This is a genomic window from Rhizobium sp. P32RR-XVIII, from assembly GCF_012641395.1.
Classification (GTDB): domain Bacteria; phylum Pseudomonadota; class Alphaproteobacteria; order Rhizobiales; family Rhizobiaceae; genus Rhizobium.
The window spans coordinates 505,950-613,116 of record NZ_JABAIH010000002.1 but is presented as its reverse complement, the minus strand read 5'-3'; the positions used below and the strand labels follow the sequence as shown (position 1 = coordinate 613,116).

Here is a 107,167-nt window from a genome sequence, read left to right as displayed (position 1 = left end):
CCTTCATCATGTTCGGCATGGGCGGCCTGGCACTGCTGGTCCCGCTTGCGGTGACGTCCAACAATTTCTCGATCCGCCGCCTCGGCCAGAACTGGATCAGGCTGCACCGCCTCGTCTACATCGTGGCAGCCTGCGGCGCGCTGCACTTTTCGCTGTCCACCAAGGTCTTCGGCCTCGAGCAATCGATCTATATCGTCCTGCTGATCCTCATGATCCTCTATCGGTCCTACCGGCCGATCGCGCGAAGCAAGAAGAAACAAGGCCAAAGGCGCGCGCGCGGCCGGACGGAAGCGCAGGCAAACGCCTGAAAATCAAATGAGCAAACGAACGAAAACAGCCGGGCTTTGCAGCCCGGCTGTTTTGCTTCCGGCGGACCGGATGATGATTAAGCGGCTGCTGCCTGCTCTTCGGCGGCGACGCGGGCCTTGTCGGCTGCGCCCTTCGCGTAGGTGTCGCGGTCAACGAATTCGATGACGGCGAGAGCAGCGTTGTCGCCCTGGCGGAAGCCGGCCTTCATGATACGCAGGTAGCCGCCGTTGCGGGTTGCGTAACGCGAAGCGATCGTGTCGAAAAGCTTCGAAACGACTGCGGCGTCCTTGATCTGCGAGATCGCCTGACGGCGAGCGTGCAGGTCGCCGCGTTTGCCGAGGGTGACGAGCTTCTCAACGATCGGACGGATTTCCTTTGCCTTCGGCAGGGTCGTCACGATCTGCTCATGCGTGATGAGCGAAGCCGCCATGTTGGCGAACATCGCCTTGCGGTGGCTTGCGGTTCTATTCAGCTTGCGGCCGGCTTTACCGTGGCGCATGGCTATTCTCCTTCACTTGCAGGCATTCGCCTGCCGTTTGAATGTTTAATATTGGTCTTCGTATCGCTTGGCGAGATCTTCGATGTTCTCGGGCGGCCATGCCGGCACTTCCATGCCGAGGTGCAGGCCCATGGAAGCGAGAACTTCCTTGATTTCGTTCAGCGACTTGCGACCAAAATTCGGCGTGCGGAGCATTTCTGCTTCGGTCTTCTGAATGAGGTCGCCGATGTAGACGATGTTGTCGTTCTTCAGGCAGTTTGCCGAGCGAACCGACAGTTCGAGTTCGTCCACCTTCTTGAGGAGCGCCGGGTTGAAAGCCAGTTCGGTGACTGCTTCCTCTTCGGTTTCCTTCTGCGGCTCGTCGAAGTTGACGAACACGCCAAGCTGGTCCTGAAGGATGCGAGCCGCGAAAGCGACGGCATCTTCGCCGGAGATCGAACCATCGGTTTCGATCGTCATGTTCAGCTTGTCGTAGTCGAGAACCTGTCCTTCGCGGGTATTTTCAACCTTGTAGGACACCTTCTTGACCGGCGAATAGAGGCTGTCGACCGGGATAAGGCCGATCGGAGCATCTTCCGCACGATTGCGTTCGGCCGGAACGTAGCCCTTGCCGTTGTTGACGGTGAATTCCATGCGGATTTCGGCGCCCTCGTCGAGCGTGCAGATGACATGCTCGGGGTTGAGGATTTCGATATCGCCGACCGTCTGGATGTCGCCAGCCGTCACAACGCCCGGGCCCTGCTTGCGGACGACCATGCGCTTTGCGTCATCGCCATCCATCTTGATGGCGATTTCCTTGATGTTGAGCACGATGTCCGTGACGTCTTCGCGGACGCCCGGAATCGAGGAGAATTCGTGCAGTACGCCGTCGATCTGCACGGCCGTAACAGCAGCACCGCGCAGCGACGAGAGCAGAACGCGACGAAGCGCGTTGCCGAGGGTCAGGCCGAAACCGCGCTCCAGCGGCTCTGCAACGAGCGTCGCCTTGATGCGCGAGTTGGAAGAGAACTCGACCTTGTTCGGCTTGATCAATTCCTGCCAGTTTTTCTGAATCATTGTTTTGCCTTCCGTTCGTTGCCACCATCCAATCGTGGCAACCGAGCTTGAGAAGCACCGGGAGCGAAAAACCGCTCACCGGTGTTGTGATTGGCGATGATCAGACGCGGCGCTTCTTGCGCGGGCGGCAGCCATTGTGCGGGATCGGCGTCACGTCGCGGATGGACGTGATCATGAAACCAGCAGCCTGGAGCGCGCGCAGAGCGGATTCACGACCGGAACCCGGACCGCAAACTTCGACTTCCAGCGACTTCATGCCATGTTCCTGCGCCTTCTTGGCAGCATCTTCAGCAGCGATCTGGGCAGCAAACGGGGTCGACTTGCGCGAACCCTTGAAGCCCTTGGCACCAGCCGACGACCAGGCGATCGCGTTGCCCTGTGCGTCGGTGATGGTGATCATCGTGTTGTTGAAGGTCGAGTTGACGTGAGCCACACCCGATGAAATGTTTTTACGTTCGCGACGGCGAACGCGGACGGCTTCCTTGGCCATTGTATCCCTTTCTTGGATATCCTCACCGCCGTAATGCCAGCGGCTACACCGGAACGGCACCCCTTAGGGCGCCGCTCCAAACTCAAAAGAGGCCGGCGGACCGCCAGCCTCCCCTTCCCGGTTTCCCGGAAATTACTTCTTCTTACCAGCGATCGCCTTTGCCGGGCCCTTGCGGGTGCGGGCATTGGTGTGCGTACGCTGACCGCGAACCGGCAGGCCGCGACGATGGCGCAGGCCGCGGTAGCTGCCAAGGTCCATCAGACGCTTGATGTTCATCGAGGTTTCGCGACGAAGGTCACCCTCGACCTGATAGTCACGGTCGATGGTCTCGCGGATCTGAAGAACTTCAGCGTCCGTGAGCTGGTGCACGCGGCGATCAGCCGGGATACCGACTTTCTCGACGATTTCCTGTGCGAATTTCGAACCGATCCCGTGAATGTAGGTCAGCGCGATGACGACGCGCTTCGCAGTCGGGATGTTGACGCCAGCGATACGTGCCACGCCTATTCTCCTTGAGTTCCAGTTGCCATCCGGCAAGAGGGCTTCGTTACGCCGCCCTCCGAAGGGCCGCTCGTTCAAATTTGGGTTCGTAACATGTCAAAACGACCGAACCCGGACTTCCTTTGGGAAATCCGCGCCGATCGCATCGAATGTCGCGAGTTGGCGCGGTGTTTAGCGGAATCAGCGCCGAAAGGCAACCGGTCCCGCCAAGTTTATTTTCAAAGCCTTACAGCTTCGAAAGAATGGCCTCGACCTCTTGAGTCACGTGGTCCATGTCGGCCATGCCATCCACGCTCCTGAGCTTCCCCTTGGCGTGATAATAGCCGATCAACGGCGACGTCTCTTTATAGTAGACCTGAAGCCGCGCCGTCATCGTTTCAGGATTATCGTCCGGGCGGCGCTTGAAATGCGTCGAACCGCACTTGTCGCACACACCCTCCTGCACCGGACGCTTGTCGGTGTCGTGGTAAACGCTGCCACACTGGGCACAGGAATAGCGCCCTGCAACGCGGCGCACCAGTTCGGCGTCATCAACCTTCAGCTCGATGACGACAGAGAGATCGAGCCCCTTGGCGCGAAGCATCTCCTCGGTGGCATCCGCCTGGACAAGCGTCCGCGGAAAACCGTCGAGAATGAAGCCGTTTTCACAATCGGGCTGATCGATACGTTCGGAAACAATGGCGTTGACGATCTCATCGGAGACAAGCTTGCCGGCGTCCATGACAGCCTTTGCCCGCTTGCCGACTTCCGTGCCGGCCTGAACGGCAGCACGGAGCATGTCACCCGTGGAAAGTTGCGGAATGCCGTACTTCTCCACGATCCTCTGGGCCTGGGTCCCCTTGCCCGCACCCGGCGGCCCCAAAAGTATAAGTCTCATCGCCCCCTCTTACCTCCGCGCAACTTCGATTTCTTGATCAGGCCTTCGTACTGCTGTGCTATCAGGTGGCCCTGAATCTGTGCCACCGTATCAAGAGTTACGCTAACCACGATCAAAAGCGAAGTGCCACCAAGGGATAATGGGATGCCAGTTTGCGACACCAGTATCTCGGGCAGGATGCAGACGAAGACGAGATAGATCGCGCCGATGACCGTGATTCGGGTCAGGACGTAATCGATATATTCGGCGGTGCGCTCACCCGGACGGATGCCCGGAATGAAGCCGCCATGCTTTTTCAGGTTATCGGCCGTGTCCTTCGGATTGAAGACGATGGCCGTGTAGAAGAAGGCGAAGAAGGCGATCAGTCCGGCGTACAGCAGCATGTAGAGCGGCTGCCCGTGGCCCAGCGCCGCGACGATCGCCGTCGCCCAGGACGGCATGGCCGCCGTGTTGGCAAAGCCTGCGAGAGTTGCCGGCAGAAGCAGCAGCGACGAGGCGAAGATTGCCGGAATAACGCCAGAGGTATTGAGCTTCAGCGGCAGATGCGAGGTATCGCCCTGGAACATGCGGTTGCCGACCTGACGCTTCGGATACTGGATCAGCAGGCGGCGCTGGGCGCGTTCGACGAAGACGATGACGCCAATAACGCCGATTGCGATCACGATGACGGCAAGAATGAGCGTCGTCGAAAGTGCACCGGTGCGGCCGAGTTCCAGCGTACCCCCCACAGCCTGCGGAAGGCCGGCGGCGATGCCGGCGAAGATGATCAGCGAAATGCCGTTGCCGATGCCGCGCGAGGTGATCTGCTCGCCAAGCCACATCAGGAACATCGTGCCGCCGAGCAGCGTGATAACGGTGGAAATACGGAAGAACCAGCCTGGATCGACCACCAGACCGTTGCCGCTTTCGAGGCCGACCGCGATGCCGTAGGCCTGCAGCGCGCCGAGCAGCACGGTGCCGTAACGGGTGTACTGGTTGATGACCTTGCGGCCCTGCTCGCCTTCCTTCTTCAGGTTTTCGAGCGCTGGTACGACCGACGTCATCAGCTGCACGATGATCGAGGCGGAGATATAGGGCATGATGCCGAGCGCGAAGATCGCCATGCGCTGGACGGCGCCGCCCGAGAACATGTTGAAGAGACCGAGAATGCCGCCCGCCTGGCCGCGGAAGGCCTGGGCATAGGCTTCGGGGTGCAGGCCCGGAAGCGGAATGTGCGTACCAAGACGATAGACGAGGAGAGCTGCCAGCGTGAACCACAGGCGCTTCTTGAGATCCTCAGCCTTGGCGAAGGTCGAAAAATTAAGATTGGAGGCCAACTGTTCCGCTGCAGATGCCATGCGATTCTCCGCGCTACCCATTCGGGGCGCCTCGAACGAGAGCCGGCCCCAGAATCAGTACTCTAATTATTCACAACCGGGCTTCGGACGGATTGCGGGCGCAATCAATGCCTCACCCTTGATTTCATCGAAACCGGTACGCTGCGGGGTGCAACGATACAGGTTTTTGTGAGGCCCACATATGGGAGCAAAATCGCCCGGTGTGAAGCACCCCGGGCGACATATCATAAGATTATTATTCTGCCGTTGCGACAGAAAGAAGCGTGATCGAACCGCCGGCCTTTTCGATCTTCTCGACGGCGGGCTTGGAAGCGCCTGCGACTTCGAGCTTGATCTTTGCCTTCAGTTCGCCGTCAGCGAGAACGCGAACGCCGTCCTTGGCGCGACGGATGACGCCGGCTGCCTTGAGAGCAGCGGCATCGACAGTCGCCTTGCCATCGAGCTTGCCGGCGTCGATCGCAGCCTGGATGCGTGCGAGCGAAACGACGACGAAGTCGGCCTTGAAGATGTTCGTGAAGCCGCGCTTCGGCAGACGGCGGTAGATTGGCATCTGGCCGCCTTCGAAACCGTTGATGGCGACGCCGGAACGGGACTTCTGACCCTTGACACCGCGACCACCGGTCTTGCCCGAGCCCGAACCGATACCGCGGCCGAGGCGCTTGCGGCTGTGGGTCGAACCTTCGTTGTCCTTGATTTCATTCAGTTTCATATGCGTTTCCTCCGGCTCACTTCTCGTCGACGACGCGAACGAGATGCTGGACAGCACGGATCATGCCACGAACAGCCGGGGTATCTTCCAGCGTGCGGCGACGGTGCATCTTGTTGAGGCCCAGACCGATCAGCGTGCGCTGCTGTACGTCCGGACGGCGAATCGGGCTGCCGATCTGCTCGACGGTAACCGTCTTAGCTTCGGTCTTCTTGGTAGCCTTGGCCATGGGTCAGACTCCTCTTATTCTTCAGAGGCGTTGCCGGAGGCGGCACGGCGAGCCTGAAGCGTAGCATACTTGATGCCGCGCTGAGCTGCGATGTCCTTCGGGTGAACCTGGTGCTTCAGAGCGTCGAAGGTGGCGCGAACCATGTTGTATGGGTTCGAGGAACCGGTCGACTTGGCGACAACGTCGTGAACGCCGAGCGTTTCGAAAACGGCGCGCATCGGACCACCGGCGATGATACCGGTACCGACCTTGGCCGAGCGCAGCAGAACCTTGCCGGCGCCGTGACGGCCGTGGACGTCGTGATGCAGGGTACGGCCTTCGCGCAGCGGCACGAAGATGAGCTCGCGCTTGGCGGCTTCCGTTGCCTTGCGGATGGCTTCCGGCACTTCGCGTGCCTTGCCGTGACCGAAGCCTACGCGGCCCTTCTGGTCACCGACGACGACGAGAGCGGCAAAACCGAAACGGCGGCCACCCTTGACGACCTTGGCGACGCGGTTGATCGCGACCAGCTTGTCGACGAATTCGCTATCGCGCTCTTCGCGGCTCTGGCGGTCATCCCGCGAGCCTCTTCTTTCCTGTGCCATTGTCCTTTTCCTTTTTCTTTTCCGGGTGCAACGGGCAAACAAAGCGAGGACCGCAGCGGCCTCCCATTAGGGAGCGTATGCGGTCCGGTGAGATCCGGCCGGCGCTCGAAAGCGTCCGGCCGGAAACTTGATCAGAAGGACAGACCGCCTTCGCGGGCTGCGTCTGCCAGGGCCTTGATACGGCCGTGATAGATGAAGGCGCCACGGTCGAATACGACCTCGCTGACGCCTGCCTTCGTTGCGCGCTCTGCAACGAGCTTGCCGACGAGGGCAGCTGCTGCTGTATCAGCACCGGTCTTCAGAGAACCGCGCAGATCCTTATCGAGAGTCGAGGCAGACGCGAGCGTCTTGCCTGCAACATCGTCGATGACCTGAACGTAGATGTTCTTCGAGGAGCGATGAACCGACAGGCGCGGACGGCCATTGGCCACCGACTTGAGTTGACGGCGCACGCGGTTGGCACGACGTGCAAGTGCTTCTTTCCTGCTAGCCATTTCGCGTGATCCTTACTTCTTCTTGCCTTCTTTGCGGACAATCCGCTCGTCGGCATACTTGACGCCCTTGCCCTTGTAAGGCTCAGGACCGCGGTATTCGCGGATTTCAGCGGCAACCTGGCCGACCTGCTGCTTGTTGATGCCGGTGACGACGATTTCCGTCGGCTTCGGCACAGCGATCGTGATGCCCTGCGGCGGCTCGTAAACAACGTCATGGCTGAAGCCGAGTGCCAGCTGCAGGTTCTTGCCCTGAAGCGACGCGCGGTAACCGACGCCGTTGATTTCGAGCTTGCGCTCAAAGCCGTCCTTGACGCCCTTGAAGATGTTCTCGATCATCGTGCGGGACATGCCCCACTTTGCACGAGCATCCTTCGTCTGGCTGAGCGGCGTTACGACGACCGCGTTGTTTTCGAGCTTTACGCCGACTTCGTCATTCGCGACGAAGAACAGCTCGCCCTTCGGGCCCTTAGCGGTAACCTTCTGGCCATCGACCGTAGCCGTGATCCCAGCAGGCACCTGAACGGGCTTTTTACCGATACGAGACATGTTTCAATCCTGTCTGTTCGCTATGGAGATCTCTGCGCGATCTTAGAAGACCGAGCAAAGAACCTCGCCACCAACGTTCTGTTCGCGAGCCTGGTGATCGGCCATCACGCCCTTCGGGGTCGAAAGGATGGTGATGCCGAGGCCGTTCGCGACCTGCGGAATGGACTTGACCGAGACATAAACCCGGCGGCCCGGCTTGGACACACGGCCGATCTCACGGATCACCGATGCGCCTTCGTAGTACTTCAGCTCGATGCTGAGCTCCGACTTGCCATTGCCGAAATCGACAACGGAATAGCCACGGATGTAGCCTTCGGACTGCAGAACATCGAGAACGCGTGCACGGAGCTTCGAAGCAGGCGTCGAGACCGACGACTTGCGGCGAGAAGCGCCGTTGCGGATGCGAGTGAGCATATCGCCCAACGGATCAGTCATTGTCATCTAACCTGCTCCTTACCAGCTCGACTTGACGATGCCCGGCACCTTGCCGAGATTGCCGAGTTCACGCAGCGCGATACGCGACATGCGCAGTTTGCGGTAGTATGCGCGCGGACGGCCCGATACTTCGCAACGGTTGCGAATGCGGGTCTTGGATCCATCGCGCGGCAGGGATGCCAGCTTGATCGAGGCCTTGAACCGCTCTTCGATCGGAAGAGCCTGGTTCATGATGATCGCCTTCAGAGCTGCGCGCTTGGCAGCCTGGTTTGCGACCGTATTACGGCGGCGCTTGTTCTTTTCAACTGCGCTTGTCTTCGCCATGTGCGGTTCCTTTTCTACGCTCGTCGTTACGGTTACTGACGGAACGGGAAGTTGAACTCTGTCAGCAGAGCCCGTGCTTCGTCGTCCTTCGTTGCCGTCGTGCAAACGATGATGTCCATGCCCCACATCTGATCAACCTTGTCGTAGTTGATCTCAGGGAACACAATGTGCTCTTTGATGCCCATGGCGAAGTTGCCACGGCCGTCAAAGCTTTTCGGGTTCAGGCCGCGGAAGTCGCGAACGCGCGGGAGCGCGATGTTCACGAGGCGGTCCAGGAACTCGTACATGCGAGCGCCGCGCAGGGTGACCTTTGCGCCGATCGGCATCTGCTCGCGGACCTTGAAGCCAGCGATGGAGTTGCGTGCACGGGTGATGACCGGCTTCTGGCCAGCGATAGCGGCCAGGTCGGCTGCAGCAACAGTCGGCTTCTTCGAATCAGCCGTCGCTTCACCAACACCCATGTTGATTACGATCTTGTCGAGCTTCGGAATCATCATCTCGTTGGCATAGGAGAACTTCTCCTGCATAGCCTTACGGATACGCTCGACATATTCCTTCTTGAGCCGCGGCTCGTACTTTGCCTCAGCCATCAGATCACCTCACCGGAACGCTTGGCCACACGGACCTTCTTGCCGTCAACAACCTTGAAACCGACGCGGGTCGGCTTGCCGTCCTTGTCGACGATCGCAACGTTGGAGAGGTGGACCGAGGCTTCCTTGCTGATGATGCCGGCTTCCTGGCTCTGCGTCTGGCGCTGATGGCGCTTTACGACGTTGATGCCGCGGACAACCGCACGATCTTCCTTAGGCAGAACCTGGAGGACTTCGCCGGTACGGCCCTTGTCCTTGCCTGCGAGCATGACGACTTTGTCGCCCTTACGAATCTTCTGCATCGTTCCCGCTCCTTACAGTACTTCGGGAGCCAGCGAGATGATCTTCATGTGGTTCTTGGCGCGAAGTTCGCGCGGAACCGGTCCGAAGATACGGGTGCCGATCGGCTCTTTCTTGTTGTCGATGAGGACTGCTGCATTGGTGTCGAAGCGGATGATGCTGCCATCAACGCGACGGATTTCCTTGGCGGTACGAACGACCACCGCCTTCATCACGTCACCCTTCTTCACGCGGCCGCGCGGGATCGCTTCCTTGATCGAAACGACGATAACGTCGCCGATCGAGGCATACTTGCGCTTCGAGCCGCCCAGCACCTTGATGCACATGACACGACGCGCGCCGGAATTATCCGCGACGTCGAGGTTTGTTTGCATCTGAATCATATCAGGTCGCCTTCTTGTTTTACCGGAATGGTTGGGTTTGCACCCCCTACCCCGGCATATGAAAATTGTCAGCCGCCCGAACCCGTCTCACGAACGGGCACAGATGCGGCAATAGCTTGAATAGCGCGGGAAAAATCGTGCCAAGGTGGTTTCCCGACGGGACCTTCCGTGCGCTCAAAGCAAAAGAACGCCCGGCATTCGAGCGTTCCGACGCTGCTTCATACAGAAATCTGTGCGAGACGCAAGGCCTCGCACAAAAATCTCTTACTTGCCCTGGGCGGAAACGACCGTCCAGCGCTTGTCCTTGGAGATCGGTGCGCATTCCTCGATGGAAACGGTATCGCCGATCTTGTACTGGTTGTTTTCGTCGTGGGCCTTGTACTTCTTGGAACGACGAACGGTCTTCTGAAGCAGCGGGTGAGCGAAACGGCGCTCAACGCGAACTACGACAGTCTTCTCGTTCTTGTCGCCAACGACGACGCCCTGCAGAATGCGCTTCGGCATTTTTTTCTTCCTTTACGCCTTTGCTTCTGCCGCCTTCTGGCGGGCAATGGTTTTCACGCGGGCGATGTCCTTGCGAACTTCGTTGATGCGCGAGGACTTTTCGAGCTGGCCGGTCGCCTTCTGGAAGCGCAGGTTGAACTGCTCCTTCTTGAGGTCGGCAAGCTTGTCCTTGAGCTGATCGGCCGTGAGGCCGCGGACTTCTTCGGCTTTCATCTGCCTCTCCTTACTCTGCAATGCGCTGAACGAAGCGCGTCTTGACCGAGAGCTTGGCGGAGCCGAGGCGCAGCGCCTCGCGGGCGATCTCTTCGCTGACGCCGTCGATCTCGAACATCATACGGCCGGGCTTGACCTTGCATGCCCAGTATTCAACGGAGCCCTTACCCTTACCCATGCGGACTTCGGTCGGCTTTGCGGTTACCGGAACATCCGGGAACACGCGGATCCATACACGGCCGGCACGCTTCATGTAGCGCGTGATCGCGCGGCGGGCCGCTTCGATCTCGCGTGCATTGACGCGGTTGGGCTCCTGAGCCTTCAGGCCGAATTCGCCGAAGGCGAGGTCGGAACCACCCTTGGCGACGCCCTTGATGCGGCCCTTGAATTGCTTGCGGTACTTGGTACGCTTTGGCTGCAACATTTTCTTATTCTCCGAACTTCTTTGCCACCAACGCTATCAAGCGTTGTCGCGGCGACGATCGCGGTCGCGGCTTGCCGGACCCTGAGCGTCACCCTCGAGTGCGCGGCGCTCGGAGGCCATCGGATCGTGCTCAAGGATTTCGCCCTTGAAGATCCAGACCTTGATGCCGCAGATGCCGAATGCGGTTTCAGCTTCAGCCGTACCGTAATCGATGTCCGCACGCAGGGTGTGCAGCGGAACGCGGCCTTCGCGGTACCATTCGGTACGAGCGATTTCCGCACCGCCGAGACGGCCTGCGCAGGTGATCTTGATGCCTTCGGCGCCAAGACGCATTGCAGACTGAACAGCGCGCTTCATGGCGCGGCGGAAAGCCACGCGGCGTTCGAGCTGCTGGGCGATCGACTGTGCGACGAGCGTCGCGTCGACTTCCGGCTTGCGTACTTCAACGATGTTGAGGTGCGTTTCGGAGCTCGTCATGTCCGACAGCTTCTTGCGGAGCTTGTCGATGTCTGCACCCTTCTTGCCGATGATCAGACCCGGGCGAGCCGAGTGGATCGTGACGCGGCACTTCTTGTGCGGACGCTCGATGACGACCTTTGCGATACCAGCCTGCTTCAGTTCGCTCATGACGAACTTGCGCATCTTCAGGTCTTCGTGCAGCAGCTGACCGTACTCGGCATTGTCCGCGAACCAGCGGCTATCCCAGGTACGGTTGATGCCAAGACGGAAACCGATTGGATTGATTTTCTGACCCATTATGCGGCCTCCTCTTGTGCCTGCACTTCGCGGACAACAATCGTCAGGTGCGCGAACGGCTTCTCGATGCGAGATGCCCGGCCGCGGCCACGAGCGTGGAAACGCTTCATGACGATCGACTTGCCAACGTAGGCTTCTGCGACGACCAGCGCGTCAACGTCGAGATCGTGGTTGTTCTCAGCGTTGGCGATCGCGGATTCCAGCGTCTTCTTGACGGCGCCTGCGATGCGCTTGCGGGAGAATTCCAGCTCAGCGAGTGCACGGTCAACCTTCTTGCCGCGGATGGCCGCAGCAACCAGGTTGAGCTTCTGTGGGCTGACGCGGAGCGTGCGGGCGACTGCTTGCGCCTCGTTGTCCTTCAGCCGGCGTTCGGCTTTTGCCTTGCCCATTGTTACTTCCTCTTTGCCTTCTTGTCCGCACCGTGACCGTAGTAGGTCCGGGTCGGAGAGAATTCACCGAACTTGTGGCCGACCATGTCTTCATTGACGCTGACCGGAATATGCTTGCTGCCGTTGTAGACGCCGAAGGTCAGACCCACGAACTGCGGCAGGATCGTGGAGCGACGGCTCCAGATCTTGATTACTTCTGCACGTCCGCCTTCACGAACCTTCTCAGCCTTCTTGAGAAGATAGCCGTCAACGAACGGACCTTTCCATACTGAACGAGCCATTGGAGACTTCCTCTCTTACTTCTTACGCTGATGACGCGAGCGCATGATCATCTTGTCGGTCGACTTGTTCGACCGGGTGCGCTTGCCCTTGGTCGGCTTGCCCCACGGGGTAACCGGATGACGGCCACCCGAGGTGCGGCCTTCACCACCGCCGTGCGGATGGTCGACCGGGTTCATGACGACACCGCGGTTATGCGGACGCTTGCCGCGCCAAACCGTACGACCGGCCTTGCCGTCGTTGATGTTGGCATGGTCAGGGTTGGAAACGGCGCCGATCGAAGCAAGGCAGGAGCCATGAACGAGGCGCTGTTCGCCGGAATTCAGGCGAAGGATCGCCATGCCGGCATCGCGGCCGACGAGCTGTGCGTAACCGCCAGCCGAACGTGCGATCTGACCACCCTTGCCCGGCTTCATTTCCACGTTGTGGATGATGGTGCCGACCGGGATGAACTGCAGCGGCATGGTGTTGCCGGGCTTTACGTCGACAGCCTTTTCCGAAGCGATGACCTTGTCGCCGGCAGCGAGGCGCTGCGGGGCGAGGATATAAGCCTTCTCACCGTCAGCATAAGTCACCAGCGCGATGAAAGCCGTGCGGTTCGGATCGTATTCGATACGCTCCACGGTGCCTTCCAGATCGAACTTGCGACGCTTGAAGTCGACCAGACGATAAGTGCGCTTGTGACCGCCGCCGATGAAGCGGGCGGTGATGCGGCCGAGGTTGTTACGACCGCCGCTCTTGGTCAGACCTTCCGTCAGCGTCTTGACCGGCTTGCCCTTGTAGAGCGAGGAGCGGTCGACGATGACCAGCTGGCGCTGGCTCGGGGTCGTCGGATTGAATGTTTTCAATGCCATTTTTTTAATCCTCAGAGACCGGTGGAGACGTCGATCGTCTGGCCTTCAGCCAGCGTCACGACAGCCTTCTTCACGTCCTTCTGCTTGCCGACAAAACCGCGGAAACGCTTGGTCTTGCCCTTGCGGAGCAGAGTGTTGACGGCCGTGACCTTGACGCCGAAGAGCGCCTCGACTGCAGCCTTGATTTCCGGCTTCGTGGCCGCCTTGGCGACATTGAAAACAACCTGGTTGTTTTCCGATACCAGAGTGGACTTTTCGGTGATCGCCGGCGAGACGATCACATCGTAGTGGCGAAGATCGGTCACTTGAAACGCTCCTCTAGAGCTTCAACGGCAGCCTTGGAAAGCACGAGCTTGCCGCGGCGCACGATGTCGTAAACGTTGATGCCCTGGATCGGCAGAACATCGATGTTCGGGATGTTCTGCGCAGCGAGCTTGAAGTTGCCGTCGAGCTCAGCGCCGCCGATGAAGAGCGCATTGGTCAGGCCGAGCGTCTCGAAAGTCGCGGCCAGAGCCTTGGTCTTTGCTTCTGTAGCAACGAGGTTGTCGATGATGATGACATCATCGGCCTTCAGCTTTGCCGACAGAGCGTGACGCAGGCCGAGCGCGCGAACCTTCTTGGGAAGGTCATGCTCGTGGCTGCGGGCGACAGGTCCGTGAGCCTTACCACCGCCGCGGAACTGCGGAGCGCGAGCCGAATGGTGACGAGCGCGGCCGGTACCCTTCTGCTTGTACATCTTGGCGCCGGTGCGCGCGACGTCTGCGCGGCCCTTTGCCTGGTGCGTGCCCTGCTGCTTCTTGGCAAGCTGCCAGCGGATGACGCGGGCGAGAATGTCCTGGCGGGGCTCGAGGCCGAAAATCGCGTCAGAGAGAGAAACCTTCCCTGCGTCTTTTCCCTCGAGGGTCTTGACGTTGAATTCCATTGGTCCGGCTCCCTTACTTCGCTGCCGACTTGACGGCATCGCGCACGATGATCCAGGCACCCTTGGAACCGGGTACTGCACCCTTGATCAGGATCAGACCGCGATCTTCATCGGTCGAAACCACTTCCAGGTTCTGGGTCGTTACGCGCGTCTGGCCCATGTGACCAGCCATCTTCTTGTTCTTGAAAACCTTACCTGGATCCTGACGCGAACCCGTCGAACCATGCGAGCGGTGCGAAACAGACACACCGTGCGTAGCGCGCAGACCGCCGAAGCCGTGGCGCTTCATGGCGCCGGCAAAGCCCTTACCGATGGTCGTGCCCGTCACGTCGACGAGCTGACCTGCTGCGAAGTGACCAGCCTTGAGCTCGGTCCCAATTTCAAGCAGGTTGTCTTCCGAAACGCGGAATTCCTGGAGCTTGGCCTTCGGCTCGACGTTGGCAACGGCAAAGTTGCCGCGCATCGCCTTGGACGTGTTCTTAACCTTCGCCTGGCCAGCACCGAGCTGAACTGCGGTATAGCCATTCTTTTCTACAGTGCGCGTCGCGACGACCTGGCAGCCGTCCATACGCAGTACCGTTACCGGAACATGTTCACCTGCGTCGTTATAGACGCGGGTCATGCCCACCTTCTGTGCAATCACACCTGAACGCATCGGTTCAATCCTTCCAAATCCGCTCGAGCAAAGCTCAGAGCTTGATCTCAACATCGACACCGGCGGCGAGATCGAGCTTCATCAGCGCGTCTACCGTCTGCGGGGTCGGGTCTACGATGTCGAGGAGGCGCTTATGCGTGCGCATCTCGAACTGCTCGCGGCTCTTCTTGTCGATGTGCGGGGACCGGTTGACCGTAAACTTCTCGATGCGGGTCGGAAGCGGAACGGGGCCCCGGACACTAGCTCCGGTGCGCTTCGCCGTCGACACAATCTCGCGCGTGGAAGCATCGAGAATTCGGTGATCGAACGCCTTCAGGCGAATGCGGATATTTTGGCCGTTCATTCGACGTTATCCTTGTCTTTGTTTCCCACGTGCCTGTCAGGCAGGACACGGGTTGTTCTTTTTCCTAAGGCGGACCACCGGTTTCAAAGATCGAGAGGGACACCGGAATGCGGTATCCCTATCCAGTCTTCAGGCCTTACGGCCACCTTATTGTTCGTTGTATTCCCCCGCTTCAGTGAACGAAGCAGGGCGCAAATCGCGCTCGCGCGCCATTTGCTACATTTTTATGTCATAAGCAAGCGGCTATCCGCCGCTTGCTTAAAAGATTTCCATGCAATCGGCGCAGACCAGGTCTGCGCCGAATTCCATTATTCTACGATGCTTGCGACGATGCCGGCGCCGACGGTACGGCCGCCTTCGCGGATGGCGAAGCGCAGCTTTTCTTCCATGGCGATCGGAACGATCAGTTCGACGTCAACCGTGACGTTGTCGCCCGGCATGACCATTTCCGTGCCTTCCGGCAGCGTGACGATGCCCGTCACGTCAGTCGTGCGGAAGTAGAACTGCGGACGGTAGTTGGTGAAGAACGGCGTATGACGGCCGCCTTCTTCCTTCGTCAGGATGTAGGCTTCGGCCTTGAACTTCTTGTGCGGCTTCACCGAACCCGGCTTGCACAGGATCTGGCCACGCTCGACGCCGTCACGGTTCACACCGCGGATCAGCGCGCCGATGTTGTCGCCGGCCTGGCCCTGGTCGAGCAGCTTGCGGAACATTTCAACGCCGGTCACCGTCGTCTTCGAGGTCGGGCGGATGCCGACGATCTCGACTTCTTCGCCAACCTTGACGATGCCACGCTCGACGCGGCCGGTGACAACCGTACCGCGGCCGGAGATCGAGAACACGTCTTCGATCGGCATCAGGAACGGCTGGTCGATCGGACGCTCAGGCGTCGGGATGTAGGCGTCGACCTGAGCCATCAGCTCGCGGATCGCGTCTTCGCCGATCTTCTTGTCGCTGTCTTCGAGAGCGGCAAGAGCCGAACCCTTGACGACCGGGATGTCGTCGCCCGGGAAGTCGTAGGACGACAGCAGTTCGCGCACTTCGAGCTCGACGAGTTCGAGAAGCTCGGCGTCGTCAACCTGGTCGACCTTGTTGAGGAACACGACGATCGCAGGAACGCCGACCTGACGAGCGAGCAGGATGTGCTCGCGGGTCTGCGGCATCGGGCCGTCGGCGGCCGAGCACACCAGGATCGCGCCGTCCATCTGTGCGGCACCGGTGATCATGTTCTTAACGTAGTCGGCGTGGCCGGGGCAGTCGACGTGAGCATAATGGCGGTTGGCCGTCTCGTATTCGACGTGCGCCGTCGAAATGGTGATGCCGCGGGCCTTTTCTTCCGGAGCTGCGTCGATCTGGTCGTATGCCTTGAACTCGCCGAAATACTTGGTGATCGCTGCCGTCAGAGACGTCTTGCCGTGGTCAACGTGGCCGATCGTGCCGATGTTAACGTGCGGCTTGTTGCGCTCAAACTTACTCTTTGCCATTTTCGGCTCTCCATTTTGCTAGTCCCCGAAGGGATCTAATTCTTGTTATCGGTCAATTGGTATTCCGGTCACTTCTGACCGGAATACTTTGCCTGGATTTCAGTTGCGACGTTCGACGGGACCGGCGAGTAGTGATCGAAGGTCATCGTGTACTGAGCACGGCCCTGCGACATGGAGCGCAGGTTATCCACGTACTTGAACATGTTCGCCAGCGGAACGTTGGCGTTGATGACTACGGCGATACCGCGGCTTTCCTGGCCCTGGATCTGACCACGGCGGGAGTTGAGATCGCCGATAACGTCACCGACGTAGTCTTCCGGAGTGACGACTTCGACCCTCATCATCGGCTCGAGGAGCTGAGCGCCGGCCTTCTTGGCCGCTTCACGGAAGCAAGCACGCGAGGCGATTTCGAACGCCAGAACCGACGAGTCGACGTCGTGGAAGGCACCGTCGATGAGCGTCGCCTTGACGCCCAGCATCGGGAAGCCAGCGAGCGGACCGGAGGACAGAACGCTTTCGATGCCCTTCTGGACGCCCGGGATGTATTCCTTCGGAACGGAACCACCGACGATCTTCGATTCGAACTTGAAGTCTTCGCCTTCCGGGTTCGGTTCGAAGATGATCTTGACGCGCGCGAACTGGCCGGTACCACCGGTCTGCTTCTTGTGCGTGTAATCTTCTTCGGTCATGCGGGTAATGGTTTCGCGGTAAGCAACCTGCGGCGCGCCGACGTTTGCTTCTACCTTGAACTCACGACGCATGCGGTCGACGATGATGTCGAGGTGCAGTTCGCCCATGCCGGCGATGATCGTCTGACCGGATTCCTGGTCCGTCTTCACGCGGAAGGACGGGTCTTCGGCTGCCAGGCGGTTGAGCGCGAGGCCCATCTTTTCCTGGTCGCCCTTGGACTTCGGCTCGATAGCGATCTGGATGACCGGCTCCGGGAACTCCATGCGCTCGAGGATAACCGGCTTCAGCGGGTCGCAAAGCGTGTCACCCGTGGTGGTTTCCTTCAGGCCGGCGAGAGCAACGATGTCGCCTGCGAAGGCTTCTTCGATGTCTTCACGGGAGTTCGAGTGCATCTGCAGCATGCGGCCGACGCGCTCGCGCTTGTCCTTGACCGTGTTCAGAACCGAGGAGCCCTTTTCCAGCTTGCCGGAGTAGATGCGCGCGAAGGTCAGCGAGCCGACGAACGGGTCGTTCATGATCTTGAACGCGAGCATGGAAAGCGGCTCGCTGTCGTCAGCGTGGCGCTCGATTTCGGCTTCGGTCTTGAAGTCGATGCCCTTGATCGCCGGAATGTCGAGCGGCGACGGCAGGTAGTCGACAACCGCGTCGAGAAGCGGCTGAACGCCCTTGTTCTTGAAGGCGGTGCCGCAGAACATCGGGTGGAACTTGACGTCGATCGTGCCGCGGCGGACGAGCGCGCGGATTTGATCGTTGTCGGGCATGTTGCCTTCGAGGTAGGCTTCCATCGCGGCTTCGTCGATCTCGACAACGGTCTCGATCAGCTTTTCGCGATATTCCTCAGCCTTGGCCTTAAGGTCTTCCGGAATTTCAACGACGTCCCACTGTGCGCCAAGCGACTCGTCGCGCCACACGAGAGCGTTCATCTCGACCAGGTCGACAACGCCCTTGAAGTCGCTTTCTGCGCCGATCGGCAGCTGCATGACGACAGCCGTTGCGCCGAGACGAGTCTTGATCATCTCGACGGAGCGGTAGAAGTCCGCACCGGTCTTGTCCATCTTGTTGCAGAAGATCATACGCGGAACGTTGTACTTCTCAGCCTGACGCCAGACGGTCTCCGTCTGCGGCTCAACACCGGCGTTGGCGTCGAGGAGCGCAATCGCGCCGTCGAGAACGCGCAGCGAACGCTCGACTTCGATGGTGAAGTCGACGTGGCCGGGGGTGTCGATGATGTTGAAGCGGCGCATCTTGCCGTCACGGCCCTTCCAGTAGGTCGTGGTCGCAGCGGAGGTGATCGTGATGCCACGCTCCTGCTCCTGCTCCATCCAGTCCATGGTGGCTGCGCCATCGTGAACTTCACCGATCTTGTGCGACTTGCCGGTGTAATAGAGAATACGCTCGGTGGTCGTGGTCTTGCCGGCGTCAATGTGCGCCATGATACCGAAATTTCGGTAGTCTTCGATCTTATATTCGCGAGCCATTGTGGACTGCCTTTCGATACCCGTTCGGGATTACCAGCGATAGTGCGAGAACGCACGGTTGGCATCAGCCATCTTGTGCGTGTCTTCGCGCTTCTTCACGGCACTGCCGCGGTTGTTGGATGCATCGAGAAGCTCGCCGGAAAGGCGGTCAACCATGGTCGTTTCGTTGCGCTTGCGGGCAGCAGCGATGAGCCAGCGAATGGCAAGAGCCTGACGGCGCTCCGGACGAACATCGACCGGAACCTGGTAGGTCGCGCCACCGACGCGGCGCGAGCGGACTTCAACGTGCGGGGCAATGTTGTCGAGCGCAGCATGGAAAACCGCGAGCGGCTCCTGCTTGGACTTGCCCTGTACGGAGTCGAACGCACCGTAGACGATGTTTTCGGCGACGGACTTCTTACCATCGAGCATGATGGCATTCATGAACTTCGTGACAACCAGGTCGCCGAACTTCGGGTCCGGGTTGATCTCGCGCTTTTCTGCTCTGTGACGTCTGGACATACTTCTCGTCTCTTTAACTGTTAAGGCGCTTTATCACGCGGAGAACCTCGCGCAGCGCCGGAAAACCAAAACCGAATTACTTCGGACGCTTCGCACCGTACTTCGAACGGCGCTGCTTGCGGTTCTTGACACCCTGAGTATCGAGAACGCCGCGGATGATGTGGTAACGAACACCCGGAAGGTCCTTGACGCGGCCGCCACGGATCATGACGACAGAGTGTTCCTGAAGGTTGTGACCTTCGCCGGGGATGTAACCAATGACTTCAAAGCCGTTGGTGAGGCGGATCTTGGCAACCTTACGTAGAGCCGAGTTCGGCTTCTTCGGCGTCGTGGTGTAGACGCGGGTGCAAACGCCGCGCTTCTGCGGGTTCTCCTGCAGCGCAGGAACCTTGTTACGCTTTACGTTCGCCTGGCGAGGCTTGCGGATCAGCTGGTTTACGGTAGGCATTCAACCATCCCTTACGTTTATCTTTCGAACCCTTGCGGGCGCAACTCACGCCGTCTCCGGCAAGATCACACGGCTGTCGTCAATGCGCAAAATGTGGCCCGATCCGCTTGCGCAGATGGACCACTGGAGGCAGAGGACGCAAAAAAGACATGCGTCATGCGTGCAGGCATCATATCTTCAACGTGCGTTTCGAACCTTGTTTGAGGAAAACTCCAGAGCGCGACGCTCCAGACAGCCATGCCTCACATGGGTTCCGATGGCGCGGGTACTACTGGTTTCCCACAGCTTCGTCAAGGCCGGTTAAGAAATAATCTTAGGCGGATCGCCTTGAAACCCGGGCTTCCTGCGCTCTTTGAAGGCTTTTAGACGAATTGCGCGCTGCGTTCCAACTTGAACTTGGGCATTGCAGCAAAAACGGCTAAGGAATCGGCCTTGGCAGGCTGCGCGCCCGTGTAAACGGATTCGAGTGTTCGAATCGTTAATGTTCAAAAGGATGATGAATGATCGAGAAGCCCGACAACGACAATAACACCGCCGAGCCGATGATCTTCATCATCATTGGCAAGGGATACGAATCCGATGGCAGCGAGGGCGTCGACCTGCACGTCATGTTGAGGGCGGCCGACGATGACAGCGCGGTGCGCGAGGCGCTGAACGCGCTCGCCGAAGAAGGCTTCATCGAAGCCGACCTCGACCAGATCGGCTTGCTGACCGATGTGCCGGAAGAGGAGCCGCATGCCTCGGCCTACCAGGGCGCCCTCGAAGGCGAAGTCTCCATCATTCGGTTCAATTGAAGGCGTGACGGAGCCGGACGACCGGCCAGCTCCAGTCCTCCCATGAAAGAGACCGCCCGAAGCGGATTGTCCCTGGAAAATCGCAAGGGCTGAGCAAACTGCAGGCCATCACGACGAAAAACAAAAACCGCCCGGATCGCTCCGGGCGGTTTTTCAATTCGCTGGCCGAAGCTGCCGTTACTCGGCAGCCGGGGCGTTTTCGCTGGCCATGTCCTGAAGCATCGGCGTTGCGGCCTCTGCACCCGTGCCCTTGCGGCGCTCTTCGAGGATCAGCTCGTCGCGCGACGTGGCGATACGGCGGATCTGGGTCATGGTGCCGCCCGTACCAGCCGGGATGAGACGGCCGACGATGACGTTTTCCTTGAGACCCTGCAGGCCGTCGGTCTTGCCGGCGATCGCAGCTTCCGTCAGCACCTTCGTCGTTTCCTGGAAGGAAGCCGCCGAGATGAAGGACGGGGTCTGTAGCGATGCCTTGGTGATGCCGAGGAGAACCGGATCGCCGTAGGCAGGCTTCTTGCCCTGTTCGATCAGCGCGTCGTTGACGTCCTCGAGTTCGATACGGTCGACGTTATCGCCGACGATATAGGTCGAGTCGCCTGCATCGGTGATTTCCACCTTCTGCAGCATCTGCCGGACAATCACTTCGATGTGCTTGTCGTTGATGACAACGCCCTGCAAGCGGTAGACTTCCTGGATTTCGTTGACGAGGTAGGAAGCCAGAGCCTCCACGCCCTTGATCGCCAGGATGTCGTGCGGTGCCGGGTTACCGTCGAGGATGTAGTCACCCTTTTCGATATAGTCGCCATCCTGCAGATGGAACGGCTTGCCCTTCGGGATCAGGTACTCGACAGGCTCGACACCGTCTTCCGCCGGCTCGATGATGACGCGACGCTTGTTCTTGTAGTCGCGGCCGAGGCGGATCGTACCATCGATCTCAGCGATGATGGCGTGGTCCTTCGGACGACGAGCTTCGAACAGTTCGGCAACACGCGGCAGACCACCGGTGATGTCCTTGGTCTTGGCGCTTTCGAGCGGCGAACGTGCAAGCACGTCACCCTGCGACACCTTCGTGCCCGGCTCGACCGACAGGATCGCATCGACCGAGAGCAGGAAGCGCGCGTCACCACCGCGTGACAGCTTCATGACATTGCCGCTGGCGTCCTTGATGACGATTGCGGGCTTCAGGTCCGAACCACGCGGGGTCGAACGCCAGTCGATAACCTGACGCTTGGTGATACCCGTCGATTCGTCGGTCGCTTCGAGGACAGAGAGACCGTCGACAACGTCTTCGAACTGAACGGTACCGGCTACTTCCGTCATCATCGGACGGGTGTAGGGGTCCCACTCTGCCAGACGCTGGCCGCGCTTGACCTTGTCGCCTTCGTCGACGTGCAGCTTCGAACCATAGGCAATGCGTTGCGACGAGCGCTCGACACCACGCTCGTCCAGGATCTGGACGGTCATGTTGCGGCCCATCGCAACGAGGCTGCCTTCCGAGTTGCGCAGCACGTTGCGGTTCTTGAGCTGAACCGTACCCTCATACGAGGCTTCCAGGAACGACTGGTCGACCACGGTTGCCGTGCCACCAAGGTGGAACGTACGCATGGTAAGCTGCGTGCCCGGCTCGCCGATCGACTGAGCGGCGATGACGCCGACCGCTTCGCCCATGTTGACCGGCGTACCGCGCGCGAGGTCGCGACCGTAGCAAACGGCGCAGACGCCCGTCTGGATTTCGCAGGTCAGTGCCGAACGGATACGGATCGACTGGATGCCGGCCTTTTCGATCTCGGCGACATCGGGCTCGAGGATCATCTTGCCGGCATCGACGATACGCTCGCCGGTGACCGGATGATCGATGTCATCGAGAGCAGTACGGCCGAGGATACGAGCGCCGAGCGAAGCAACGACCTGACCGGCATCGACGATGGCGGTCATGGTGAGGCCCTTGTCGGTGCCGCAATCCACGGAGTTGACGATGCAGTCCTGCGCGACGTCGACAAGACGGCGGGTCAGGTAGCCCGAGTTTGCCGTCTTCAAGGCGGTGTCTGCCAGACCCTTACGGGCGCCGTGCGTCGAGTTGAAGTACTCGTTGACGGTCAGGCCTTCCTTGAAGTTCGAGGTGATCGGCGTTTCGATGATTTCGCCCGACGGCTTGGCCATGAGGCCGCGCATGCCGCCCAGCTGGCGCATCTGGTTCGGAGAACCACGGGCACCCGAGTGCGACATCATGTAGATGGCGTTCATCGGCTTCTGGCGACCGGTGTTCGGGTCGAACTCGACGGCCTTAATGCGGGCCATCATGTCTTCAGCGACCTTCTCGGTAGCCTTGCCCCAGGCGTCGACAACCTTGTTGTACTTTTCGCCCTGAGTGATCAGGCCGTCGTTGTACTGCTGCTCGTACTCCTTGACCAGGTTTTCGGTGTCGCCAACGATCTTTGCCTTGGTTTCCGGAATGACCATGTCGTCCTTGCCGAAGGAGATGCCGGCACGGCACGCATGCGCAAAGCCGAGCTGCATGATACGGTCGCAGAAAATGACCGTGTCCTTCTGACCGCAGTGACGGTAGACCGTGTCGATCATCTTGGAGATGTTCTTCTTGGTCATTTCCTGGTTGCAGATGTCGAACGGCACCTTGTGGTTCTTCGGCAGCAGTTCGCCGATCAGCAGGCGGCCAGGAGTCGTCTCGTAGATCTTGGAGACGGGCTTGCCATCCTCGTCGATCGTCTTGAAGCGACCGCGGATTTTGGTGTGCAGCGTGACGACCTTGCTTTCGAGAGCATGATGCAGTTCGCCGAGATCGGAGAAGGCCATGCCTTCGCCCGGCTCGTTCTGGTTCATGATCGAGAGGTAGTACAGGCCGAGAACCATGTCCTGCGACGGAACGATGATCGGTGCGCCGTTTGCCGGGTGCAGGATGTTGTTCGTCGACATCATCAGCACGCGGGCTTCGAGCTGGGCTTCGAGCGACAGCGGCACGTGAACGGCCATCTGGTCACCGTCGAAGTCGGCGTTGAAGGCCGTGCAGACGAGCGGGTGCAGCTGGATCGCCTTGCCTTCGACCAGGGTCGGTTCGAAGGCCTGGATGCCCAGGCGGTGGAGCGTCGGTGCGCGGTTAAGCAGGACCGGATGCTCGCGGATGACCTCGTCGAGGATATCCCAGACTTCCGGCTTTTCCTTTTCGACCAGCTTCTTGGCCTGCTTGACGGTCGAGGAGTAACCCTTGGCGTCGAGACGGGCGTAGATGAACGGCTTGAAGAGTTCGAGCGCCATCTTCTTCGGCAGGCCGCACTGGTGCAGCTTCAGCTCCGGACCGGTCACGATGACCGAACGGCCGGAATAGTCGACGCGCTTGCCGAGCAGGTTCTGGCGGAAGCGGCCCTGCTTGCCCTTCAGCATGTCGGACAGAGACTTCAGCGGACGCTTGTTGGCGCCGGTGATGACGCGGCCGCGGCGGCCGTTGTCGAACAGCGCGTCCACAGATTCCTGCAGCATGCGCTTTTCGTTGCGGATGATGATGCCCGGCGCACGAAGCTCGATCAGGCGCTTCAGACGGTTGTTACGGTTGATGACGCGGCGATAAAGATCGTTGAGGTCGGACGTCGCGAAGCGGCCGCCGTCGAGCGGGACCAGCGGACGCAGATCCGGCGGGATCACCGGAACGACCTTCATGATCATCCACTCCGGACGGTTGCCTGACTCCATGAAGTTCTCGACGATCTTCAGGCGCTTCATCAGCTTCTTCTGCTTGAGGTCCGACGTGGTGTCGGCAAGCTCGGAGCGCAGATCGCCAGCGATCTTCTCGAGGTTCATCGAGGCCAGCATCTCGTAGATGGCTTCAGCGCCGATCATGGCCGTGAACTGGTCTTCGCCGTATTCGTCGACGGCGATCATGTACTCTTCTTCGCTCAGGAGCTGATGCTCCTTGAGCGCGGTGAGGCCGGGCTCGGTGACGATGTAGTTTTCGAAGTAGAGAACGCGCTCGACATCCTTCAGCGTCATGTCGAGCAGCGTGGAAATGCGGCTCGGCAGCGACTTCAGGAACCAGATGTGGGCGACCGGGGCAGCGAGCTCGATATGGCCCATGCGCTCGCGGCGAACGCGCGACAGCGTGACTTCGACGCCGCACTTCTCGCAGATGATGCCCTTGTACTTCATGCGCTTGTACTTGCCGCACAGGCACTCGTAGTCCTTGATGGGCCCGAAGATGCGCGCGCAGAAGAGGCCGTCGCGTTCCGGCTTGAACGTGCGGTAGTTGATGGTTTCCGGCTTCTTGATCTCACCGTAAGACCAGGAGAGAATCTTCTCCGGAGAGGCGATCGAAATCCGGATGGAGTCGAAATTCTGTGCAGGCACCTGCGGATTGAAAAGATTCATGACCTCTTGGTTCATGCCTGTCTCCTTTGTGGGCGAAGCGCCCTTAGCTTGCGATGGTCAGCGGCAAATCCCGGGAACCGCGCCAACGCGTAAAACGACAATAACCGCAAAATGCGGCAGAAACGTCCCTGCCCGGCCGACACACTACGGGGCCTCGGCGGGAACGGTGTGCGCCGCTTAACAGCGCACACCCTATCAAGTGGTTACTCGGCTGCGTCCGGCAGCGCGCTCGCCTGCTGCGAATCCTCGACCTTCGAGTTTTCCAGCTCGACGCTGAGGCCGAGCGAGCGCATTTCCTTGACGAGAACGTTGAAGCTTTCGGGAATACCCGCTTCGAACGTATCGTCGCCACGGACGATGGCTTCGTAGACCTTGGTGCGGCCGGCAACGTCGTCCGACTTCACCGTCAGCATCTCCTGCAGCGTGTAGGCTGCGCCGTATGCTTCCAGCGCCCAGACTTCCATTTCGCCGAAGCGCTGACCGCCGAACTGCGCCTTGCCGCCCAGCGGCTGCTGGGTAACGAGCGAGTACGGGCCGATCGAACGGGCGTGGATCTTGTCGTCGACTAGGTGGTTGAGCTTCAGCATGTAGATGTAGCCCACGGTCACCTGACGGTCGAACTGCTCGCCCGTACGGCCATCGTAAAGCGTCGACTGGCCGGAGTCCTTGAGACCTGCAAGACGCAGCATCTCGTTGACGTCGCCTTCATGCGCACCGTCGAAGACCGGCGTTGCGATCGAAACGCCGCGCTTCCACTGGTCGGCAAGACGCAGGACCGAGTCATCGTCGAAGTCCTGGACCTGTTCGGCCTTCGGACCGTCGCCGACAACGTCGCCGATCGTCTTGCGGAGCGGTTCGATGTTGCCGCTTGCCTTGTAGGCTTCGATCATCTCGCCGATCTGCCTGCCCATGCCGGCGCAAGCCCAACCGAGGTGCGTTTCGAGGATCTGACCGACGTTCATGCGCGAAGGCACGCCGAGCGGGTTCAGAACGACGTCGACATGCGTACCGTCTTCGAGGAACGGCATGTCTTCGACCGGAACGATGCGCGACACGACACCCTTGTTACCGTGACGGCCGGCCATCTTGTCGCCCGGCTGGATCTTGCGCTTAACAGCAACGAAGACCTTGACCATCTTCATGACGCCCGGAGGCATTTCGTCGCCGCGCTGGACCTTTTCGACCTTGTCCATGAAGCGCTGTTCAAGGCGCGACTTGGATTCGTCGTACTGGCCGCGGAGAGCTTCAAGCTCGCTCTGAACCTTCTCGTCCTCGACCGCGAACATCCACCACTGCGAGCGGGGATATTCGGAAACGACGGCGTTCGAAAGTTCGGTGCCCTTCTTGAAGCCCTTCGGACCGGCGATCGCGACCTGGCCGCGCAGCATGTCGACCAGACGGCCGTAGACGTTACGGTCGAGGATCGCCTGCTCGTCGTCGCGGTCCTTTGCAAGACGCTCGATTTCTTCGCGCTCGATCGCCATCGCGCGCTCGTCCTTTTCAACGCCGTGGCGGTTGAAGACGCGCACTTCGACGATCGTGCCGTAGGTGCCGGGCGGCATGCGCATGGACGTATCGCGGACGTCGGAAGCCTTTTCACCGAAGATGGCGCGCAGAAGCTTTTCTTCCGGCGTCATCGGGCTTTCGCCCTTCGGCGTGATCTTGCCGACGAGGATATCGCCCGGCTGAACTTCGGCGCCGATGTAAACGATGCCGGCTTCGTCGAGGTTCTTCAGCGCTTCTTCCGAAACGTTCGGAATGTCGCGCGTGATTTCTTCCGGACCAAGCTTGGTGTCACGCGCCATCACTTCGAATTCTTCGATGTGGATGGAGGTGAACACGTCGTCGGCAACGATACGCTCCGAGAGCAGGATCGAGTCTTCGTAGTTGTAACCGTTCCACGGCATGAACGCGACGAGCGCGTTGCGGCCGAGAGCGAGATCGCCCAGGTCCGTCGACGGACCGTCGGCGAGGATGTCGCCGCGGTTGACAACGTCACCGACGGTGACCAGCGGGCGCTGGTTGACGCAGGTGTTCTGGTTCGAACGCTGGAACTTCTGCAGGCGGTAGATATCGACGCCGGACTTGCCAGCTTCGAGGTCTTCCGTCGCGCGGATAACGATACGCGTCGCATCGACCTGGTCGACCACGCCGCCGCGGCGAGCGCCGATGGCGGCGCCGGAGTCGCGGGCAACGACCGGCTCCATGCCGGTACCGACGAACGGAGCTTCAGCACGCAGCAGCGGAACGGCCTGACGCTGCATGTTCGAGCCCATGAGAGCGCGGTTGGCGTCGTCGTTTTCCAGGAACGGGATGAGCGCGGCTGCGACCGAAACGACCTGCTTCGGCGAGACGTCCATCAGGTTCATGCTGTCGCGCGGGGCGAGCATGACTTCGCCGGCATGACGGCAAACGACGAATTCGTCGGTGAAGGATCCGTCGGTGCCAAGCTCGGCGTTCGCCTGCGCGACGTAGTACTTCGCCTCTTCCATGGCAGAAAGGTAAAGCACGTCGTTCGTCACCTTGCCATCAACGATGCGACGGTACGGGCTTTCGATGAAGCCGTACTTGTTGACGCGGGCGAAGGTCGCAAGCGAGTTGATCAGACCGATGTTCGGACCTTCCGGCGTTTCGATCGGGCAAATGCGGCCGTAGTGGGTCGGGTGAACGTCGCGGACTTCGAAGCCTGCGCGCTCGCGGGTCAGACCACCCGGGCCAAGAGCCGATAGACGACGCTTGTGGGTGATTTCCGACAGCGGGTTCACCTGGTCCATGAACTGCGACAGCTGCGAGGAGCCGAAGAATTCGCGAACGGCGGCAGCTGCCGGCTTCGCGTTGATCAGGTCCTGCGGCATGACCGTGTCGATTTCGATCGAGGACATACGTTCCTTGATCGCACGCTCCATGCGGAGCAGGCCGAGACGGTACTGGTTTTCCATCAATTCGCCGACAGAGCGAACACGACGGTTGCCGAGGTTGTCGATGTCGTCGATTTCGCCCTTGCCGTCGCGCAGCTCGACGAGCATCTTGACCACGGCCAGGATGTCGTCCTTGCGCAGAACGCGAACGGTGTCTTCAACGTCGAGGTCGAGACGCATGTTCATCTTCACGCGGCCAACGGCAGAGAGGTCGTACCGCTCCGCATCGAAGAACAGCGAGTTGAACATGGCTTCCGCCGAGTCCATGGTCGGCGGTTCACCCGGACGCATGACGCGGTAGATGTCGAACAGAGCGTCCTGACGGTTCTCGTTCTTGTCTGCCGTGAGCGTATTGCGAATATAGGCGCCGACATTGATGTGGTCGATGCCGAGAACCGGGATCTCGTCGAAACCGTTGGAGAGAATGACCGGCAGGGTCTTCTCGTCGATCTCGTCGCCGGCTTCCAGATAGATCTCACCTGTCGAGTAGTTGACGATGTCTTCGGCAAGATAGTTGCCGTACAGATCGTCGTCCGTCGCTTTCAGAGCCTTGAGGCCTTTGTCGGAAAGCTGGCGGAGCAGACGCGGGGTTAGCTTCTTGCCGGCTTCGACAACGACTTCGCCGGTGTCGGCGTCAACCATCTCGGTGATCGCCTTGGCACCCTTCAGCGTTTCCGGCTTGAAGGGAATGCGCCAGCCCTGGCCGTCGCGCTTGTAGAGCGACTTCGTATAGAAGGTGTCGAGGATTTCCTCGCCGTCCATGCCGAGGGCCATCAGCAGCGACGACACCGGAATCTTGCGGCGGCGGTCGATACGGGCATAGACGATGTCCTTGGCGTCGAATTCGATGTCGAGCCAGGAACCGCGATACGGGATCACGCGGGCAGCGAAGAGCAGCTTGCCGGAGGAATGGCTCTTGCCCTTGTCGTGGTCGAAGAAGACGCCCGGCGAACGGTGCATCTGGGACACGATAACGCGTTCGGTGCCGTTCACGATGAACGTACCGTTGTTCGTCATGAGCGGCATGTCGCCCATGTAGACGGACTGTTCCTTGATGTCCTTGATCGACTTCGCGCCGGTATCCTCATCGATATCGAACACGATGAGACGGAGGGTAACCTTCAGCGGCGCTGCATAGGTCAGGTCGCGCTGGCGGCACTCGTCGACGTCGAACTTCGGCGGCTCGAATTCATAGGACACGAATTCCAGCATCGAAGCGCCAGAGAAGTCCGTGATCGGGAAAACTGACTTGAAGACGGCCTGAAGGCCTTCGTCAGGGCGGCCGCCCTTCGGCTCTTCTACCATCAGGAATTGGTCGTAGGATGCCTTCTGAACCTCGATGAGGTTCGGCATTTCTGCGACTTCGGGGATCTTACCAAAAAACTTGCGTACGCGCCTACGACCATTGAACGAAAGGGTCTGAGCCATCGTCGCTCCTTCAAAAATTGCATCCGGGCCTGCAACGGACGGGAACCGCTGGCCAGGCGATCCCGTCAATCAATGGATATCTCAATCTCGTCTCACATCCCGAAGCCACACGGCCGGATTGCCTTGCGCTTCGGTTCGAGACCATGCTCTTGAAGAACCCATTACCCAAAAGCCGGTTTCACGCGGCTTTTGGGTAATTCGTTCATAAAAACGGCAAACGGGAGACGGCAAATACCGCCTCCCAGATGCAGTTCAAGATTACTTGACGTCGGCCTTTGCGCCTGCGTCTTCAAGCTTCTTCTTGATGTCAGCGGCTTCAGCCTTGGAAACGGCTTCCTTGACAGCCTTCGGAGCGCCTTCGACGAGGTCCTTGGCTTCCTTGAGGCCGAGGCCGGTGATGGCGCGGACTTCCTTGATGACGTTGATCTTGTTGGCGCCGGCATCCGTGAGGATGACGTCGAACTCGGTCTTTTCTTCTTCAGCAGCAGCAGCAGCGCCTGCACCGCCAGCAACGGCAGCAACAGCGACCGGAGCAGCAGCGGAAACGCCCCACTTTTCTTCGAGAAGCTTGGACAGTTCTGCAGCTTCCAGAACGGTCAGCGAGGAGAGGTCGTCTACGATCTTTGCGAGATCAGCCATTTTATCAGTTCCTTTTGTTCGGTTCGAACCGGTTGTTTATAAACAGCAAAAAACCGCCTTATGCGGCTTCGTCCTTCTTGGCGTAAGCCGAAAACACACGAGCAAGCTGGCTTGCCGGTGCTGCAACAACGCCTGCGATACGGGTAGCCGGAGTCTGGATCATGCCCAGCAGCTTCGCGCGCAGTTCGTCCAACGAAGGCAGGGTCGCAAGCGACTTGACTGCATCGGCGTTGAGCGTCGTTGTTCCCATGGCGCCACCGAGGACAACGATCTTATCGTTGGTCTTGGCGAAATCCACGACGACTTTCGGAGCGGTGATCGGGTCATTGCTGTATGCAATGAGCGTCTGACCGGTGAAGAGACCAGAGATCCCTTCCGCTTCCGTACCCTGAAGGGCGATTTTGGCCAGGCGGTTCTTCGCGACTTTGACGGTGCCGCCAGCAGCGCGCATCTTGGAACGGAAGTCGTTCATCTGCGCGACTGTAGCACCAGCATAGTGGGCCACGACAACCGAGCCCGAAGCCTTGAAGACTTCGTTCAGTTCCGTGACGAATTCGCGTTTTTCCGCTCTTTCCACTGCCTATCTCCAGTTGGCAGGACCTTTTGACAGGCCCCACCGGGTTGCCTTTTGCCTCCCGGGATCAGAAGCGATCCCAAGCGGCGCTTGAGGATCCTGTCCCCTCGCGCTTCGCGCCAAAGAAAGGCCGAAGGCACAAGGCATCCAAGGCTCGAACCAAATTCCTAGAAGCAGAACTTCATGCAATTCGGGTCTTACCCGTCTCATGCAGGCCAAGTGATTAAGGGAAAACCACCTGCAATCTCGGACAGGATTCCGGATTTCTCCGGAATATCCCGGCCCCTTGCGAGGCCGGAATTCTTGCTACCGGGCATACGCCCGATGAAACTTGTTAGGCGACCGTGACCGACGACGGGTCGATCTTGACGCCCGGGCCCATGGTCGAAGAGATCGCTACGCGCTTGACGTAGTTGCCCTTTGCACCAGCCGGCTTTGCCTTGATGACGGCATCGGCGAAGGCACGGATGTTTTCTTCCAGAGCCTTTGCATCGAAGGACGCCTTGCCGATACCGGCATGAACGATACCAGCCTTCTCGACGCGGAACTCGACGGCGCCGCCCTTGGAGGCCTTGATCGCGCCAGTAACGTCCATGGTGACCGTTCCGACCTTCGGGTTCGGCATCATGCCGCGCGGGCCGAGCACCTTACCGAGACGGCCGACGAGCGGCATCATGTCCGGGGTCGCGATGACGCGATCGAAATCGATCTTGCCACCCTGAACGATTTCAACCAGGTCTTCCGCGCCGACAATGTCGGCACCGGCTGCCTTGGCTTCGTCGGCCTTGGCGCCACGGGCGAAAACGGCGACGCGAACGTCGCGGCCCGTGCCGTTCGGCAGATTGACGACGCCACGGACCATCTGGTCAGCATGACGCGGATCGACGCCGAGGTTCATCGCGATTTCGACGGTCTCGTCGAACTTGGCGATCGCCCGGGCCTTGACCATCGAGATGGCGTCCGTCAGCGCGACCAGCTTGGTCGGGTCGACGCCTTCGCGGATCTTCTGAATACGCTTTGCGAGCTTTGCCATGTTACGCCACCACTTCCAGGCCCATGGCGCGGGCAGAGCCCTCGATCATGGCCATTGCGCCCTCGATATCCGCGGCGTTCAGGTCCTTCATCTTGGCTTCGGCGATCGACTTGATCTGAGCCTTGGTCAGCTTGCCGGCGGTAGCGCCCTTGCCGGGCGTCTTGGAACCGGACTGAATCTTCGCTTCCTTCTTGAGGAAGTAGCTGACAGGCGGCTGCTTCATCGCGAAGGTAAAGGACTTGTCTTGGTAATAGGTGATGACGACCGGGATCGGCATACCCTTTTCCATTTCCTGCGTGGCGGCATTGAACGCCTTGCAGAATTCCATGATGTTAATGCCACGCTGACCAAGCGCCGGGCCGATCGGCGGGGACGGGTTTGCCGATCCTGCCTTGACCTGAAGCTTGAGCTGGCCTGCAACTTTCTTAGCCATAACTCTCTGCCTTTCATTGGTGACCGGTTGCCCGGCCAGGGATGCCGGATTGCTCCGGCGGCTGCGGTTGCGTGGTGCGGATTTTAAGAGCCCGGCTAAGACCCCTCACCTTCCACGCGGCTTGCGGCTTTCACCGCAGACGTCAATCAGGAATGACCGACGTCCGATTGCTAAAATCAGACCTTTTCGACCTGACCGTATTCCAGTTCAACTGGGGTCGCGCGGCCGAAGATCGACACTTCCACCTTCAGGCGCGAACGCTCCTCGTCCACATCCTGAACCGTGCCGTTGAACGATGCGAACGGACCGTCGGAAACGCGGACCTGCTCGCCGATCTCGAAGGTAACGGAAGCCTTCGGCCGCTCGACACCTTCTTGGACCTGACCGAGAATGCGCTCGGCCTCGGAGTCCGGAATCGGAACGGGCTTGTTGTCGGAGCCGAGGAAGCCTGTGACCTTCGGCGTGTTCTTGATCAGGTGGTAGGCTTCGTCCGTCAGGTTCGCACGAACCATGACGTAACCCGGGAAGAACTTGCGCTCGCTGTCGACCTTGCGGCCACGGCGCACTTCAACCACCTTTTCGGTCGGCACAAGGATCTTCTCGAAAAGATGCTCGAGACCCTTCTGACGAGCCTTGTTCTCGATGTCTTCTGCGACCTTCTTTTCAAAATTCGAATACGCGTGGACGATGTACCAACGTGCCGCCATCTAATATCTCCACCCGATCAATTGCTGGTGTTGAGCACGAAGCTCAGGGCCCAGCCAATCAGCTGGTCAGCAGCAAAGAAAAACAGCGCGGCGAAAACCACCATGACCAGCACCATGATCGTCGAGATCATGGTTTCACGACGAGACGGCCAAGTAACTTTGGACGTTTCGGCGCGAACCTGCTGCAGGAACGCAAACGGATTGGATTTGGATGCCATCGACTGCCCACGCAATTACGGCGCGTAAAGCTGAACGTCTCAGCCCCACGCACCGCGTGTCTGTTGAACCTACATAAACATCAATTCCCAATTTCACAAGAGGGAATGCGAAGTTTAGCGAAATTTGCCATATGCCCTCTCCGCCGGAACGCTGCGAGAACGTCCGCGCTTTTCCGTTCGAAGAAGATGGCAGGGGCAGAGGGGCTCGAACCCCCGACCTGCGGTTTTGGAGACCGCCGCTCTACCAGCTGAGCTATACCCCTTTACGCTTTACATTCAGCCCTTTGACCTTGCGGCCGAAGCGCTTCGTGCAAGCATGGCGCTCCTTTAAGGCGGGAGTGCGGGATTGGCAAGTGCGTTTTTCTATTTTTCCAATCCCGCGTCACCGGATGGCCCTGCGATCAGATCTTCACGTACTTGCGCCAGTCATGCTCTTCCTTGAAGCCGAGGACTTCGCGGATCTTGCGGTTCGAGAGCAAGCCCTCGTATTCCCCGATCTCGCGGGTAAAGGGCACATTCGGGAAAAAGCGCCTGGCGAGTTCCTTCGACGGCATGTTGGCCGTCACGGTGTCATTCACGGCATTGAATACCTGGAAGCCCAGTCCGTCCTTCCCGATGCACAGATGGACGATCTGCGCCAGATCGCGGGCATCGACATAGTTCCAGGCGTTGCGCCTGCGCGTCTCGGGATTGGCAACAAAGCCGCGAAATTTCTCATATTCATGCGGTTCGATGACATTACCTATGCGCAGCGCATAGATATCGGCACCGGAACGCTCGGCAAAGGCGCGTGCCGTCTTCTCGTTCAGCACCTTCGACAGGCCATAGCTGTCCATAGGATCGACGTCGTAGTCCTCTTCCAGCGGAAACTGATGAAAATCCTTCTGTCCCTCCGCGAAGCAGACGCCGTAGGTCGTCTCGCTCGACGCAAGGATGATTTTCCGCACGCCGAGTTTCACCGCAGCCTCGATGACATTGTAGGTGCCCATCGTGTTGATGCGGAAGGTCTCGTTGTCCGGCTTGATGAGAATGCGCGGGATGGCGGCAAAATGCACGACGGCGTCGAAGCCCTTGACGCCCTCTCCCGTGTCGAGGCCGGGAAAATCGCGATGCATCGACAATACGTTGAAGACCTGACCGCTATCGGTGATATCGGCGATCAGGTTGGTGACACCGGGGCTGTCGAGCGGAACAAGATCGACATTGTGCACGTCATAGCCGGCGTTGATGAGCCACGGCACGACATGCCGGCCGGCCTTGCCAGAGCCGCCGGTAAAAAGAATACGCTTCTTCATGAAATCTCCTCCGCTGCATGAGTTCGGAGCAAAAATAATGTCTTTGAGGGGCAGCGCAAGGTCATGGAGGAGACCCCCGCGCAATCCCGGCGGCCCCTGCCCCAGAACGAGAGAAGCCCCGCTGTTTCCAGCGGGGCTTCTTGAATTCACGATAAGTCGAAGATTACTCGACGATGCTTGCGACGATGCCGGCGCCGACGGTGCGGCCGCCTTCGCGGATGGCGAAGCGCAGCTTTTCTTCCATGGCGATCGGAACGATCAGTTCGACGTCAACCGTGACGTTGTCGCCCGGCATGACCATTTCCGTGCCTTCCGGCAGCGTGACGATGCCCGTCACGTCAGTCGTGCGGAAGTAGAACTGCGGACGGTAGTTGGTGAAGAACGGCGTATGACGGCCGCCTTCTTCCTTCGTCAGGATGTAGGCTTCGGCCTTGAACTTCTTGTGCGGCTTCACCGAACCCGGCTTGCACAGGATCTGGCCACGCTCGACGCCGTCACGGTTCACACCGCGGATCAGCGCGCCGATGTTGTCGCCGGCCTGGCCCTGGTCGAGCAGCTTGCGGAACATTTCAACGCCGGTCACCGTCGTCTTCGAGGTCGGGCGGATGCCGACGATCTCGACTTCTTCGCCAACCTTGACGATGCCACGCTCGACGCGGCCGGTGACAACCGTACCGCGGCCGGAGATCGAGAACACGTCTTCGATCGGCATCAGGAACGGCTGGTCGATCGGACGCTCAGGCGTCGGGATGTAGGCGTCGACCTGAGCCATCAGCTCGCGGATCGCGTCTTCGCCGATCTTCTTGTCGCTGTCTTCGAGAGCGGCAAGAGCCGAACCCTTGACGACCGGGATGTCGTCGCCCGGGAAGTCGTAGGACGACAGCAGTTCGCGCACTTCGAGCTCGACGAGTTCGAGAAGCTCGGCGTCGTCAACCTGGTCGACCTTGTTGAGGAACACGACGATGGCCGGAACGCCAACCTGACGAGCGAGCAGGATGTGCTCGCGGGTCTGCGGCATCGGGCCGTCGGCGGCCGAGCAAACCAGGATCGCGCCGTCCATCTGTGCGGCACCGGTGATCATGTTCTTGACGTAGTCGGCGTGGCCGGGGCAGTCGACGTGAGCATAATGGCGGTTGGCCGTCTCGTATTCGACGTGCGCCGTCGAAATGGTGATGCCGCGGGCCTTTTCTTCCGGAGCCGCGTCGATCTGGTCGTACGCCTTGAACTCGCCGAAGTACTTGGTGATCGCTGCCGTCAGAGACGTCTTGCCGTGGTCAACGTGGCCGATCGTGCCGATGTTAACGTGCGGCTTGTTGCGCTCAAACTTACTCTTTGCCATTTGAATGCTTCCTGTGAACGAAAAGGGTGACCCCGGCGAACCGGTTTAGTGCCGCCGTTTAAGGCTTTCGGCGAAATTCCGCAAGACCTAATTGCGAAGGCCTTTCCCGGCTTACAACCGCATATGGGCGACGACCGGCACCTCGCAAGAGAGCCGGCTTCCAGAACACCGAAAATCATTGAAAAGCGAAGGGAAATTGGAGCGCGGCGGGAATCGTTTCCATATGCCGTGTCAATCGGCAAGTCTGCATTCTGCAGGACGGCCACCCGCGATGCGGCTGGCCCGCGCGCGGTTACTTCGGGATCTTGTTGTAAAACGAATCCGGATCGTAAACGCAGGCGTAGTCGAGGACGCACAGGCGTCCGTCGGCATCACGCAAACTGGTGGTGTCCCATTTGTCACCGAGGCTGCAGCGGGCCGGTGGATAGCGGAAGCTGCGGCCGCCGAAGCCGACGCGGACAAAAACCGCCTTCTGTTGCCGGATGATCTGCGCAAGCTGGTTGCAGCTATAAGCGCGAGCATTGACTTCCACGGCCTCGACGGCAAGAGCTGACGAGGGGAGCAAAAGCGCACCGGCTAGAATCATGCTTTTCATAGAGGGTCCCCCAAATGGGAGTTAGTTAAGCAGCGGCGCCCACGGCATTCAAAGCAAATTTTGGAGAGGTGTTAAAATTCGGCGCGAGAAGGACCTCCGTGGCATACACTTCGCTGATCAGGGAGCGTGAAGTCTCGGAGGTCGCGGGACAGTGCTGAAGATCGATGACGGCGGGCCTACAGCTTGCACGCGCCGTTATCGAACGGCAGCTTCGACCGCGTTAGAAGGGGTCGCATGTTGCACCAGCGCCCCGTGCCAATAAGGCGGGCGTTTTCCATTGTTGTTTTCGAGATCTGTCACGCGATATGGGCGATCCGAAGATCGCCCATATGGTCGCCGGTCCTGCTATTTGGCCAGGTGCCAAACTCCCCCTACGCCATCGCCATTCGTTTCACCGGCTTTCTTGTCGTCGGCATATGTGTAGAGCGGCTTACCCTCGTAGGCCCACATTTCCTTGCCGTCGGCGGCCTTCACAAGAGACCATTCCCCTTCTGCCTTGGCCTTGGCTCCGGCGTGGAATGCCGGCCATTTCTTCAGGCAATCCTTGTCGCAGTTCGATTTGCCTTTGGTATCCTTGTCGAAGGTGTAAAGGACCATACCCTTTTCGTCGGCCAAGGCCTTGCCCATTTTCGTGTCGACCATCTTCGCGGGATCGGCTGCGAGAGCCGATCCTGTTAGGGCCGATAACACACCTATCGCGATGAACATCGTTCTCATGGGATTTCTCCAGTTCGGGGTGCCGACGGAATGCCGGTCGTGCCCGATCTAACTGAGAGAAACGCCCTGTTAGGAAAGCAGTTCCTTGGAGGCAAGCGGAAAGGTAGCGGCGGCTCGCGCCGAAACCGCGAGTGACGCAACACCAGCGCTCTTAGGATGTCTCTACTGAAAAGCTTGGAGCGGGTAGCGGGAATCGAACCCGCGTATTCAGCTTGGAAGGCTGCTGCTCTACCATTGAGCTATACCCGCGGGGTGGTCCGATCCAAGTGACGAATGGTGGAGAGAGTTGGATTTGAACCAACGTAGGCTGAGCCAACGGATTTACAGTCCGTCCCCTTTAACCACTCGGGCATCTCTCCAGTTTTTCGTCTGGATCGTAAGACCAAGCTCGAAGATCCAGAAGCGTTGCCGCCCCTCGATCTGCGCCGCGTATATGACCGGAGCATTTCCCCATGTCAACATGAAGACAATAGAAAAAACACGAAAAATTTCATCTCCTCTTGAAAGCGGCAGCCGAAGAAAGAAACCCTATGCGCGGTGAAACGCCGCCGCTATAAAGCCGCATGAGCAAAGACCATAAATCCGGCGGCAAGCCCGCAACCGAAACGTCCGCCAAGGACACGCATTACGCCAACCTGAGGCGCGCGCATCGCGATGCCAAGCGCGAGCGCGGCGAAATCCCGACACCGCATCCGCAGAAGCGCAAACGCGGTGGCGACGACTGGAAGCCGCCGGCGCTCGCAGCCGATCAGGTCCATCTCTATGGCCTGCATACCGTACGCGCCGCGCTGGAGAATCCCGAGCGGAAAAACGTCAAGCTTAGCGTCACCCCGAATGCGCTCGCCCGCCTCGAAATCGATGCCGGGCAGCTTGGCATTCCGGTCGAGATCGTGTCGCCGCAGGACATCGACAAGGTCCTCGGTCCCGAGGCGATCCATCAGGGCGTCATGCTCGAGACCCGTCCCCTGCCCGTCCGCCGGCTCGAGGCGCTGAAGAACAGTCCGTTGCTTCTGGTGCTGGATCAGGTCACCGACCCGCACAATGTTGGCGCCATCATGCGTTCGGCCGTCGCCTTCAATGCGGGTGCCGTTATCACCACGCAGCGACATAGCCCGACCGAATCGGGCGTGCTCGCGAAATCCGCCTCCGGCGCCCTCGAACTCATTCCTTATATACAGATCACCAATCTCGCCGATGCGCTCGGTGAATTGCACAGGCTCGGCTTCTTCTCGATCGGCCTCGATTCCGAAGGACCGGCGCCCATCGAAGGCACCTTTTCAGGAGAGAAGATCGCGCTGGTCCTCGGTTCCGAAGGCAAAGGGCTGCGCCAGAAGACGCGCGAGACCGTCAACGCCTTGGCGCGGCTTGACATGCCGGGCGCCATCAAGTCGCTCAACGTCTCGAATGCCGCGGCAATTGCGATGTATGCCGCGCAACTTCACCTAAAGAAGTAACGTCCCGTCTTAAAATGAACCAATGACGAGTTTAATCGGTCAGATACGGCAAGAGAGAAGGACGATACCCGGCATGGCAATCCGGCCCCTTGTATTTGGCATTCTGTTCATAGCAATCTTCGTCGCCATCATTCTCAGCATGGCGTGGGTCGACCGCTCGCGGCCGACGCATCAGCCGGATTCGCTTGCGCCGGCTGCTCCGGGGACGACGGCGCCGGTGCAATAGCCCCGGGAACCGCAAAGCACCGCTGCGCGTTGCCTGGTATATCAACGAGGATGAGACGCATGCGAATCATGATTGCCGTTGTTGCCATAATGGTGGCCTCCGTTCTCAGCATCGCCATCCTGCAGCCTTCAGGCGCCGGTCAGCCGGGAGCCGGTGACAAGATCGAGTCGAGCATCAACACGCCGGCGGCCCGATAGCGGCATCACGCATCCATCGAAAAAGCCCCGGAGAAAACTCCGGGGCTTTTTGCTCTCACAAAGATTACATCCAATATGGCGGCAGGTACTGATAACGCCAGTAATGGCGTTCTCTCCACCGGCGCTCGGCGCGCCAGGGCCGCCAATGGCGGCGTTCATAACCCCAGCCGTGGCGCCAATGACGGCGTTCATCCCACCGCGAATGGCGCCAGTCACGGCGATGCTCACGATGGCGCACCTGTACCACATCGCTCTTCTCGACGGAGGCAACAGGGGCATATACGGGAGCGGCAACTACGGGCTCGACGGCAGCGACGGCCGAACCGAACGAGAGCAGCGCGGCAAGGGCAAAATGGGCAATTCTCATGACTCACCTCCTAGATGACGGTGAGCAAAGCGTGCCTCCTAGGCCCTGAACTCCGCCTGAAGCGGCCCTTCAGCTTCCATTCATGACATGAAGAGGGATCGGCGCTATGATCGATCACGAAATCGCGCCCAAGCCGGATTTCCCCTTTACTCCCGGGCAGAATCTGGTAGTTGGCACGCATTGCCCTTGTAGCTCAGTTGGTAGAGCACCTGATTTGTAATCAGGGGGTCGCGGGTTCGAACCCTGCCGGGGGCACCAAATTTTCACAGTGATATCAATCACTTATCGATAAACCCGCCCTTAGTTGGCGGGTTTTTCATGCGCCAAACAGTAACGAGAATTACCATGTTTTCCGGGCTTTCCCAGCGTCAGCGGGAATTCCGTGGCGCACGCGTGGCGCATGATGGATCATGCGGCCGCTTGCCGCCTCAGCCACGCCGCTTCGTTCCGGCGAGCACGCGGGCCGGATGGCGTAGCAGCTACCACTTGCCGGATCACGCGACTGCCAAAGTGGAAGTCGATGACAAGATGCTTGTTCTCACGGATCAGTTCCCAACTGTCCGCTCCAGCTTCTTGTGCAATGGATTTGATTTCGCGAGCCACGGCTGGCTTCATAACGGGCCTCCCTTTATTGTTATTTTTATTGGGGCACGCTCGTATTGCACGAAACCATCTGATCGTCAAGGTTGCAGGCCGCACGAGGCGGCCCGCCATAAGCTTATTTCCAATCCAGCTTGGCCAGCGCAGCATCAACTACGCCCGGCGCCAAGCCGGCCTCTTTCGCCGCCGCATGAGCCTGGATGATGGCCGTCAGTGCGCGGGCCGAACCGCCAGCATCGAAAGCCTGAGTTGGTGTCATCATGTCGATGCTGACCGGGCCGCCAAGCTTCTCGCTGGCCTCTTCGCTCAAGAGCGCCGCGATAGGTTGCAACGTCCATTGTGCCAGATGCCGTTGGGCCTCGCGTACAAGCGGGCCGGTCGTCGAGGCGTTAAACAGGCCAGGGAGCACGCCGAACGCGCCGCTGATCGCATCACGGGCCGCGGCAAGGCTTTCCACCGACATGGAACGTTCAATGTCAGGAGTAACGTCCGCTGGCTTCCAATCCACGGCGGGAGCCGGGCCGCCAGCCGCCGAGACGTTGACAGACTCGCGCAACAGCACGCGACCACGCTGCCCACGGAAGCTCCGCCCCAGCGTTGTCATGTCGGTCTCGGGGCCTTCCGGGTATGGAACGATTTGCGAGCCGAGCGGTGCGTTCTCGTAGACTTCGGCCAGTGCGCTTTCGAGTGCCTGAAGCAGCCCAGCCGTCAGTGATGCACGCCGCAGCGGTGCAGAACCGAGCCATGGTGCAACAGGATCCGCACCAATGCGCAGATGCAGAACCTCGCCGGCCAGTGCGGTTTGCGTAGTGCCGCCGCCTGCTTCGGAGATTGAGACACGGTATGCACGCGGCACACCGTCACGTGTGGACAGATCCCAATCGCTGCACGGCACGAGCTTGTCGCGTATCAAGAATACCGCCTCGCCTCTCAGCGCCAGCGAGCGGGCCAGGAGTGCCAGCGTGCGCCTATCGAGGAGGGTTGTGCCGCTGACATCAGCAAGCGCAAATGCACCTTCCCATAGGCTGATGCATGACTGTGCCGTGGCGGTCAGTTCGGCAATGCCGCGCCGGCCGCTGATGTAGCTTTCTCGAGCCGCCATCAATTCGGCCGTGAAGCCTGACATGGCAGAGCGCTTTTCAACGGGCCTTCGGAAGAAATCAAGGATACTCATTAGACCCTCCTGAAATTGCGCAGTAAGTCGCCAGCGCCGCTATTTGCCATTGCCTGCGCCGCCCAAGAAGCCGAGCGGGACTTGTCGACGGTGACGCTGCCCGCTGTCACGCGCTCGCGTGTCAGCCCTGCCGACTTGATACTGGCCGCCATGTATGCGGATAGCCGCTGCGCTGCCTCAGACACAGCCGCAGGAACTTCGCCGCCGCCAACTGTGCCGGTGAAACGGTACGTGCCGCCAGTCAAACAATAGCCACCCATCGGCGAAGGGGAGAGGATATCGGAGGCCCAAACATCCCCGCGCCAGACTTCCACTGTCGAGATGGTTGCCGGCGCCAAGGGCGGATGCCATTCCCCGCAGCCTTCGACGATCCACTCAATCGATCGAGTAGTATAGCGGTGGGCCGTGTAGGCTTCGATGCGCTGCCACACGGAATCAGACACAGCCGGATCCAGCACGGGATAGGATTCCGGCGCGCCTTCCGTTTGTTTGATTGTTACAGCCATCAAGCCCTCCATCTGCTCAGTACGCGCCGCAGTCCAGCGTCCGGTGCCTCTTCATTGGCGAGAGTCCAGGACCGGGCCGCGATCTGTGCCTGGTCGTATGCGGGCCGTGTGACCAAACTCACCTCGAACAAGTCAGCCGTCGTGACGGTGCGCAATAGGCCATCCGCCGAGCGGGTAACCATGTCACCGCCAGGAGACACGCGAAAGCCAGGGCTAATGCCCTTGGTGAGCCCAGCCGCAAGAGCAGCCAGTGCGTCATGCGCCCAGCTAGTTGTCGCCGCAACGCGTGCCTCGATGTGAAGCGCGTTGTCGTCGTCGCGAAGCGTGAGCGAGCCGGCCTCCGTAGAGGCCAGCGGTTTTTCAGGATCATGACCGGCGAGGAGAAAGATATTCTCGCCTGCCTCGATGCGGGCGCGGAAAGCGCGACCGGCAAAGCGTTCCCGCCTGCCGTTGCCGAGCGTTGTTTCCGAGCCATAAGGGAAAGCGCCCGACAACCTGGTCGAGCCGCCTTCCGTGCGGATTTCAAAAGTTGTCGGAGCGCCGTAGAGCATTTAGACCTGCACGCCCGTGAGGATCTGAAGCTGCTGCGAACGCAGTGCGCTCACGTCAGCCGTGACCAGACCAGTCAGGCGCAGGCCACCAGAAGCAGCGTCCGAATAAACGTCACGGATCAAATCGACGGCGCCCCAAGTGGCGAGAACCGCAGGAGCCACGCCACCAATCGAAGTCGTCAGCAGTGCCTTGGTTGCGAGCGGCGAGCCGGTCGGAGCGGCAAGCGCGTTCGTGGTCATAACCGGCGAACCAACGTTCTTGGTGAGGCGGTCCCACTCGGTAACGGCCGTCGACGTGATGTACGTGCCATCCATCTTGTCGAAGACTTCCGGACGGATCAGCAGGTTTACGGCGCCAGGACCAGTGATGGCGTTATCGGTCATAAAGCGAACAATCGCGCTCCTGAACGCAGCCCACGATGCAGCAGCCGCAACTGCCGTCGAGGTGATGCCATACGATCCGACGAGAAGGCCAGCAGGCTCACCGGAAGCACCAGCGCCTTGGAAAACCGCCTTGTCGAGTGCAACAGCCATCGCACCGTTCATATCACGGCGGACGGCCTGTTCCAGAGCGTCACCGGACTGCTTGAGCGCCTTCCGCGTGATCTTCATCTGCACGCCCAGCGTCGAGTTCGGAGCCACGCTGCGCTGCGCCGTCGAGTAGACAGTCGGGCCAGCCACGTTGCCGGTTTCGGTAGCCTGCCAACCAGCCGTTACCGATGAAGCGGTGAGCGGCCATTCTTCCGAGCCAGATGCAATGTTGATCATCTGGACACCCATTTGCGCGGCCACGCTGGCCGGGAACAGGCGATCGATAATCGGGGCAGTCATCTTTGGCGAAGGCGTACCGGAAGCAACGGTCTCGCCGGCGCGCTGTTCGAGCGCGAACGCCTCAAGCGGAACCGGGCAACCACGATAGCCACCCTTGGCACGGAGTTCCTGCACGACTTCGGCAGTCTCACCGGCCAGCGCCTTGCCCTCATCGAGGAACAGCGCGACCTGGCGCATTTCGAAGCGGTCAATCAGGTCGGCATATTCGCGATCCGAACGGGTTTCCAGTTCGCCCTTGGCGTCCCGGCGTTCGGTGTCTTCAGCGATCAGCGAGGCGCGGTAACGGGTTTCGTTCGAACGGTATTCCGCGTCCATTGTCTCCATGGATCGGATCTCGTCGGCCGTGGCGTCGGACTTGCCGACAAGAGCGGCGAGCGCCTGACGGATTTCGCTCTGGCGACGCTGGATTTTAACAGATTCAAGCATTTAGATTCCTTTGTTTAGGAGGGATTGCCAAGCTTCACGCTCTGGCGATGGAAGCTGGCCACGTTCGGCCAGCGTGTATTGCAGGTGGCAGTCAGTGCAGAGCGTCTTCAGGTTGCCCAGCGAGTAAGCTAGTTCCGGTGCCTGCCGAACCGGTATTACGTGATGAACTTCTAGCCGGCCGCGGGCGCCGCATTCCTGGCATTTGAAGTCGTCTCTACGGACAGCGGCCGTTCGAACCGGCCACCATCGGGCATCGTGATGCATCACACCCACGATGCGGCCCGCAGCTTCTTGGTAGGCCGAGCCATGCGCCGAGAGCCTTCCGCAACTGCCAGGATCGCAGCGGCAGCCGGGTCGATACGGCCCAGCGATCGGGCCTTTGCCAGCTTCGCGTTGCCGGCCGGGTCAATCAGCGTGATGGCATCTGCCATGGCCGATCGCAGCAGCAGTGATGGACGGGTTTTCACCAGACCGTCAAACAGTGCGCGCCGGAAACGTTCGATGTCTTCCGAGCCGTCTTTCCAGCCGAAACCGCGCCATATGAACGGGATCCGAGAGAGCCCGGCGCCCTGCATGGCTTCCACGAATTCAGCGTGCCGGAAACGGTCGCCAACGATGGAGCTAATGGTCGAGCCATCAACCAGCCTGACGACGCTCGCGAGCCATGCGCCGGGTGGAACGGTGTTCTCGCCCAGAACGGAAAGCTCGCCGCGTTCCTGCATTTCCACATACCGGCCAGACACGCCGTCTGCCGCGCCACGGTCGGCAAGGCTGGGTTTTGTCGGGAACGTGCCGACAGCTTCCAGCCGGCCCGTTTGAGGCCAGTAGAACGCTGCCGCTGACATGGAACGGGAGCCGCCCAGATCGATGCCGAGAATGCACTCGCCTTCACGTGGCGGGAGATCGTCGGGAGACACTTCGGCACTCAACCATTCATCCACCGTGACAAGCACGCTGCGATCTTCGGTCGAAACGCGCTCGTTCCTGTTGAGATTGCGGAAGGACGACAGAGCCGAGCCGCCGCGAGCAATGGCGCGCCGTGCTTGAGCTTGTAGCCACTCCAGCGATGCTCCGATGCCTTCAGCCGCGCCGGGATTGGCGATCAGCAGGCTTTCCGCATCGTCGGCAGGCAGGCCGAATGGCGGCCGGTGCTCTTGAACGTAGGTGCCGGGTGGTGGTTCATCGAGCCACCGGCTGAACGTGTTGCTGTCATCGGGTGCCGAAGTCGAGATGATCAAACACCGGCCGCCTCGCTTTCCAAGGCCCGACAAAATGGCGTTTTCGAGGTTGTCGCCCTTGTCGCGCTCCCATGCGGCCCGCTCGTCGAGGATCGCAAGGTTAGGAGCGCCGCCAAGGATCGACTTGCCGTCGGCCGCGATGCATCGAGCAAGCCCGCCGCCGTTGCCGCCATATTCGACTTCCAAGCGTGAGCCGCGCCGGATTGTGAACAGTTCTTGCTCGTCGGCGGGAAGGCTCTCGATAAAGCCGCACAAGAACCCAAAGGCTATCTTGGCCTGGTCCCTGTTACGAGCCGCGAAGATGATTTCCCGCTTTGGCTGCGCGTCGAGCTTTCCGACAAGCGCCGCTAGAGCCAAGCCGCTCGATAGTGCCGTTTTCGCGTTGCCGCGTCCAATGCTCAAAACGCCGACCATGTTCGCCGGGTCGAGCGCGCCACGGACAAAGGACTTCTGGAATTCAGCCAGTTTCAGCGGCTTGCCGGCGTTCGGGCCTTCCGGAATCTTGAGGGTTTCGAGGAAGGCAATGGCGATTTCAGCAGCCGTTTTTTCCTTGGATTTTTTTCGGGAGAGAGAAAGCAACACTCCCCCACCGGTCCCGCTGCGAGGGGGTTTCTTGGGCATTGGAACCGGATTGCTCATGGCGTCGCCTCTGAGCACTGGCACACCCACAGCACGCCAGCGGGATCGACTTCGATCTCGACTATCAGCCACGCGCCGCCATCAATCTCAATCTTGTCCAATCGCTCGGGCGCCATATCGAGCGTGCCAGCAAGCAACTCAATCCGCGCAGCCGTGCGTGGGATACCGGCCTCGCCAGCATACTGAGCGTCATAGCTTCCACGCACACCTTCGCACGCATGGGGCGAACCCCATCCGCCTGGGACTTGGTTGCCGTAGCCATCGTCAATAGTTGTTGCGCGATAGAGCGCTGCAGGCCGCAGCGTGCCGGTAAGCGAGCGCGTGATATCGTCCTTGAGCTCGTCAAGCATGGCGGATCCTTATCAATGGATGAAAAACGAAAGCCGAGCCACCGTTGCAGGACGCTCCGGCGGCTCGGCTCGATCAACGCCACGCGTCACGCGGGCGGATGGTATTGCCGCCATGTACATCCGATGTACGGCAATGGGTCGCCGCAGGGCCTGCGCTATGTCCAGACGCAGGCTTTCAACTGAGGAGGCAGTTGTGCGGCTATCGCTGGGTCGAGCAGCGAATAGGTGCCAGGTGCCGGTAGCGACAGCAGCCTGGCTGGGTGGCGAAAATCTCTGAAATGAACTCCACCCAATAGAAAAGCCGCCCGGTGAGGCGGCTTGTTTAAGTCTTATGCTTATAGCGAAACTACGCTACGCGATTTGTAACATTGGCACGAAAATTGCTTTCGGCAATTTGCTCCTTTGCCCATTCCATCGCTTTCCGCAGCAATTCGGCGCCTTTCTTGTCCGCGTACCTGCCCTGAGCGCCAAACGCTCGGCCAACGGTCGCAAGATCTCCTCGCGCTAGCATAGTCTCAATGACTAGGTTGATATCGTCAGGCGGTTCGTCAAATTCATGCTCATCCACCTTCAACGGGCTGCCTTTTGATTTGCCGGGCCGTGGTGTTCCCAAGCCGCTTTCCGCGCCCATGAAGTCACATCCGGCCGCAATGGCATCAGCACACGAGCCGTACACTTCGAAGTTGTCGGAAAGCTCATCCACGTCGTTCTGCGGCCGCATATCGTACCACGCGCCCCAGTTGCCCGTTCGCGCCGGTTGCGGCTCACCGTCGCCCAGTCGAGGCAAAACGGCAGGCAACGCAAGATGTGCTCCAAGGTTTTTCTTCGCTTTGGACTTCCCGCGTGCCGTGCCGTTCCTGCGCACTTCTAACCCGCCCTCAACTGGCTCATGATTATCATTAGCCACTATTGTGTCGTCCGGCAGTCGCTGGCGGGCAACCAGCCACAGACATGCCGCGCCGAACGGGTCGTGTTTCATCGACCAGTTCATGGCAGGCCGGGTGTGACGCGACACCCGCTTCCTGCCGCGTGGAGGTGTGTTGTCATTCGCTGCAATCAATTCGCTGGCCAGCCGTTCGGCTGTAGTGCGGGCTGCTGCGGTTCTTAAGTTTTGCGGAATGGTCATTGGTCCCTCCTAGTTCAAAATTCAAATTCACCCTCGGCAGGTGCAGGTGCATTGGTGCAACCCTTAAAAGGGGGTTGCACCTGCACCTTTGCACCTTGCCGTTTTATGGGTCGCTAGGTGCAGGTGCATCGTCTTCAGGTGCATGCACCTCGCTTGCACCTTGTTCTTGCACCTCGACTGGCTTGTAGGTCTTTGGCATACCGGACGACACAACGCGGCCCGCGTCTTCAAGCACCCTCACGGCCCGCTGCCATCTCGACTTGACCGTTTCTTCCTTGGCGTCGGGATCAGTCTCACGGAACTTGGCCAGCCATAATCCGCCACCAACGGCATGGCCGCCCGCGGAGAGCTCTGTCAGGATAGCCATTGCTTCCGCCTCGGCTTGCGCCTGCTTCGTCTTGGCCTTCTCGGCTATCGCGGCTGCATCCGCCATCCTCACTAGAACAGGCGCGGACACCGTCTCGCCGTCGTCATCAACGCCGATCGTTACCGACTTTAGGCCATATGTCAGGATGTCGCCTTCCTCGCCGTCGTTTGTGCCGTCGCAGACAAGCTTGAAGAGTTCGCCGTTGCGGGTGATACGGAAGCTGGCGTCAACCGCGCCATCAAGATCGATCGAACCCTTAGCGCGGCCGGTCTCCCACCCCTCATGATGGATGATGCTGATGTGAGCGGTCGGGAATGCGTCCATCAGCAGGTCGATGTTGTGGACGAATTTCGACATGTCTTCCGTGGCGTTCTGGTTCTTTCCGCCGAAGGTGCGCGCCAGAGTGTCGATGGTAACCAGATGGCACGGCAGGCCGTATTCCTTTTCCAGTGCCCTGATGATCCCCACCATAGCTGCCGCATCGCGACGGGCCGAATCCGTCAAGTCCGGCTTGCCGCCAATCACCACCATTGGAACGTCATAATTATCGCGGTAGTGCTCGCGATAAGCCATCACGCGGCGATCCTGCAGATTCTTGCGCTCAGCCGCGAAATAGACGACGAGTCCCTTCGCCACCTTTCGACCGTGCCAGTCGCGGCCAGTGGCGATGTGATAGCCGATGTCGGTTTCCGTCGCGGACTTGCCGCCGCCTGGCTTTGCGACCGTATACGATGCCTCGCCAGCGTACCGCACGCCCTTGATAACCGACGGCTTGGGCTTGGCTTTGCCGAGATCGCGAAAGCGGGTGATCACGAACTTGCCGGCCTTCTGGTCGCCTGGCGTGTTGTCGTTCGCTGCAACAGGGGCGGGCTTGGCAAGCACTTCTGTCCGCAGCCTTTCCAGACTTTCGGCCAACTTTGACGGTGGGGGAGTTTTTGGCCTGTGGCCCAGATCGCGGCCGATGATGCTATCAGCCACAACGCGGTCAGCTTCCGGGCCATGGCATTGGAACATACCGGGGATGCCCGTATCATGATGGAATATGACGATGAAGGTCGAGTCGGGGTCGCAGCCGTCGATGTCGCTGACGATCACACAAGCGCGGTTCGCCTCGATAGGCTCGTCTGGCCATTGGTCGGCCGGTAGGCTCGATACATTCGCCGGATCTGTGTTTTCCCAATCAGGCGAGCCATCGGCTTTGGCGGGTGCCAGCACTACGTCGACGGCGCAATGGCCGTGTTCGGCAAGGCGATCGTGGATTTCGAACACCATGCGTTCGCGGCTATCGGGTGCGGCCCGTAGCTCGTCTAGGTTGGTCTCAAGCTGCTTTGTTGTTTGCATCGGCGATCTTGTGCCCCTCTAGCATTGCGACGGCCAGCGCCGTGATCTGGTGTAGGAGTGTTGCCGACATGGTTACCGGCCGCCCGCCGCCATTAATCTGCGGGAAGTAGGTTCGCAGGCCGTATGCTGTGTCGACGAGCCGAAGCCCGCAAAGTCTGACGTCGGGGTTTATCTGGATTGAAAAACGAGCGAGCACTCTCGCCTGGCCAGCAAAGCCGCTAGCCAGTTGGAATTCCACAATTTCCATCTTGTCTCCTATTGGTGACTTAGTCTTCAGTGTCTTCCGCCTCACGGGCGGCAAGGGCAGCCATCTCCTTGCGCTTGGCCGGACTCTCGATGCGGATCATGCCCTGAAAGACCAGAAGGCCAGCGGCGTTATCCGGAGTGAAGCCAACAGCGCAGAGCTGGCTGATTGCGTCTTCGATGATCTCGCGCGTCTTCGCCTGCTTGTATTGGCCGATGTTCATGCTGCCATCCTCGCCTCAGCCTCAGACATCCAGCGGGCAAGCGAAGACCGGCGCGCAGCAACCGTGCCGCCCAACTTCATGCTGGGAACTATCTTGTCGGTGGTTAGGCGGTAGGCCTGACGCTGCGTTATGCCAAGAAACCGGGCAATCGCCTTGGCACCCACGAGCAAATCGCCCTCAATGATATTGTCGTTTGCTGAATGCAATTTTTTCTCCTTGATGGGGTTGACACCTTTTTTGTAAACATGGTAATTCTGAGAGTGGATAGGTGCGCCCATGTCGCCCCTACCCAGAATTCCCATTACGCTGTAAACTGACCAAAAAGTCAAGGCCCCACCCTTGCTTCCCTCCTTGTGCCGTGCTTTCATGCGCCGTCGAATCAGGGGGTCATGAATGGCAACGATTACCAAGAGAAGATGGAAGACCGGCAAGGGTGAAGAACGCGAAGCGTGGGTGCTCGCTTACACCGATGCGGCCGGCAAGCGTCACAAGGAGCAGCACGAGCGGAAACGCGATGCGGAAGCTCGCCGCACCGAAGTAACCCACCAAGTTGTTAGCGGGACGTATCGAGCGGAGGCCTCCAGCACGACCGTAGACGATGCCGTGACCGACTATATTAAGTTACTCACCGATCGACGCGATCGCGGCGAGCACGTAACAGAGCATTACCTTCGAACCGTCGAGGGTCAGCTTCGAAACTACGTGGCGCCGACCGAAGAGCACCGAGCCAAGCAACCGGAAAAGACGCGCATCATCTTTGACGGTGGCATCGGCCCGGTAAAGCTCTCTCAGTGCACTGCCAAGGTCGTTAGCGACTTCCGCGATCGCCTCCGCGAATCCAAAGTGGGCGTCGTGACCACTCGCCGGATCCTTGGCAGTCTCTCCCGCGCACTACAGAATGCGGTGAGCAATGACCTCATGGCGATCAATCCGGCAGCAAATATCCGCGTCACCGGCAAGCGCGGCGAAGGTGCTAAGAAAGTGGTCGCGCCATCTAAGGCTGATCTGGCCGCCGCCCTCGCCCAAGCCAAAGGTAGTCTCGCTATCCGCATGCGTCTATCAGCGTCGGCAGGCGTGCGCGCATCCGAGCTCTATGCGCTCCGTTGGAGACACGTCGCCTTTAACGCCGGCGAGCTAACCGTCGATGGCCGCGTCGACGCCTATAAAAATGAAGATACCACGAAGTCAGAAGCGGGCGTCCGGCACGTACCCCTCTCCTCGGCGATGCTAGCCGAACTTCGAAAGTGGAAAGACGCGGCCAAAAGCTCAGAAGCTGATGAATTAGTGTTTCCGAATTCCAAGGGGGGTTTCCTCGATCACAAGAACATTCTGAAACGCGAGTTCCGCCCGCTCCTGGCCGCTGCCGCGAGCAAGGCCAAAGAGAGCGGCAAGAAGTTCAAGCCGTTCGGCTGGCACAGCCTCCGGCACTTCGCGATCAGCACATGGATCGAGGCCGGATTACAGCCAAAGACGATTCAGACTTTCGCCGGACATTCCACCCTGGCACTGACAATGACGCGCTACGGACATCTGTTTGCAAGCGACAGCCATCGCAATGTCATGGATCAAATTTCGTCGTCTATATTCCCTGCCGAGCCGGTGGATGGCGCACAAATGGCGCATGACACCGTAGAAGTACTGTGAAATAAGGCTTTCCATCCTGATTTGTAATCAGGGGGTCGCGGGTTCGAACCCTGCCGGTGGCACCATAAATCTCAATAAAATCAGCAGTTTGCAGCAATAGCTAATAAGCTAAGGCTGAACATACAAATTTTGGCCCATTTTTGGGCCCACTCGAATCGATAGCCCTACCGCGCGACGCAGGGGCCGACGGTATTTCTGGTCCAGATTTGGTGGATTCCAGCCCCGAGCTTAAAGCCCAAAGCGCTCAAGGCGAGGTGGCGGGGAATGGCCAACATAATTGCCGTTCCAAACGAGAACAGCAAAGCGACCGCCGCCGATATCGGGCTAAAGCCGACAATCAGCATGCTCCACAATAAGACGATGCCGCGCTGCAGCGGCCCGCTGACAGGACTTTTCGCCTTATTGGGTTCCCCTACCATCCTTCACGCGCCTCAAGCCTTCGCCGGTATCCCCACCTTGCGCACGCCTGCGGCCCCTCTATGCCGTCCCGCGCTGGCAATGTCATTGACGGCCATGCCGAGGCCGTGAAGATGGGCGCGCTGAAGCCGCCACATGCGCGTGGAATGGGGTCCCACCTCCTTCTCTTGCCAATTGCCGGGTTATGAGGACATCAGAATTTCACCCAACTCGTCCATGGACAGCATGGTTTCGCCACGGTGAATAACCGCATGGCAGTTTGGGCAGACCGGTCGAAGATCTTTAATGGGATCGACCTCATACTCGGCACCGATTTCGGATATCGGACGAACGTGATGGACGTGAACGAGGCCCGAACCGCGATCGCCATACTTCTTGCCAAGGTCGTCACCGCAGCCGACGCATTTCGCGCCATAGTGAGCGATACAGGCCTCACGGGCTTTCACACTTCGCTCATAGCGGTTGACCTTTATTTTCACGACGGCGCCCTCGAAGAACGTTTCGTCAGGATGCGGCTCATCGGGATAGAAATAATCTACCGCGCCTTCAGATGTGCTCCAATAACGGACAATCGGGCTACCGTGCTTAGCAGGCGCCGGCTCGTAGTCCCGCTGGAACAACAGGCCTCGATTGCTAAGCTTCTTGAGCCCTTGTGAGACGCTGGAGATAACTGTGAAATGTCGACCGGCTCCTTTGCCGCCTTCCCCGTATTGGTCGAGAACTCGTTGCCATTCATCGGGCTCCGTCATTTGCAACTTATCTGCCATATCCAGAGTGGAAAACTTAAATGGGCCAAACGCGTTCGCGGTCGACAGCAAGAGATCTTGGGAGAACCCGACACTATTGGATTTCATTGATCGTTCCTTGTCGTGAGAATGCCTTTTACCGCGATAGTTGTCCGGTCGCGTTAAGCAAGTCCTGATTTCATCATAATGCTGGATTGACGGAATCGTATGGTTCGGCAACTTTACTCTTACAATGAGCAATTCTCATTAGATGCGTCTCTCAAGCAACGGTAGAATTTTTTCAGGCACACAGCCGCATATTTGCAAGGGGAACAAATGCTGGCTTTTATGGGCGCATGGCCCTCGTGGGTAGTATACGGGCTTGTAGGGGCGATCTGCGGAGCTATCGGCGCAGCGATGGGGAGTTTGGTTGGAGCCAAGTGGAAAGCGGCGCGCACTCTGTTTGTCGGGTAGTACAATTGCCTCAGAGATTTGTTGCGTATGTCGATGAAGCCGGAGATGAAGGTTTCGGCAAGCTGGCAGGCAAGGGACCAACTGCCCAATCTGCTTGGTTCGCGATCGGCGCACTCGTTGTTTCCTCCGAAGTTGATGGTCAGTTGCCTCAATGGCGCAACGACATCATGGACCAATTCCCAAAGAAGAGGTCCCGCGACCTTCATTTCCGTGACCTGAAGCATGAGCAACGCGTCCAAGCCTGCCTGATGCTGGCCGACAAGCCTGTCGGTGGATGCGTCATAGCATCAAATAAGATCACATTGCTGTCCCATCCGAAAAAGGAAATATTCAAGCAAAAACAGCATTTGTATAATTATATGACCCGCTTCTTGCTCGAACGGCTGACGGCAGCTTGCCGGTCGAAAGCGAAGATGGAAAGCGACGACGCGGCTCATCTGACCGTCGTCTTTTCTCGACGCAGAGGCACGGACTACCACGTTATGCGCGAGTATTTGGAGTTCATGCGAGATGGCCGGGAACTGATGAAGCCGGTCAGATCGATTGACTGGTCCGTTTTGGAGCCGTCCGACGTTGCCGTAGAAAACCACAGCAATCGAGCCGGGCTCCAAATAGCTGATGTATTTACGAGCGCGGTTTGGAATGCCCTAGAGCCGAACACGTATGGCTTTTGTGAACCGAGGTACGGGCAGGTTCTAACCCCTCGCCTTTTGAAGCAGATGGGACAACGGTTGAACTGTGGTCTCACGCTCATCCCGCCTTTTGGCAAAACGCCGCTGAACGACGAGCAGGAAACGTTCGTTGAATACGTCAGACGCTATCAAGAAAAGAAGTGAGGGTGTGGGCCCCCAGCTCCTGATGCACATCGCGAAGATGCTGCCACCTCGAAGGTAACTCGGAGTAATTCTGGCGCTTGCCCACACAATCAAAATAGGAATTAAATCCATTTATGCAAATAAAGTTTTATTAACGGCAGGCAAGCCTCAGACGCGCCGTAAGAAACTGTCGCCAGCATGATCCTTTGAACCAACTAGTCGGCGGTTGTCGTTGGCGATGGGCGTGCCATCGATCTTGCGAACCCACTCGGCGTTGTGACGCTTTGTGGCCCCTGCGTCATAGCCGCGCTGAACGTCTTCGAGCCTGATCATTGGCCGCTCTCCTTGAGGAAGTCGCACTTGGCGCTGGTGTCATAGCGCTCGGTGAGGGTGGCGGGGTCCGATGGAACGGAGGGGCTTACGTTCTGGTGCATCGTCATCTGTCTCAGAAGAAGAGTGGGCGAACCACGAGTTCGACACCAAGAATGGCCAGGAAGATCAGGAACCAGCGCCGAAAAGTTGTGGCGCTTATGCGCTCACGGATCGCTGTTCCGACCCACATGCCCAGCAACGACGGGATGATGGCAAGTGTGGACAAAGTAATATTATCAAGATGAAAAGCTCCGCCACGAGCCAGGCCCGCCGCAAGCGCGATTGTCGAGACCGTGAACGACAGCCCGAGCGCCTGGATAAGATCATCTTTGGAAAGGCCGAGGGCCTGGAGGTAGGGAACGGCTGGGATCGTAAAAACGCCAGTTCCTCCGGTGATTACCCCGGTCGTCAACCCTATAACAGGCGATAGTAAACGCTCAAGGCGAGCGGGAACCGACAACGGCTTCGCCCAGAGGCTATGCACTGCATAGAGAAATAAGGCGGAGCCCAATCCAACACTTGTCCATTCGGTATTGGCGCGCGTCAGAAGCCATGAGCCGGCGAGTGTACCAATCACGATGCCGAGCATCATCAACCAAAGCCTTTTCATTACGACAAGGAAATTCGGCCCGGTAAACAGTTGCCAAAAATTGGTGACAAAGGATGGGATAACCAGCAGCGAAGCCGCGCTGACTGGCGACATGATCGCACCGAGAATACCCACAGCGACGGTTGGCAACCCCATCCCCGACACGCCCTTGACGATCCCGGCGAGGAGGAACGTCAACGCGATAATCAGGACGTGCGGCGAAAAGTAATCGTTCATTTTGGCTTACCCGGCCCGAAAAGTGTTGCATTCGAAGATTTCGCGTGAACCGATGGCACCCGCGCGTTCATGGTGTGACGGGCCGGCGAGCGGACCAGCTGTCATCAAGGCGCCAATCCCTTGTGTTGCCATCGAAAATCAGGGAATATGGCGTCGCACGTAGCAAAGTAAGCGAGCGAACCAACCGTCACAATTGGTAATTTCCGATGGGAAAGTTCGGCAAAAGCGAAGGAACGGCATTGCGCTTCGATTTGACGGATATGCGGTTGTTCCTGACCGTGGTGGAGCAAGGCAGCCTCACCAAGGGCGCCGAGATCATGAATCTAGCTCTCGCATCCGTGAGCGAGCGCATTTCCGGAATGGAATTTTCGCTTGGCGCGCAACTACTGGAACGAAACAGACGGGGGGTCACTACGACTGCGGCCGGTGATGCGCTGATCCGCCATGCCCGTTTGATCCTGGACCAGGTGGAGCAGATGCGTGGAGAACTGCGCACCTACGGCGCTGGCCTGAAAGGGCGCATCAGGCTCTTGTCCAACACGGCTGGGTTGGCTTTGTTTCTGCCGCATCAACTCGGCCGGTTCTTGATAGCCTATCCCGATCTTTCTATCGACCTCCATGAACGTCCAAGCACTGAGATTGCACTGGCCATCGCGGAAGGTCGTGCTGATTTGGGAGTTGTGGCTGACACCGCCGACCTGGCAGCTTTGCAAACTCGTTTTATCGCGCAAGACCAACTCGTCGTTGTGGCGAGCGAAACGCATCGCATCAGCGATCAACGATCGATAGCCTTTGCGGAAATCGTGGGTGAGCCGTTCGTCGGCTTGTCCGATGCGGCGCTGGAAGCTCATTTGGGAGAGCGCGCAGCCCGCCTGGGTCGTCAGATTTACTATCGCATTCAACTCAGGCGGATCGAGAACATCGCGATGATGGTTGAATCAGGTGTAGGGGTCGCCATTTTACCGGAGGCTTCCGCTAAAGACTTGGCGCACCTCGGCTTGGCCATTGTGCCGCTGCGAGACCCCTGGGCGCTTAGGCAGCTTTATCTTTGCGCGCGTGATTTCTCTGCGCTCCCGCCGCACGCCGGCTTGCTCGCGCAACAGCTTATGGAGCCGAAGGTCGCTATCCCTTAATTATCAGCGATTTGTGCTTTTCCCGCTGAACCTTTCGGCGTCCGATCTCCTCTTGCATCGGCGAGGCCGGTAACGCGCTGCCGGCTGTTGGCTTGATCGAACCCGTCGGTCTGGCACCGCGCAATTCCGCGTTTGACCACAAACAGTCGCTGGCACATTTCCTACAGAATAGCGCATATTTGCCTCCGTGAGAGTTGGCCGACGCCCCGCCCTCACGAGCTTCTTCGGAGCGGCGGACCTGCATTGCCCAAGGTCAATGAGGCGTTTCGGCAGCGTCGTAGGCTTGATTCACCGCCGCGTGGAAAAGGAACAGAGCAATGACAATGAGCCTTAGAGATATGACCCAGGCTGAGTGCTTCTCGGTTCTCGAAGAATCCCGTTTTGGCCATTTGGCCTGCAGCAAGGACGGGCAGCCTTATGTCGTGCCAATCTATTTCGCCTACCAGAATGGCATAGCCTATGCCTTCTCCATGCCAGGACGAAAGATCGACTCGATGCGGGAAAACGACAAGGTCTGCCTCCAAGCCCAGCGCTGGCAAGCCGGCAAGAGCTGGGCAAGCGTTGTCGTTGAGGGCCGATACCAGGAGTTTCCGGACACTGAAGTCTGGCGCAGCGAACGGCTCCACGCATGGTCGTTGCTTCAAAAGCACTCGGACTGGTGGGAAATCGGCGCCCTTAAGCCGCATGAGCTCCCGGTCGCGGCGAAATCGCCGCACGTCTTCTATGGGATTTTGCTGCGGGAGGTCACCGGGAGAACCGCCGCGGCCGTTGAATAGGACGGTATGCGTAGTCGAGACTTTGAGCTTACGGCACGATGACGGCCGCTCCGTTGAGCCTGCCTGCGCGAAGGTCCTCGAGCGCCTCGTTCGCCCGCTCGAGCGGATAGGTGCTCGTGACCGTCCGGACGTTCGCCGCCTTCGCGATCCCGAAGAATTCCTGCGCATCGCTCCTGGTGAGATTGGCGACCGAGACAAGACGTCGCTCGCCCCACAGGAGACGATACGGCATGGCGGGTATGTCGCTCATATGGATGCCTCCGCAAACGACGGTACCGCCCTTGCGGACCGCGGCGAGCGCCTGCGGGACGAGTTCGCCCGCGGGGGCGAAAAGGATGGCTGCGTCGAGCGGAAGAGGATGCGTTTCGGTGGACGATCCGGCCCAGACGGCGCCCTGTTCCATGGCGAAGCGTCTTCCCGCTTCGTCGTCCGGCCGAGTGAAGGCATAGACCTCCTGCCCCCGCCAGCGACAGACCTGCACGAGGATATGGGCTGCCGCCCCAAAGCCGTAGAGACCGATGGCCTTTCCGTCTCCAGCCATCTTGAGACTGCGCCAGCCGATCAGTCCGGCGCAAAGCAGCGGGGCTGTGGCGACGGGATCTGATCCATCCGGCAGCACGAATGCATAGGGCGCGTCGGCAACCACATGCGTCGCAAAACCGCCGTCCAGCGTGTAGCCGGTAAATCCGGGGTCATCGCACAAATTTTCCCGTCCGCTGCGGCAATACGGACAGGATCCGCAAGTGTGCCCCAACCACGGAACGCCGACCCGTCGTCCACGCAGGTCTTCGGGCGCGCCCTCACCCACCGCCTCGACGGTTCCGACGATCTCGTGGCCCAGAACCAAGGGAAGCTTTGGATTCGGGAGGTCGCCGTCGAATACGTGCAGGTCTGTCCGGCAGACGCCGCAGGCCTCGACCCTGATGACGAGTTGCCCGGCTGCGGGACGGGGATCCGGCAGTTCCACCAGGCGCAGGGGCGTTCGAATTCTATCAAGCACCATCGACTTCACGTCAGCCTCCATCTGCAGGCGGCCGCCCGCCGGAGCGTCCGCAGCCCGCTCATCGCCGTCGGCTCTAACGAACTCATTTTATCACGATACCGCCGCACGGCCCGAGGAGTTCGCCAGCCGAACTGGCACACAAGGAGTTTGAAAGTTGCGTGCCCGACCTATCTGAACTCGAGAACAAGGCAGCCGCCTGATGTGAGGTTCAAATGATCGAGAAAGTTGGTCTTACCTTCAATGCAGGATCATCCAGTCTCAAGATTGGCATCTTCGACATCGGCAGCGGAAATGCCAAGCAGGTCGGCCGGGGCACCGTGCTTTTGGGCGAACAATCACGGTTGCGGTACTCAATCGGGGACGAGAGGAAAGAAGTCGAGCTGCCCGGCGTCGATCGCCTTGACGAACGCCTGGTGTCGGAGATTTTCGATCGTCTCCTTCGGGCCGGCTCTGCCATCGGGTTTGTCGGTCATCGCGTCGTCCATGGCGGATCGACCTTCCGCGGCCCTGCAGTTGTGGACGACGCCTCCCTCTCGCAAATCGAAGACCTGGTTCCATTGGCGCCCCTGCATCAACCGAAGGCGTTGGAAGTCATTCATGCCGTCCGAGCGCTGCATCCATCAGTTATTCAAACCGCATCCTTCGATACGGCGTTCCATTCGTCGCAGGGCAGCCTGTCGGCGCGCTTGGCGATACCGCGAGCAATGCATGATGCAGGAATACGGCGTTACGGGTTTCACGGTCTTTCCTACAAGTTCGTCTCTGGGCAGCTCAAGAAAATCGCGCCTGATATCAGCGGCGGCAGACTGATCTGCGCACATCTCGGCAGCGGGGCCAGTCTTTGCGGTATGATCGACGGCGTCAGCATGGATACGAGCATGGGGTTTTCCGCTCTCGATGGAGTTCCGATGGCGACGAGGCCGGGATCGATCGACGCCGGCGCATTGGTCCACCTGCTCCGGACGCAACTCCACGACGCCGATCGCTTGGAGGACTTTCTGTATCACCAGTGCGGTCTTCTCGGTGTCTCGGGCATTAGCGGCGACACGAGGGTGCTCGCAGAAGACTCTCATCCAGAGGCCAAAGAGGCGCTTGCTCTTTTCTGCTTCCGGATCGCCGGCGAGATCGGCCGCCTCGCCGTTTCGATAGGCGGCATCGATGCGCTGGTCTTCACGGCCGGCATTGGAGAGAACCAGCCGGAAATCCGCAAGGGCGTCGAGCGTCATCTCGGCTGGATGGGGCTTTCGCTAAGCGAGGCCGCCAACAAGTCGAATGCGACGGTCATCGGCGCGCGCGGCAGCAAGATATCGGCGTTCGTCATTCCAACGGATGAGGAGCAGGTGATCGCCGACGAGGCACTCGCCGTCATCCGGCAACACAGGCTTTGAGGAGCGCAACCACTACTAGCGATACTACGCTTGCCGATTCAGAACTAAGGCCTGCATCCCTCTTTCAGCTCAAATGAAAATGCGCCTCGACCGCTGCGGCGATGAATGCCCGGCGAACCTCGCTGGGTCGCGGCCACGCTGCAAGGCGGCGGCGCACACCTGCTCGGCCCGATGGTATTGGCTGCCATGATAGGCAGGCCAGAACCGGCTCAGCATGAGCTTGGCCTGTCTCGCGGACGTGACCGTCCGCACCATGCCGGTCTCCGGATCCTCAAGGGTGATCGGAGCTTCCCAATTTACCCGCTTCATGGCGCTGTACCTCCCGCAGCGTGAACGGTTTATCCTAGCGTCGGTTCCCGACCGCCGTTTCATTTCCTGCGGCCTTGGTAAACAGAACGTTTGCCTGCCTACCGGCCATCATTGGTGCCGGTCAATTGCCGGCCTCTCCCTGCATGCCACCACGCCCTCCGTCCCACTCAGACCAGGGTCTTAGGCGCCGCCAGCCAATGGTCTGATGCCCGGAACTCCTGCGATGAACGGTCGTTTGTCGCCTATGCGGTTGCGAGAACAGCCGCGGAAATGGAGAAGAAAATGTTCAAGAAAATCCTCGTCGCTGGCGCTGCGATGGCGCTCATGTCGGGCGCCGCCTTTGCGGGCTCCTCGACGGTCAACGGCGCGGTTGGCGGTGCGGCCACCGGCGCGATCGTCGGCGGTCCGGTGGGCGCCGCAGTCGGTGGCGCAGCGGGTGCGGTCGTCGGCACACTGCTCGATCCGCCGCCGCAGAAGGTCGTGACCTATGTCCGCGAAGCGCCCCCGCCGTCGGACACCGTCGTCATCAAGGAGAAGGTCGTTGTCGGCCAGCCGCTTCCGCAGACGGTTGTGGTAACCCCCGTCCCCGACGACCCGACATATGCTTACGCAGTCGTGAACGACCAGCGAGTCATTGTGGAGCCCTCCTCACGGAAGGTCATCCAGATCGTCAACTGACGACGATGGATGGATGGATGCGGCAAGCCGCGTCCGTCCGTCCCAGCACGGCCCTCATCAAAATCAACACTCAAGGACGCCATGCCGCGCCCGCCGGCAGACCGCGTCCTAGCCAGGAGCCTAAGCAATGAAACGCAAGATTCTACCTGTTCTGATCGCCTCGCTTGCCTTCGGCGCCTCGCCGCTCGGCCTGCTTTCCGCATCCGCCCAGGATGCCCCCATACTGCCCAAGAAAGGCGCGACGCAAGGCGAGCAGCCGCAATCCGGCACGTCGCAACAGCCATCGGGCGGAGAGTCGCAAGGCAGCGGTTCCGATCAGCAAGCGCCGTCCGGCGGCACGGAAGGTGGTGCAACGCAGCCCGATAGTGGAAAAACGGATAAGTCCGGCTCGTCCTCGCAGAAGGGAACTGATCAGCCTTCCACTCAACAGCAAGGCACGACCAACACTCAGCAGGACACGACGAAACCCGATGACGGATCGTCTTCACAGAGCAAGTCCTCGTCCGGCAGCGAGAGTGGCAAGAGCTCGACTGAAAGTGGCAAGAGCTCGACGAAGAGCTCCGGTGACGCTTCCTCTACTGAAGGAAATACGAACACTGAAGGAAACGCCAAGTCTGGCGCATCGGGATCGACCGATACCCAAACTACGGGAAGCACCTCGACTGAGACCAACACCTCCAATGTCAACATCTCTGTCGAACAGAAGACCGAGATCCGCCAAGTCGTGAAGGAGGTCAACGTCGAGCCGGTTCGCGATGTCGATTTCACGGTGTCAGTTGGTACGGTGATCCCGAAGAAGGTTCACCTTGAGCCAGTGCCGACACGAATCGTCAAGCTCGTCCCGCAATATGAGGGCTATCGCTTCTTCATTCTGGCCGACGGCCGGATCGTGATCGTCGAGCCCTCGAGCTTCAAGATCGTCTACATCATTGTCTGAGTTGTGCGGCACCCCGGCGGCAATGTCGCCGGGGCCTTCAGGGAGAAACCACCCATGATATACGGCGACGAAAAGAAGAGCGGCACGGCCTTCCCGCTCGCCATTATTGCAACAGCGATCGCGGGTATCATCGTCGGGCTGGTGGTGCTCGGCGATCCGGCACACAGAGAGACGACCCATGTGTATGTGCAGCAAGCTGCGCTGGCACCGTAAGTGGTACAGTGCGCCTGGGCGGGCGCATAGCTCAATCTAGTGACTTGACACTCATGGTAGCTATGCGTTGTTTGCCCATGCAACCGAGAGAGGATGGGAGCATGCCCCCGTTCGTACTGACATTCGATCTCGTCAAGAAGGAGAGTTCACCCGCTTATCGGCCCTCATTCGTGATCTCATGAGCCGTGGCGCCCACAAATACCAGTTGTCATGTTGGCTGGTAAACCTGGCCAGTACAGCGGCGGAAGTTCACGACCATTACCGTCGATTTCTCGACGAGACGGACAAGCTGATGGTATCCGAGTTGACGAGCAACCATAAGCAGAACCGAAGCCTCAGAGGCACGGACGACTGGATCGAAGAAAATCCTCCATTCCGGTAACCAGCATTCAACTTTCGCCCGTCTTGCCTTTGGCGAGCCGCTGCGCGAACCTCTCATGCCGGGCGTTTTTCAGGGATGGCATGGTTTAACCTTGGGAGGATTGAATGAACTGGACCAATGACACCTGCCCCATATCCATTGAACCAGCCCAAGAGGACATATCGGGGATAGAAGACGTTGTCGAATTCGTCTGTCCCACCTGCGGCCGATTTCGGATCACGGGAACCGCCTTGGCGATGATCCTCCACAGAGACTCAGACGCCAGAGAGTTCGCCCTTGCCCAGGCGAAGATGAGAGCTGAGGCAGGCGAAATCCCGACGATCGATAGTTCTATGCTTTAGTCGGGCCTGCCACTTCATGCCGTAAATGAAGGGTAGCTAACCCGGTCCGGGTTCTTCACCCGGTCGCCGGTGCCCGGCCTTCCATTTCAGACAGCCGACCTTGGGGTCAGTTGGCGGCGAAGCAATAGAACAGTCCTTCACCGCCGGTGCCCTTGAAGGCTTCAACCGTGCAGCCGCCCCGCGTCGGATGCGACGCATTCCAGGATTTCGCCTCGGCGGAATCGTTCAAACCCGTGCGGTCACAATGGCCGACGATCGCGACACCTTCCGCACCGCCCATCGTCCAGTTGCCGCAGGTTTCCGCCGCCGCAGTTCCATCAGGTTTCGAGCCTGTCAGAATGTCGTGGCGATTGGGCGTGTCACCCCTACCGTTGATGACCTCCCCCTTCTCGTTAAGGGCTGTCTGTTTGGTCAGGTTGTTCTTGTCGCTATGGAGGGATGCGATGTCGTCGGCGATCTTTTCGCCCTTGGCGTTGTACCACGGACCGCTGCCGATGCGATCCTTGGCATTTTCCGCATCCGTAGACAGGTAAGCCTTCCACGTCTTGCCCGTCGACCCGGCAGCTTTCGCCAGAGTGTCGCAATATGAGTCTGCTCCCTGTAGGCCGCCGAGATCCCCTCCCTTCCCGGGATTAACGCTCGTAACAAAGAAGCTCATGCTGGTGTCTTGCGCATAGACCGCCCCGGACCAGGCCAAAGCGACTGCGACAACGGCAAACCGGCGTTTCATTGGTCTCACTCCCAGTTGAAAAGACATCACGAAGCCTACCGAGAGCTTCCGCCGGAGTAAAATCGAAATCCCGTGATGGAAACCGGCAACAATTAAGGTGACGGGCTAATCCAATTTGCAAAGTTTCCTTGCAGGCTTGTTTGCTCTACATCTATCGAAGGTTATCAATAGACGGAGCGGAACGTGACACGCTCGACAATTACTTTGGCGTCGGCGGCAATATTCCTTTCGTTCTTCGCGCCGGCCCGATGCCGCCATCAAGGTCGTGAAGCAAAAGCCGACCGCCGCATCACTAGCGCCCGGCGAGACGGTTCTCTATGACGACAAGAGGTGTCCCGCTGGCATGATCGCGAAATATGCCAAGCCCAAAAATCGGAATGAAGTCAGACGCGGCCAATGCGTGCACCAATAAGCCCGCTTGATAATATTAAGCGATCCTAGAGGTTCGAGACCACTCGAATTGGTTCTCCGCGGACTTGCGCCGTTGATCGCTCCACCGACCCTGGAACGGCGCGGACTCTTCGCCCGCGAGCGCGTCGTTACGTTGTCGCCGGGGACAAGTCGGAGTATTCTGTTCCGTTGAGAATTGTTCGTTGATGATATCGGGCGGAATTGAGAAATGCGCCAAAGCTCGACGGTCGCCCGTCTTCTGAAAAGGTCACCTATGAAGCCCGCTGTCATTGCATCGGCGGCAGTGATTGCGCTCTCGTCCTGCTCCAGCGGTTCCGCCGAAATCCAGCCAATTCCGGGCAGCATCACCTATGGCGGCCACGTGGCACGCCTCGTCAAATCGCCTGTCGGTAGCGCCATGCCGCATGAGTTTGACGACGAGTTCGGAAACTTCGTGCAGGAAGTCTATATCGTCCAGCCGGATCGAACCCTGAAGCTGGTGAGGCGTAAAGTGGGCCAGAAGCCGGACCGTTAAATTTGCGAATTGCAATTTTTCACGGTGACAGGTCGTAGAAAGCCCGCCTCCAGCACGGCCCGCGCTTTGACACCTGGCGCCTCGTTTGAGCCGTTAGTTAGCGAAGCTGGGAACGTCCTGTGTCTCGGCCAGCATACCGGACCTCTTGACGAAGCGTCGAAAATTCTCACCCACGGCGCTCACAGGAAATCTTCCGGCAACCGCTTCACGGCACGCCCTGAGCAGCGTGTCGTATGACAGGCCTCGCCGCTCTTCCGGCCAATTCTTGAGGTAGTCGAGCACCTCTTCGAGGCTCGTCACTTCGTCGATGAAATGCTTGCGCTGAACGTAAATGACGCTGTCGAATTGACCGGTAAGTGCCATCTTCCCCTCCCTGAGATAGGCCTGTACCCTTCAAAACTAAGGGGCAAACCCAACACCGACAATCACCCGAACGGGTTATATTGATAGGAAAGAACCGAGGGTTCGCTACCGCACCATCTCTTCAGAAAATTCGTCATTTATGGTATCAGGCGGAACATCGTCATCTCGCGGTCAGGGAGCCGCGCGTCTTCTAAAAGGGACATCCATGAAGCCTTCCATCATTGCATTCGCGGCAGTGGTTGTGCTCTCGTCCTGCTCCAGCGGTTCCGTCGAAATCGAGCCGATACCCGGCAGCATCACGTATGGTCGCCACGTGGCGCGCCTCACCAAATCGCCTGCCGGCAGCGTTCTGCCGCATGAGTTTACGGATAATCTCGGGCGATGGGTCCGGGAAACCTATATCGTCCAGCCGGATGGGACGTTGAAGCTGGTGAGACGGCAAATCGGTGAAAAGCCCGAGGCTATGGGTGGATCAGGCATGGGCGGCCGCCCTTGATCCCGGCGTGAAGAGCGGCGCCGCGGCGCTGAGCCACCGGCTTTCAGCAAGAGAACATCAGACCAAAGTCCGGTCCGTTCAGGACCTTGTGCCGATACCAACCTTCGGCCCCTGCATTAGTTTCGGTTTCTGCTGAGTAAAGGTTGCGGAGTTTTTGCTGTGACGAAGATCTTCGTTTTGTCGATGTCGCTTGTGCTGGTTGTCTTTTGGGGTTCTGTCGGCGCTTTCGTGTATTCGCTGCTTACGTGAACAGAGGTAGGACGCACCATTCAAAACGCGATCTACGCCTTGCAATCCAGTGGCTTTGACCGCTCGAATGACCGTCTACATATAGTGGGTAGCGGAACCTTCATCCGTGCTCTATAGTTTTCCCTAGGCAATGGAGGTTGTCCTAAGGAGGAGATCATGAGCGACACCGCGATTGGTTTTATGGTGGCTGCAGAATTGTCCGCCTTGTTCTGGGCCGCAGTGTTCATGATTGGTTTCTAGATCTCGTGATCAGCCAACCGCCGCCCAGTCACCCCTTGGTGACTTTCAGATTCATCTTGCTTGCGACAAAAAAAGCCCCGCGCAACGGCAGGGCTTACGGGAAGGTCCGGATCGATCGGCGGCAATGCGCCGACCTAGAGTAGATCACTGGTTACGGGTGGTCGCGCAGGCAGCATCCCATCGCGCACCTAAGCCGCTACCAACATTTCTCCGTCCTGGAGATCGGAGGTCTTTGCCCTCGCAGCCCTCCCCCTCAGTGCAGCTAGTTCCTCCGCGAGCAGTTCCTCCGCGATCTTCTGGACGGCTGTCCTCAGCCGATCCTCGATGTTGAAGCTATCCAACATGTAGGTGGTTATTGCATCCTTCATCAGTTCTTCGATGGCGGGATCGTTGTGCTCTAGCGTGTCGGTCATCGGTGCTGCCTTCAGGTTTCAATTGCGGGCTCTTGCCCTCCAGTTGGCACCTTTGAAGCTAATCCCAAGAGCCATCTCAATCCATCATGCTTCAGGACGCCTTTCTGAGTTTTCGGGATGCCCACGCCTTCCTTTGGTTTAGTCCGATCCACCGCCAGTATTGCCGGAGCAAACGGTAGCTCTGCCGGCATCACAACTCGCCGAGCCGCGCGGTGTATTCAGGCGTACAGCCTCACTGCTCCCGAACCGTTCATTCCTTGACAACATGCGGTATGCACCTGAAGGTAGTCGCCCACGGTGACCCGACAGCATTATGGATTGAGCGCGAATGTCCAAGAATTCCAAACTCGAACATTCAGAGCTGGCGGGTGAATTCTCCGAAGACGGGATAACCGTCCTCGTCGATATCTTCCGCACTGCAGGCTCCAATGAAGACTGGACGATGGAGGTCGTCACGCAAGGCGAGGACTTGATCCGCTGGGACGAGCCGTTTGCGACTGACCGCGAAGCCTTCGACGAATTTCTGGCGACAGTCGCGCGCGACGGCATACGGTCGTTTCTGGACGATGCCGACCCCTCCGTTCATTGACGCGTAATCCCTTCCGTTGCTTGCTTTAGCGTGTTCTCATTCACGCCAAAATGTAAAAATATGGTACAGTCGTAGCGCGGGAGTTAAGTGATGCGACGGTACAATCTGCGGCATGAGGCCGACGACCGTTGGCTTGTCGTCGACGGACTGACGATGGAGCCGGCGGAATTGGATGGCGTGCCCATCAGCGGCATGCAGTGGGCGGAAGCCTGTGACATGGTGGACCTCATGAATAACCTCGATAACATCGAACGGGCCTCGGATCGTTACGCCGGTTCGCTCCGGCGGCTGGCCTGAGGGCCGCCTCACGACTGCGAAACTGATCAGCGGTCCGACCGCCAACCATGCATTGGACGGAACAAATCCGCCTCCGTCGGGTTCGAGTCGTCAAAGAAGTCGAACCATGGTTGCCGAGTATTTTTCGGCCTTTGCCAGTGTCGGCAGCACCTTGCTCCTTGGTTGCGCGATTGCCTACGGGATGCTGACGAACCGCAAACTCTCGCGCGATGAACGGGAAACGCAGGATTGCGATTGTGAGTGTCTACAACTCCAGCCAGTCCGAAGCACCCGGCCAGACGCCGCCACACGCAATTGACCAGTCCCACAAGAAGGGAGAACGTTATGCAAAGTCAGGACCGCAGATTCGATTCCGGCACGGATGATGCACGCTGCTCGGATACGGCAGCCGCTGCAACGCGTCGCGAGGAAGCCCGATTGCAGGGCGCACGCGGAGTGGCCTCGAGCATGGGCCACCCGGCAGATGCAGCGGATCCGTCCGGAGACATCAGCCCCGACGGGACGACAAACCCGGCCGCGCCGTCAAAGAAGTGACGCGTCTCCACGGCGACGCCTGCCTGGTGGAGACCGACCTCGAAGACCAGGATGAGCGCGAGGCAGCGCTCGGCACGAGGGAACAGCAGTAGCAGCGCCATTCCCGCCGCTACACCGAATGGTATCGTCCAGGCGTACCGCTACTGGCGCGAAATGCCTTGTCGCACAGGCCCTTTATCCTTTAGCTAAGGAAGGATCATAAAGGGCATTGCATGGGACGCTCATTTCAGACGCTTTGTTTCCTCGCCTCCCCGGCCACGGAGGCGCTTGCCGCACGGGAAGAACTGATTCGCCTCTACGGTGATGTACCCGCCGAGGAGGCCGACGTCATCGTCGCCCTCGGGGGCGATGGATTCATGTTGCAGACGCTGCATCACACGATGAATTCCGGAAAGCTCGTCTACGGCATGAACCGCGGCTCCGTCGGCTTCCTGATGAACGACTATCACACGAGGAAACTGCCTGACCGCATTTGCGCGGCTGTCGAAAATGCCTTTCATCCCCTCCAGATGACGACGGCCAATGCCGATGGCAGCAACTCCACGGCGCTTGCCATCAACGAGGTGTCGCTGTTCCGCCAGTCCTATCAGGCCGCCAAGCTGCGCGTCGAAGTCGACGGACATGTGCGGCTCGAGGAATTGATCTGCGACGGGCTGATGGTGGCAACGCCCGCGGGCTCCACGGCCTATAATCTTTCCGCCCATGGGCCGATCCTGCCGCTCGAAGCGCCCCTGCTCGCCATGACCCCGGTCAGCGCCTTTCGGCCGCGGCGCTGGCGCGGCGCGTTGCTGCCGAACAAGGTTACGGTCGACATCCATATTCTCGAAGCCGCAAAGCGGCCCGTGAATGCGGTGGCCGACAATACGGAGGTCAAGTCCGTGCTGCATATCCGCATCGCACAATCGGAGCACATGACCGCGCGAATCCTGTCCGATCCCGACCGCTCGTGGTCGGATCGCATCCTTGCCGAACAATTCGCGGACTGAAGCAATGAGGCTTGGAGCGGCTCTTCTCACAGCAACCCTGGTCAGCGCTTCGGCGGATCTCGCAAAGGCCGTCAGCCCGGCCGAGGTGGCCCTTCCGGCGGCTGTGATCTGCGCAACCAGCACCGGCTATTGGGAGGAAAGCCCCGCCGATATCCTCATCGAACATGCGCCCGGTGCAGCCACCGAACCGGCGAAGGCAGCCCCGGAACCGCGCCACGGATATTACAAACTCTTTGCCGTCCGCCAGCCGGACAGGACGTCGAAAGTCTATCTTCAGCAGATCGCCCAGACCGGCAGCGGCCCGGAGATCGTCTCAAGCGTTGAGCTCGACGAGTTCACGCAGCTCAAGCCCTATATCACCGACATCCGCCCGGAAACCTCAACGGGCATCATCGAGCAGCCGGGGCTCTTCGCTACGGTCTATCTGAAGACCGATCCGGACGGTGACTCCGAGACATGGACGGTGCTCATCGATGAGTTCGGCGAGATCAAGATCGAGAAGCCGACGAACTGACCGCACCGTAAAGGTCGTCGTTTCCTGGGCGTGAACCGTCCGACGGTAGCGCCTTGCGTCACTCGCGCCAGTGCTCGGCCACCCAGGGTGTCGGCAGAATGTAGCGCCGCAGATATTTGAAGGGGCTTCGGCCTTTGCGTATAAGAGAAAGCGCGCCCCTCAGATATTCCATGGCGCTGACGCGCGGCTGGTTCGCCTTGGCGCGGCCATCGATCGCTTGCTGGGGATGAAACCCGCCGGGAAAGAGAACCACCCTGGCCCCTTTCGGCAGCCGCGATACCAGGAAGTAGTTCAGCGGAAACGGCCAGCGGCAGTCTCGCCGGAAATGCAGGACCGTCTTGCGCGGAAAGAACTTCACGCCCCCGGGCGCATTGCGGGTGACAAAGCGCTGTTCGAACCTGTAGCGGTCGGCGACCGCCTGGGGATCTGCGCGAAACTTCTCCTGCAGGCTGATAAGCTTGCCGACGGGAAAGCGGAAGATCGAGGTCTGTCCCAGCCGCTCCAAAGGTGTCGATTGGTTTCGCGCCATGACCACGTCGTCGACGTCGCCGATCTCGAAGAAGAAATCGAGCGAGCCGACAATGACGAGGTCCAGATCGAGAAACAGCACCGGTCCCTTGAGGTTGCCGAGCCTTGGCCCCCAAAGGCGCGCCTTCGGCCAGATCCCCTTGGTGTTGACCGGCATGTTCTCCACGTCCAGCGGCGGCAGGTCCTCGCAGAGTATGCCGGGATGGAGATTGTCGCGATTGTCGGTGAAGCAGGTGAACGTGAAAGGCGGCGTGATGTTGCGCGCGACCATGGCATACAAGCGATTGATGAAGGGCGCGCCATATTTCGTGCCCCAGTTGATGCAGATGATCTGCTTGACGCCGCCGCTTGCAGCAAGAACGTTTGTCATCGAATCCAGCCCGTTAAATCGCCCTCCTTAAATCCGGTATTGCCAAAATGATCAAGTCAGCCAGGGATTGCGCCGGGACGAACTGACTGCTGAAAGAATGCGGGAACCGGCGCTGGCAACGCGGGACCCCGGTTTGCGTCCCCGCGGGTGGCACTGGCGGACGCCGGTCGAGCCATCCTCACTGCATCTTTTCGACATCGGAAAGAACCCACTTCTTCTGGAAGAATTCCTCAGTGGGTCCGTAAGCGCGAAACATCAGCTCGAACTTGCGCGACAGGTCGGTCGGTATCCAGTTCACGTCCTTTCCCGCAGGCGGCGTGGGGCCGAGGAAGAGATCGACCGAGCCGTCGGCGTTCTTGATCAATTCGGGAATCTGGGAGGACCGGCTGGCGCGGTCGACGTTCCGGATCAACGCGTGCGTTTCGCGGTCGTAAGCGGTCACGGACCAGTATTGCTTCACCGGAACATTCGGCGGCACACGGAGCCTGTAGGTCTTGCCGCCTTCGAACGCATCCCCGTCCTTGTCGCGAATGGAGATTGCGTAGAACTGCCCGGCACCGAGATGTTTGATGCCGATATATGCGTAGCTGTAGCCCACGCCACGATAGTCGACCGGGTAGGAATCGGGCTCGTCGAACCCCACGGATCCTGCCTTTATGAGGTCCGGGAAGGCCGGAAACGTCCAGCGGCTCCTCTCCGAGAAGAACGGCGGCAACCCAGCATCATATTGCATCTCAAGAAGGCTTCGCGCCTCTTCTATGCCTGACGCCAGCAGTGTCTTGTCCACGTTGCTTGGCCTGAACGGCTTTCCTTTTTCAATGCCGAGTGTCTTGAGCTGATCGATCATGATCCTGTCGCGGACCAGCCAGGGTTCTTCCTGGACGATCCGATCGAGATTGTCGAAGAACGTGGTGTCCCACCGGATGGTGGAGTCGAACAGGATATCCTTGACGTCGATGAACGTCGTTTCGGGAGGATTGGCCGACTGAGAAAGCGGATAGACCTTCAGTTTTCGACCATAATCGATCGATGCTTGGACATCCGCATCACCATGACTGACGAGGTTCGCGCGAAATAGCATGTATCCGCCGTACGTGTCCGATTGCAAAGGGATAAAGCCATCGGGAACCTTGTCCTTGTAACCAGGCGGCAGAATGACGAACTTGCCACCCTTGCCCTTGTCGTATCCCAGCGAACCTGCGTCTTCGAGCGGCATCTGCCACACCGTCACGATGTTGGCGTTAAAGGAGGATTTAGCCTCCGCCGCCGGAAGATCGAGAACAACGGGCCCGTCCTTGGTTGCTGAAGAACACCATGAAGTACAGCGCATCGGGATTGGGCGTCAGCGTCTGGTTTCGCCACTCGAGCGGCCGCCCCCAATAGATGACCTCGCCGACCTTTGCCCCGGTCTTTGTCAGCATCTCCTGGCGCATCAGGTCGTAGTTGACGGCGGGCATCCCCCAGACCACGGCCTCGACGGCTCGCCGTTCCATCAAACGCTCATTCAGCCTGAGAGGCGACGGACCCGCGGCGTTTGAACAACTCGCAAATGCCAGGGCTATCAATGCCGTGAGAAAAGCCAACCTGCGCATTCGACGCCCTCCAGATTGATACCGGAGGCTGCCATGCCAGCGACGTAAAATGGAAGTACGCAACGGTAAATTGACGCGTAAACGGCCGCTTCTGGCGGCATGGAAAAGCCGCCTGCAACGGCCTGCTGCAAGCGGCTTTCGTTAGGTCAACCTGCGAGCAAAACTCAGTCGATATCGTCGACGACAGCGTCCGGCTTGCCGCTGATGCGGTGCGCAAGGGCTGCTTCCATGAACTCGTCGAGTTCACCATCGAGCACGTCGCCCGGCGCGGTGCTCGCAACACCGGTGCGCAGGTCCTTGACGAGCTGGTAGGGCTGCAGCACGTAAGAGCGGATCTGATGACCCCAGCCGATATCGCTCTTGGAGGCAGCTTCGGCGTTGGCCGCCGCTTCGCGCTTCTCGAGCTCGGCCTCATACATACGAGCGCGCAGCATGTCCCAGGCTTTGGCACGGTTCTTGTGCTGCGAGCGCTCCTGCTGGCAGGCCACCACGATCCCGGTCGGAATGTGCGTGATGCGCACCGCCGAGTCCGTCGTGTTGACGTGCTGGCCGCCCGCACCCGACGAGCGGTAGGTATCGATGCGGCAATCGCTTTCGTTGATGTCAATGTTGATCGAGTCGTCCACCACCGGATAGACCCAGATCGACGAGAAGGACGTGTGACGGCGCGCATTGCTGTCATAGGGCGAGATGCGCACGAGCCGGTGCACGCCCGATTCCGTCTTCAGCCAGCCATAGGCATTGTGGCCCTTGACGAGCAGCGTCGCCGACTTGATGCCCGCCTCTTCGCCGTCATGGACTTCGAGAAGCTCGACCTTGAACTTCGAACGCTCGGCCCAACGGGTATACATGCGCAGCAGCATGTTCGCCCAGTCCTGGCTTTCGGTGCCGCCGGCGCCGGAATGCACTTCGAGATAGGTGTCGTTGCCGTCGGCCTCGCCGGAAAGCATGGCTTCCACCTGGCGGCGCGCGGCCTCGGTCTTCAGGCCCTTCAGAGTGTCTTCGGCTTCCTTGACGACATCCTCGTCGCCCTCTTCCTCGCCCATCTCGATGAGCTCGACATTGTCGTTCAGCTGCTGCTCCAGCTGCTTCACGCCGCTGATGCCGTCATCGAGCTGCTGGCGCTCGCGCATCAGCTTCTGTGCTTCCTGGGCATCGTTCCAGAGGTTCGGGTCCTCTGCCTTGTTGTTCAACCAGTCCAGCCGTCTAATCGCCTGGTCCCAGTCAAAGATGCCTCCTCAGCAGGGTGATAGCCTGCTTGGTTTCATCGACTACGTTCTGGATTTCCGCTCGCATTGTCCTGCTTCTTTGCGTTGGTCTTGAGCTGGCCCGTCAAATAGTTGCGGCAGCCGCGGATGTAAAGCCCGCAACCCGCCAATCGATCGGTTCAATTAGTCGCCGCCCTTTTCGTACTTCGCAACTTCCCGCTCACATCCGTTCGCCGGGAAGCTGGCTGGCCTGCTTCACCCAATCGACGAACTGCGCTTCGTCGAGCTGATCCTCATAGACGTCGAGGTAGCGCACGTCCTTGTGCTTGGATTGGCCAGCAGGCAGAGGACGAAGCGACGCGCCACGGAAGAACGTCACCTTGACGTACTTGGTGAAGCAATGAAAGGCGAGAAACCAGCCTTGGCCCTCGTCCTCCACGCCGTAGAGAGGCGAGTTCCATTTGACCGCCTTGCGCACGCCGGGAACGGTGCGCACGATCAGCGCGTCGAGGCGGCGTCCGACGTCGCTCTTCCAGCCCGGCATCGCCGCGATGTAGGCCTGTACCGGTGCATCGCCATGGCCCTTGGCGATCTGCGGGTTGCCGCCGGAAAGGAGGGTCGGCGCTGCCGCCGCTCGCTCGGCGTCTGCCTTCCCGTCGAGCTTCCGCGACTTGATGGACGCCTTGTCAGCCATTGCGTTCGCTCCGCTCATCCGGATGTTCCTTATCCAGAGGACCCGAAGCCGGTTTGCTCAGCAAGCCCCTAGTACAGGCCGCCGGCGCCCGATTGCACGGCCTGGTTGGCCTGCGGCGAGGTCTTCAGGATTTCCTCCGGCGCCATGGTGCTGTCCATGCCGATGACGGACAGGTTGTCGGCCGGCCCGGTACCGGGCTTGAAGGCCTCGATGATGGTGTTCGGGTCACCCTCCATGGCCGCCATGCCGGTCTTCCGGTCGATCGGGATGAGGTTCATGCCCTGCGGAATGACGAACTTCGATTCAGGCATATCCTTGACGGCGACCTGCATGAACTCGTTGAAAACAGGTGCGGCAAGAGCACCGCCGGTGCCGCCCCGGCCGAGCGTGCTCGGCGAATCGAAACCGATGTAGAGACCGGCGACGAGGTCCGGCGTGAAGCCGACGAACCAGGCGTCCTTCTCGTCGTTGGTCGTGCCCGTCTTGCCCGCGACGTCGCGGCCGCCGAGGTCGATCTTTCCGGCGGCGGTGCCGCGCTGGATCACGCCCTGCATCATGGAAGTGATCTGATAGGCGGTCATTGGATCGAGCACCTGCTCGCGGTTGTCAGCGACGACAGGCTCTTCCTGGCTCTGCCATTCGCCGGCATTGCAGCCCTCGCAGACGCGCTCCTCGTGCCGGAAGATCGTCTTGCCGTAGCGGTCCTGGATCCGGTCGATCAGCGTCGGTTTGATCTGCTTGCCGCCGTTGGCGATGACGGAATAGGCGGAAACCATTCGCATCACGGTGGTTTCGCCGGAGCCGAGCGACATGGCGAGCAGCGGCGGCATCTTGTCGTAGACACCGAAGCGATCTGCATATTCGGCGACGACGTTCATGCCGAGGTCGTTGGCAAGGCGCACGGTCATGCGGTTGCGTGAGTGCTCGATGGCAAAGCGAAGCGTATTGGCGCCACCGCCCTCGCCTTCATAATTGTCCGGCGCCCATACCTGGCCATTGCCAGTCTGGATCTGGAGCGGATCGTCGCTGACGACCGAAGCCGGCGTATAGCCGTTGTCCATCGCCGCAGCGTAGACGAACGGCTTGAATGAGGAGCCCGGCTGGCGCATCGCCTGCGTCGCGCGATTGAATTCCGACTGGCCGTAGGAAAAACCGCCGACCATGGCGAGAACGCGGCCGGTCTTGGGGTCCATGGCGACGAGACCGCCCTGAACCTTCGGCGGCTGGCGCAGACGGTAGGAGGTCGAGTTTTCACCGCCCAGCCGCTCGACATAGATGACGTCGCCAGCCGAAAGCACGCCTTCCGGCGACTTGGCCGTCTTGCGTTCGCCGGTCGATGAGCGATAGGCCCACTGCATGTCCTTGGCGGTGATCGTCCCACGCTCGCGGTCGGGGGAAGCCTTGCCGGCGCCGTCCTTGTCCGGCTGAAGACCGATATCGACGCTTTCGGGCGAGACGGCAAGCACGACGGCGAGATGCCATTCCGGCACGTCCGAGAACGCCGGAACATCCGCGAGTTCCTTGCCCCAGTCGGCCGTGGTGTCGATCTTCTTCAGCGCACCGTGGAAGCCGCGACGTTCGTCGTAAGTCGTCAGGCCGTCCTGCAGCGCCTTGCGCGCCGCAAGCTGCATCTGCGGATCGAATGAGGTACGGACCGAAAGACCACCTTCGTAGAGCGTCTTCTCGCCATACTGATCGATCAACTGACGGCGAACGGCTTCCGCGAAGAAATCCGAAGCAAAGAGCGACGGGCCGTTATTGCGGGCCGTGACGCCGAGGGGCTGCTTCTTGGCGTCCTCGCCATCAGCCTTGCTGACGTAGCCGTTCTCGACCATGCGGTCGATGACCCAGTTGCGGCGCTCCAGTGCGGCCTCGGGATGGCGGAAGGGATGATAGTTCGCCGGGCCCTTGGGCAGCGAGGCGAGATAGGCCGTTTCGGCGACGGTGAGTTCGGTGACCGACTTGTTGAAATAGGTGAGCGCTGCGCCGGCAATGCCGTAGGAGTTCAGGCCGAAAAAGATCTCGTTCAGATAGAGTTCGAGGATCTTGTCCTTGCTGTAGGCCTGCTCGATGCGGAACGAGAGGATCGCTTCCTTGATCTTGCGGTCGATGGTCTGGTCCGACGTCAGGAGGAAGTTCTTCGCCACCTGCTGCGTGATCGTCGAGGCGCCGACCGGCCGGCGCCCGGAGCCGAAATTCTGCAGGTTGACAAGGATGGCGCGCCCAAGACCGCTCACGTCAATGCCCGGATGGTTATAGAAGTTCTTGTCTTCGGCCGAAAGGAAAGCCGCCTTGACACGGTCCGGGATAGCCTGGATCGGCAGGAAAAGACGCTTCTCCTTGGCGTATTCGGCCATCAGCGCGCCGTTTCCAGCATGAACGCGGGTGGTGACCGGCGGCGCATAGCTGCTCAAGACCTCGTAATCGGGAAGATCCTTCGCGACGTTTGCCAGATAGACGGCAACGACAGCCGCGGCGCCAAGAAACATGACGCAGGCAATCCCGAAGAAATATCCAAGAAGTCTTATCATCTACCGGTATTCCAAACCTTCAAATGGCGCGGGCGGTATCATTGCATGGAGGATAGCATTTCTGCATGTTGCGCGGGCTTACTCCATGAGCAGCATTGCGACAAGCCAAATCCGCCCCGCGTCCCAGAAACATAGCCGTGAGTAAGGGCCTGAATGTGAGGAAAATAGGGCTTGCACGCCCTATTCCCATTCTTCCTTCTGCTTTCGCTCCGGGTGTCACATCTTAGTCACGTTAGTCATTGCTAGCCAGGGCCTCAGCCGCCGTTCGCAACGAACGAGGAGCGGTAGTGCTTTACCGCATCGGTCAGCCGGTCCACCACTTTCGCGCGCCATTTGTCGTCCAGCAGCAGCTTTTCGTCGTCGACATTCGAGAGGAAGCCGAGTTCGAGCAGGATCGAGGGTACATCGGGCGCCTGCAGGACGCGGAATCCGGCATGGCGGTGCGGATTGTTGATCGTGCTGATCTGGTCCTTGAAGGAGCCGAGCACGCTCTCGGCAAGCGAGATCGAGAAGGCCTGGGTTTCACGCCGCGTCAGGTCGAGCAGAATATCCGCCACGGCCGGCGGTTCGGCGACGGTCTCCTTACCGGCGATCTGATCGGAGAGGTTTTCGCGGTCGGCGAGGTCGGCCGCGAGCTTGTCGGAGGCCTTGTCGGATATCGTATAGACGGTCGAGCCGCGAATATCCTTCTGCTTCAGCGTATCGGCATGCAGCGAGATGAAAAGGCCCGCATGGTTCTCCCTGGCGATCTGCACGCGCTCGGCAAGCGACAGGAATTCATCGTCGCTGCGGGTGAGAAACGCCTTGATGCCGGCTTCGCGATTCAGCCGGTCGGCCAGTGCCTTGGCAAAGGCCAGCGTGACCTGCTTTTCTTCCGTCTTGGTGTCGGCGCCGATCGCACCGGTATCGATGCCCCCATGGCCAGCATCGACGGCGATGATGAAATCGCCGGGCTTTGCAGTATCTGGCGCGGGCTTTGCACTCGCCGTTTGCGGCGTGGTTGCCGGATCGCTCCAGGACTGCGCCTTGACGAGCGTGGCGAATTCCTCCTTGCTGACCCTCTCGGCATCGAGGACGAGGCGATGACCCTTGCCGTCCTCATCCTCCTGCACCTTGGCGATTGCCAGCTTCACCGGCTTGATGGCCATCAGCACGATGCGGGCGCTGTTCTCGTCCATGGTGCCGTAGCGGATGTCCTTGAAAAGGCCCCTCGCCCCGAGATCGTCGGCCTTGAAGCCGAACGCGGTCGCCGGCAGATCGACGACGATGCGCACCGGATTGGCGATGTAGTGGACGGAGAAACTCGGCTGCCGGTCGAAATCGATGACCACGCGGGTTCGGGCGTCGTCACCGACGATACGCGCGGCATAGGCAAGCAGCGGCTCCGGCTTGTTCGGGCCGGCGGCAACGGCGATGGCGGCCTGGAGCGAAAGCGCAGCCGCGAGCGCGTAAACTAATCTCATCTTCCGCTTGCTGGATTCCGCCATTGCGCGCCGTACTCTCTTAAACAATCGATCGCCGCACCCTATCTATCGTTCTGTTTACGCGCGCAATGCTTTTTCAGCGTCTGTGGCCGCCCGCCGAATCAGACCGCTGCTCCCCATTGTCTATGTGTTTTTAAATCCATCAATATTATGGCGCATTTGGCTTTTCCCTTGCTATTGTGACAGAGAAACCATACAACGATTTTCAGGTTAGAAGTGTTGACGGGATAGAGTCGCCGCGAAGGCTGCCACCCCACCAAGGACCTGGCGCCACAACCGGCAATCGTCCGCCGTCTTACGCGCTTCTCTCCCCGGTACATAGATCCTGAATTTTCCGGCGTATGCGGAAACTTCATCGGTGGATAGCCACCAAACGCTCTGAGGAGCAAACTCATCGGACCCCAAGGGGTCTTAAGTATTGTCGATCTCGCTTGGTCATAATGGTTTCGCAGCAGGTTTCATCCAAAGTCTACAGGCCCGGGAAGGCTAATCTCCCCGCTGTCGCCTGGCTGCTGCCGTCCGGCCCGAATCAAGCGCGACTTTCATCATCCGGCGCACTCACGCTAGACCGACTCACCCCTCCAGGTGAGAATCCGCGTCTCCGGCTGCGCCGAGGAGCACACCTTACATGGCAGACAAAATGCTTATCGACGCGTCTCACGAGGAAGAGACGCGCGTCGTTGTCGTTCGCGGGAACCGCATAGAAGAATTTGACTTCGAGTCGCAGCACAAGAAGCAAATACGCGGTAATATCTATCTCGCAAAAGTGACGAGGGTCGAACCCTCGCTGCAGGCGGCTTTCGTCGACTACGGCGGCAACCGGCACGGCTTCCTGGCCTTCGCCGAAATCCATCCCGACTATTACCAGATCCCGCTTGCCGACCGTCAGGCGCTGCTTCGCGCCGAGGCCGAGGAGCACCGCCGCGACGACGATGTCGAGCATGTCGAAACAGCGCCGGTGAGCGACCCCTCGACGCAGGATCAGCCGGATATCGGCATCGTGCCCACGGAAGAGCCGGAGGGCGCTGATACCTCCGTGGGGGCCGCGACGGCTGAAGTGGAAACTCCGGCTGAAGTCGAGGCTCCGGCCGCGGAGGCAGCCGTTGTTGCCGAAGAGGCTCCGGCCAAGAAGGCCAAGCCGCGCCGCAGCCGCAAGAAGGCAGTCGTCGAAGCCACGCCCACCGAAGATGCTATCCCCACCGACGTAGAGGCCCCTTCCGCCTCGGTCGTCGACAATGAGGACGAAGGTCCCGCCGGCGGTTCAATGGCCGCCATGGTCGAAACGGACTCGATCTCCGAAGACGTCGACGTCCGCCGCCGCAACGACGACGATGACGACGACGATCACGACCAGGAAGAGGAAGTCATCGAATCCGTCGGCGCCGAAGACGCGATGGAGGAAGTTCCCGATCGCGTGCAGCGCAAGCCGCGCAAGCAGTACCGCATCCAGGAAGTCATCAAGCGCCGCCAGATCCTGCTCGTGCAGGTCGCCAAGGAAGAGCGCGGCAACAAGGGTGCTGCCCTTACCACTTACCTCTCACTCGCAGGCCGCTACTCGGTTCTGATGCCGAACACGGCGCGCGGCGGCGGCATTTCCCGCAAGATCACCAATCCGCAGGACCGCAAGCGCCTGAAGGAAATTGCCCGGATGCTCGAAGTGCCGCAGGGCATGGGCGTGATCCTGCGCACGGCTGGTGCGAACCGCACCAAGGTCGAGGTCAAGCGCGACTTCGAATATCTGATGCGCCTGTGGGAAAACGTCCGCACGCTGACGCTGGCGTCGACCGCCCCCTGCCTCGTCTATGAGGAAGGCTCGCTCATCAAGCGCTCGATCCGCGACCTTTACAACAAGGACATCGGCGAGATCATCGTTGCCGGCGAGGAAGGCTATCGTGAAGCGAAAGACTTCATGAAGATGCTGATGCCGAGCCATGCCAAGGTGGTTCAGCCCTATCGCGACATCCACCCGATCTTCTCGCGCTCCGGTATCGAGGCGCAGCTTGACCGCATGCTGCAGCCGCAGGTGACGCTGAAGTCCGGCGGCTACCTGATCATGAACCAGACGGAAGCCTTGGTTTCGATCGACGTCAACTCGGGCCGTTCGACCCGCGAGCATTCGATCGAGGATACCGCACTCCAGACGAACCTCGAGGCCGCGGAAGAAATCGCCCGCCAGCTTCGTCTGCGCGACCTTGCCGGCCTCATCGTCATCGACTTCATCGACATGGAAGAAAAGCGGAACAACCGCGCCGTCGAGAAGAAGCTGAAGGAATGCCTGAAGAACGACCGCGCGCGCATCCAGGTCGGCCGCATCTCGCATTTCGGCCTGCTCGAAATGTCACGCCAGCGCATCCGCGCTTCGGTGCTGGAATCGACGACGCAGGTCTGCGCGCATTGCGGCGGCACCGGCCACGTGCGCTCGCAGTCCTCGGTCGCGCTGCATGTCCTGCGCGGTATCGAGGAATACCTGCTGAAGAACACGACGCACAACATCACCGTGCGCACCACGCCGGAGATCGCGCTTTATCTGCTCAACCACAAGCGCCAGACGATTGTCGATTATGAAAGCCGCTTCGGCGTCTCGATCATCATCGATGCCGACAGCGCCGTCGGTTCGCAGCATTTCGCGATCGATCGCGGCGAGCCGGTCGAAAACCCGGTCAAGATCGAAAGCCTCTTCAACTTCGCAGCCATCCCTGATGATGACGACGACGATATGGTCATCGAGATGGAAGAGGACGAAGACGAGGAGCTTGAGGACAAGCCGGCAGCCGCCGAGCGCGCGCCGCAGCAGCGCGCCGAAGGCGATGGCGACGGCCGCAAGCGCAAGCGCCGCCGCCGCCGTCGTGGCCGCAACGGCACCGGCGAGCAGGTTTCCGCCCAGGAGGCCGTTTCCGGCGAAACCGGCGACGAGGATGAAGGCGACGACGAAGGCGGCGAGAGCGATGAGGCGGCAGTAGCCGCTACCGAAGCGCGTGCCGATAGCGAAGAGTCCCAGCGCCGCAAGCGTCGCCGCCGCGGCAAGCGTGGCGGCCGCCGCAGCCGCGAGGAAGGTGGAGAGCTCATCGAAGGCGCCGAAGCCGGTGATGAAACCGCCGCCGATATCGAGGATGGCGCCGAAGCTGAAACACAGGCCGAAATTGTCGAGGCTGTTGCCGAGGAAGCCGGTGAAGCGCAGGCCGCAATGGCAGCGATCGAAGCTGACGCCGTCGTCGCGGAAGCCGTGAAACCCGCCAGAGGCCGCGGCCGCCGGAAGGCAGCCGCCCCTCCCGTCGAAGAGCCGGTCGTAGAAGCAGAGACCGTTGCCGAGGCGGAAGCGGAGACCGTCGAGGCCTCAGCCGATCTCGCGACACCGGCAGAGGAAGAAGCAAAGCCGGTCCGCGCCAACCGCGAATCGAACATCTCCTCGTCCGCTGCCCCCACAGTGAAATCCACCCGGACGGAACCGGCCGAGGGTGACACCGACGGCAAGCCGAAAAAAGCCGGCTGGTGGCAGCGCCGCGGCTTCTTCTAAGAAGCCCTTCCCGCAATCAAATGACAAAAATCCGGCCGCGGCGACGCGGCCGGATTTTTATATGCCGGCGTCCTCAATGGACTCTATGTCCCGGTATTTCGCAGCAGGCCAAGCATCTCCGAGCGGCGAGGAGACGAGTTTACAACACCGGACTGCTCGGACGGGACACATATCCATTCGGGATGACTTCGGTCATGGATCGCGTAGCCGCTCGCCTTGAAAATCTCGACGACTTCGTCCGCATTTTCTGTAACTTCCACCACGACCAGCGGCCGTATCTCCGACAGACAACGCAGGCTTCCCCGAAGCACAAGCCTTTCGGCCCCCTCCACATCGATCTTGAGCAAAGCCGGACGAAGGCCCGTGGCGGCCAGAAATGTGTCTACCTGAACCATATCAACGCGGACACGTTCCATCATGGCATTACTGAAAGCATTTGCGCGATTCTGCTGAAAATTCTTGTAGTCTTTATTCAGGGAGTTGTTCTGCCCCGAAAGCGACTCGATCCAAAAGTCGATAACCCCCGTCTCGATCGCCGCATGCGGCGTCGATGATCTCTACATTGGAAAAGGATTGGGTATTTCTTTGCAGATACGGAAGGTTGTTAGGGCCAGGTTCGAAAACCACCACCCTTCCCGCATCACCGACGAGTTTTCTCAAGTGAATCGAAAGATAGCCGATGTGGGCACCGATTTCGATAACCGTATCGCCAGCCTTTACAAGCTGCGCGAGCCTCTCCATGACATGCCGCTCGCGCCGCTTTCCTTTGAACCAATATCCGCGATGCTTATAGGCGTGCAGGCTCAGCGAAACATCAGGCCACCAATGATGCTGAACAACGATATCGCCCGGCCCCAACGCTCGAAGCATATAGAGCGCAATCCGCCGGAGAAAGCGGTATCTGGCTAGCCTTTGCAGTGGCATTGCAAAGCCTCCATATTCAAAGACCGAATATAGGAAAAGACCTATGTAAACTCTGAGGCAGCGGATCAGTTCCCGCCTTTTTCAACCATCTTGCGATAACCGTTGCAGCACCTGCATGGCTTCTGCTGCCCGATGCTCGGGCACAAAGAGATGGTCGTGATAGAAGGCGGAGACCGGGTTTACACCCATTCCGGCTTCCGCCAGGCGGGCCGTGATCGCCGCGAGGAAGCCCACTGCATCCAGCGAAGAATGAACTTCCAGCGTTATCATCCGCGAGCGGAATGTTCCGGCAAGCCCGGCGCGAAGGGCCTCGCTCTCCTCCAGGATCAGAGTTACTCCCTCCGCTTCCCGGAACGTCATCACCGCCTCAAGTCCGGCCGGAAGGTCCGCCCCGTCCGGCACAGTCGCAAAGACGTAGGTCGCGTCCTGCAGCCTCGGCTGCATCGACGCCAGAAGCCGGTTGAGGTTGGTTTCGCCGGACATTCGCCTGTTCTCCGTTGGCGCCACCAGACTGAGCGAGTTTCTTCCGTAACGTCAAATGGATTTGGAATCGGAACGTTTGCTGGACGGTCCGCCACCGCCACCCATCCCAAGCTCCCTCATTCCTGTGCTTGTCACAGGAATGACGGTGGAGAAGGCCTCGCCGCCCCTCCTCTCCCCTCGGGGAGAGGATACAAAATCTTGCCCTTGGCCATCGGCCAAGGCTTAGATTTTGTTGGTGAGGGGGAGCGACCCCGCGCACGACAAACGCCGAAAACCCAGCAAAATCAATTGCCGCCTGCTCGTTTCATCGGCGCCCGCAAGACCTGTGTCATCATCGCGCCGTTCCGTCACGGATACACCGCGAGGCGTCGCGGCGAGACGGGACCGGCGCCGGCTGCAGGAGAACGACGTAAGCTCCTACAGCCGGGGTCCGCAGAAAATGGTCTCCCTCCGGAACGGCGGCCGGGCGAAAATGCCGGCCGGGTGATTTCGGGCGTGCCTGTGGGGCACACAGACGGACCGGCGGTGCCGGATCCGAGCAGAGAGGCCGAAGTTGCGGATAAAAACCGCCGAACGGGGCGCTGGGAAGCGCCATATACTTCTACTCAACGCGGCAATTTCCAGCGCCCCGTCCGAGTTGAAATGCAGATGCAAGGCACGGATGGAATCCATCGCGTGAACGGAAAGCCATGCGCGCCAATGGCCTCATTCAAGAACTTCCGAAAATGCTTTCAGAACTGCTTACAAGCCACGGGAAGCAGAGCCTATTTCAGCCATCCCGCGATGCGTTCCACCGCTTCGGCGATCTCGGCTTCGGAACCGGCATAGGACATGCGCATCGTCCGGTTGCCTTCGAGCGGATCGAAGTCGAATCCGGGTGTCGCGGCCACGTCGATTTCCGCCAGCATCCGCTTGGCAAACGCCATGCTGTCGTTGGTGAAGCGCGTGACATCGACATAGGCATAGAACGCGCCGTCCATCGGCGAAGCGATCGAAAGCCCGATTTCGGGAAGCCGCCCCATCAGGAAATCGCGGTTTCTGGCGTAGCTCGCCTTGTAGACGTCGAGCTCCGCAGCAGCACCCAGCGCCGCCGTTGCGGCGATCTGGGAAAGTTCCGGCGGCGAGATGTAGAGGCTCTGCGCTACGCGTTCGATGGGCCGGACAAGCCGCTCCGGCAGCACCATCCAGCCGATCCGCCAGCCGGTCATGCAATAATATTTCGAGAAGGAGTTGATGATGATCGCCTCGCCGGTCAGTTCGAGCGCACTCGTCTCCTCGCCCGCGAATGTCAGGCCATGATAGATTTCGTCGGAGATGAAGGCGATCGAGTTGGCGGCGCAATAATCGGCCAGCGCCTTCAACGCCTCCCTTCCCGTCACCGTGCCCGTCGGGTTGGCCGGGCTTGCAAGCAGAACCCCTTTCAGTCTCACGCCGCTTTCCCGCTGCGCGGCCTCCAGGCTTTCCGGCGTCATCGTGAAATGCGTCTCGGCCGTCGCCGGCACTTCGAGGATTTTCAGGCCGAGCGCGCCGAGAATGTTGCGATAGGCCGGATAGCCGGGCCTTGCGATCGCCACGGCATCACCGGCATCGAAAAGCGAGAGAAACGCAAGATTGAAGCCTGCCGACGAACCCGTTGTGATGGCGATCCGCATAGGGTCCACGTCCAGCCCGTGCCGGTCGCGGTAGTGCAAGGAAAGCGCGCTTTTCAGCCGCGCGGTGCCGAGCGCATCGGTATAGCCGATCTTGCCGTCGACCAGCGCTGCGCGCGCCGCCTCGAGCGCTGCCTGCGGTGCTGGATGGGAAGGCTGGCCGACGGCCATGGAGATGACCGGATGGCCCTTTGCGCGCCTTCTGGTCGCCTCCGCCAGCACGTCCATGGCGTGGAAAGGATCGACTTCGCTGCGTTTCGATACGGAAAACAAGGCTGCATATCTCCGGATGTTCACTTGCGACCAGACAATTGCCGCAATATTGAGTTCATCACAATCCCGCGATTGCGTCGCGCCTGCGAAAAAATCCTGTTTGAGGACTGTAGCTCGCGCCTTAACGTGATGCTTTGGGGCTCAACCTGGGAACGCGGCGATAGTGAATCGCAGCAAAATCGGCCCATCTGCCGAAGACGAGGATCAAAATGACCTTCTTTGCGAAAACATTCACCGCCCTCGCGCTCGCAGCAAGCGTTGCCCTGCCCTTCCCAGCAGCTGCCCTCGATGACGCGCAGAAGAAGGAGTTCGGCGAGTTCATCAAGGAATACCTCATCCAGAACCCCGAGATCATGCTCGAGGTGCAGGATGCCCTGCAGAAGAAGCAGCAGGAAGCCCGCTCCGTGAAAGCCAATCAGGCGATCGCTGAAAACGGCAAGGATATCTTCAACGCGAAATACGACATGACGATCGGCAATCCGAAGGGCGACGTCACCATCGTCGAGTTTTTCGACTACAATTGCGGCTACTGCCGTCACGCCCTGTCCGACATGCAGGCCATGCTCGAAAAGGACAAGAACGTCCGCTTCGTGCTGAAGGAATTCCCGATCCTCGGGCCGGAATCGGTTGCCGCCCATAAGGTTTCGGATGCTTTCCGCAAGCTCGCTCCGGAAAAGTACGGACAGTTCCATGTCGCCCTGCTTGGCGGCGACGGCCGTGCGGACGAGGACAGCGCCATTGCAGTCGCAACATCGCTCGGCGTCAGCGAGACGCAGATCCGTGACGAAATGAAGAAGAGCCCGGACACCGCCTCCGTCGAAGGAGCCTACGAGCTGGCGCAGAAGCTCGGCATCAGCGGCACCCCATCTTATGTCATCGGCAACGAGCTGGTGCAGGGCGCGGTCGGTTTCGACGATCTTGAGGCCAAGGTGAAAAACATGCGCGCCTGCGGGAAGACGAGCTGCTGAGGCGGCGCCCATCAATTCGCCAAAATCCAAGTGTTTCAGCCATGTGGACAAATATGGCACGATTTCGGCCGCCCTCCCCAAGGGGCTTTCTTTAAAGACATGGGGAGTCTATAGGTGGCCCTCGTGATTTTGACGGAACATTCGATGACGCAGACTATTTTCGTCCTGAACGGACCTAACCTGAACATGCTCGGCAAACGAGAACCTGGCATCTATGGTGGAAAGACGCTCAAGGATATCGAGGCGGATTGCAAGGCGGCCGGCCGTGACCTTGGCTTCGAGATCGATTTCCGCCAGAGCAATCACGAAGGCGTCCTCGTCGACTGGTTCCACGAGGCGCAAGACAAGGCGGTAGGCGTTGCGATCAATGCCGGCGCCTATACGCACACGTCGGTTGCGCTGCACGATGCAATCCGCGCCATTTCCATTCCGGTGATCGAGCTCCATATCTCGAACGTGCATGCACGCGAAGAATTCCGCCACAAATCGATGATCGCGCCGGCTGTAAAGGGCGTTATCTGCGGCTTTGGCCCCTATAGCTACATCCTGGCGCTGCAGGCGCTGAAGAACCTCACGGCATAAGAAGAAGACAGGGCACACTCATGGCTGAGACGAAAAAAGGTATCGATCAGGCGCTGATCCGCGATCTCGCAAACATCCTCAACGACACGGACCTGACGGAAATCGAAGTCGAGCAGGAAGATTTGCGCATCCGCGTTTCGCGCGCCAGCACCACGCAGTATGTCCAGGCGCCGATCGCCGCGCCGGCCTATCCGGCAGCCGCTTCTTCCGCAGCCGCACCGCAACCGGCTGCCGCTCCGGCAGCAGCGGCGCGTAACCCGGCGAACACCATCAACGCACCGATGGTCGGCACCGCCTACATGGCTCCGGCACCGGGCGCCCGCGCCTTCATCGAAGTAGGCTCGACCGTCAAGGAAGGCCAGACGCTGCTCATCATCGAAGCGATGAAGACGATGAACCAGATTCCGTCTCCGAAGTCCGGCAAGGTTACGGAGATCCTAGTCGAGGACGGACAGCCCGTCGAATATGGCCAGCTCCTCGTCGTCATCGAATAAGGCGGGCGTCATGGTCTCCAAAATCCTCATTGCCAATCGCGGGGAAATTGCGTTGCGCGTGCTGCGCGCCTGCAAGGAGCTCGGCATCCCGTGCGTCGTCGTGCACTCCACAGCCGACGCCGATGCCATGCATGTGCGCCTTGCAGACGAGAGCGTCTGCATCGGCCCGCCGCCGTCGCGCGATAGCTACCTGAACATCCATCAGATCGTTGCCGCCTGCGAAATCACCGGCGCCGACGCCGTGCATCCCGGCTACGGATTCCTTTCGGAAAACGCCAAGTTCGCCGATATCCTCGAAGCCCATGGCATCACCTTCATCGGGCCGACGGCGGAGCATATCCGCCTCATGGGCGACAAGATCACCGCCAAGCAGACGGCACAGCAACTCGGCATTCCCGTCGTTCCGGGCTCCGACGGTGAGGTTACTGCCGAGAATGCGCTGGAAACGGCCCGCAAGATCGGCTTCCCGGTTCTCATCAAGGCAACGGCCGGCGGCGGCGGGCGCGGCATGAAGGTCGCCAAGACCGAGGCCGATCTCGACGAAGCGCTGAACACGGCCCGCTCGGAAGCGGCTGCCGCCTTCGGCAATCCCGCGGTTTACATGGAAAAGTACCTCGGCAAGCCGCGGCACATCGAAGTCCAGGTTTTCGGCGACGGCGAAGGCAATGCGATCCATCTCGGCGAACGCGACTGCTCGCTGCAGCGCCGCCACCAGAAGGTATGGGAAGAGGCAAACTCCCCAGCGCTCAACGTCGAGCAGCGCATGAAGATCGGCCAGGTCTGCGCCGACGCCATGAAGAAGATGAAATATCGCGGTGCCGGCACGATCGAATTCCTCTACGAGAACGGCGAGTTCTATTTCATTGAGATGAACACCCGCCTGCAGGTCGAGCATCCGGTGACCGAAGCGATCACCGGCATCGACCTCGTGCACGAGCAGATCCGCGTCGCGTCCGGCGGTGGCCTCTCCGTCAAGCAGGAGGAGGTCACGTTCGAGGGCCACGCCATCGAATGCCGTATCAATGCCGAGGATCCGCGCACTTTCGTGCCCTCGCCCGGTACGATCACGCATTTCCATGCGCCGGGCGGCCTCGGCGTGCGTATCGATAGCGGCGCCTACCAAGGCTATAAGATCCCCCCGTACTATGATAGTCTCATAGGCAAGTTGATCGTGCACGGACGGACGCGTGTGGAATGCATGATGCGTCTGCGCCGTGCTCTCGACGAGTTCGTCGTCGACGGCATCAAGACGACGCTACCGCTGTTCCAGGATCTTGTGTCCAATCAGGATATCGCCAACGGCGATTATGATATCCACTGGCTGGAGCACTACCTGGCCAACCATTCGGCATAACGGGATGGCAGGATCGCGCAGGAAGTCCCCAGGCATCACCCCGGAGATCCTCCTGCGCGCCTACTCCATCGGTTTGTTTCCCATGGCGGAATCGGCCGATGATCCGGAAATCTTCTGGGTCGAACCGGAACTTCGCGGCGTGCTGCCGCTCGATGACTTCCATGTTTCGAAGAGCCTCGCGAAGACCATCCGCAGGAAGCCATTCGACATCCGCTTCAACTATGATTTCGACGCGGTGATCGCGGCTTGCGCCGAGGCAACCTCCGACCGGCCGAGCACCTGGATCAACCATACCATCCGATCGCTCTATTCCACGCTGCATCGGATGGGCCATGCCCATTCCGTCGAGGCCTGGGAGGACGGCTGGCTGGTCGGCGGCCTTTACGGCGTTTCCCTCGGCTCGGCCTTCTTCGGCGAAAGCATGTTCTCCCGCCGCACCGACGCCTCGAAGATCTGCCTCGTCTATCTGGTCGAGCGGTTACGTGACAGCGGCTTCACCCTGCTCGACACGCAATTCACCACCGAACATCTGAAGACCTTCGGCGCCGTCGACGTTAATAAAAATGACTATGCGGTGATGCTGGCCTCCGCGATGCAATCGCCGCATCTGGAATTCTGAACATTGCACAAAGAACTTTTTGAGAATTACCGATCAGCTCTAATAGGCAAGCCCTTGACCAGTATTCGGCGCGGTCACGGCTCGGCAATCCTAATCGACTTTGGAAACCTAACTGATTGCAGAGAGCATACGCGCACAACGGCCAGAGGCGAACTCACGGTAATGATCGAATGGAGTTGGCGCATTGAAACGGTGAATGCAATTTTGTGCGGCAGTTTCAGCGACGAGGAATATTGGGCTCTAGCCTTCGATGACTTGGTTGGGCGTGCGGTAGCTGATGTCGCTCTTTTTGGGCGGTTGCCGGAACTGACGATCAGTCTTTTCGATAACCGCTACATCACATCTTTCATGACGGCGGAAGGACAGCCGCAATGGACGATCTTTGCCAACAATGAGGGTGAAACTCGGTGGCTGACGGTCGAAAATGGCGAGCTATGCGAAGTATTCGATAGCTGAGGCTATCGCGCCGTCGCAGCGGTGTCCGGCGGCGGGACGTCGGAGTTCTGCTTGCAGTCCTTCAGCCAGACGTCGTAGATCGGGTGTTCGACGGCGTTGAGGCCGGGACTGTCGGCGAACATCCAGCCGCTGAAGATCCGGCGGATCTTCCGGTCGAGCGTGATTTCATCGACCTCGACAAAGCCATCAATCTTCTGCGCTTCCGTCTGGTCACGCGAATAGCAGGCCTTCGGCGTGACCTGGAGCGCACCGAACTGCACGGTCTCGTTCACATAGACATCGAACGTCGTGATGCGGCCGGTGATCTTGTCGAGGCCGGAAAAGACTGCGACGGGATTGTTGATGCGCGCGGCGGACGCCGCTTGCGGCAGCAAAGAGGAGCCAAGCGCCAGCGCCAGGCCGGCGGCACGCAGGATCTGATTCCGCGTGAAAAGCTTCATATCTGCGCGTCTCCACCGCATTGGATAGGAGCCGCAACTGCTGCGGCCAACCTGCGGGTAAAGGTCAATTGTGGCCAAAAGCCGGGCCGCACGGCCCGACCCACGGTGCGTTATCAGTTGCCCGGCGTCCAGGCGTCGTAGTCGCCGGTCACTCGCGGGCGCTCGCCGGAAGCAGCAAGCGAGCCCGGCGGACGGTAGGCCTGAGCGGTCCCCGTAAGATTTGGGCGATGCGCCTTCTGCCATTCCTTGGCGACGTAGTTTTCCTTGGAAGGCGGAACATCGGTGCGGTGGTGCATCCAGCCGTGCCAGCCCGGCGGAATGGCGGACGCTTCGGCATAACCGTTATAGATCACCCAGCGCTTCGGCAGACCGTAGGAAGACAGGCCGCCTTCGTAATAGACGTTACCGAACTCATCCTCGCCGACGCGCTTGAATTTGCGCAGGGCGTACAGGGTGCCAAGAGTGTAATAATTCCACCAGGTGAAAACGTGCAGCAGGAACTTCTTCATGTCTTTTCCTTGTGCTTGCCGAAGGTCAAGCGGGTCGGGAATTCGATCCTTCGCTTATGCCGCCGGAATGCCGGATTGTCCAGCGATTCCCGAGCGGCGAAGCCTCACTTCAGGGCCATCTTGAAGCCCAGATGCGACTGCTCGAATCCGAGGCGCTCGTAGAACCTGTGGGCATCCTTGCGCTTGGCGTTCGAGATCAACTGGACACGCGCAAGGCCACGGCCTTTTGCTTCTGCGATGCAGAATTCGATCATCTGTCCGCCGATGCCCTGACCGCGCATATCCCCGCGCGTCTGAACGGCTTCGATTATCATGAAGGATGCGCCGCGCCCCGTCAGCGTTGTCGCGATCGATATCTGGAAGGTGCCGACGACTTCCCCGGTCTTCTCGGCGACATAGAGCGCCTGGTCCGGCGAAGCGGCGATCGCAGCGAAAGCCCTGGCGTAATCGGGAAAGGCAGCTGGATCGGTCGTGTCGCCATGCCCGCCGATATCGTCGGCCGCAAACATAGCGATCAGTGCGGGGAGATCGCTTTCGCTCGCTTTGCGTATGATGAGGTTGCCGTGCATGTCTGCTCAGTGCGCCTGAAGCTGCTTCTCGAGGACAAGCGCCGGAATACCCGACTGGCCGGGACCGATATTCTCGTTGCGTCCCACCTCGACAAATCCCAGCCGGTTGTAGAAGCTTATGGCCTCTTCGTTCTTCGGCTCGACCTCGATCCGCATGATCTCAGCGTTCGGGAAGCAGGTTTCCAGCTCGGCGAACATGTCTCGCCCGATTCCCTGACGTTGCAGCGACGGACGCACATAGAGGAGATGCAAGATCGCGGTCTTCGCCATCTCCGCGGACATTGCCGCATAGCCGACCGCGCCGATATCCTTGCCGCTGTCGGCAACTAGAAACTCGGCATTCTTCCTGGACAACCGCGCCTTCAACGCGGCGGGCGAAAAAAGATGAGCGACAAGCTCGTCAACCTTCGCCTCGCCGTAGAAGCCGTCGTAGGCGGCATGAAAGCTCTCGATCAGCAAGGCGCGGATCGTCTCGAGATCACGCTCGCCAGCTGTGCGGACAAAATAGACCATTCGTACTTTCCATGGCAGGGCCGCGCCCAAAGACGGCGGAAGTTGAGAAAAGGACGCGCTGATCGCGCCTATTCCTCGATACCGAGCTTCGCCTTGACGAGAGCCTGGACGGCCTGCGGATTGGCCTTGCCGCCTGTCGCCTTCATCACCTGACCGACGAACCAGCCGGCGAGTGTCGGCTTGGCCTGAACCTTAGCGACTTGATCAGGGTTGGCAGCGATGATCTCATCGACGGCCTTCTCGATGGCGCCGGTGTCAGTCACCTGCTTCATACCGCGAGCCTCGACGATTTCTGCCGGGTCACCACCCTCATTGAGGACGATCTCGAACAGGTCCTTGGCGATCTTGCCGGAAATCGTTTCGGCCTTGATGAGGTCGATGATCGCGCCCAGCTGCGCTGGCGAAACCGGAGTGTCCTCAATGTCCTTGCCGGTCCTGTTCAAGGCGCCGAGAAGATCGTTGATGACCCAGTTTGCTGCCGTCTTGCCGTCGCGGCCTTCGGCTACGGCTTCGAAATAATCGGCAATCGCCTTCTCGGAAACGAGGACCGACGCGTCATAAATCGACAGGCCGAGGTCGCGCACGAAGCGCTCCTTCTTGTCGTCCGGCAGCTCCGGCAGGTCGGCTTCGAGCGCCTTGACGAAGGCATCGTTGAATTCCAGCGGCAGCAGGTCCGGATCGGGGAAATAGCGGTAGTCGTGCGCGTCTTCCTTGGATCGCATGGAGCGAGTCTCGCCCTTGTTCGGATCGAAAAGCCGCGTCTCCTGATCGATCGTGCCGCCATCTTCCAGAATGCCGATCTGGCGGCGGGCTTCGTATTCGATCGCCTGGCCGATGAAGCGGATGGAGTTGACGTTCTTGATCTCGCAACGCGTGCCGAAAGCTTCACCCGGGCGACGGACGGAAACGTTGACGTCGGCACGCATCGAGCCTTCGTCCATGTTGCCATCGCAGGTGCCGAGATAGCGAACGATCGAGCGCAGCTTGGTCATATAGGCCTTGGCTTCGTCGGAAGAACGCATGTCCGGCTTCGAGACGATTTCCATCAGCGCGACGCCAGAGCGGTTCAGATCCACGTAGGACATCGTCGCATGCTGGTCGTGCAGCGACTTGCCGGCGTCCTGTTCCAGATGCAGGCGCTCAATGCCGATCTCGATGTCCTCGAACTGGCCCTGGCGGTCGGGACCGAGAGAAATCACGATCTTGCCCTCGCCGACGATCGGATCCTTGTATTGCGAGATCTGATAGCCCTGCGGCAGGTCGGGATAGAAATAGTTCTTGCGGTCGAAGAGCGAGCGCTTGTTGATCTGAGCTTTCAAGCCGAGACCGGTACGCACCGCCTGCCGGACGCATTCCTCGTTGATGACCGGAAGCATGCCGGGCATGGCGGCATCGACGAGCGAGACGTTGGAATTCTGCGGCTTGCCGAATTCGGTCGAGGCGCCGGAGAAGAGCTTCGAATTCGACAGCACCTGCGCATGGACCTCCATGCCGATGATGACTTCCCAGTCACCGGTGGCGCCGGGAATGAAGCGTTTCGGATCAGGCGTGCGAACGTCGACAATGGTCATTTGATGCTCTTTGGAAGGCTGTTCTTTTCATCTGGTGAGGTAACGGAAATGGTCTGTCGGTGCAAGGCTTTCGGCACATCAGATGCCGGGGCCCGGACCGTAGCTGCCGTCGCCCTCGGGTTCGAAGTCCTTGCTCAATCCGACCGACGGCACGTCGCGGTCGAGCTTCGGGTTGTAGGCGACCGAGAGCCAGTGGATGGCGTAGCCATGCTTCTGGAAGAAGCTGATCGCCTCGGTATTGCCCGAATGCGTCTGCATCGCCGCCTTTTCGAAGCCCTGCTCGGCGATATCCTTTTCGATCCGCTGCAGAAGCGCCGAGCCTAGACCTTGACGCGTATAGGCCGGATCGATCCAGAAATCGGAAATCGTTTCATCCAGCCGTTCGCGCGCCGCCCAACCGGCAATCTGGCCGTTAAGCTCGGCGACGGTGATCGTCAGCCAGCTGCTTTGCGTGAAATACACAAAAGCGCTCCGCGCCGCATCCAGCAGCGCATCCGACTCGCCCATCGCCGCCATGGCCCTTTGCCAGGCCCTGAGGCCAATCTCACTCAAAAGGTCCGCTTCGCCCTCGTGGGCATTGCGAATGTGGATCATGGAACCCCCGTTCGATGGGCAAGTAAAACACCTAATCGACAGCTTTTCCATCGATTTACGCATTTGCCGCAGCGTTTTGTGTGTCTTTCCAAAGCCAGCCGCGCGCTTTGGAAGCTCAAGCAGATAAGGGCGATCAAATCGTCCGGCGGCAAACCTTACCGGATAGCGGAGCGAGGATTGCTGCTGGTGAGAGCCGAGCAGGACAATCGGTAAAGAATTGGAAGCCAGTCCTCTGCGGGCCGGCTTACCGCTGCTAGTAAATAGAGAGGGGTTGGATTGAAACCGTCTTCGCGCTATTTTGAGCTTATGAGCGATCTGCGAGAAAAAATCAGCCGTGAGGAACTGACCGAAGTGCAGGCCAATGCGGTTGCCGATCAGGGTTATGACGCCTGGAAGGAAGAGAAAATCAAAAGCGCGCTCAAGCAGTCGGAAGACCGTTCCACCATGATCCCAGCGAATAAGGTTTGGGAGCGGTTCGGGTTTGAACGTTAATTTCACGCCGCAAGCGGTTGCGGATCTCAGTGAAATTCATCGCCATATCGCGCAGTTCGACCGGAATGCGGCCGATAGAATCCTGTCGCGCATTCGTCAGGTCATCGAGATATTTGAGAGCTTCCCGCTCCTTGGCCGCGAAGGTAGCGTAGAAGGCACGCGTGAATTCGCTATTTCAGGTCTCCCCTACACAATCGTCTATCGCATCGCCTCGGCTGTCGACCTCGACATTCTAACGGTCATTCACCAGCGCAAGCTCTACCCGCCGCAGCACGACTGAGTCTCAGATCATCGTCGAAAGCTCAGCCTTCATCGCCGCCCATTCCTCAGCGACAGAGCCCCCACCCCGCCGCTTGCCGGCGCGCCGGTACCAGTAATCGGCATTCCAGTCGTCGCCTTCGATGCGGTGGCAGACGGCGTGGCCCCAATCGAAGGGCTTTTCGCCTTCATGGCTCTGGCAGATCTCGTGGACGGCCTGCCATTCGCCACCCATGGAAAAACCGGCAGCCGCGAGGCGATCGAAGGCTTCGATGAGATTGGCAAGATCAGATTTCGACATGAACGCCTCCCTGCGCGCTGCCTAGCCCAGATGCTTTTCCAGCTTGACCTTGTCGAGGTCTATCCCAAGACTTAGGTCGCGCTCGACACCGCGCCAGACGATCGAAAAGCCGTTCCGCTCATAAAGACGGATGGCACCAGCGTTTGTCGCCCGCGTGTCGATCTTGGCGACCTTGAACCCCGCCGTTGCAATGCGCGTCAGGAAATGCCGGAGAAGCGCCGAGCCTACACCGCGGCCCTGATAGGCAGGATCGATCCAAAGATCGGAAATATAATCGGGCGCGTCTTCGCAGGCGCCCCATCCGGCCAGTCTTCCGGCGATTTCGGCTACAGCAACGTGACCCTTGGCCGACGCCGGATAATCGAGGAATGCCTTCCGCGCAGCTTCGACGACGTCGCGATCGCCGAACTCCGCTTCACCCTGGCTGCTGGACAGCCACGCCGCAAAACCGACGTCGCCGACCATTTGGTGGTCGGCGACGGTCATTTTCCGAATTGTAAGTCCGCTTACCACCACTTGGCCGGCGTGAACTTGCCGGCGGCCTGTTCGATGACATGTGCGGTCTTGAAGAGGGTTTCCTCGTCGAAGGGCTTGCCGATAAGCTGGAGGCCGAACGGCAGGCCCTGGTGATCGAGGCCAGCGGGGACGGCGATGCCCGGGAGACCAGCCATGTTGACCGTCACCGTGAAGATGTCGTTCAGGTACATCTTGACCGGGTCGGAAGCGAGGTTTTCGTCGGCGACGCCGAAGGCAGACGAGGGCGTCGCGGGCGTCAGGATGGCATCAACGCCGGCATTGAACGCCAGTTCGAAGTCGCGCTTGATGAGCGTACGGACCTTCTGCGCCTTGATGTAATAGGCGTCGTAGTAACCGGCCGAGAGCACATAGGTGCCGATCATGATGCGGCGCTTGACTTCCTTGCCGAAGCCCGCGGCGCGGGTCTTCTCGTATAGGTCGACGATGTCCTTGCCGTCGACGCGCAGGCCGTAGCGCACGCCATCATAGCGGGCAAGGTTCGAGGACGCTTCGGCCGGGGCGACGATGTAATAGGCCGGAAGCGCATATTTGGTGTGCGGCAGCGAGATGTTGACGATCTCGGCGCCAGCGTCTTTCAGCCAGGCGATGCCCTGCTGCCAGAGCGTTTCGATTTCTTCTGGCATGCCGTCGACGCGGTACTCGTTCGGAATGCCGATCTTCATGCCCTTCAGCGACTTGCCGAGCGAGGCTTCGTAATCCGGCACCGGCAGGTCGACGGAGGTCGTGTCCTTGGGATCGACTGACGCCATCGACTTCAGCAGGATTGCGGCATCGCGCACGTCGCGGGCGATCGGGCCCGCCTGGTCGAGCGAGGAGGCGAAGGCAACCGTGCCCCAGCGCGAGCAGCGGCCATAGGTCGGCTTGATGCCGACGGTGCCGGTGAAGGCGGCCGGCTGACGGATCGAGCCGCCGGTGTCGGTCGCGGTCGCACCGGCGCAGAGATGTGCGGCAACGGCAGCGGCCGAGCCGCCGGACGAGCCGCCCGGAACGAGCTGCTGGTTGGAGCCGGCGGAGCGCCAGGGGTTGATGACTGCGCCGTAATAGGACGTCTCGTTGGACGAACCCATGGCGAACTCATCCATGTTGAGCTTGCCGAGCATGACGGCGCCGTCGTCCCAGAGGTTCTGGGTGACGGTCGATTCGTAATGCGGTTTGAAGCCGTCGAGGATGTGGCTGCAGGCCTGGGTGTGGATACCTTCCGTGGCGAAGAGATCCTTGATGCCGAGTGGAATGCCCTCAAGCGCGCCAGCCTTGCCGCCGGCCAGGCGAGCATCCGATACTTCAGCCATCTGCAACGCCTTCTCAGGCGTGACCTTCACGTAGGCGTTGAGCTTCTCGTTTGCCGCCTCGATTGCCGAGATATAGGCCTCGGTCAATTCGACGGCTTTGATTTCCTTGGCACGCAGCTTCTCGCGGGCTTCGGCAATGGTGAGGCTGGTGAGTTCGCTCATGATGTTTCGCTTCAAATCTGGAATGGCAACGGAGTCGGAATGCGGCAGTGGGCCTTATTCGACGACTTTAGGCACCAGGAAGAAATTCTGATCGGTGAGCGGCGCATTGGAAACGATATCGGCAGCCTTGTTGCCGTCCGTCACCGCGTCGCTGCGCTTCTTCATCTCCATAGGCGTGACCGAGGTCATCGCCTCGACGCCCTCGACGTTCACTTCCGAAAGCTGTTCGACGAAGCCAAGGATACCGTTCAGCTCACCAACCATGCGGTTTGCCTCTTCTTCCGACACGGCAATACGGGCAAGGCGCGCAACGCGCTTAACGGTGGCAAAGTCGACGGACATGGCATTCTCCGAATGGGAAATTTCCCACCCGCTATAAAGACCATGTCCGCCTAGTGCAACGGGGTTTTGCTTAGATGGAGAGCGTCTCGCCGGGCTTCATCGCCTTCACTGCGGTCTTCGCCCCCTCCATGCCGGAGACGAACTTGTCGGGCGTCTGGTCAATGATGGGGAACGTGCCGTAATGGCAGGGGATTGCCGTCTTGAAGTTGAAGTAGCGCTGACAGGCGAGCGCTGCGACGGCACCGCCCATGGTGAAGCGGTCGCCGACCGGCACGAGGCCGATATCCGGCTGATGCAGTTCGTTGATCAGCGCCATGTCGGAGAAGATGTCCGTATCGCCCATGGCGAAGATCGAGGCTTCATCATCGAAATGCAGCATCAGGCCGTTGGCGTTGCCGAGGGCGTGGGAGACGCCATCCTCGGTGATCTGTGCGGAGGAATGCAACGCATTGGTGAACGTGGCCGAGAAGCCGCCGAGCGAGATCGTGCCGCCCGTGTTGCCCATTTCAAGCTTCGAAAGGCCCTTGGAGCCGAGCCAGGACGCCAGATCGGCGTTGGCGAGAACAACGGCGCCGGTCTCCTTGGCGATAGCGACGGTATCGCCGACATGATCGCCATGGCCGTGGGTGAGCAGGATATGGGTGACACCTGCGGAGACATCCTTGAGGCTCTGCCCGGCAAAAGACGGATTGTGCGTCAGGAACGGGTCGAGCAGGATCTTCGCCTTTGCCGTTTCGATGCGGAAGGCGGAATGGCCTAGCCAGGTTATCTTCATGAAACTCTCCTTTTGTTACGTGATGCAAAAACTGGATTGGGTTGCTATGGACATATCCGTTACAGCCGCAAAGAAAAGCGGTAAGTGCTTCAATTTCTTTTGAGAGGATGAACGGCCATGACGGTGCTGACGATCGAGGAGCTGGCGTCAATGCTTCCGCCCGGACAGGCGATCGCCGGACTCGATCTGGGCACGAAGACGATCGGTCTTGCGATGTCCGATCTCGGGCGGCGTTTCGCGACCCCGCGCCCCGTCATCAAGCGGCAGAAGTTCACGATCGATGCCGAAGCGCTGCTTGCCTTTGCAGCCAGCGAGAAAGTGGCCGGTTTCGTGATCGGCCTGCCGATAAACATGGATGGCTCGGCAGGTCCGCGCGTGCAGGCAACGAGGGCCTTCGTGCGCAACATGGAGCAGAAAACCGCCCTGCCCTTCGTCTATTGGGATGAACGGCTCTCGACGGTGGCGGCCGAGCGGGCGCTGCTGGAAATGGACGTGTCGCGTGCCAAGCGCGCCGAGCGGATCGATTCGGCAGCAGCAAGCTTCATTCTTCAGGGGGCGCTCGACAGGCTCTCGCTGCTCGGCAGATCAGAGGATTTCGAGGCCTGACGCGCCTTCCACCATGCGATCATCGTCTTGCGTCTGCGGAAGCCCAGGATGGACAAGACAACCAGACTGTCGACGGCAATCGCCCGGGCGACCAGCGGCGGGATGGTCTCCGGCGGCACGCCGAGGATTTTTCCGTAAATCTGGAAGGTCAGGTCATGGACCTGACGCGTCAGCATGAAGATCCCGAAGTTCATGTCGTAGTAGGAGAGCCAGTACCAGCCGCCGAGAAAGACGATCGGTCCCAACCAGAAGATCAGGAGCCACTTCATGCGGCCTCCCCTCTTTGCCTGAACTCAGGCAGGTCGAGGGTGACCGCCCAGATCGACAGTGCCATGACGCTCAGAACCAGCGCAGGCACGGCAATGTCCAGCGCAAGCACCGCGAAAAACATCATCGCGGCAAGGAGCAATGCGGCTTTGGCGGCTTTGGTTCCCATGATCCTGACAGCTAAGATTTAGACTGCGGATACCCTGTCCCCTTAACCGGCAGGGCGCAACGTAAACCATTTGTTAAGGTTAACGGGCGATCTGCCGCCTGTGGATCATGACACGAGCGGCGGCTCAGCCGTAAACGCCGCGGACGATGCGCTTCAGCGCCGTTGCGGCCTTCTCCCAGTCCTTCGGGGTCTTCAGCACCAGACCGGCGCACTGGCCGCCCGCAGCGGCGGAAAGGACAAGATGCTGGATGGCGGCGATCAGGATCGCGTTGATGGCGACTGCATCGACGCCCTTCGGCGGCGCAAGCGAACCGCGCATGCGCTCCAGCCATTGCGACAGTGCCTTCGAGCGGGCTTCGGCAAGCCGCCTCACCTGCTCGGTATTCTCGGAAACCTCCCAGGCGACGATGCGGCGCATCAGCGGGTCGTCGCGAAGCGCCTCCAGGAACAGCAGCGCCAAGCGCTCTATGAGATCGCCATAGGTGAGCAGGAACATGCCGCCTGTGTCTTCCGGAATCCGGTCCCTGACCCAGGTGCCGAGATCGGCGCCGGTCGCCTCGATAAGGCCGTTCAGGCCGCCGTAGTAGCGATAGATCAGCTGCTTGTCGCATCCGGCGCGGCGGGCGACGGCATTGATGCCGAAATTCTGGAAACCCTCCTCCGCCAGCAGCGCCTTGGCTGCCTTGAGAATCGTCTTCTCGGTCGCGCCGCGGTCACGCACGCGCTTTTCCGGCACCGGCGCCGCCAAAGGCGCCACAGCCGCTGCTTCATCAATCAGCATTGCTTTTCAACCCAGCCCTGTCACCCGACGGTGATTAGCAACTCGCACCGAGCCGGACAACGGGCGAGAATGCCTGCGGACCAAAAGCCCTGTGGAGAAAAGCATTTCCGCGGCGGCATTTACCGGTTGCGAAGATCCGTACAGCCTGTAAACCGGGCCACGACGTGCCGGAGCGCCAAATGCTGATTATCTTCGAGAGCATCCTCCCGATCTTTCTTCTTGTCTTGCTTGGCGTTGCGCTGCGCCGCAGTCCATTGCTCAACGAGAGCCTTTGGCCTGGGCTCGAGCAGCTCGGCTACTACGTTCTCTTTCCTTCCCTTCTCTTCCTCACGCTGGCGCAAGCGGACTTTTCCGGCATGGAGACGGGCACGATCAGCCTGGTCTCAATCCTCGCCGTTCTTGTCATGTCGGCGCTGGTCTTCGCCCTGTGGCCGGTTCTTGCCCGCGCCGGTGTCCGACCGGCGGCCTATACCTCCCTCTTCCAGACGGCCACGCGGTGGAATGCCTTCATCGCGCTCGCGGTAGCGGAAAAGCTTGCGGGATCACAGGGGCTCGCCATCGTCGCGCTGGTGATGGCGGTCATCATCATTCCGATCAACCTCATCAATGTCGGGATGCTGGTGTGGTTCTCGGGCGCTTCGCGCGACCTGCGGGTATTTGTCGTGAAGATCGTGACCAACCCGCTGATCATCGGCTGCGCGCTCGGGCTTCTCGTCAACCTTGCACAAATACCGATCTATGAGCCGCTGATGGTCACGGTCGACCTGGTCGCCCGGGCGTCCCTGGGGCTCGGCCTCATCATGGTCGGCGCGGGGCTGAGAATTTCCGACGCCCTGCGGCCGCACTCCGTGGCGCTCGTGTCCGTGCTGCTGAAGCTGCTCGCCTTTCCCGCTCTCATGACCGGTATCGGTCTCGCCTTCGGCATCCATGGGCAGCCGCTCGTGCTGCTCGCCCTAAGCGCCGGCGTGCCGACCGCGATGAACGGCTATGTCCTAGCCAAACAGATGGGCGGAGACGCTGCGCTCTATGCAGCAGCGGCAACGATCCAGACCGCGATCTCATTCGTGACCATCCCGGTCGTCCTGACCGCCGCGACCTATGTTGCCGGCGGGTAGAGAAGATCTACGATATATCCGGCGTCGAAACGGGAATCGAGCATGCCGTAGGTCGAGCGCCAGCCGCCCGCAAGGCGGGTTTCGATGAAGGCGTCGGCAATGCGTCCGGCGCCGAGGCGATAGAGTTCGGCGGCACCGGCAGCGAGTGCAAGCTGTTCGACCAGCAGGCGGCCCGCCCCCTCGTCGCGCTCGCAGAGCGCCATAGCGGCGCGAAGCACGTCGATCGTCTTCTTGCCTGCCGGGCCGAGATCGCGCGCAAGACCGGTGAAAACCGTCTCGAAGAGATCCTTGCCGCGCGCCAGCACGCGCAGCACATCGAGCGCCATGACGTTGCCGGAGCCTTCCCAGATCGCGTTGACCGGAGCTTCGCGGTAGTGGCGGGCGATCGGGCGTTCCTCGATATAACCGCTGCCGCCGATGCATTCCATCGCTTCATAGATCAACGCAGGCGCGATCTTGCAGCACCAGTACTTGGCGACCGGCGTCATGACGCGGGCATAGGCTGCCTCTTCAGCATTGCCACGCGCCTTGTCGAAGGCGTCCGCGAGACGGAAGGAGAGTGCCGTTGCGGCAGCGACGTCGAGCGCCATATCGGCGAGCACGCGGGTCATGATCGGCTGGTGGACGAGCATCTTGCCGAAGACGCTGCGGCCGCGAGTATGGTGCACGGCTTCGGCAAGCGAAGCGCGCATGATGCCAGAGGAGGCCAGCGCACAGTCGAGACGCGTCAGCGTCACCATATCGAGGATCGTGCGGATGCCGGCATCCGGGCCGCCAAGCAGGAAGCCGAACGTATCATTGAACTCGACTTCGGAAGATGCGTTGGAGCGATTGCCGAGCTTGTCCTTCAGGCGCTGGAACTGCAGGCCGTTGGCGGAACCGTCTTCCAGCAGGCGCGGAACCAGGAAGCAGCCCATGCCCTCCTTCGTCTGCGCCAACATGATGAAGGCGTCGCTCATCGGCGCGGACATGAACCATTTGTGGCCGGACAGGCGGTAGATACCCTCGCTGACCTTTTCCGCCGTGCTCTTGTTGGAGCGGACGTCCGTGCCACCCTGCTTTTCCGTCATGCCCATGCCGATCGTCACGGCGGTTTTCTGCATGGCGGGCTTGTTGGACGAATCGTATTTGCGCGACAGGATTTTCGGCGCCCAATCCTTCTGAACGGCGGGAGAAGCGGACAGCGCCGCGACCGAAGCGCTCGTCATCGTCAGCGGGCAGAGATGGCCGGTTTCGAGCTGGGCGGTCAGATAAAAGCGTGCGGCGCGAATCTTGTGGGCCTGATCCTTGGCGTCGGCATCAGCTTGCGGGTCCCAGACCGAGGAGTGCAGACCGACGGACATGGAGCGGCGCATCAGCGCGTGCCAGGCGGGATGGAACTCGACAACATCCAGGCGCTCGCCGCGCGGACCATGCGTGCGCAGCTGCGGCGCGCCCTGGTTTGCCATGCGCGCCAGCTCCTGCGCCTCCGGCGAGGTGACGTAACGGCCCATGTTTTCCAGGTCCTCGCGCGTGCCGCGCGGCAGACCCGCCGTCAGGTCGACGATCAGCGGATCGGACCGATAGGCATTGATGCCGGACCACAGACTTGGCTGGTTCAGTTCGGCGAATTTTTCGTCAGCGGAGGTCATGAATCGCTTCTAGTGCAAGAGGCAGGCAAAAGGAAACCGGAAGTTACGCTTTCCGCCTCCTGCTCTAACGGATTTGCCGCGAAATTCCATTAGAACATGAGCCTTCGCCCACAGCACATGCTTGCCCCCCACCTTTCCACTCATTATAGAGCGCCTGACACAGCAAGAGGCAGGTTCATGGTCTTCTTTCCCCACCGCCACCTCATCGGCATAAAAGGCCTTACCGAGCAGGATATCACCTATCTTCTCGACAAGGCGGACGAGGCCGTCAAGATCAGCCGCCAGCGAGAGAAGAAGACGTCGACTCTTCGCGGCCTGACGCAGATCAATCTCTTCTTCGAAGCCTCGACACGCACGCAAGCCTCCTTCGAACTCGCCGGAAAGCGCCTCGGCGCCGACGTCATGAACATGTCGGTCGGCAATTCCTCGGTGAAGAAGGGCGAGACGCTGATCGATACGGCGATGACGCTGAATGCCATGCGGCCCGATGTGCTGGTCATCCGCCATTCGAGCGCGGGTGCCGCGGCGCTGCTGGCACAGAAGGTTTCCTGCTCGGTGGTCAACGCCGGCGACGGTCAGCACGAACACCCGACACAGGCGCTGCTCGATGCACTGACGATCCGCCGCGCCAAGGGCAAGCTGTCGCGCATCATCGTCGCGATCTGCGGCGACGTGCTGCATTCGCGCGTCGCCCGCTCGAACATCCTGCTTCTGAATGCCATGGGCGCGCGCGTCCGTGTCGTCGCACCGGCAACGCTGCTTCCGGCCGGCATTGCCGACATGGGCGTCGAGGTCTTCCATTCGATGAAGGAAGGGCTGAAGGATGCCGACGTGGTGATGATGCTGCGCTTGCAACGTGAGCGGATGTCCGGCGCCTTCGTGCCGTCCGTGCGCGAATATTATCACTTCTACGGCCTCGACGCCGAAACGCTGAAGGCGGCGAAGGACGACGCGCTGGTGATGCATCCGGGGCCGATGAACCGCGGCGTGGAGATATCCTCCGAAGTGGCCGACGGTCCTCAGAGCGTGATTGCCGAGCAGGTGGAAATGGGGGTCGCGGTGCGCATGGCGGTGATGGAGGCTTTGCTTGTCTCTCAGAACCAGGGGCCCCGCACTGAAGGACTTGGCGCATGAGCAACTCGATCGTTCTTAAAAATGTCCGCATCATCGATCCTTCGCGCAACCTCGATGAAGTCGGCAGCATCGTCGTCAAGGACGGGGTGATTGCCGCAGCCGGAAGCGATGCGCAAAACCAGGGTGCGCCGGAAGGTGCCACGGTGCGCGACTGCAGCGGTCTGATCGCAACGCCCGGCCTGGTCGATGCGCGCGTCCATATCGGCGAGCCGGGTGCCGAACATCGCGAAACGATCGCCTCCGCAAGCCGGGCAGCCGCGGCGGGCGGTGTGACCTCCATCATCATGATGCCCGATACCGATCCGGTCATCGACGACATCGCCCTGGTCGAATTCGTCAAGAAGACGGCAAAGGACAAGGCACTCGTCAACGTCTACCCGGCAGCGGCGATCACCAAACACCTTGCCGGCGAGGAAATGACCGAGATCGGGTTATTGATGGAGGCCGGAGCGGTTGCCTTCACGGATGGCCGCTCCAGCGTCCACGACACGCAGGTGCTGCGCAGGGTCATGACCTATGCGCGCGAATTCGGCGCCGTCATCTCCTGCGAAACCCGCGACAAGTATCTTGGCGCAACCGGCGTCATGAACGAGGGCCTGTTCGCGAGCTGGCTCGGCCTCGGCGGCATCCCGAAGGAAGCAGAGCTCATCCCGCTGGAACGTGACCTGCGCATCGCCCAGCTGACGCGCGGCACCTATCATGCGGCGATGATTTCAGTGCCGGAATCGGTCGAAGCGATCCAGCTCGCAAAGAGCCGCGGCGCGAAAGTCACCTGTGGCATCTCGATAAACAACCTGGCACTCAACGAAAACGACATCGGCGAATACCGGACCTTCTTCAAGCTCTATCCGCCGCTGCGCTCCGAGGACGATCGAGTCGCAATGGTGGATGCACTGGCGACCGGCGCGATCGACATCATCGTTTCCTCGCATGACCCGCAGGATGTCGACACCAAACGCCTGCCCTTCGGCGAGGCGGCCGACGGCGCCGTCGGCCTGGAGACCATGCTTGCGGCGGCGCTCAGGCTGCACCATAGCGGCCAGGTGAGCCTGATGCGGCTGATCGATGCGATGTCGACGCGGCCTGCTCAGATCTTCGGCCTCGATGCCGGAACTTTGAAGCCGGGCGCAAAGGCCGATATCACGCTCATCGACCTCGACGACCCTTGGCTTGTTTCGAAAGACATGCTTCTCTCTCGCTCGAAGAACACGCCTTTCGAGGATGCACGCTTCAGTGGACGGGCTGTCGCGACCTATGTCGCGGGACAATGTGTGCACTCTCTTTAAGAACAGGGTCCGGAGGGGACAATGATTTCCGATCTTTCGACTTGGCAGATCACGCTGCCGCTGGCGCTCGCGGCTGCCGTCATCGGCTACCTGCTGGGCTCGATCCCCTTCGGCCTCATCTTGACGCGGGCAGCCGGGCTTGGTGACGTAAGAAGCATCGGCTCAGGCAACATCGGCGCAACCAATGTGCTTCGCACCGGCAACAAGAAGCTTGCGGCGGCAACGCTTCTGCTCGATGCGCTGAAGGCCACAGCAGCGGCCTGGATCATGAGGTATATTGCCGGTCCTGAGGCAGGCGCCATTGCCGGCCTATTTGCCTTCCTTGGCCACCTCTTCCCGGTGTGGCTCGGCTTCAAGGGCGGCAAGGGCGTCGCCACCTATATCGGCACGCTGCTCGGCATCGCCCCGCTCTTCGTGCTCGTCTTCGCGGCCGTCTGGCTCGCCGTTGCCTTCATCTTCCGCTACTCGTCGCTAGCGGCCCTCACCGCGATGCTTGTCATTCCGGTTGCATTGTGGATACTGGGCGCCGAGAAGGTTGCAGCCGTCATGGCGATCATGACGGTCATCTCCTACTACAAGCACAAGGCCAACATCTCCCGCCTGTTGAGCGGGACGGAAAGCAAGATCGGGGCGAAGGGATAGGATGGACGCAAGCAGCGCAAGGCCAAAGGGAATTGCGCTGACGGAAAGACAGAAGATCGCCTGGCTGCGTCTCATCCGCTCCGACAATGTCGGGCCTGCCACTTTTCGGCAACTCATCGATCATTTTGGCTCGGCGGAAGCCGCACTTTCGATGCTGCCGGAGCTTTCATCGCGTGGGGGCGCGACACGCTCGGTCCGTATTGCAACCGAGGCGGAGGCGCATCGGGAACTGGAACTGGCATACAGATTCGGCGCCCGCTTCATCGCCATTGGCGAGCCGGACTATCCGCAGGCGTTGGGGCAGATCGAAGGCGCGCCGCCCCTGCTTGCCGTCAAGGGGCATCTTTCGGCCGTAAGCCGCCCGGCTGTCGGCATCGTCGGCTCCCGAAACGCCTCGGTCAGCGGTGCGAAGTTCGCCGCCATGATTGCCCGTGATTGCGGGCGCGCCGGCTATACCGTCGTTTCGGGCCTCGCCCGCGGGATCGATACGGCCGCGCACCGCGCAAGCCTCGAGACCGGCACCATAGCCGCCTTGGCCGGCGGGCTCGACCAGCCCTACCCTCCGGAAAATACCGGGCTCCTCGACGAGATATGGAACGGCAACGGGCTCGCCATCAGCGAAATGCCTTTTGGCTGGGAGCCGCGCGCGCGGGACTTTCCAAGGCGCAACCGGTTGATCGCCGGGGTTTCGCTGGGAGTGGCGGTCGTCGAGGCGGCGACGCGTTCCGGCTCATTGATCACCGCGCGGCTTGCTGGCGAGTTCGGGCGGCTGGTCTTTGCGGTTCCGGGCTCGCCGCTCGATCCGCGCTGCCACGGCACGAACGGGCTGCTTAAGGACGGCGCGATGATCGTAACGTCGCCTGAAGACGTGGTCGAGGCGCTGGCACCGCTCTCGCAGCGCGATCTCTTTTCGGCACCCGCGGTCAGGGAGCCGGACGTCGGCGAGGCCGATATGCTGCCGCCCGACGATTCCGAGCGCACGCGCATCGTCGAGGCGCTCGGGCCTTCGCCGGTCGAGATCGACGACGTTATCCGGCATACCGGGCTCGCGGCGTCTGCTGTCTACCTGGTGCTGCTGGAACTGGATATCGCCGGGAGGCTGCACCGGCATCCGGCCGGTCTCGTCTCCCTTGCGATGGGGGATTGAGTTTACTACATGCGGCTGTGAAGCTCGCCGGCCTCCACATAGGCCATCTCGATAAGGTAGCAGAGCATGTCCGCCTTTTCCTTTTCGGCGACTTGATGCAACTCCCCGAGCATCTGGCGGATAAATGCAATGTTTTCCCGCGAGGCCGATTTGCTATTCTTTGTTTCAACCTTTGGCGCCATGAAGGGTCTCTCAACAATTACGGACGGCCACATTGATAGGAGCCTTGACCACACTTGAAGGACGATAATCCCATTATCATAAATTGCAATCTTCAAATAATCACTCTTTGGTTGCAAACCATTGTGGCAAGCAAAATTCTGCATACCCCTTGACCGGAACGATTTCCCTGTCCATGTCGGAGAACCGGTATTCCTCAAGCGGCAAGTATTACGGCGCTCTCCTCGCCGGATGCGGCACTTTTTTTAGAGAATCATGATGAATGTTGTAGTGGTGGAATCGCCTGCCAAGGCTAAGACGATCAACAAGTATCTGGGGTCCGGATACAAGGTGCTCGCCTCCTTCGGACATGTGCGCGATCTGCCTGCCAAGGACGGCTCGGTTCTTCCTGACCAGGACTTCGAAATGCTTTGGGAGGTCGACAGCGCCTCGGCCAAGCGCATGAAGGATATTGCGGACGCGGTGAAGTCCTCAGACGGACTGATCCTTGCAACCGACCCGGATCGCGAGGGTGAAGCGATCTCCTGGCATGTGCTGGACGTGCTGAACAAGAAGCGTGTGCTGAACGGCAAGCCGGTCAAGCGCGTCGTCTTCAATGCCATTACCAAGAAGGCCGTGCTCGACGCCATGGCGGAGCCACGCGACATCGACGTGCCGCTGGTCGATGCCTATCTGGCGCGGCGTGCCCTTGATTATCTCGTCGGCTTCAATCTTTCGCCGGTTCTCTGGCGCAAGCTGCCGGGCGCCCGTTCGGCCGGGCGCGTGCAGTCGGTTGCGTTGCGTCTCGTCTGCGACCGCGAATCAGAGATCGAGCGCTTCATCTCCGAAGAGTACTGGAATATCTCGGCACTGCTGAAGACGCCGCGCGGCGACGAATTCGAAGCCAAACTGGTTGCAGCCAATGGCAAGCGGTTGCAGGCACGCGCGATCGGCAACGGCGAGGAGGCCGGCAAGCTGAAGGCGCTGCTCGAGGGAGCCGCCTATGTCGTCGACAGCGTCGAGGCAAAGCCCGTCAAGCGCAACCCGGGACCGCCGTTCACGACTTCGACGCTGCAGCAGGCGGCCTCCTCGAAGCTCGGCTTCTCGGCCTCCCGCACCATGCAGGTTGCGCAGAAGCTCTACGAGGGTGTCGATATCGGCGGCGAGACGGTCGGTCTCATCACCTATATGCGTACCGACGGCGTACAGATGGCGCCGGAAGCGATCGATGCGGCGCGCCGCGCCATCGTCGATCAGTTCGGCGAGCGCTATATGCCCGAGAAAGCCCGATTCTATTCGACCAAGGCCAAGAATGCTCAGGAAGCCCACGAAGCCATCCGGCCGACGGACTTTTATCGCTCGCCTGACCGCGTGTACAAATTCCTCGACGCCGACCAGATCAAGCTTTACGACCTGATCTGGAAGCGCGGCATCGCAAGCCAGATGGCGTCGGCTGAAATCGAGCGCACGACGGCCGAAATCACCGCGGACAACAATGGCCAGAAGGCCGGCCTGCGCGCCGTCGGCTCCGTTATCCGATTCGACGGATTCATTGCGGCCTACACCGACCAGAAGGAAGACGGCGAGCAAAGCGACGACGGCGACGAGGGTGGCCGCCTGCCGGAGATCAATGCCCGCGAAACTCTCGCCAAGCAGAAGATCAATTCCACGCAGCACTTCACCGAACCGCCTCCGCGCTATTCGGAAGCCTCGCTGATCAAGAAGATGGAAGAGCTCGGCATCGGCCGTCCTTCCACCTATGCTGCCACGCTCGCGACGCTCCGCGACCGCGAATATGTGACGATCGACAAGCGCAAACTGATTCCCCACTCCAAGGGACGTCTGGTCACGGCGTTTCTCGAGAGCTTCTTCACCAAGTATGTCGAGTATGATTTCACGGCCGACCTGGAGGAAAAGCTCGACCGGATTTCCGCCGGCGAGCTGAACTGGAAGCAGGTGCTTCGCGATTTCTGGAAGGATTTCTTCTCGCAGATCGAGGACACCAAGGAACTGCGCGTCACCAACGTGCTGGACTCGCTGAACGAGGCACTGGCGCCGCTCGTCTTCCCGAAGCGCGAGGACGGCAGCGATCCGCGCATCTGCCAGGTCTGCGGTACCGGCAACCTATCGCTGAAGCTCGGCAAATACGGCGCATTCGTCGGCTGCTCGAACTATCCGGAGTGCAACTATACCCGCCAGCTTTCCTCCGAAAACGGTGGGGAAGCCGAAAACGGGGCACTGAACGAACCGAAGAATCTCGGCACCGATCCGGTGACCGGCGAGGAACTGACGCTGCGTTCCGGCCGCTTCGGCCCCTACATCCAGCGTGGCGACGGCAAGGATGCCAAGCGCGCCTCGCTCCCGAAGGGCTGGAAGCCGGAGGATATCGATTACGAGAAGGCGATGGCCCTGATTTCGCTACCGCGCGATATCGGCAAACATCCGGAAACCGGCAAGATGATCTCGTCCGGCATCGGCCGCTACGGGCCGTTCCTTCTCCATGACGGCGGCTACGCCAATCTGGAAAGCGTCGAGGATGTGTTCTCGGTCGGCCTCAACCGTGCCGTGACGCTGATTGCCGAGAAAGCGAACAAGGCTCCGGGCGGACGCGGCCGCGGAACACCGGCCGCGCTGAAGGAGTTGGGCGAGCATCCCGATGGCGGTGCGATCACTGTTCGCGATGGCAAGTACGGGCCCTATGTGAGCTGGGGCAAGGTGAATGCGACCCTGCCGAAGGGCAAGGATCCGCAGGCGATCACCGTCGAGGAAGCGCTCGCGCTGATCGCCGCAAAGGCCAGCAAGGCGCCGGCGGCCAAGGGCAAAGCGAAGCCGAAGGCGAAGGCCGAGGCTGCCGAAGGCAAG

Annotated in this window: 128 protein-coding genes, 4 tRNA genes and 2 pseudogenes (2 of these 134 only partly in view); 40 read left to right on the top strand and 94 right to left on the bottom strand. The window is 60.0% G+C overall.

Translation table 11 applies throughout. From position 1 onward, the window contains the following. A protein-coding gene (gene msrQ, locus HGP14_RS08175) for a protein-methionine-sulfoxide reductase heme-binding subunit MsrQ (RefSeq protein WP_168829330.1) crosses the window boundary here: on the top strand, window positions 1-308 show its end. It extends 355 nt beyond the left edge of the window; 308 of the gene's 663 nt are visible here — the last part of the coding sequence; the start codon falls outside the window, past its left edge; it ends in the stop codon at window positions 306-308. A 77-nt stretch (window positions 309-385) separates the two neighbouring features. On the opposite strand, the gene rplQ is transcribed toward msrQ, so the two are convergent. The 31 genes from rplQ to rpsL all read right to left on the bottom strand — a co-directional run bounded on the left by rplQ (window position 386) and on the right by rpsL (window position 19,600). Next, on the bottom strand, window positions 386-808 hold the full coding sequence (gene rplQ, locus HGP14_RS08170) for a 50S ribosomal protein L17 (RefSeq protein WP_168829329.1): 423 nt from the start codon (window positions 806-808) through the stop codon (window positions 386-388). 45 nt (window positions 809-853) lie between these two features. Then, the gene (locus tag HGP14_RS08165) at window positions 854-1,864 is read right to left on the bottom strand and encodes a DNA-directed RNA polymerase subunit alpha (protein ID WP_168829328.1); all 1,011 of its coding nucleotides are present in this window, start codon (window positions 1,862-1,864) and stop codon (window positions 854-856) included. Window positions 1,865-1,964: 100 nt separating this feature from the next. Next, a complete protein-coding gene (rpsK, locus tag HGP14_RS08160) occupies window positions 1,965-2,354 on the bottom strand; it encodes a 30S ribosomal protein S11 (RefSeq protein ID WP_022718372.1) in 390 nt (129 codons plus the stop codon). A gap of 132 nt (window positions 2,355-2,486) precedes the next feature. Beyond that, window positions 2,487-2,855 carry a 30S ribosomal protein S13 gene (gene rpsM, locus HGP14_RS08155; protein WP_168829327.1) on the bottom strand — a complete coding sequence of 123 codons (369 nt, stop codon included), beginning with the start codon at window positions 2,853-2,855 and terminating at the stop codon, window positions 2,487-2,489. A gap of 226 nt (window positions 2,856-3,081) precedes the next feature. Next, window positions 3,082-3,732 carry an adenylate kinase gene (locus HGP14_RS08150; protein ID WP_168829326.1) on the bottom strand — a complete coding sequence of 217 codons (651 nt, stop codon included), beginning with the start codon at window positions 3,730-3,732 and terminating at the stop codon, window positions 3,082-3,084. Continuing rightward, window positions 3,729-5,069 carry a preprotein translocase subunit SecY gene (secY, locus tag HGP14_RS08145; protein ID WP_168829325.1) on the bottom strand — a complete coding sequence of 447 codons (1,341 nt, stop codon included), beginning with the start codon at window positions 5,067-5,069 and terminating at the stop codon, window positions 3,729-3,731. Before secY ends, HGP14_RS08150 begins: the two co-directional genes overlap by 4 nt. A gap of 235 nt (window positions 5,070-5,304) precedes the next feature. After that, complete coding sequence (gene rplO, locus HGP14_RS08140; protein ID WP_168829324.1) at window positions 5,305-5,778, bottom strand: 50S ribosomal protein L15; 474 nt, start codon at window positions 5,776-5,778, stop codon at window positions 5,305-5,307. A 16-nt stretch (window positions 5,779-5,794) separates the two neighbouring features. Next, a complete protein-coding gene (gene rpmD, locus HGP14_RS08135; RefSeq protein WP_168829323.1) occupies window positions 5,795-6,004 on the bottom strand; it encodes a 50S ribosomal protein L30 in 210 nt (69 codons plus the stop codon). A gap of 14 nt (window positions 6,005-6,018) precedes the next feature. Next, window positions 6,019-6,588 (bottom strand): 30S ribosomal protein S5, encoded by a 570-nt coding sequence (rpsE, locus tag HGP14_RS08130; RefSeq protein WP_027509270.1) that lies wholly within the window; start codon window positions 6,586-6,588, stop codon window positions 6,019-6,021. A 131-nt stretch (window positions 6,589-6,719) separates the two neighbouring features. Beyond that, window positions 6,720-7,082 (bottom strand): 50S ribosomal protein L18, encoded by a 363-nt coding sequence (gene rplR / locus HGP14_RS08125; protein WP_168829322.1) that lies wholly within the window; start codon window positions 7,080-7,082, stop codon window positions 6,720-6,722. A gap of 12 nt (window positions 7,083-7,094) precedes the next feature. Continuing rightward, a complete protein-coding gene (gene rplF / locus HGP14_RS08120; protein WP_168829321.1) occupies window positions 7,095-7,628 on the bottom strand; it encodes a 50S ribosomal protein L6 in 534 nt (177 codons plus the stop codon). Window positions 7,629-7,670: 42 nt separating this feature from the next. Continuing rightward, complete coding sequence (gene rpsH / locus HGP14_RS08115) at window positions 7,671-8,069, bottom strand: 30S ribosomal protein S8 (protein WP_003547562.1); 399 nt, start codon at window positions 8,067-8,069, stop codon at window positions 7,671-7,673. A 12-nt stretch (window positions 8,070-8,081) separates the two neighbouring features. Further along, window positions 8,082-8,387 carry a 30S ribosomal protein S14 gene (rpsN, locus tag HGP14_RS08110; RefSeq protein ID WP_018115514.1) on the bottom strand — a complete coding sequence of 102 codons (306 nt, stop codon included), beginning with the start codon at window positions 8,385-8,387 and terminating at the stop codon, window positions 8,082-8,084. A 32-nt stretch (window positions 8,388-8,419) separates the two neighbouring features. Further along, window positions 8,420-8,977 (bottom strand): 50S ribosomal protein L5, encoded by a 558-nt coding sequence (gene rplE / locus HGP14_RS08105; RefSeq protein ID WP_037127220.1) that lies wholly within the window; start codon window positions 8,975-8,977, stop codon window positions 8,420-8,422. Beyond that, window positions 8,977-9,279, bottom strand: a complete 303-nt coding sequence (gene rplX / locus HGP14_RS08100) for a 50S ribosomal protein L24 (protein ID WP_168829320.1) — start codon at window positions 9,277-9,279, stop codon at window positions 8,977-8,979. Before rplX ends, rplE begins: the two co-directional genes overlap by 1 nt. Before the next feature lie 12 nt (window positions 9,280-9,291). Beyond that, window positions 9,292-9,660: a 50S ribosomal protein L14 gene (gene rplN / locus HGP14_RS08095; protein WP_018900268.1), complete on the bottom strand. Its 369-nt coding sequence runs from the start codon at window positions 9,658-9,660 to the stop codon at window positions 9,292-9,294. A 264-nt stretch (window positions 9,661-9,924) separates the two neighbouring features. After that, window positions 9,925-10,164 (bottom strand): 30S ribosomal protein S17, encoded by a 240-nt coding sequence (rpsQ, locus tag HGP14_RS08090; RefSeq protein WP_168829319.1) that lies wholly within the window; start codon window positions 10,162-10,164, stop codon window positions 9,925-9,927. Window positions 10,165-10,176: 12 nt separating this feature from the next. Continuing rightward, window positions 10,177-10,377, bottom strand: a complete 201-nt coding sequence (rpmC, locus tag HGP14_RS08085; RefSeq protein ID WP_007531673.1) for a 50S ribosomal protein L29 — start codon at window positions 10,375-10,377, stop codon at window positions 10,177-10,179. 10 nt (window positions 10,378-10,387) lie between these two features. Next, entirely contained in the window at window positions 10,388-10,801 is a 414-nt protein-coding gene (rplP, locus tag HGP14_RS08080; RefSeq protein ID WP_003573792.1) for a 50S ribosomal protein L16, read from the bottom strand. Window positions 10,802-10,837: 36 nt separating this feature from the next. Next, complete coding sequence (gene rpsC, locus HGP14_RS08075; protein WP_168829318.1) at window positions 10,838-11,557, bottom strand: 30S ribosomal protein S3; 720 nt, start codon at window positions 11,555-11,557, stop codon at window positions 10,838-10,840. Further along, a complete protein-coding gene (rplV, locus tag HGP14_RS08070; RefSeq protein ID WP_074060955.1) occupies window positions 11,557-11,946 on the bottom strand; it encodes a 50S ribosomal protein L22 in 390 nt (129 codons plus the stop codon). The genes rpsC and rplV overlap by 1 nt, the downstream gene beginning before the upstream one ends. A 2-nt stretch (window positions 11,947-11,948) precedes the next feature. Then, window positions 11,949-12,227, bottom strand: a complete 279-nt coding sequence (gene rpsS, locus HGP14_RS08065) for a 30S ribosomal protein S19 (RefSeq protein WP_003573797.1) — start codon at window positions 12,225-12,227, stop codon at window positions 11,949-11,951. Window positions 12,228-12,242: 15 nt separating this feature from the next. Further along, a complete protein-coding gene (gene rplB, locus HGP14_RS08060; protein ID WP_168829317.1) occupies window positions 12,243-13,079 on the bottom strand; it encodes a 50S ribosomal protein L2 in 837 nt (278 codons plus the stop codon). Window positions 13,080-13,090: 11 nt separating this feature from the next. Next, the gene (locus HGP14_RS08055; protein ID WP_022718390.1) at window positions 13,091-13,384 is read right to left on the bottom strand and encodes a 50S ribosomal protein L23; all 294 of its coding nucleotides are present in this window, start codon (window positions 13,382-13,384) and stop codon (window positions 13,091-13,093) included. Then, the gene (gene rplD, locus HGP14_RS08050) at window positions 13,381-14,001 is read right to left on the bottom strand and encodes a 50S ribosomal protein L4 (RefSeq protein WP_168829316.1); all 621 of its coding nucleotides are present in this window, start codon (window positions 13,999-14,001) and stop codon (window positions 13,381-13,383) included. Before rplD ends, HGP14_RS08055 begins: the two co-directional genes overlap by 4 nt. A 13-nt stretch (window positions 14,002-14,014) precedes the next feature. Continuing rightward, window positions 14,015-14,656, bottom strand: coding sequence for a 50S ribosomal protein L3 (gene rplC / locus HGP14_RS08045; RefSeq protein ID WP_008521348.1), 642 nt, complete (start codon window positions 14,654-14,656; stop codon window positions 14,015-14,017). A 34-nt stretch (window positions 14,657-14,690) separates the two neighbouring features. Continuing rightward, window positions 14,691-14,999, bottom strand: a complete 309-nt coding sequence (gene rpsJ / locus HGP14_RS08040; RefSeq protein WP_003547547.1) for a 30S ribosomal protein S10 — start codon at window positions 14,997-14,999, stop codon at window positions 14,691-14,693. Window positions 15,000-15,307: 308 nt separating this feature from the next. After that, entirely contained in the window at window positions 15,308-16,483 is a 1,176-nt protein-coding gene (tuf, locus tag HGP14_RS08035; protein WP_039844630.1) for an elongation factor Tu, read from the bottom strand. 68 nt (window positions 16,484-16,551) lie between these two features. After that, a complete protein-coding gene (gene fusA, locus HGP14_RS08030) occupies window positions 16,552-18,651 on the bottom strand; it encodes an elongation factor G (RefSeq protein WP_168829315.1) in 2,100 nt (699 codons plus the stop codon). Window positions 18,652-18,681: 30 nt separating this feature from the next. Continuing rightward, window positions 18,682-19,152, bottom strand: a complete 471-nt coding sequence (gene rpsG / locus HGP14_RS08025) for a 30S ribosomal protein S7 (protein ID WP_168829314.1) — start codon at window positions 19,150-19,152, stop codon at window positions 18,682-18,684. A gap of 76 nt (window positions 19,153-19,228) precedes the next feature. After that, complete coding sequence (rpsL, locus tag HGP14_RS08020) at window positions 19,229-19,600, bottom strand: 30S ribosomal protein S12 (RefSeq protein WP_003547537.1); 372 nt, start codon at window positions 19,598-19,600, stop codon at window positions 19,229-19,231. Window positions 19,601-20,100: 500 nt separating this feature from the next. Between rpsL and HGP14_RS08015 the strand changes: the two genes are divergently transcribed. Continuing rightward, entirely contained in the window at window positions 20,101-20,394 is a 294-nt protein-coding gene (locus HGP14_RS08015) for a transcriptional regulator (protein WP_168829313.1), read from the top strand. Window positions 20,395-20,571: 177 nt separating this feature from the next. Here the strand turns inward: HGP14_RS08015 and rpoC are convergent, their stop codons facing one another. The 15 genes from rpoC to HGP14_RS07940 form a co-directional block, all read right to left on the bottom strand. Then, a complete protein-coding gene (gene rpoC / locus HGP14_RS08010; protein ID WP_168829312.1) occupies window positions 20,572-24,783 on the bottom strand; it encodes a DNA-directed RNA polymerase subunit beta' in 4,212 nt (1,403 codons plus the stop codon). Between the two features lie 188 nt (window positions 24,784-24,971). Further along, on the bottom strand, window positions 24,972-29,114 hold the full coding sequence (gene rpoB, locus HGP14_RS08005) for a DNA-directed RNA polymerase subunit beta (RefSeq protein ID WP_168829311.1): 4,143 nt from the start codon (window positions 29,112-29,114) through the stop codon (window positions 24,972-24,974). A gap of 258 nt (window positions 29,115-29,372) precedes the next feature. Next, window positions 29,373-29,753 carry a 50S ribosomal protein L7/L12 gene (gene rplL, locus HGP14_RS08000; RefSeq protein WP_168829310.1) on the bottom strand — a complete coding sequence of 127 codons (381 nt, stop codon included), beginning with the start codon at window positions 29,751-29,753 and terminating at the stop codon, window positions 29,373-29,375. Window positions 29,754-29,811: 58 nt separating this feature from the next. Continuing rightward, complete coding sequence (rplJ, locus tag HGP14_RS07995; protein WP_016553543.1) at window positions 29,812-30,330, bottom strand: 50S ribosomal protein L10; 519 nt, start codon at window positions 30,328-30,330, stop codon at window positions 29,812-29,814. 331 nt (window positions 30,331-30,661) lie between these two features. Next, the gene (rplA, locus tag HGP14_RS07990; RefSeq protein ID WP_168829309.1) at window positions 30,662-31,360 is read right to left on the bottom strand and encodes a 50S ribosomal protein L1; all 699 of its coding nucleotides are present in this window, start codon (window positions 31,358-31,360) and stop codon (window positions 30,662-30,664) included. A 1-nt stretch (window position 31,361) separates the two neighbouring features. Further along, window positions 31,362-31,793 (bottom strand): 50S ribosomal protein L11, encoded by a 432-nt coding sequence (gene rplK / locus HGP14_RS07985; RefSeq protein WP_168829308.1) that lies wholly within the window; start codon window positions 31,791-31,793, stop codon window positions 31,362-31,364. Window positions 31,794-31,969: 176 nt separating this feature from the next. Next, window positions 31,970-32,500 carry a transcription termination/antitermination protein NusG gene (nusG, locus tag HGP14_RS07980; RefSeq protein WP_168829307.1) on the bottom strand — a complete coding sequence of 177 codons (531 nt, stop codon included), beginning with the start codon at window positions 32,498-32,500 and terminating at the stop codon, window positions 31,970-31,972. A gap of 17 nt (window positions 32,501-32,517) precedes the next feature. Further along, the gene (gene secE / locus HGP14_RS07975; RefSeq protein WP_168829306.1) at window positions 32,518-32,718 is read right to left on the bottom strand and encodes a preprotein translocase subunit SecE; all 201 of its coding nucleotides are present in this window, start codon (window positions 32,716-32,718) and stop codon (window positions 32,518-32,520) included. Window positions 32,719-32,905: 187 nt separating this feature from the next. Continuing rightward, window positions 32,906-32,981: transfer RNA gene (locus HGP14_RS07970), tRNA-Trp, on the bottom strand. Between the two features lie 138 nt (window positions 32,982-33,119). Then, window positions 33,120-34,013: an NAD-dependent epimerase/dehydratase family protein gene (locus HGP14_RS07965; protein ID WP_168829305.1), complete on the bottom strand. Its 894-nt coding sequence runs from the start codon at window positions 34,011-34,013 to the stop codon at window positions 33,120-33,122. Between the two features lie 163 nt (window positions 34,014-34,176). After that, window positions 34,177-35,352 carry an elongation factor Tu gene (tuf, locus tag HGP14_RS07960; protein WP_039844630.1) on the bottom strand — a complete coding sequence of 392 codons (1,176 nt, stop codon included), beginning with the start codon at window positions 35,350-35,352 and terminating at the stop codon, window positions 34,177-34,179. A 292-nt stretch (window positions 35,353-35,644) separates the two neighbouring features. Continuing rightward, window positions 35,645-35,947 carry a hypothetical protein gene (locus HGP14_RS07955; protein WP_168829304.1) on the bottom strand — a complete coding sequence of 101 codons (303 nt, stop codon included), beginning with the start codon at window positions 35,945-35,947 and terminating at the stop codon, window positions 35,645-35,647. Between the two features lie 345 nt (window positions 35,948-36,292). Then, on the bottom strand, window positions 36,293-36,664 hold the full coding sequence (locus HGP14_RS07950; RefSeq protein WP_168829303.1) for a hypothetical protein: 372 nt from the start codon (window positions 36,662-36,664) through the stop codon (window positions 36,293-36,295). 175 nt (window positions 36,665-36,839) lie between these two features. After that, window positions 36,840-36,913: transfer RNA gene (locus HGP14_RS07945), tRNA-Gly, on the bottom strand. 25 nt (window positions 36,914-36,938) lie between these two features. After that, a tRNA-Tyr gene (locus HGP14_RS07940) sits at window positions 36,939-37,023 on the bottom strand. A 204-nt stretch (window positions 37,024-37,227) separates the two neighbouring features. Here HGP14_RS07940 and rlmB point away from each other — a divergent pair. The 3 genes from rlmB to HGP14_RS07925 all read left to right on the top strand — a co-directional run bounded on the left by rlmB (window position 37,228) and on the right by HGP14_RS07925 (window position 38,541). After that, complete coding sequence (gene rlmB / locus HGP14_RS07935) at window positions 37,228-38,118, top strand: 23S rRNA (guanosine(2251)-2'-O)-methyltransferase RlmB (RefSeq protein ID WP_168829302.1); 891 nt, start codon at window positions 37,228-37,230, stop codon at window positions 38,116-38,118. Window positions 38,119-38,191: 73 nt separating this feature from the next. Next, the gene (locus HGP14_RS07930) at window positions 38,192-38,344 is read left to right on the top strand and encodes a hypothetical protein (protein WP_168829301.1); all 153 of its coding nucleotides are present in this window, start codon (window positions 38,192-38,194) and stop codon (window positions 38,342-38,344) included. Window positions 38,345-38,403: 59 nt separating this feature from the next. Further along, window positions 38,404-38,541, top strand: a complete 138-nt coding sequence (locus tag HGP14_RS07925; protein ID WP_168829300.1) for a hypothetical protein — start codon at window positions 38,404-38,406, stop codon at window positions 38,539-38,541. A 64-nt stretch (window positions 38,542-38,605) separates the two neighbouring features. Here the strand turns inward: HGP14_RS07925 and HGP14_RS07920 are convergent, their stop codons facing one another. After that, entirely contained in the window at window positions 38,606-38,908 is a 303-nt protein-coding gene (locus tag HGP14_RS07920; protein WP_168829299.1) for a hypothetical protein, read from the bottom strand. 182 nt (window positions 38,909-39,090) lie between these two features. Between HGP14_RS07920 and HGP14_RS07915 the strand changes: the two genes are divergently transcribed. Next, window positions 39,091-39,166, top strand: a tRNA-Thr gene (locus tag HGP14_RS07915). A 460-nt stretch (window positions 39,167-39,626) separates the two neighbouring features. On the opposite strand, the gene HGP14_RS07910 is transcribed toward HGP14_RS07915, so the two are convergent. The 7 genes from HGP14_RS07910 to HGP14_RS07880 are packed head-to-tail and all read right to left on the bottom strand — an operon-like array spanning window position 39,627 to window position 45,223. Continuing rightward, window positions 39,627-40,682: a phage portal protein gene (locus HGP14_RS07910; RefSeq protein ID WP_168829298.1), complete on the bottom strand. Its 1,056-nt coding sequence runs from the start codon at window positions 40,680-40,682 to the stop codon at window positions 39,627-39,629. Continuing rightward, window positions 40,682-41,188: a hypothetical protein gene (locus HGP14_RS07905; protein ID WP_168829297.1), complete on the bottom strand. Its 507-nt coding sequence runs from the start codon at window positions 41,186-41,188 to the stop codon at window positions 40,682-40,684. The genes HGP14_RS07910 and HGP14_RS07905 overlap by 1 nt, the downstream gene beginning before the upstream one ends. Beyond that, complete coding sequence (locus HGP14_RS07900) at window positions 41,188-41,739, bottom strand: HK97 family phage prohead protease (RefSeq protein WP_168829296.1); 552 nt, start codon at window positions 41,737-41,739, stop codon at window positions 41,188-41,190. Before HGP14_RS07900 ends, HGP14_RS07905 begins: the two co-directional genes overlap by 1 nt. After that, on the bottom strand, window positions 41,740-42,996 hold the full coding sequence (locus HGP14_RS07895) for a phage major capsid protein (RefSeq protein WP_168829295.1): 1,257 nt from the start codon (window positions 42,994-42,996) through the stop codon (window positions 41,740-41,742). Further along, a complete protein-coding gene (locus tag HGP14_RS36635; protein ID WP_409527069.1) occupies window positions 42,997-43,260 on the bottom strand; it encodes an HNH endonuclease in 264 nt (87 codons plus the stop codon). It lies immediately after the preceding gene. Continuing rightward, complete coding sequence (locus HGP14_RS07885; RefSeq protein ID WP_246704379.1) at window positions 43,260-44,873, bottom strand: terminase large subunit domain-containing protein; 1,614 nt, start codon at window positions 44,871-44,873, stop codon at window positions 43,260-43,262. Before HGP14_RS07885 ends, HGP14_RS36635 begins: the two co-directional genes overlap by 1 nt. Then, window positions 44,870-45,223, bottom strand: coding sequence for a hypothetical protein (locus HGP14_RS07880; RefSeq protein ID WP_168829293.1), 354 nt, complete (start codon window positions 45,221-45,223; stop codon window positions 44,870-44,872). The genes HGP14_RS07885 and HGP14_RS07880 overlap by 4 nt, the downstream gene beginning before the upstream one ends. Before the next feature lie 15 nt (window positions 45,224-45,238). On the opposite strand from HGP14_RS07880, the gene HGP14_RS07875 reads away from it, so the two are divergent. Continuing rightward, window positions 45,239-45,406, top strand: coding sequence for a hypothetical protein (locus tag HGP14_RS07875; RefSeq protein WP_168829292.1), 168 nt, complete (start codon window positions 45,239-45,241; stop codon window positions 45,404-45,406). 163 nt (window positions 45,407-45,569) lie between these two features. Here the strand turns inward: HGP14_RS07875 and HGP14_RS07870 are convergent, their stop codons facing one another. From HGP14_RS07870 to HGP14_RS07850, 5 genes are all read right to left on the bottom strand, one after another. After that, window positions 45,570-46,349, bottom strand: coding sequence for a hypothetical protein (locus HGP14_RS07870; RefSeq protein ID WP_168829291.1), 780 nt, complete (start codon window positions 46,347-46,349; stop codon window positions 45,570-45,572). Window positions 46,350-46,452: 103 nt separating this feature from the next. Further along, window positions 46,453-48,057, bottom strand: a complete 1,605-nt coding sequence (locus HGP14_RS07865; protein ID WP_168829290.1) for an AAA family ATPase — start codon at window positions 48,055-48,057, stop codon at window positions 46,453-46,455. After that, a complete protein-coding gene (locus HGP14_RS07860) occupies window positions 48,035-48,304 on the bottom strand; it encodes a hypothetical protein (RefSeq protein ID WP_168829289.1) in 270 nt (89 codons plus the stop codon). Before HGP14_RS07860 ends, HGP14_RS07865 begins: the two co-directional genes overlap by 23 nt. 19 nt (window positions 48,305-48,323) lie before the next feature. Further along, window positions 48,324-48,524, bottom strand: a complete 201-nt coding sequence (locus HGP14_RS07855) for a hypothetical protein (RefSeq protein WP_168829288.1) — start codon at window positions 48,522-48,524, stop codon at window positions 48,324-48,326. Then, the gene (locus tag HGP14_RS07850; RefSeq protein WP_246704378.1) at window positions 48,521-48,802 is read right to left on the bottom strand and encodes a helix-turn-helix domain-containing protein; all 282 of its coding nucleotides are present in this window, start codon (window positions 48,800-48,802) and stop codon (window positions 48,521-48,523) included. Before HGP14_RS07850 ends, HGP14_RS07855 begins: the two co-directional genes overlap by 4 nt. A gap of 115 nt (window positions 48,803-48,917) precedes the next feature. Between HGP14_RS07850 and HGP14_RS07845 the strand changes: the two genes are divergently transcribed. Next, on the top strand, window positions 48,918-50,168 hold the full coding sequence (locus HGP14_RS07845) for a site-specific integrase (RefSeq protein ID WP_168829287.1): 1,251 nt from the start codon (window positions 48,918-48,920) through the stop codon (window positions 50,166-50,168). A 431-nt stretch (window positions 50,169-50,599) separates the two neighbouring features. Here HGP14_RS07845 and HGP14_RS07840 read toward each other — a convergent pair whose 3' ends face one another. Together HGP14_RS07840 and HGP14_RS07835 are read right to left on the bottom strand one after the other, a co-directional pair. Beyond that, window positions 50,600-50,743, bottom strand: a complete 144-nt coding sequence (locus HGP14_RS07840; protein WP_168829286.1) for a hypothetical protein — start codon at window positions 50,741-50,743, stop codon at window positions 50,600-50,602. A 24-nt stretch (window positions 50,744-50,767) separates the two neighbouring features. Then, entirely contained in the window at window positions 50,768-51,439 is a 672-nt protein-coding gene (locus tag HGP14_RS07835) for an HNH endonuclease (RefSeq protein WP_168829285.1), read from the bottom strand. Between the two features lie 350 nt (window positions 51,440-51,789). On the opposite strand from HGP14_RS07835, the gene HGP14_RS07830 reads away from it, so the two are divergent. Beyond that, window positions 51,790-52,620: a DUF3800 domain-containing protein gene (locus HGP14_RS07830; protein WP_168829284.1), complete on the top strand. Its 831-nt coding sequence runs from the start codon at window positions 51,790-51,792 to the stop codon at window positions 52,618-52,620. 147 nt (window positions 52,621-52,767) lie between these two features. On the opposite strand, the gene HGP14_RS07825 is transcribed toward HGP14_RS07830, so the two are convergent. Together HGP14_RS07825 and HGP14_RS07820 are read right to left on the bottom strand one after the other, a co-directional pair. Next, the gene (locus HGP14_RS07825) at window positions 52,768-52,932 is read right to left on the bottom strand and encodes a hypothetical protein (protein ID WP_168829283.1); all 165 of its coding nucleotides are present in this window, start codon (window positions 52,930-52,932) and stop codon (window positions 52,768-52,770) included. A gap of 112 nt (window positions 52,933-53,044) precedes the next feature. Then, the gene (locus HGP14_RS07820; RefSeq protein ID WP_168829282.1) at window positions 53,045-53,797 is read right to left on the bottom strand and encodes a sulfite exporter TauE/SafE family protein; all 753 of its coding nucleotides are present in this window, start codon (window positions 53,795-53,797) and stop codon (window positions 53,045-53,047) included. 206 nt (window positions 53,798-54,003) lie between these two features. Here HGP14_RS07820 and HGP14_RS07815 point away from each other — a divergent pair, with 206 nt between their 5' ends. Together HGP14_RS07815 and HGP14_RS07810 are read left to right on the top strand one after the other, a co-directional pair. Beyond that, entirely contained in the window at window positions 54,004-54,930 is a 927-nt protein-coding gene (locus HGP14_RS07815) for a LysR family transcriptional regulator (protein WP_168829281.1), read from the top strand. Between the two features lie 317 nt (window positions 54,931-55,247). Then, window positions 55,248-55,706: a pyridoxamine 5'-phosphate oxidase family protein gene (locus tag HGP14_RS07810; RefSeq protein ID WP_168829280.1), complete on the top strand. Its 459-nt coding sequence runs from the start codon at window positions 55,248-55,250 to the stop codon at window positions 55,704-55,706. Between the two features lie 28 nt (window positions 55,707-55,734). Here the strand turns inward: HGP14_RS07810 and HGP14_RS07805 are convergent, their stop codons facing one another. Next, window positions 55,735-56,718 (bottom strand): zinc-dependent alcohol dehydrogenase family protein, encoded by a 984-nt coding sequence (locus HGP14_RS07805; RefSeq protein ID WP_168829279.1) that lies wholly within the window; start codon window positions 56,716-56,718, stop codon window positions 55,735-55,737. Window positions 56,719-56,921: 203 nt separating this feature from the next. On the opposite strand from HGP14_RS07805, the gene HGP14_RS07800 reads away from it, so the two are divergent. Continuing rightward, the gene (locus tag HGP14_RS07800) at window positions 56,922-58,097 is read left to right on the top strand and encodes an acetate/propionate family kinase (protein ID WP_168829278.1); all 1,176 of its coding nucleotides are present in this window, start codon (window positions 56,922-56,924) and stop codon (window positions 58,095-58,097) included. Between the two features lie 69 nt (window positions 58,098-58,166). Here HGP14_RS07800 and HGP14_RS07795 read toward each other — a convergent pair whose 3' ends face one another. Further along, window positions 58,167-58,406, bottom strand: a complete 240-nt coding sequence (locus HGP14_RS07795; protein WP_168829277.1) for a DUF982 domain-containing protein — start codon at window positions 58,404-58,406, stop codon at window positions 58,167-58,169. A gap of 282 nt (window positions 58,407-58,688) precedes the next feature. Between HGP14_RS07795 and HGP14_RS07790 the strand changes: the two genes are divergently transcribed. From HGP14_RS07790 to HGP14_RS07775, 4 genes are all read left to right on the top strand, one after another. Continuing rightward, entirely contained in the window at window positions 58,689-59,084 is a 396-nt protein-coding gene (locus tag HGP14_RS07790; protein WP_168829276.1) for a DUF1236 domain-containing protein, read from the top strand. A gap of 127 nt (window positions 59,085-59,211) precedes the next feature. Beyond that, complete coding sequence (locus HGP14_RS07785) at window positions 59,212-60,021, top strand: DUF1236 domain-containing protein (protein WP_168829275.1); 810 nt, start codon at window positions 59,212-59,214, stop codon at window positions 60,019-60,021. Between the two features lie 54 nt (window positions 60,022-60,075). Beyond that, the gene (locus HGP14_RS07780; RefSeq protein ID WP_168829274.1) at window positions 60,076-60,234 is read left to right on the top strand and encodes a hypothetical protein; all 159 of its coding nucleotides are present in this window, start codon (window positions 60,076-60,078) and stop codon (window positions 60,232-60,234) included. Window positions 60,235-60,720: 486 nt separating this feature from the next. Beyond that, the gene (locus HGP14_RS07775) at window positions 60,721-60,957 is read left to right on the top strand and encodes a hypothetical protein (protein ID WP_246704377.1); all 237 of its coding nucleotides are present in this window, start codon (window positions 60,721-60,723) and stop codon (window positions 60,955-60,957) included. A 106-nt stretch (window positions 60,958-61,063) separates the two neighbouring features. Here the strand turns inward: HGP14_RS07775 and HGP14_RS07770 are convergent, their stop codons facing one another. Beyond that, on the bottom strand, window positions 61,064-61,687 hold the full coding sequence (locus tag HGP14_RS07770) for a hypothetical protein (protein ID WP_168829273.1): 624 nt from the start codon (window positions 61,685-61,687) through the stop codon (window positions 61,064-61,066). Window positions 61,688-61,952: 265 nt separating this feature from the next. Between HGP14_RS07770 and HGP14_RS36435 the strand changes: the two genes are divergently transcribed. Both HGP14_RS36435 and HGP14_RS07765 read left to right on the top strand, forming a co-directional pair. Next, complete coding sequence (locus HGP14_RS36435) at window positions 61,953-62,099, top strand: DUF6719 family protein (protein WP_312862102.1); 147 nt, start codon at window positions 61,953-61,955, stop codon at window positions 62,097-62,099. 252 nt (window positions 62,100-62,351) lie between these two features. Further along, window positions 62,352-62,612 (top strand): hypothetical protein, encoded by a 261-nt coding sequence (locus HGP14_RS07765; RefSeq protein WP_168829272.1) that lies wholly within the window; start codon window positions 62,352-62,354, stop codon window positions 62,610-62,612. A 93-nt stretch (window positions 62,613-62,705) separates the two neighbouring features. On the opposite strand, the gene HGP14_RS07760 is transcribed toward HGP14_RS07765, so the two are convergent. Next, window positions 62,706-62,975 (bottom strand): DUF982 domain-containing protein, encoded by a 270-nt coding sequence (locus HGP14_RS07760; RefSeq protein WP_168829271.1) that lies wholly within the window; start codon window positions 62,973-62,975, stop codon window positions 62,706-62,708. Between the two features lie 205 nt (window positions 62,976-63,180). Here HGP14_RS07760 and HGP14_RS07755 point away from each other — a divergent pair, with 205 nt between their 5' ends. After that, the gene (locus HGP14_RS07755; RefSeq protein ID WP_168829270.1) at window positions 63,181-63,471 is read left to right on the top strand and encodes a hypothetical protein; all 291 of its coding nucleotides are present in this window, start codon (window positions 63,181-63,183) and stop codon (window positions 63,469-63,471) included. Window positions 63,472-64,148: 677 nt separating this feature from the next. Here the strand turns inward: HGP14_RS07755 and HGP14_RS07750 are convergent. Beyond that, the gene (locus HGP14_RS07750) at window positions 64,149-64,373 is read right to left on the bottom strand and encodes a hypothetical protein (RefSeq protein ID WP_168829269.1); all 225 of its coding nucleotides are present in this window, start codon (window positions 64,371-64,373) and stop codon (window positions 64,149-64,151) included. A 328-nt stretch (window positions 64,374-64,701) separates the two neighbouring features. Here HGP14_RS07750 and HGP14_RS07745 point away from each other — a divergent pair, with 328 nt between their 5' ends. From HGP14_RS07745 to HGP14_RS07730, 4 genes are all read left to right on the top strand, one after another. After that, complete coding sequence (locus tag HGP14_RS07745) at window positions 64,702-64,962, top strand: hypothetical protein (RefSeq protein WP_168829268.1); 261 nt, start codon at window positions 64,702-64,704, stop codon at window positions 64,960-64,962. Between the two features lie 90 nt (window positions 64,963-65,052). Next, window positions 65,053-65,259, top strand: coding sequence for a hypothetical protein (locus tag HGP14_RS07740; RefSeq protein WP_168829267.1), 207 nt, complete (start codon window positions 65,053-65,055; stop codon window positions 65,257-65,259). 746 nt (window positions 65,260-66,005) lie between these two features. After that, window positions 66,006-66,779 carry an NAD kinase gene (locus tag HGP14_RS07735; RefSeq protein ID WP_168829266.1) on the top strand — a complete coding sequence of 258 codons (774 nt, stop codon included), beginning with the start codon at window positions 66,006-66,008 and terminating at the stop codon, window positions 66,777-66,779. Window positions 66,780-66,783: 4 nt separating this feature from the next. Next, entirely contained in the window at window positions 66,784-67,293 is a 510-nt protein-coding gene (locus tag HGP14_RS07730) for a hypothetical protein (RefSeq protein WP_168829265.1), read from the top strand. 58 nt (window positions 67,294-67,351) lie between these two features. Here the strand turns inward: HGP14_RS07730 and HGP14_RS07725 are convergent, their stop codons facing one another. From HGP14_RS07725 to HGP14_RS07700, 6 genes and pseudogenes are all read right to left on the bottom strand, one after another. Then, window positions 67,352-68,191 (bottom strand): glycosyl transferase, encoded by an 840-nt coding sequence (locus HGP14_RS07725; protein ID WP_168829264.1) that lies wholly within the window; start codon window positions 68,189-68,191, stop codon window positions 67,352-67,354. Window positions 68,192-68,369: 178 nt separating this feature from the next. Then, a pseudogene (locus tag HGP14_RS07720) lies at window positions 68,370-69,783 on the bottom strand (DUF1254 domain-containing protein). 164 nt (window positions 69,784-69,947) lie between these two features. Beyond that, window positions 69,948-71,079 (bottom strand): peptide chain release factor 2 gene (gene prfB / locus HGP14_RS07715; protein WP_168829263.1). Its coding sequence is split into 2 segments (ribosomal slippage): window positions 69,948-71,009 and window positions 71,011-71,079, totalling 1,131 coding nucleotides; the frame shifts between segments, so codons are not numbered across the junction. Window positions 71,080-71,211: 132 nt separating this feature from the next. Then, window positions 71,212-71,685 (bottom strand): DUF1801 domain-containing protein, encoded by a 474-nt coding sequence (locus HGP14_RS07710; protein WP_168829615.1) that lies wholly within the window; start codon window positions 71,683-71,685, stop codon window positions 71,212-71,214. Window positions 71,686-71,753: 68 nt separating this feature from the next. Beyond that, window positions 71,754-74,216, bottom strand: coding sequence for a penicillin-binding protein 1A (locus HGP14_RS07705; RefSeq protein ID WP_168829262.1), 2,463 nt, complete (start codon window positions 74,214-74,216; stop codon window positions 71,754-71,756). Window positions 74,217-74,470: 254 nt separating this feature from the next. Next, entirely contained in the window at window positions 74,471-75,679 is a 1,209-nt protein-coding gene (locus HGP14_RS07700) for an N-acetylmuramoyl-L-alanine amidase (RefSeq protein ID WP_409527065.1), read from the bottom strand. A 649-nt stretch (window positions 75,680-76,328) separates the two neighbouring features. Here HGP14_RS07700 and HGP14_RS07695 point away from each other — a divergent pair. Next, on the top strand, window positions 76,329-79,214 hold the full coding sequence (locus HGP14_RS07695) for a ribonuclease E/G (protein ID WP_168829260.1): 2,886 nt from the start codon (window positions 76,329-76,331) through the stop codon (window positions 79,212-79,214). An 83-nt stretch (window positions 79,215-79,297) separates the two neighbouring features. On the opposite strand, the gene HGP14_RS36185 is transcribed toward HGP14_RS07695, so the two are convergent. From HGP14_RS36185 to HGP14_RS07675, 4 genes are all read right to left on the bottom strand, one after another. Next, on the bottom strand, window positions 79,298-79,690 hold the full coding sequence (locus HGP14_RS36185) for an FkbM family methyltransferase (protein WP_281408081.1): 393 nt from the start codon (window positions 79,688-79,690) through the stop codon (window positions 79,298-79,300). Next, window positions 79,683-79,955 carry an FkbM family methyltransferase gene (locus tag HGP14_RS36630; RefSeq protein WP_409527068.1) on the bottom strand — a complete coding sequence of 91 codons (273 nt, stop codon included), beginning with the start codon at window positions 79,953-79,955 and terminating at the stop codon, window positions 79,683-79,685. Before HGP14_RS36630 ends, HGP14_RS36185 begins: the two co-directional genes overlap by 8 nt. Window positions 79,956-80,219: 264 nt before the next feature. Continuing rightward, complete coding sequence (locus HGP14_RS07680) at window positions 80,220-80,621, bottom strand: ACT domain-containing protein (RefSeq protein ID WP_168829258.1); 402 nt, start codon at window positions 80,619-80,621, stop codon at window positions 80,220-80,222. Between the two features lie 764 nt (window positions 80,622-81,385). Next, entirely contained in the window at window positions 81,386-82,543 is a 1,158-nt protein-coding gene (locus HGP14_RS07675) for a pyridoxal phosphate-dependent aminotransferase (RefSeq protein WP_168829257.1), read from the bottom strand. Window positions 82,544-82,752: 209 nt separating this feature from the next. On the opposite strand from HGP14_RS07675, the gene HGP14_RS07670 reads away from it, so the two are divergent. The 6 genes from HGP14_RS07670 (at window position 82,753) to HGP14_RS07645 (ending at window position 87,016) form a co-directional block, all read left to right on the top strand. Further along, on the top strand, window positions 82,753-83,511 hold the full coding sequence (locus tag HGP14_RS07670; protein ID WP_168829256.1) for a DsbA family protein: 759 nt from the start codon (window positions 82,753-82,755) through the stop codon (window positions 83,509-83,511). Window positions 83,512-83,655: 144 nt separating this feature from the next. Continuing rightward, window positions 83,656-84,093 (top strand): type II 3-dehydroquinate dehydratase, encoded by a 438-nt coding sequence (gene aroQ / locus HGP14_RS07665; protein WP_168829255.1) that lies wholly within the window; start codon window positions 83,656-83,658, stop codon window positions 84,091-84,093. Window positions 84,094-84,113: 20 nt separating this feature from the next. Next, window positions 84,114-84,587: an acetyl-CoA carboxylase biotin carboxyl carrier protein gene (gene accB / locus HGP14_RS07660; RefSeq protein ID WP_168829254.1), complete on the top strand. Its 474-nt coding sequence runs from the start codon at window positions 84,114-84,116 to the stop codon at window positions 84,585-84,587. A gap of 10 nt (window positions 84,588-84,597) precedes the next feature. Further along, on the top strand, window positions 84,598-85,941 hold the full coding sequence (accC, locus tag HGP14_RS07655; protein WP_168829253.1) for an acetyl-CoA carboxylase biotin carboxylase subunit: 1,344 nt from the start codon (window positions 84,598-84,600) through the stop codon (window positions 85,939-85,941). Window positions 85,942-85,945: 4 nt separating this feature from the next. Then, entirely contained in the window at window positions 85,946-86,560 is a 615-nt protein-coding gene (aat, locus tag HGP14_RS07650) for a leucyl/phenylalanyl-tRNA--protein transferase (RefSeq protein WP_168829252.1), read from the top strand. A gap of 162 nt (window positions 86,561-86,722) precedes the next feature. After that, on the top strand, window positions 86,723-87,016 hold the full coding sequence (locus tag HGP14_RS07645) for a hypothetical protein (RefSeq protein WP_168829251.1): 294 nt from the start codon (window positions 86,723-86,725) through the stop codon (window positions 87,014-87,016). A gap of 2 nt (window positions 87,017-87,018) precedes the next feature. Here the strand turns inward: HGP14_RS07645 and HGP14_RS07640 are convergent, their stop codons facing one another. From HGP14_RS07640 to HGP14_RS07615, 6 genes are all read right to left on the bottom strand, one after another. Next, window positions 87,019-87,456: a DUF2155 domain-containing protein gene (locus tag HGP14_RS07640; RefSeq protein ID WP_168829250.1), complete on the bottom strand. Its 438-nt coding sequence runs from the start codon at window positions 87,454-87,456 to the stop codon at window positions 87,019-87,021. Between the two features lie 113 nt (window positions 87,457-87,569). After that, window positions 87,570-87,965, bottom strand: a complete 396-nt coding sequence (locus HGP14_RS07635; protein ID WP_168829249.1) for an NADH:ubiquinone oxidoreductase subunit NDUFA12 — start codon at window positions 87,963-87,965, stop codon at window positions 87,570-87,572. Between the two features lie 104 nt (window positions 87,966-88,069). Beyond that, window positions 88,070-88,534 carry a GNAT family N-acetyltransferase gene (locus tag HGP14_RS07630; RefSeq protein WP_168829248.1) on the bottom strand — a complete coding sequence of 155 codons (465 nt, stop codon included), beginning with the start codon at window positions 88,532-88,534 and terminating at the stop codon, window positions 88,070-88,072. Window positions 88,535-88,540: 6 nt separating this feature from the next. Then, window positions 88,541-89,047 (bottom strand): GNAT family N-acetyltransferase, encoded by a 507-nt coding sequence (locus HGP14_RS07625; protein WP_168829247.1) that lies wholly within the window; start codon window positions 89,045-89,047, stop codon window positions 88,541-88,543. A 68-nt stretch (window positions 89,048-89,115) separates the two neighbouring features. Then, window positions 89,116-90,618, bottom strand: coding sequence for an Asp-tRNA(Asn)/Glu-tRNA(Gln) amidotransferase subunit GatB (gene gatB, locus HGP14_RS07620; RefSeq protein WP_168829246.1), 1,503 nt, complete (start codon window positions 90,616-90,618; stop codon window positions 89,116-89,118). A gap of 78 nt (window positions 90,619-90,696) precedes the next feature. Further along, window positions 90,697-91,212 carry a GNAT family N-acetyltransferase gene (locus tag HGP14_RS07615; RefSeq protein ID WP_168829245.1) on the bottom strand — a complete coding sequence of 172 codons (516 nt, stop codon included), beginning with the start codon at window positions 91,210-91,212 and terminating at the stop codon, window positions 90,697-90,699. 111 nt (window positions 91,213-91,323) lie between these two features. On the opposite strand from HGP14_RS07615, the pseudogene HGP14_RS07610 reads away from it, so the two are divergent. The 3 genes and pseudogenes from HGP14_RS07610 to HGP14_RS07600 all read left to right on the top strand — a co-directional run. Beyond that, a pseudogene (locus HGP14_RS07610) lies at window positions 91,324-91,425 on the top strand (YjhX family toxin); the annotation flags it as partial. A gap of 63 nt (window positions 91,426-91,488) precedes the next feature. Continuing rightward, window positions 91,489-91,704: a hypothetical protein gene (locus HGP14_RS07605; protein ID WP_168829244.1), complete on the top strand. Its 216-nt coding sequence runs from the start codon at window positions 91,489-91,491 to the stop codon at window positions 91,702-91,704. Then, entirely contained in the window at window positions 91,694-91,984 is a 291-nt protein-coding gene (locus HGP14_RS07600; protein ID WP_168829243.1) for a type II toxin-antitoxin system RelE/ParE family toxin, read from the top strand. The genes HGP14_RS07605 and HGP14_RS07600 overlap by 11 nt, the downstream gene beginning before the upstream one ends. Window positions 91,985-91,987: 3 nt before the next feature. Here the strand turns inward: HGP14_RS07600 and HGP14_RS07595 are convergent, their stop codons facing one another. From HGP14_RS07595 to HGP14_RS07575, 5 genes are all read right to left on the bottom strand, one after another. Beyond that, the gene (locus tag HGP14_RS07595) at window positions 91,988-92,263 is read right to left on the bottom strand and encodes a hypothetical protein (RefSeq protein ID WP_168829242.1); all 276 of its coding nucleotides are present in this window, start codon (window positions 92,261-92,263) and stop codon (window positions 91,988-91,990) included. A 21-nt stretch (window positions 92,264-92,284) separates the two neighbouring features. Continuing rightward, window positions 92,285-92,776 carry an N-acetyltransferase family protein gene (locus HGP14_RS07590; RefSeq protein ID WP_409527064.1) on the bottom strand — a complete coding sequence of 164 codons (492 nt, stop codon included), beginning with the start codon at window positions 92,774-92,776 and terminating at the stop codon, window positions 92,285-92,287. Continuing rightward, window positions 92,770-94,251, bottom strand: coding sequence for an Asp-tRNA(Asn)/Glu-tRNA(Gln) amidotransferase subunit GatA (gatA, locus tag HGP14_RS07585; protein WP_168829240.1), 1,482 nt, complete (start codon window positions 94,249-94,251; stop codon window positions 92,770-92,772). Before gatA ends, HGP14_RS07590 begins: the two co-directional genes overlap by 7 nt. 54 nt (window positions 94,252-94,305) lie before the next feature. Further along, window positions 94,306-94,593 (bottom strand): Asp-tRNA(Asn)/Glu-tRNA(Gln) amidotransferase subunit GatC, encoded by a 288-nt coding sequence (gene gatC, locus HGP14_RS07580; protein ID WP_168829239.1) that lies wholly within the window; start codon window positions 94,591-94,593, stop codon window positions 94,306-94,308. 70 nt (window positions 94,594-94,663) lie between these two features. Next, window positions 94,664-95,368 carry a metal-dependent hydrolase gene (locus HGP14_RS07575; RefSeq protein WP_168829238.1) on the bottom strand — a complete coding sequence of 235 codons (705 nt, stop codon included), beginning with the start codon at window positions 95,366-95,368 and terminating at the stop codon, window positions 94,664-94,666. Window positions 95,369-95,485: 117 nt separating this feature from the next. Here HGP14_RS07575 and ruvX point away from each other — a divergent pair, with 117 nt between their 5' ends. Then, window positions 95,486-95,974, top strand: a complete 489-nt coding sequence (gene ruvX, locus HGP14_RS07570; protein WP_168829237.1) for a Holliday junction resolvase RuvX — start codon at window positions 95,486-95,488, stop codon at window positions 95,972-95,974. Here ruvX and HGP14_RS07565 read toward each other — a convergent pair. The 3 genes from HGP14_RS07565 to HGP14_RS07555 form a co-directional block, all read right to left on the bottom strand. Further along, a complete protein-coding gene (locus HGP14_RS07565; protein ID WP_168829236.1) occupies window positions 95,917-96,243 on the bottom strand; it encodes a DUF6105 family protein in 327 nt (108 codons plus the stop codon). The genes ruvX and HGP14_RS07565 overlap by 58 nt on opposite strands. Further along, complete coding sequence (locus HGP14_RS07560; protein WP_168829235.1) at window positions 96,240-96,410, bottom strand: hypothetical protein; 171 nt, start codon at window positions 96,408-96,410, stop codon at window positions 96,240-96,242. The genes HGP14_RS07565 and HGP14_RS07560 overlap by 4 nt, the downstream gene beginning before the upstream one ends. Window positions 96,411-96,534: 124 nt before the next feature. After that, window positions 96,535-97,191 carry a TetR/AcrR family transcriptional regulator gene (locus HGP14_RS07555; protein ID WP_168829234.1) on the bottom strand — a complete coding sequence of 219 codons (657 nt, stop codon included), beginning with the start codon at window positions 97,189-97,191 and terminating at the stop codon, window positions 96,535-96,537. Window positions 97,192-97,370: 179 nt separating this feature from the next. Here HGP14_RS07555 and HGP14_RS07550 point away from each other — a divergent pair, with 179 nt between their 5' ends. Next, the gene (locus HGP14_RS07550) at window positions 97,371-98,306 is read left to right on the top strand and encodes an AEC family transporter (RefSeq protein WP_168829233.1); all 936 of its coding nucleotides are present in this window, start codon (window positions 97,371-97,373) and stop codon (window positions 98,304-98,306) included. Here the strand turns inward: HGP14_RS07550 and HGP14_RS07545 are convergent. Then, window positions 98,288-99,937 (bottom strand): acyl-CoA dehydrogenase family protein, encoded by a 1,650-nt coding sequence (locus HGP14_RS07545; protein WP_168829232.1) that lies wholly within the window; start codon window positions 99,935-99,937, stop codon window positions 98,288-98,290. The genes HGP14_RS07550 and HGP14_RS07545 overlap by 19 nt on opposite strands. 177 nt (window positions 99,938-100,114) lie before the next feature. Here HGP14_RS07545 and HGP14_RS07540 point away from each other — a divergent pair, with 177 nt between their 5' ends. From HGP14_RS07540 to dprA, 4 genes are read left to right on the top strand one after another with little or no spacing between them, the layout of a single operon-like run. Further along, a complete protein-coding gene (locus HGP14_RS07540) occupies window positions 100,115-101,071 on the top strand; it encodes an aspartate carbamoyltransferase catalytic subunit (protein ID WP_168829231.1) in 957 nt (318 codons plus the stop codon). Further along, window positions 101,068-102,357, top strand: a complete 1,290-nt coding sequence (locus HGP14_RS07535) for a dihydroorotase (protein ID WP_168829230.1) — start codon at window positions 101,068-101,070, stop codon at window positions 102,355-102,357. The genes HGP14_RS07540 and HGP14_RS07535 overlap by 4 nt, the downstream gene beginning before the upstream one ends. A gap of 21 nt (window positions 102,358-102,378) precedes the next feature. Next, window positions 102,379-102,999 (top strand): glycerol-3-phosphate 1-O-acyltransferase PlsY, encoded by a 621-nt coding sequence (plsY, locus tag HGP14_RS07530; protein ID WP_168829229.1) that lies wholly within the window; start codon window positions 102,379-102,381, stop codon window positions 102,997-102,999. Window position 103,000: 1 nt separating this feature from the next. Beyond that, window positions 103,001-104,146, top strand: coding sequence for a DNA-processing protein DprA (gene dprA, locus HGP14_RS07525; RefSeq protein ID WP_168829228.1), 1,146 nt, complete (start codon window positions 103,001-103,003; stop codon window positions 104,144-104,146). 5 nt (window positions 104,147-104,151) lie between these two features. On the opposite strand, the gene HGP14_RS07520 is transcribed toward dprA, so the two are convergent. Next, window positions 104,152-104,328 (bottom strand): hypothetical protein, encoded by a 177-nt coding sequence (locus HGP14_RS07520; RefSeq protein WP_168829227.1) that lies wholly within the window; start codon window positions 104,326-104,328, stop codon window positions 104,152-104,154. 256 nt (window positions 104,329-104,584) lie between these two features. On the opposite strand from HGP14_RS07520, the gene topA reads away from it, so the two are divergent. Beyond that, window positions 104,585-107,167 carry the 5' portion of a type I DNA topoisomerase gene (gene topA, locus HGP14_RS07515; RefSeq protein WP_168829613.1) on the top strand. It continues 78 nt past the right edge of the window, so only the first 2,583 of its 2,661 coding nucleotides appear in the window; the start codon lies at window positions 104,585-104,587; its stop codon lies off the right edge, out of view.

Bases quoted from the DNA above. Each gene is read 5' to 3' on its own strand.
- rplQ (WP_168829329.1), bottom strand. From the start codon at position 808: ATGCGCCACGGTAAAGCCGGCCGCAAGCTGAATAGAACCGCAAGCCAC.
- HGP14_RS08165 (WP_168829328.1), bottom strand. From the start codon at position 1,864: ATGATTCAGAAAAACTGGCAGGAATTGATCAAGCCGAACAAGGTCGAG.
- rpsK (WP_022718372.1), bottom strand. From the start codon at position 2,354: ATGGCCAAGGAAGCCGTCCGCGTTCGCCGTCGCGAACGTAAAAACATT.
- HGP14_RS08150 (WP_168829326.1), bottom strand. From the start codon at position 3,732: ATGAGACTTATACTTTTGGGGCCGCCGGGTGCGGGCAAGGGGACCCAG.
- secY (WP_168829325.1), bottom strand. From the start codon at position 5,069: ATGGCATCTGCAGCGGAACAGTTGGCCTCCAATCTTAATTTTTCGACC.
- rplO (WP_168829324.1), bottom strand. From the start codon at position 5,778: ATGAAACTGAATGAAATCAAGGACAACGAAGGTTCGACCCACAGCCGC.
- rpmD (WP_168829323.1), bottom strand. From the start codon at position 6,004: ATGGCCAAGGCTACCAAGAAGACCGAAGCTAAGACGGTTACCGTCGAG.
- rpsE (WP_027509270.1), bottom strand. From the start codon at position 6,588: ATGGCACAGGAAAGAAGAGGCTCGCGGGATGACCGCCAGAGCCGCGAA.
- rplR (WP_168829322.1), bottom strand. From the start codon at position 7,082: ATGGCTAGCAGGAAAGAAGCACTTGCACGTCGTGCCAACCGCGTGCGC.
- rplF (WP_168829321.1), bottom strand. From the start codon at position 7,628: ATGTCTCGTATCGGTAAAAAGCCCGTTCAGGTGCCTGCTGGGATCACG.
- rpsH (WP_003547562.1), bottom strand. From the start codon at position 8,069: ATGACAATGACTGATCCGTTGGGCGATATGCTCACTCGCATCCGCAAC.
- rpsN (WP_018115514.1), bottom strand. From the start codon at position 8,387: ATGGCGAAGACAAGCGCAGTTGAAAAGAACAAGCGCCGCCGTAATACG.
- rplE (WP_037127220.1), bottom strand. From the start codon at position 8,977: ATGGCTGAGGCAAAGTACGAGCCGCGGCTCAAGAAGGAATATGTCGAG.
- rplX (WP_168829320.1), bottom strand. From the start codon at position 9,279: ATGCAGAAGATTCGTAAGGGCGACAAAGTCGTCATGCTCGCAGGCAAG.
- rplN (WP_018900268.1), bottom strand. From the start codon at position 9,660: ATGATTCAGATGCAAACAAACCTCGACGTCGCGGATAATTCCGGCGCG.
- rpsQ (WP_168829319.1), bottom strand. From the start codon at position 10,164: ATGCCGAAGCGCATTCTGCAGGGCGTCGTCGTTGGCGACAAGAACGAG.
- rpmC (WP_007531673.1), bottom strand. From the start codon at position 10,377: ATGAAAGCCGAAGAAGTCCGCGGCCTCACGGCCGATCAGCTCAAGGAC.
- rplP (WP_003573792.1), bottom strand. From the start codon at position 10,801: ATGTTGCAGCCAAAGCGTACCAAGTACCGCAAGCAATTCAAGGGCCGC.
- rpsC (WP_168829318.1), bottom strand. From the start codon at position 11,557: ATGGGTCAGAAAATCAATCCAATCGGTTTCCGTCTTGGCATCAACCGT.
- rplV (WP_074060955.1), bottom strand. From the start codon at position 11,946: ATGGGCAAGGCAAAAGCCGAACGCCGGCTGAAGGACAACGAGGCGCAA.
- rpsS (WP_003573797.1), bottom strand. From the start codon at position 12,227: ATGGCTCGTTCAGTATGGAAAGGTCCGTTCGTTGACGGCTATCTTCTC.
- rplB (WP_168829317.1), bottom strand. From the start codon at position 13,079: ATGGCATTGAAAACATTCAATCCGACGACCCCGAGCCAGCGCCAGCTG.
- rplD (WP_168829316.1), bottom strand. From the start codon at position 14,001: ATGGAATTCAACGTCAAGACCCTCGAGGGAAAAGACGCAGGGAAGGTT.
- rplC (WP_008521348.1), bottom strand. From the start codon at position 14,656: ATGCGTTCAGGTGTGATTGCACAGAAGGTGGGCATGACCCGCGTCTAT.
- rpsJ (WP_003547547.1), bottom strand. From the start codon at position 14,999: ATGAACGGCCAAAATATCCGCATTCGCCTGAAGGCGTTCGATCACCGA.
- tuf (WP_039844630.1), bottom strand. From the start codon at position 16,483: ATGGCAAAGAGTAAGTTTGAGCGCAACAAGCCGCACGTTAACATCGGC.
- fusA (WP_168829315.1), bottom strand. From the start codon at position 18,651: ATGGCTCGCGAATATAAGATCGAAGACTACCGAAATTTCGGTATCATG.
- rpsG (WP_168829314.1), bottom strand. From the start codon at position 19,152: ATGTCCAGACGTCACAGAGCAGAAAAGCGCGAGATCAACCCGGACCCG.
- rpsL (WP_003547537.1), bottom strand. From the start codon at position 19,600: ATGCCTACCGTAAACCAGCTGATCCGCAAGCCTCGCCAGGCGAACGTA.
- HGP14_RS08015 (WP_168829313.1), top strand. From the start codon at position 20,101: ATGATCGAGAAGCCCGACAACGACAATAACACCGCCGAGCCGATGATC.
- rpoC (WP_168829312.1), bottom strand. From the start codon at position 24,783: ATGAACCAAGAGGTCATGAATCTTTTCAATCCGCAGGTGCCTGCACAG.
- rpoB (WP_168829311.1), bottom strand. From the start codon at position 29,114: ATGGCTCAGACCCTTTCGTTCAATGGTCGTAGGCGCGTACGCAAGTTT.
- rplL (WP_168829310.1), bottom strand. From the start codon at position 29,753: ATGGCTGATCTCGCAAAGATCGTAGACGACCTCTCCTCGCTGACCGTT.
- rplA (WP_168829309.1), bottom strand. From the start codon at position 31,360: ATGGCAAAGCTCGCAAAGCGTATTCAGAAGATCCGCGAAGGCGTCGAC.
- rplK (WP_168829308.1), bottom strand. From the start codon at position 31,793: ATGGCTAAGAAAGTTGCAGGCCAGCTCAAGCTTCAGGTCAAGGCAGGA.
- nusG (WP_168829307.1), bottom strand. From the start codon at position 32,500: ATGGCGGCACGTTGGTACATCGTCCACGCGTATTCGAATTTTGAAAAG.
- secE (WP_168829306.1), bottom strand. From the start codon at position 32,718: ATGGCATCCAAATCCAATCCGTTTGCGTTCCTGCAGCAGGTTCGCGCC.
- HGP14_RS07965 (WP_168829305.1), bottom strand. From the start codon at position 34,013: ATGAAGAAGCGTATTCTTTTTACCGGCGGCTCTGGCAAGGCCGGCCGG.
- tuf (WP_039844630.1), bottom strand. From the start codon at position 35,352: ATGGCAAAGAGTAAGTTTGAGCGCAACAAGCCGCACGTTAACATCGGC.
- HGP14_RS07955 (WP_168829304.1), bottom strand. From the start codon at position 35,947: ATGAAAAGCATGATTCTAGCCGGTGCGCTTTTGCTCCCCTCGTCAGCT.
- HGP14_RS07950 (WP_168829303.1), bottom strand. From the start codon at position 36,664: ATGAGAACGATGTTCATCGCGATAGGTGTGTTATCGGCCCTAACAGGA.
- rlmB (WP_168829302.1), top strand. From the start codon at position 37,228: ATGAGCAAAGACCATAAATCCGGCGGCAAGCCCGCAACCGAAACGTCC.
- HGP14_RS07930 (WP_168829301.1), top strand. From the start codon at position 38,192: ATGGCAATCCGGCCCCTTGTATTTGGCATTCTGTTCATAGCAATCTTC.
- HGP14_RS07925 (WP_168829300.1), top strand. From the start codon at position 38,404: ATGCGAATCATGATTGCCGTTGTTGCCATAATGGTGGCCTCCGTTCTC.
- HGP14_RS07920 (WP_168829299.1), bottom strand. From the start codon at position 38,908: ATGAGAATTGCCCATTTTGCCCTTGCCGCGCTGCTCTCGTTCGGTTCG.
- HGP14_RS07910 (WP_168829298.1), bottom strand. From the start codon at position 40,682: ATGAGTATCCTTGATTTCTTCCGAAGGCCCGTTGAAAAGCGCTCTGCC.
- HGP14_RS07905 (WP_168829297.1), bottom strand. From the start codon at position 41,188: ATGGCTGTAACAATCAAACAAACGGAAGGCGCGCCGGAATCCTATCCC.
- HGP14_RS07900 (WP_168829296.1), bottom strand. From the start codon at position 41,739: ATGCTCTACGGCGCTCCGACAACTTTTGAAATCCGCACGGAAGGCGGC.
- HGP14_RS07895 (WP_168829295.1), bottom strand. From the start codon at position 42,996: ATGCTTGAATCTGTTAAAATCCAGCGTCGCCAGAGCGAAATCCGTCAG.
- HGP14_RS36635 (WP_409527069.1), bottom strand. From the start codon at position 43,260: ATGCATCACGATGCCCGATGGTGGCCGGTTCGAACGGCCGCTGTCCGT.
- HGP14_RS07885 (WP_246704379.1), bottom strand. From the start codon at position 44,873: ATGAGCAATCCGGTTCCAATGCCCAAGAAACCCCCTCGCAGCGGGACC.
- HGP14_RS07880 (WP_168829293.1), bottom strand. From the start codon at position 45,223: ATGCTTGACGAGCTCAAGGACGATATCACGCGCTCGCTTACCGGCACG.
- HGP14_RS07875 (WP_168829292.1), top strand. From the start codon at position 45,239: ATGGATGAAAAACGAAAGCCGAGCCACCGTTGCAGGACGCTCCGGCGG.
- HGP14_RS07870 (WP_168829291.1), bottom strand. From the start codon at position 46,349: ATGACCATTCCGCAAAACTTAAGAACCGCAGCAGCCCGCACTACAGCC.
- HGP14_RS07865 (WP_168829290.1), bottom strand. From the start codon at position 48,057: ATGCAAACAACAAAGCAGCTTGAGACCAACCTAGACGAGCTACGGGCC.
- HGP14_RS07860 (WP_168829289.1), bottom strand. From the start codon at position 48,304: ATGGAAATTGTGGAATTCCAACTGGCTAGCGGCTTTGCTGGCCAGGCG.
- HGP14_RS07855 (WP_168829288.1), bottom strand. From the start codon at position 48,524: ATGAACATCGGCCAATACAAGCAGGCGAAGACGCGCGAGATCATCGAA.
- HGP14_RS07850 (WP_246704378.1), bottom strand. From the start codon at position 48,802: ATGGGCGCACCTATCCACTCTCAGAATTACCATGTTTACAAAAAAGGT.
- HGP14_RS07845 (WP_168829287.1), top strand. From the start codon at position 48,918: ATGGCAACGATTACCAAGAGAAGATGGAAGACCGGCAAGGGTGAAGAA.
- HGP14_RS07835 (WP_168829285.1), bottom strand. From the start codon at position 51,439: ATGAAATCCAATAGTGTCGGGTTCTCCCAAGATCTCTTGCTGTCGACC.
- HGP14_RS07825 (WP_168829283.1), bottom strand. From the start codon at position 52,932: ATGATCAGGCTCGAAGACGTTCAGCGCGGCTATGACGCAGGGGCCACA.
- HGP14_RS07820 (WP_168829282.1), bottom strand. From the start codon at position 53,797: ATGAACGATTACTTTTCGCCGCACGTCCTGATTATCGCGTTGACGTTC.
- HGP14_RS07815 (WP_168829281.1), top strand. From the start codon at position 54,004: ATGGGAAAGTTCGGCAAAAGCGAAGGAACGGCATTGCGCTTCGATTTG.
- HGP14_RS07810 (WP_168829280.1), top strand. From the start codon at position 55,248: ATGACAATGAGCCTTAGAGATATGACCCAGGCTGAGTGCTTCTCGGTT.
- HGP14_RS07800 (WP_168829278.1), top strand. From the start codon at position 56,922: ATGATCGAGAAAGTTGGTCTTACCTTCAATGCAGGATCATCCAGTCTC.
- HGP14_RS07795 (WP_168829277.1), bottom strand. From the start codon at position 58,406: ATGAAGCGGGTAAATTGGGAAGCTCCGATCACCCTTGAGGATCCGGAG.
- HGP14_RS07790 (WP_168829276.1), top strand. From the start codon at position 58,689: ATGTTCAAGAAAATCCTCGTCGCTGGCGCTGCGATGGCGCTCATGTCG.
- HGP14_RS07785 (WP_168829275.1), top strand. From the start codon at position 59,212: ATGAAACGCAAGATTCTACCTGTTCTGATCGCCTCGCTTGCCTTCGGC.
- HGP14_RS07780 (WP_168829274.1), top strand. From the start codon at position 60,076: ATGATATACGGCGACGAAAAGAAGAGCGGCACGGCCTTCCCGCTCGCC.
- HGP14_RS07775 (WP_246704377.1), top strand. From the start codon at position 60,721: ATGAACTGGACCAATGACACCTGCCCCATATCCATTGAACCAGCCCAA.
- HGP14_RS07770 (WP_168829273.1), bottom strand. From the start codon at position 61,687: ATGAAACGCCGGTTTGCCGTTGTCGCAGTCGCTTTGGCCTGGTCCGGG.
- HGP14_RS07765 (WP_168829272.1), top strand. From the start codon at position 62,352: ATGAAGCCCGCTGTCATTGCATCGGCGGCAGTGATTGCGCTCTCGTCC.
- HGP14_RS07760 (WP_168829271.1), bottom strand. From the start codon at position 62,975: ATGGCACTTACCGGTCAATTCGACAGCGTCATTTACGTTCAGCGCAAG.
- HGP14_RS07755 (WP_168829270.1), top strand. From the start codon at position 63,181: ATGAAGCCTTCCATCATTGCATTCGCGGCAGTGGTTGTGCTCTCGTCC.
- HGP14_RS07750 (WP_168829269.1), bottom strand. From the start codon at position 64,373: ATGACCGACACGCTAGAGCACAACGATCCCGCCATCGAAGAACTGATG.
- HGP14_RS07745 (WP_168829268.1), top strand. From the start codon at position 64,702: ATGTCCAAGAATTCCAAACTCGAACATTCAGAGCTGGCGGGTGAATTC.
- HGP14_RS07740 (WP_168829267.1), top strand. From the start codon at position 65,053: ATGCGACGGTACAATCTGCGGCATGAGGCCGACGACCGTTGGCTTGTC.
- HGP14_RS07735 (WP_168829266.1), top strand. From the start codon at position 66,006: ATGGGACGCTCATTTCAGACGCTTTGTTTCCTCGCCTCCCCGGCCACG.
- HGP14_RS07730 (WP_168829265.1), top strand. From the start codon at position 66,784: ATGAGGCTTGGAGCGGCTCTTCTCACAGCAACCCTGGTCAGCGCTTCG.
- HGP14_RS07725 (WP_168829264.1), bottom strand. From the start codon at position 68,191: ATGACAAACGTTCTTGCTGCAAGCGGCGGCGTCAAGCAGATCATCTGC.
- HGP14_RS07710 (WP_168829615.1), bottom strand. From the start codon at position 71,685: ATGGCTGACAAGGCGTCCATCAAGTCGCGGAAGCTCGACGGGAAGGCA.
- HGP14_RS07705 (WP_168829262.1), bottom strand. From the start codon at position 74,216: ATGATAAGACTTCTTGGATATTTCTTCGGGATTGCCTGCGTCATGTTT.
- HGP14_RS07700 (WP_409527065.1), bottom strand. From the start codon at position 75,679: ATGAGATTAGTTTACGCGCTCGCGGCTGCGCTTTCGCTCCAGGCCGCC.
- HGP14_RS07695 (WP_168829260.1), top strand. From the start codon at position 76,329: ATGGCAGACAAAATGCTTATCGACGCGTCTCACGAGGAAGAGACGCGC.
- HGP14_RS36630 (WP_409527068.1), bottom strand. From the start codon at position 79,955: ATGGAGAGGCTCGCGCAGCTTGTAAAGGCTGGCGATACGGTTATCGAA.
- HGP14_RS07680 (WP_168829258.1), bottom strand. From the start codon at position 80,621: ATGTCCGGCGAAACCAACCTCAACCGGCTTCTGGCGTCGATGCAGCCG.
- HGP14_RS07670 (WP_168829256.1), top strand. From the start codon at position 82,753: ATGACCTTCTTTGCGAAAACATTCACCGCCCTCGCGCTCGCAGCAAGC.
- aroQ (WP_168829255.1), top strand. From the start codon at position 83,656: ATGACGCAGACTATTTTCGTCCTGAACGGACCTAACCTGAACATGCTC.
- accB (WP_168829254.1), top strand. From the start codon at position 84,114: ATGGCTGAGACGAAAAAAGGTATCGATCAGGCGCTGATCCGCGATCTC.
- accC (WP_168829253.1), top strand. From the start codon at position 84,598: ATGGTCTCCAAAATCCTCATTGCCAATCGCGGGGAAATTGCGTTGCGC.
- aat (WP_168829252.1), top strand. From the start codon at position 85,946: ATGGCAGGATCGCGCAGGAAGTCCCCAGGCATCACCCCGGAGATCCTC.
- HGP14_RS07645 (WP_168829251.1), top strand. From the start codon at position 86,723: ATGATCGAATGGAGTTGGCGCATTGAAACGGTGAATGCAATTTTGTGC.
- HGP14_RS07640 (WP_168829250.1), bottom strand. From the start codon at position 87,456: ATGAAGCTTTTCACGCGGAATCAGATCCTGCGTGCCGCCGGCCTGGCG.
- HGP14_RS07635 (WP_168829249.1), bottom strand. From the start codon at position 87,965: ATGAAGAAGTTCCTGCTGCACGTTTTCACCTGGTGGAATTATTACACT.
- HGP14_RS07630 (WP_168829248.1), bottom strand. From the start codon at position 88,534: ATGCACGGCAACCTCATCATACGCAAAGCGAGCGAAAGCGATCTCCCC.
- HGP14_RS07625 (WP_168829247.1), bottom strand. From the start codon at position 89,047: ATGGTCTATTTTGTCCGCACAGCTGGCGAGCGTGATCTCGAGACGATC.
- gatB (WP_168829246.1), bottom strand. From the start codon at position 90,618: ATGACCATTGTCGACGTTCGCACGCCTGATCCGAAACGCTTCATTCCC.
- HGP14_RS07615 (WP_168829245.1), bottom strand. From the start codon at position 91,212: ATGATCCACATTCGCAATGCCCACGAGGGCGAAGCGGACCTTTTGAGT.
- HGP14_RS07595 (WP_168829242.1), bottom strand. From the start codon at position 92,263: ATGTCGAAATCTGATCTTGCCAATCTCATCGAAGCCTTCGATCGCCTC.
- gatA (WP_168829240.1), bottom strand. From the start codon at position 94,251: ATGAGCGAACTCACCAGCCTCACCATTGCCGAAGCCCGCGAGAAGCTG.
- gatC (WP_168829239.1), bottom strand. From the start codon at position 94,593: ATGTCCGTCGACTTTGCCACCGTTAAGCGCGTTGCGCGCCTTGCCCGT.
- HGP14_RS07575 (WP_168829238.1), bottom strand. From the start codon at position 95,368: ATGAAGATAACCTGGCTAGGCCATTCCGCCTTCCGCATCGAAACGGCA.
- ruvX (WP_168829237.1), top strand. From the start codon at position 95,486: ATGACGGTGCTGACGATCGAGGAGCTGGCGTCAATGCTTCCGCCCGGA.
- HGP14_RS07565 (WP_168829236.1), bottom strand. From the start codon at position 96,243: ATGAAGTGGCTCCTGATCTTCTGGTTGGGACCGATCGTCTTTCTCGGC.
- HGP14_RS07560 (WP_168829235.1), bottom strand. From the start codon at position 96,410: ATGGGAACCAAAGCCGCCAAAGCCGCATTGCTCCTTGCCGCGATGATG.
- HGP14_RS07555 (WP_168829234.1), bottom strand. From the start codon at position 97,191: ATGCTGATTGATGAAGCAGCGGCTGTGGCGCCTTTGGCGGCGCCGGTG.
- HGP14_RS07550 (WP_168829233.1), top strand. From the start codon at position 97,371: ATGCTGATTATCTTCGAGAGCATCCTCCCGATCTTTCTTCTTGTCTTG.
- HGP14_RS07545 (WP_168829232.1), bottom strand. From the start codon at position 99,937: ATGACCTCCGCTGACGAAAAATTCGCCGAACTGAACCAGCCAAGTCTG.
- HGP14_RS07540 (WP_168829231.1), top strand. From the start codon at position 100,115: ATGGTCTTCTTTCCCCACCGCCACCTCATCGGCATAAAAGGCCTTACC.
- HGP14_RS07535 (WP_168829230.1), top strand. From the start codon at position 101,068: ATGAGCAACTCGATCGTTCTTAAAAATGTCCGCATCATCGATCCTTCG.
- plsY (WP_168829229.1), top strand. From the start codon at position 102,379: ATGATTTCCGATCTTTCGACTTGGCAGATCACGCTGCCGCTGGCGCTC.
- dprA (WP_168829228.1), top strand. From the start codon at position 103,001: ATGGACGCAAGCAGCGCAAGGCCAAAGGGAATTGCGCTGACGGAAAGA.
- HGP14_RS07520 (WP_168829227.1), bottom strand. From the start codon at position 104,328: ATGGCGCCAAAGGTTGAAACAAAGAATAGCAAATCGGCCTCGCGGGAA.